Annotated in this window: 88 protein-coding genes and 2 tRNA genes (1 of these 90 only partly in view); 47 read left to right on the top strand and 43 right to left on the bottom strand. The window is 37.0% G+C overall.

Annotated elements, in window-relative coordinates:
* Positions 1-477 precede the first annotated feature (477 nt).
* The 16 genes from AC3WV0_RS07505 to AC3WV0_RS07430 form a co-directional block, all read right to left on the bottom strand.
* On the bottom strand, positions 478-1,164 hold the full coding sequence (locus AC3WV0_RS07505; RefSeq protein ID WP_488845354.1) for a hypothetical protein: 687 nt from the start codon (positions 1,162-1,164) through the stop codon (positions 478-480).
* A gap of 108 nt (positions 1,165-1,272) precedes the next feature.
* On the bottom strand, positions 1,273-2,607 hold the full coding sequence (locus AC3WV0_RS07500; protein WP_488845352.1) for a trigger factor: 1,335 nt from the start codon (positions 2,605-2,607) through the stop codon (positions 1,273-1,275).
* A 137-nt stretch (positions 2,608-2,744) separates the two neighbouring features.
* On the bottom strand, positions 2,745-3,308 hold the full coding sequence (locus AC3WV0_RS07495; protein WP_488845350.1) for a hypothetical protein: 564 nt from the start codon (positions 3,306-3,308) through the stop codon (positions 2,745-2,747).
* A 17-nt stretch (positions 3,309-3,325) separates the two neighbouring features.
* Positions 3,326-5,710: a TonB-dependent receptor gene (locus AC3WV0_RS07490; protein WP_488845348.1), complete on the bottom strand. Its 2,385-nt coding sequence runs from the start codon at positions 5,708-5,710 to the stop codon at positions 3,326-3,328.
* 144 nt (positions 5,711-5,854) lie between these two features.
* The gene (locus AC3WV0_RS07485; protein ID WP_488845346.1) at positions 5,855-6,211 is read right to left on the bottom strand and encodes a hypothetical protein; all 357 of its coding nucleotides are present in this window, start codon (positions 6,209-6,211) and stop codon (positions 5,855-5,857) included.
* Positions 6,212-6,371: 160 nt separating this feature from the next.
* Positions 6,372-8,303: an ABC-F family ATP-binding cassette domain-containing protein gene (locus AC3WV0_RS07480; protein ID WP_488845344.1), complete on the bottom strand. Its 1,932-nt coding sequence runs from the start codon at positions 8,301-8,303 to the stop codon at positions 6,372-6,374.
* 187 nt (positions 8,304-8,490) lie between these two features.
* Positions 8,491-9,831: a T6SS phospholipase effector Tle1-like catalytic domain-containing protein gene (locus AC3WV0_RS07475; protein WP_488845342.1), complete on the bottom strand. Its 1,341-nt coding sequence runs from the start codon at positions 9,829-9,831 to the stop codon at positions 8,491-8,493.
* A 142-nt stretch (positions 9,832-9,973) separates the two neighbouring features.
* Positions 9,974-10,651, bottom strand: coding sequence for a response regulator transcription factor (locus tag AC3WV0_RS07470; RefSeq protein ID WP_488845340.1), 678 nt, complete (start codon positions 10,649-10,651; stop codon positions 9,974-9,976).
* Complete coding sequence (locus tag AC3WV0_RS07465; RefSeq protein WP_488845338.1) at positions 10,620-11,348, bottom strand: sensor histidine kinase; 729 nt, start codon at positions 11,346-11,348, stop codon at positions 10,620-10,622. The genes AC3WV0_RS07470 and AC3WV0_RS07465 overlap by 32 nt, the downstream gene beginning before the upstream one ends.
* Positions 11,349-11,398: 50 nt before the next feature.
* Positions 11,399-11,749 carry a hypothetical protein gene (locus AC3WV0_RS07460; RefSeq protein ID WP_488845336.1) on the bottom strand — a complete coding sequence of 117 codons (351 nt, stop codon included), beginning with the start codon at positions 11,747-11,749 and terminating at the stop codon, positions 11,399-11,401.
* 272 nt (positions 11,750-12,021) lie between these two features.
* Positions 12,022-12,747: a hypothetical protein gene (locus AC3WV0_RS07455; RefSeq protein WP_488845334.1), complete on the bottom strand. Its 726-nt coding sequence runs from the start codon at positions 12,745-12,747 to the stop codon at positions 12,022-12,024.
* Positions 12,748-12,829: 82 nt separating this feature from the next.
* Positions 12,830-13,450 (bottom strand): DUF5715 family protein, encoded by a 621-nt coding sequence (locus AC3WV0_RS07450; protein WP_488845333.1) that lies wholly within the window; start codon positions 13,448-13,450, stop codon positions 12,830-12,832.
* 133 nt (positions 13,451-13,583) lie between these two features.
* Positions 13,584-14,129, bottom strand: coding sequence for a hypothetical protein (locus AC3WV0_RS07445; protein WP_488845331.1), 546 nt, complete (start codon positions 14,127-14,129; stop codon positions 13,584-13,586).
* A gap of 327 nt (positions 14,130-14,456) precedes the next feature.
* Entirely contained in the window at positions 14,457-15,443 is a 987-nt protein-coding gene (locus tag AC3WV0_RS07440) for a long-chain-fatty-acid--protein ligase (protein WP_488845329.1), read from the bottom strand.
* Between the two features lie 174 nt (positions 15,444-15,617).
* Positions 15,618-16,409, bottom strand: coding sequence for a UDP-2,3-diacylglucosamine diphosphatase (locus tag AC3WV0_RS07435; RefSeq protein ID WP_488845327.1), 792 nt, complete (start codon positions 16,407-16,409; stop codon positions 15,618-15,620).
* Between the two features lie 21 nt (positions 16,410-16,430).
* Positions 16,431-16,877, bottom strand: a complete 447-nt coding sequence (locus AC3WV0_RS07430; RefSeq protein WP_089998084.1) for a 6-pyruvoyl trahydropterin synthase family protein — start codon at positions 16,875-16,877, stop codon at positions 16,431-16,433.
* A gap of 128 nt (positions 16,878-17,005) precedes the next feature.
* On the opposite strand from AC3WV0_RS07430, the gene AC3WV0_RS07425 reads away from it, so the two are divergent.
* Positions 17,006-17,512 carry a TlpA family protein disulfide reductase gene (locus AC3WV0_RS07425; protein ID WP_488845325.1) on the top strand — a complete coding sequence of 169 codons (507 nt, stop codon included), beginning with the start codon at positions 17,006-17,008 and terminating at the stop codon, positions 17,510-17,512.
* Here AC3WV0_RS07425 and AC3WV0_RS07420 read toward each other — a convergent pair whose 3' ends face one another.
* The 3 genes from AC3WV0_RS07420 to aceB all read right to left on the bottom strand — a co-directional run bounded on the left by AC3WV0_RS07420 (position 17,513) and on the right by aceB (position 20,922).
* Positions 17,513-17,896, bottom strand: a complete 384-nt coding sequence (locus AC3WV0_RS07420; RefSeq protein ID WP_488845324.1) for an acyl-CoA thioesterase — start codon at positions 17,894-17,896, stop codon at positions 17,513-17,515. It lies immediately after the preceding gene.
* Positions 17,897-17,990: 94 nt separating this feature from the next.
* The gene (gene aceA, locus AC3WV0_RS07415) at positions 17,991-19,271 is read right to left on the bottom strand and encodes an isocitrate lyase (protein WP_488845322.1); all 1,281 of its coding nucleotides are present in this window, start codon (positions 19,269-19,271) and stop codon (positions 17,991-17,993) included.
* Positions 19,272-19,347: 76 nt separating this feature from the next.
* Positions 19,348-20,922, bottom strand: a complete 1,575-nt coding sequence (gene aceB, locus AC3WV0_RS07410; protein WP_488845320.1) for a malate synthase A — start codon at positions 20,920-20,922, stop codon at positions 19,348-19,350.
* A 125-nt stretch (positions 20,923-21,047) separates the two neighbouring features.
* Here aceB and AC3WV0_RS07405 point away from each other — a divergent pair, with 125 nt between their 5' ends.
* The 3 genes from AC3WV0_RS07405 (at position 21,048) to AC3WV0_RS07395 (ending at position 24,137) form a co-directional block, all read left to right on the top strand.
* The gene (locus AC3WV0_RS07405) at positions 21,048-22,520 is read left to right on the top strand and encodes a helix-turn-helix domain-containing protein (protein WP_488845319.1); all 1,473 of its coding nucleotides are present in this window, start codon (positions 21,048-21,050) and stop codon (positions 22,518-22,520) included.
* A gap of 158 nt (positions 22,521-22,678) precedes the next feature.
* Entirely contained in the window at positions 22,679-23,332 is a 654-nt protein-coding gene (locus AC3WV0_RS07400) for a ComF family protein (protein ID WP_488845317.1), read from the top strand.
* A 118-nt stretch (positions 23,333-23,450) separates the two neighbouring features.
* Positions 23,451-24,137 (top strand): alpha/beta fold hydrolase, encoded by a 687-nt coding sequence (locus tag AC3WV0_RS07395; RefSeq protein WP_488845315.1) that lies wholly within the window; start codon positions 23,451-23,453, stop codon positions 24,135-24,137.
* Between the two features lie 33 nt (positions 24,138-24,170).
* Here the strand turns inward: AC3WV0_RS07395 and upp are convergent, their stop codons facing one another.
* On the bottom strand, positions 24,171-24,824 hold the full coding sequence (gene upp, locus AC3WV0_RS07390; RefSeq protein ID WP_488845313.1) for a uracil phosphoribosyltransferase: 654 nt from the start codon (positions 24,822-24,824) through the stop codon (positions 24,171-24,173).
* A gap of 79 nt (positions 24,825-24,903) precedes the next feature.
* Entirely contained in the window at positions 24,904-26,214 is a 1,311-nt protein-coding gene (der, locus tag AC3WV0_RS07385) for a ribosome biogenesis GTPase Der (RefSeq protein ID WP_488845311.1), read from the bottom strand.
* Between the two features lie 320 nt (positions 26,215-26,534).
* Between der and AC3WV0_RS07380 the strand changes: the two genes are divergently transcribed.
* A tRNA-Gln gene (locus tag AC3WV0_RS07380) sits at positions 26,535-26,605 on the top strand.
* A gap of 37 nt (positions 26,606-26,642) precedes the next feature.
* Here AC3WV0_RS07380 and AC3WV0_RS07375 read toward each other — a convergent pair.
* The 3 genes from AC3WV0_RS07375 to katG all read right to left on the bottom strand — a co-directional run bounded on the left by AC3WV0_RS07375 (position 26,643) and on the right by katG (position 31,085).
* Positions 26,643-27,476, bottom strand: a complete 834-nt coding sequence (locus AC3WV0_RS07375) for a lipopolysaccharide kinase InaA family protein (protein WP_488845310.1) — start codon at positions 27,474-27,476, stop codon at positions 26,643-26,645.
* A gap of 6 nt (positions 27,477-27,482) precedes the next feature.
* The gene (locus AC3WV0_RS07370) at positions 27,483-28,532 is read right to left on the bottom strand and encodes a glycosyltransferase family 9 protein (RefSeq protein WP_488845308.1); all 1,050 of its coding nucleotides are present in this window, start codon (positions 28,530-28,532) and stop codon (positions 27,483-27,485) included.
* Between the two features lie 273 nt (positions 28,533-28,805).
* A complete protein-coding gene (katG, locus tag AC3WV0_RS07365; protein ID WP_488845306.1) occupies positions 28,806-31,085 on the bottom strand; it encodes a catalase/peroxidase HPI in 2,280 nt (759 codons plus the stop codon).
* A gap of 298 nt (positions 31,086-31,383) precedes the next feature.
* Here katG and AC3WV0_RS07360 point away from each other — a divergent pair, with 298 nt between their 5' ends.
* Together AC3WV0_RS07360 and AC3WV0_RS07355 are read left to right on the top strand one after the other, a co-directional pair.
* A complete protein-coding gene (locus tag AC3WV0_RS07360) occupies positions 31,384-31,845 on the top strand; it encodes a heme-binding domain-containing protein (protein ID WP_488845304.1) in 462 nt (153 codons plus the stop codon).
* Between the two features lie 12 nt (positions 31,846-31,857).
* Complete coding sequence (locus AC3WV0_RS07355; protein ID WP_488845302.1) at positions 31,858-32,271, top strand: thiol-disulfide oxidoreductase DCC family protein; 414 nt, start codon at positions 31,858-31,860, stop codon at positions 32,269-32,271.
* 60 nt (positions 32,272-32,331) lie between these two features.
* Here AC3WV0_RS07355 and AC3WV0_RS07350 read toward each other — a convergent pair whose 3' ends face one another.
* The gene (locus tag AC3WV0_RS07350; protein WP_488845300.1) at positions 32,332-33,762 is read right to left on the bottom strand and encodes an alpha-amylase; all 1,431 of its coding nucleotides are present in this window, start codon (positions 33,760-33,762) and stop codon (positions 32,332-32,334) included.
* A gap of 190 nt (positions 33,763-33,952) precedes the next feature.
* On the opposite strand from AC3WV0_RS07350, the gene AC3WV0_RS07345 reads away from it, so the two are divergent.
* Positions 33,953-34,615: a DUF4290 domain-containing protein gene (locus tag AC3WV0_RS07345; RefSeq protein WP_488845298.1), complete on the top strand. Its 663-nt coding sequence runs from the start codon at positions 33,953-33,955 to the stop codon at positions 34,613-34,615.
* A 2-nt stretch (positions 34,616-34,617) separates the two neighbouring features.
* Positions 34,618-35,925: a UDP-N-acetylglucosamine 1-carboxyvinyltransferase gene (gene murA, locus AC3WV0_RS07340; RefSeq protein ID WP_488845296.1), complete on the top strand. Its 1,308-nt coding sequence runs from the start codon at positions 34,618-34,620 to the stop codon at positions 35,923-35,925.
* A gap of 83 nt (positions 35,926-36,008) precedes the next feature.
* On the opposite strand, the gene AC3WV0_RS07335 is transcribed toward murA, so the two are convergent.
* The 3 genes from AC3WV0_RS07335 to AC3WV0_RS07325 form a co-directional block, all read right to left on the bottom strand.
* The gene (locus AC3WV0_RS07335) at positions 36,009-36,320 is read right to left on the bottom strand and encodes an NIL domain-containing protein (RefSeq protein ID WP_488845294.1); all 312 of its coding nucleotides are present in this window, start codon (positions 36,318-36,320) and stop codon (positions 36,009-36,011) included.
* 161 nt (positions 36,321-36,481) lie between these two features.
* Complete coding sequence (locus AC3WV0_RS07330; RefSeq protein ID WP_488845292.1) at positions 36,482-37,135, bottom strand: YiiX/YebB-like N1pC/P60 family cysteine hydrolase; 654 nt, start codon at positions 37,133-37,135, stop codon at positions 36,482-36,484.
* On the bottom strand, positions 37,113-37,568 hold the full coding sequence (locus AC3WV0_RS07325) for a DUF1801 domain-containing protein (RefSeq protein ID WP_488845290.1): 456 nt from the start codon (positions 37,566-37,568) through the stop codon (positions 37,113-37,115). The genes AC3WV0_RS07330 and AC3WV0_RS07325 overlap by 23 nt, the downstream gene beginning before the upstream one ends.
* Before the next feature lie 164 nt (positions 37,569-37,732).
* Here AC3WV0_RS07325 and AC3WV0_RS07320 point away from each other — a divergent pair, with 164 nt between their 5' ends.
* From AC3WV0_RS07320 to AC3WV0_RS07280, 9 genes are all read left to right on the top strand, one after another.
* Positions 37,733-38,938: a pyridoxal phosphate-dependent aminotransferase gene (locus tag AC3WV0_RS07320; RefSeq protein WP_488845288.1), complete on the top strand. Its 1,206-nt coding sequence runs from the start codon at positions 37,733-37,735 to the stop codon at positions 38,936-38,938.
* Positions 38,939-39,042: 104 nt separating this feature from the next.
* Entirely contained in the window at positions 39,043-40,062 is a 1,020-nt protein-coding gene (gene murB, locus AC3WV0_RS07315; RefSeq protein ID WP_488845364.1) for a UDP-N-acetylmuramate dehydrogenase, read from the top strand.
* A 67-nt stretch (positions 40,063-40,129) separates the two neighbouring features.
* The gene (gene proC, locus AC3WV0_RS07310; protein ID WP_488845286.1) at positions 40,130-40,933 is read left to right on the top strand and encodes a pyrroline-5-carboxylate reductase; all 804 of its coding nucleotides are present in this window, start codon (positions 40,130-40,132) and stop codon (positions 40,931-40,933) included.
* 103 nt (positions 40,934-41,036) lie between these two features.
* Positions 41,037-42,671 (top strand): apolipoprotein N-acyltransferase, encoded by a 1,635-nt coding sequence (gene lnt, locus AC3WV0_RS07305; protein WP_488845284.1) that lies wholly within the window; start codon positions 41,037-41,039, stop codon positions 42,669-42,671.
* A 154-nt stretch (positions 42,672-42,825) separates the two neighbouring features.
* Complete coding sequence (rpmB, locus tag AC3WV0_RS07300) at positions 42,826-43,065, top strand: 50S ribosomal protein L28 (RefSeq protein ID WP_029294538.1); 240 nt, start codon at positions 42,826-42,828, stop codon at positions 43,063-43,065.
* A gap of 7 nt (positions 43,066-43,072) precedes the next feature.
* A complete protein-coding gene (gene rpmG / locus AC3WV0_RS07295; RefSeq protein ID WP_027379950.1) occupies positions 43,073-43,255 on the top strand; it encodes a 50S ribosomal protein L33 in 183 nt (60 codons plus the stop codon).
* Between the two features lie 20 nt (positions 43,256-43,275).
* Positions 43,276-43,428 (top strand): DUF4295 domain-containing protein, encoded by a 153-nt coding sequence (locus AC3WV0_RS07290; protein ID WP_002976755.1) that lies wholly within the window; start codon positions 43,276-43,278, stop codon positions 43,426-43,428.
* 191 nt (positions 43,429-43,619) lie between these two features.
* Positions 43,620-44,573 (top strand): signal recognition particle-docking protein FtsY, encoded by a 954-nt coding sequence (gene ftsY / locus AC3WV0_RS07285; RefSeq protein ID WP_066440877.1) that lies wholly within the window; start codon positions 43,620-43,622, stop codon positions 44,571-44,573.
* Between the two features lie 47 nt (positions 44,574-44,620).
* Positions 44,621-44,884, top strand: a complete 264-nt coding sequence (locus AC3WV0_RS07280) for a GlsB/YeaQ/YmgE family stress response membrane protein (RefSeq protein WP_488845282.1) — start codon at positions 44,621-44,623, stop codon at positions 44,882-44,884.
* A 70-nt stretch (positions 44,885-44,954) separates the two neighbouring features.
* Here AC3WV0_RS07280 and sppA read toward each other — a convergent pair whose 3' ends face one another.
* Positions 44,955-46,712 (bottom strand): signal peptide peptidase SppA, encoded by a 1,758-nt coding sequence (gene sppA, locus AC3WV0_RS07275; protein WP_488845280.1) that lies wholly within the window; start codon positions 46,710-46,712, stop codon positions 44,955-44,957.
* A gap of 20 nt (positions 46,713-46,732) precedes the next feature.
* Between sppA and folK the strand changes: the two genes are divergently transcribed.
* The 7 genes from folK (at position 46,733) to fmt (ending at position 54,412) form a co-directional block, all read left to right on the top strand.
* The gene (gene folK / locus AC3WV0_RS07270) at positions 46,733-47,152 is read left to right on the top strand and encodes a 2-amino-4-hydroxy-6-hydroxymethyldihydropteridine diphosphokinase (protein WP_488845278.1); all 420 of its coding nucleotides are present in this window, start codon (positions 46,733-46,735) and stop codon (positions 47,150-47,152) included.
* Between the two features lie 19 nt (positions 47,153-47,171).
* On the top strand, positions 47,172-48,284 hold the full coding sequence (locus AC3WV0_RS07265; protein ID WP_488845276.1) for an OmpA family protein: 1,113 nt from the start codon (positions 47,172-47,174) through the stop codon (positions 48,282-48,284).
* A 28-nt stretch (positions 48,285-48,312) separates the two neighbouring features.
* Complete coding sequence (locus AC3WV0_RS07260) at positions 48,313-49,779, top strand: OmpA family protein (RefSeq protein ID WP_488845275.1); 1,467 nt, start codon at positions 48,313-48,315, stop codon at positions 49,777-49,779.
* Between the two features lie 181 nt (positions 49,780-49,960).
* Positions 49,961-50,554 carry a hypothetical protein gene (locus AC3WV0_RS07255; RefSeq protein WP_488845273.1) on the top strand — a complete coding sequence of 198 codons (594 nt, stop codon included), beginning with the start codon at positions 49,961-49,963 and terminating at the stop codon, positions 50,552-50,554.
* A gap of 40 nt (positions 50,555-50,594) precedes the next feature.
* Positions 50,595-51,176 carry a transposase gene (locus AC3WV0_RS07250; RefSeq protein WP_488845271.1) on the top strand — a complete coding sequence of 194 codons (582 nt, stop codon included), beginning with the start codon at positions 50,595-50,597 and terminating at the stop codon, positions 51,174-51,176.
* A gap of 87 nt (positions 51,177-51,263) precedes the next feature.
* Entirely contained in the window at positions 51,264-53,165 is a 1,902-nt protein-coding gene (locus AC3WV0_RS07245; RefSeq protein WP_488845269.1) for a RecQ family ATP-dependent DNA helicase, read from the top strand.
* 299 nt (positions 53,166-53,464) lie between these two features.
* The gene (gene fmt, locus AC3WV0_RS07240) at positions 53,465-54,412 is read left to right on the top strand and encodes a methionyl-tRNA formyltransferase (protein ID WP_488845267.1); all 948 of its coding nucleotides are present in this window, start codon (positions 53,465-53,467) and stop codon (positions 54,410-54,412) included.
* 194 nt (positions 54,413-54,606) lie between these two features.
* Here fmt and ribB read toward each other — a convergent pair whose 3' ends face one another.
* The 4 genes from ribB to AC3WV0_RS07220 all read right to left on the bottom strand — a co-directional run bounded on the left by ribB (position 54,607) and on the right by AC3WV0_RS07220 (position 59,517).
* On the bottom strand, positions 54,607-55,728 hold the full coding sequence (ribB, locus tag AC3WV0_RS07235) for a 3,4-dihydroxy-2-butanone-4-phosphate synthase (RefSeq protein WP_488845265.1): 1,122 nt from the start codon (positions 55,726-55,728) through the stop codon (positions 54,607-54,609).
* A 65-nt stretch (positions 55,729-55,793) separates the two neighbouring features.
* A complete protein-coding gene (locus AC3WV0_RS07230; protein ID WP_488845263.1) occupies positions 55,794-56,798 on the bottom strand; it encodes an LLM class flavin-dependent oxidoreductase in 1,005 nt (334 codons plus the stop codon).
* Positions 56,799-56,959: 161 nt separating this feature from the next.
* Positions 56,960-57,325 (bottom strand): hypothetical protein, encoded by a 366-nt coding sequence (locus tag AC3WV0_RS07225; protein WP_488845261.1) that lies wholly within the window; start codon positions 57,323-57,325, stop codon positions 56,960-56,962.
* A 62-nt stretch (positions 57,326-57,387) separates the two neighbouring features.
* The gene (locus AC3WV0_RS07220) at positions 57,388-59,517 is read right to left on the bottom strand and encodes a helix-turn-helix domain-containing protein (RefSeq protein WP_488845259.1); all 2,130 of its coding nucleotides are present in this window, start codon (positions 59,515-59,517) and stop codon (positions 57,388-57,390) included.
* 89 nt (positions 59,518-59,606) lie between these two features.
* Between AC3WV0_RS07220 and AC3WV0_RS07215 the strand changes: the two genes are divergently transcribed.
* Positions 59,607-60,035: a hypothetical protein gene (locus AC3WV0_RS07215; protein ID WP_488845257.1), complete on the top strand. Its 429-nt coding sequence runs from the start codon at positions 59,607-59,609 to the stop codon at positions 60,033-60,035.
* Positions 60,036-60,168: 133 nt separating this feature from the next.
* On the opposite strand, the gene AC3WV0_RS07210 is transcribed toward AC3WV0_RS07215, so the two are convergent.
* Positions 60,169-60,705, bottom strand: a complete 537-nt coding sequence (locus tag AC3WV0_RS07210; RefSeq protein ID WP_312903069.1) for a gamma carbonic anhydrase family protein — start codon at positions 60,703-60,705, stop codon at positions 60,169-60,171.
* Positions 60,706-60,854: 149 nt separating this feature from the next.
* Here AC3WV0_RS07210 and AC3WV0_RS07205 point away from each other — a divergent pair, with 149 nt between their 5' ends.
* The 5 genes from AC3WV0_RS07205 (at position 60,855) to AC3WV0_RS07185 (ending at position 64,011) form a co-directional block, all read left to right on the top strand.
* Positions 60,855-61,733 (top strand): NifU family protein, encoded by an 879-nt coding sequence (locus AC3WV0_RS07205; RefSeq protein ID WP_089998154.1) that lies wholly within the window; start codon positions 60,855-60,857, stop codon positions 61,731-61,733.
* Between the two features lie 3 nt (positions 61,734-61,736).
* Positions 61,737-62,177 carry a hypothetical protein gene (locus AC3WV0_RS07200; protein ID WP_488845254.1) on the top strand — a complete coding sequence of 147 codons (441 nt, stop codon included), beginning with the start codon at positions 61,737-61,739 and terminating at the stop codon, positions 62,175-62,177.
* On the top strand, positions 62,177-63,199 hold the full coding sequence (hemH, locus tag AC3WV0_RS07195) for a ferrochelatase (protein WP_488845252.1): 1,023 nt from the start codon (positions 62,177-62,179) through the stop codon (positions 63,197-63,199). The genes AC3WV0_RS07200 and hemH overlap by 1 nt, the downstream gene beginning before the upstream one ends.
* Positions 63,200-63,532: 333 nt before the next feature.
* Positions 63,533-63,763 (top strand): hypothetical protein, encoded by a 231-nt coding sequence (locus tag AC3WV0_RS07190; RefSeq protein WP_488845250.1) that lies wholly within the window; start codon positions 63,533-63,535, stop codon positions 63,761-63,763.
* Entirely contained in the window at positions 63,763-64,011 is a 249-nt protein-coding gene (locus AC3WV0_RS07185) for a hypothetical protein (protein ID WP_089998157.1), read from the top strand. The genes AC3WV0_RS07190 and AC3WV0_RS07185 overlap by 1 nt, the downstream gene beginning before the upstream one ends.
* Positions 64,012-64,309: 298 nt before the next feature.
* Here the strand turns inward: AC3WV0_RS07185 and AC3WV0_RS07180 are convergent, their stop codons facing one another.
* Positions 64,310-65,521, bottom strand: coding sequence for a type IX secretion system plug protein (locus AC3WV0_RS07180; RefSeq protein ID WP_488845248.1), 1,212 nt, complete (start codon positions 65,519-65,521; stop codon positions 64,310-64,312).
* Positions 65,522-65,674: 153 nt separating this feature from the next.
* Between AC3WV0_RS07180 and AC3WV0_RS07175 the strand changes: the two genes are divergently transcribed.
* The 4 genes from AC3WV0_RS07175 to AC3WV0_RS07160 all read left to right on the top strand — a co-directional run bounded on the left by AC3WV0_RS07175 (position 65,675) and on the right by AC3WV0_RS07160 (position 71,190).
* Positions 65,675-66,313: an MBL fold metallo-hydrolase gene (locus tag AC3WV0_RS07175; RefSeq protein ID WP_488845246.1), complete on the top strand. Its 639-nt coding sequence runs from the start codon at positions 65,675-65,677 to the stop codon at positions 66,311-66,313.
* 508 nt (positions 66,314-66,821) lie between these two features.
* The gene (locus tag AC3WV0_RS07170) at positions 66,822-67,388 is read left to right on the top strand and encodes a hypothetical protein (RefSeq protein ID WP_488845244.1); all 567 of its coding nucleotides are present in this window, start codon (positions 66,822-66,824) and stop codon (positions 67,386-67,388) included.
* A 552-nt stretch (positions 67,389-67,940) separates the two neighbouring features.
* Positions 67,941-70,283: a beta strand repeat-containing protein gene (locus AC3WV0_RS07165; RefSeq protein ID WP_488845242.1), complete on the top strand. Its 2,343-nt coding sequence runs from the start codon at positions 67,941-67,943 to the stop codon at positions 70,281-70,283.
* 169 nt (positions 70,284-70,452) lie between these two features.
* The gene (locus AC3WV0_RS07160) at positions 70,453-71,190 is read left to right on the top strand and encodes a DNA-binding domain-containing protein (protein ID WP_488845240.1); all 738 of its coding nucleotides are present in this window, start codon (positions 70,453-70,455) and stop codon (positions 71,188-71,190) included.
* 477 nt (positions 71,191-71,667) lie between these two features.
* Here the strand turns inward: AC3WV0_RS07160 and AC3WV0_RS07155 are convergent, their stop codons facing one another.
* From AC3WV0_RS07155 to AC3WV0_RS07145, 3 genes are read right to left on the bottom strand one after another with little or no spacing between them, the layout of a single operon-like run.
* Positions 71,668-74,106, bottom strand: coding sequence for a TonB-dependent receptor (locus AC3WV0_RS07155; RefSeq protein ID WP_488845238.1), 2,439 nt, complete (start codon positions 74,104-74,106; stop codon positions 71,668-71,670).
* A gap of 30 nt (positions 74,107-74,136) precedes the next feature.
* Positions 74,137-75,615 (bottom strand): trehalase family glycosidase, encoded by a 1,479-nt coding sequence (locus tag AC3WV0_RS07150; RefSeq protein WP_488845236.1) that lies wholly within the window; start codon positions 75,613-75,615, stop codon positions 74,137-74,139.
* The gene (locus AC3WV0_RS07145) at positions 75,615-76,844 is read right to left on the bottom strand and encodes an MFS transporter (RefSeq protein ID WP_488845234.1); all 1,230 of its coding nucleotides are present in this window, start codon (positions 76,842-76,844) and stop codon (positions 75,615-75,617) included. The genes AC3WV0_RS07150 and AC3WV0_RS07145 overlap by 1 nt, the downstream gene beginning before the upstream one ends.
* Before the next feature lie 123 nt (positions 76,845-76,967).
* Between AC3WV0_RS07145 and AC3WV0_RS07140 the strand changes: the two genes are divergently transcribed.
* Positions 76,968-77,870, top strand: coding sequence for an AraC family transcriptional regulator (locus AC3WV0_RS07140; RefSeq protein ID WP_488845233.1), 903 nt, complete (start codon positions 76,968-76,970; stop codon positions 77,868-77,870).
* A 171-nt stretch (positions 77,871-78,041) separates the two neighbouring features.
* On the opposite strand, the gene AC3WV0_RS07135 is transcribed toward AC3WV0_RS07140, so the two are convergent.
* Positions 78,042-78,596, bottom strand: coding sequence for a thioredoxin family protein (locus AC3WV0_RS07135; protein ID WP_488845232.1), 555 nt, complete (start codon positions 78,594-78,596; stop codon positions 78,042-78,044).
* Between the two features lie 289 nt (positions 78,597-78,885).
* Here AC3WV0_RS07135 and AC3WV0_RS07130 point away from each other — a divergent pair, with 289 nt between their 5' ends.
* The 4 genes from AC3WV0_RS07130 to AC3WV0_RS07115 all read left to right on the top strand — a co-directional run bounded on the left by AC3WV0_RS07130 (position 78,886) and on the right by AC3WV0_RS07115 (position 86,169).
* Complete coding sequence (locus tag AC3WV0_RS07130; protein ID WP_488845230.1) at positions 78,886-79,482, top strand: TetR/AcrR family transcriptional regulator; 597 nt, start codon at positions 78,886-78,888, stop codon at positions 79,480-79,482.
* Positions 79,483-79,839: 357 nt separating this feature from the next.
* Positions 79,840-81,000 carry an efflux RND transporter periplasmic adaptor subunit gene (locus AC3WV0_RS07125; RefSeq protein ID WP_488845228.1) on the top strand — a complete coding sequence of 387 codons (1,161 nt, stop codon included), beginning with the start codon at positions 79,840-79,842 and terminating at the stop codon, positions 80,998-81,000.
* A gap of 233 nt (positions 81,001-81,233) precedes the next feature.
* Entirely contained in the window at positions 81,234-84,416 is a 3,183-nt protein-coding gene (locus AC3WV0_RS07120; protein ID WP_488845226.1) for an efflux RND transporter permease subunit, read from the top strand.
* Positions 84,417-84,756: 340 nt separating this feature from the next.
* Complete coding sequence (locus tag AC3WV0_RS07115; RefSeq protein WP_488845224.1) at positions 84,757-86,169, top strand: efflux transporter outer membrane subunit; 1,413 nt, start codon at positions 84,757-84,759, stop codon at positions 86,167-86,169.
* Between the two features lie 306 nt (positions 86,170-86,475).
* On the opposite strand, the gene miaA is transcribed toward AC3WV0_RS07115, so the two are convergent.
* Positions 86,476-87,396 carry a tRNA (adenosine(37)-N6)-dimethylallyltransferase MiaA gene (gene miaA / locus AC3WV0_RS07110; RefSeq protein WP_488845222.1) on the bottom strand — a complete coding sequence of 307 codons (921 nt, stop codon included), beginning with the start codon at positions 87,394-87,396 and terminating at the stop codon, positions 86,476-86,478.
* Positions 87,397-87,589: 193 nt separating this feature from the next.
* Here miaA and AC3WV0_RS07105 point away from each other — a divergent pair, with 193 nt between their 5' ends.
* The 3 genes from AC3WV0_RS07105 (at position 87,590) to nadA (ending at position 90,202) form a co-directional block, all read left to right on the top strand.
* Positions 87,590-88,447, top strand: coding sequence for a YicC/YloC family endoribonuclease (locus tag AC3WV0_RS07105; RefSeq protein ID WP_488845221.1), 858 nt, complete (start codon positions 87,590-87,592; stop codon positions 88,445-88,447).
* 72 nt (positions 88,448-88,519) lie between these two features.
* Entirely contained in the window at positions 88,520-89,083 is a 564-nt protein-coding gene (gene gmk, locus AC3WV0_RS07100) for a guanylate kinase (protein ID WP_488845219.1), read from the top strand.
* 99 nt (positions 89,084-89,182) lie between these two features.
* A complete protein-coding gene (gene nadA / locus AC3WV0_RS07095; RefSeq protein ID WP_488845217.1) occupies positions 89,183-90,202 on the top strand; it encodes a quinolinate synthase NadA in 1,020 nt (339 codons plus the stop codon).
* A gap of 64 nt (positions 90,203-90,266) precedes the next feature.
* On the opposite strand, the gene AC3WV0_RS07090 is transcribed toward nadA, so the two are convergent.
* Positions 90,267-90,458 carry a bacteriocin-like protein gene (locus tag AC3WV0_RS07090; RefSeq protein ID WP_488845215.1) on the bottom strand — a complete coding sequence of 64 codons (192 nt, stop codon included), beginning with the start codon at positions 90,456-90,458 and terminating at the stop codon, positions 90,267-90,269.
* A gap of 161 nt (positions 90,459-90,619) precedes the next feature.
* Between AC3WV0_RS07090 and folB the strand changes: the two genes are divergently transcribed.
* From folB to AC3WV0_RS07070, 4 genes are all read left to right on the top strand, one after another.
* Positions 90,620-90,988, top strand: a complete 369-nt coding sequence (folB, locus tag AC3WV0_RS07085) for a dihydroneopterin aldolase (protein WP_488845213.1) — start codon at positions 90,620-90,622, stop codon at positions 90,986-90,988.
* Positions 90,989-91,024: 36 nt separating this feature from the next.
* Positions 91,025-92,383: a DUF4403 family protein gene (locus AC3WV0_RS07080; RefSeq protein WP_488845211.1), complete on the top strand. Its 1,359-nt coding sequence runs from the start codon at positions 91,025-91,027 to the stop codon at positions 92,381-92,383.
* Between the two features lie 19 nt (positions 92,384-92,402).
* On the top strand, positions 92,403-92,915 hold the full coding sequence (locus tag AC3WV0_RS07075) for an RDD family protein (protein WP_488845209.1): 513 nt from the start codon (positions 92,403-92,405) through the stop codon (positions 92,913-92,915).
* A gap of 60 nt (positions 92,916-92,975) precedes the next feature.
* Positions 92,976-93,046: transfer RNA gene (locus AC3WV0_RS07070), tRNA-Cys, on the top strand.
* A gap of 350 nt (positions 93,047-93,396) precedes the next feature.
* Here AC3WV0_RS07070 and AC3WV0_RS07065 read toward each other — a convergent pair.
* A complete protein-coding gene (locus AC3WV0_RS07065) occupies positions 93,397-93,894 on the bottom strand; it encodes a hypothetical protein (protein WP_488845207.1) in 498 nt (165 codons plus the stop codon).
* Between the two features lie 468 nt (positions 93,895-94,362).
* Positions 94,363-94,426, bottom strand: the final stretch of a protein-coding gene (locus AC3WV0_RS07060; protein WP_488845206.1) for a hypothetical protein. It continues 215 nt past the right edge of the window; 64 of the gene's 279 nt are visible here — the last part of the coding sequence; the start codon falls outside the window, past its right edge; its stop codon occupies positions 94,363-94,365.

Below are 94,426 nucleotides of genomic sequence, written 5' to 3'. Positions count from 1 at the left end.
ACTTGCCGAGAGATGGGCTAAAAGAGCTTCGGGAATAAATTCTAAAACATCTTTAAGAGCTATTTTATGATCTTTAAAAACTGACATAAACAATTGATTATCAGCTATAAAGATACGAAAATAAATTCTAAAACGCAAGTTAAATAATTGATAATCAAATAATTAAATTGCTTTTTCTCAGGATGAAAAACTAAAAAAGTCGGAAGAATTTTTCTTCCGACCATGACTAGGGACGAACCCGGTTTAATTATAAAGCTGTTTAAACTTTTTATATACCACAAAAGTCACAAAAGATGAACTCAATTTTATCTAAAGTTGATGACGATAATGAAAAAGGGCACAATAGCCTAAAAAAATCTTCGATTTTTATTCTTTTGAGAACTTTGATTGTTCTAATCATTTCGTTAAGAATATCTCTTGTGACTTTTGCGGTTAATTCTGCAATTAGTTTAAAAGCTTTATGTTAAATAATAGATTTTATTTAAAATCAGCTTCTGAAACACCGGAATTAAGTGTGATTTTTGTAGTTTTAATAACCACTTTCTGACCGTTTCCTTCCGCGTCAATTTCCTGAGGAAACTGAATTCCGTCTACAGTCATATAACTTTTTACAGTTGCTACTCCTTCAGCTGCAGAGGACTTGTATAATAATCCTGTAGAAGCATCAAAATAGAATTTTCCTTTATCTGAGTTTAACACATTATAGTCTTTTCCATCTACTTTTTCAACGGTAACTGTTGTGAAGCTGGCCGGATCATACGCTAAAGCATCAATTACTTTGCTTTTTTTCAATTCTGCGATTTTATCAGCCGGAATATCCATTTTCTGGCCTCCCTGCTCAAAGTATCCTTTTTCACCATCAAAAAACTGGACCATCTTCTGACCCATCACAGATTGCTCAGATTTGAATTTGTTTCCCATTTTTTTTGTGGTCATTGTAATATCCATTCCCTGAACGGTAAGCGTGTTTTCGATAAGTGTCGTTTTGATACCTTCAAGTTTATCTTTTCCTCCTAAAGCTTTCAGGTAGTTGTCGATAACTTCTTTAGGCGTTAATTTCGATTGTACAGCTTCCGTCTTAGCCGGAGCAGCAGTAGTTGTTTGTGCAGCCACAGGAGCAGCATATAGCACAGCGCATAAAAACGGAATGATGATCTTTTTCATATACTAAATTTAAGTCGTAAATATATGAATATTGTATGATAAAATTTATGGATGACCCATAAAAAAACCACCAAAATGGTGGTTTATAAATATTTATAATTGTATAAATTATTTTTTAAGCTCCTCTAAAAACTCGTCGTGAGAAATTACAGTTTCTTTTTTTGTTGCTTTTTCAAGAATTACATCTTTAAGTTTTGTCATAGCAACTTCAGAAGAGATTTGTCTTACCTGCTCCTGGTCTTTCAACATTTCAACAGCATATTTCTGGATTTCTTCGTCTCCTAAGTGGTGGATTCCGTAGATTGCCAGTTGATTTCTTACCAATTGCTCAGCCTGTGCCAAAACATCAGCATAGTCTAATTGAATCTCATTATCCGTCATTAATTTACCTTCAATGATCTGATATTTCAACTGATTTTTCTCAGTTTCAAGGATTTGCTTGGCCTGCTCCTCAGACTGGATGTTCTGATTAGAGAAGATTAACCATTTTACAAGGAATTCTTCCGGTAATTTTACTTCTTCTTTTTCAGAAACCTGCTCCAAAACTTTATTTACAAAATGTACATCTGCATTTTGCTGGAAGTATTCATCCAGTTCAGATTTTACTTTTTCTTTTAATTCTTCTTCAGATTTGATGTTTCCTTCACCATATACTTTATCGAAAAGATCCTGGTTAAGTTCGGCAAGATTCAAAGAATAGAAATCTTTTACTTTTACTTCCACTTCATTGTGGTGTAAGTGCTCAACTTCTTCTTTAGAGAATCCTAATTCTTTAGCCAATTCTTCGCTACCTGCAAGCGTTTCTTTAGAAACCTTTACAGATCCGTCCATTTTCAAACCTTTTACCAATTTGAATGCTTCTTTGTTTTCAGCAGTGATGGTAACATTTTTAGGATGGTGGTGGTGCTCTCCTTCTGCACCTTCTTCCACTACCTGAGAAACTTCCAGTGCGATGTAAGAATCTTTAGTAATTTTATCTTGAGGAACCTGCTCAGCGAAACGCTTCTGCATGTTTTCGATACTCTTGTTAATTTCTTTTTCAGAAGCTTCAACTTTGTAGTGAGGCGCTTCATATTTAGCTAAATCGATGCTAAATTCAGGCTCAAATCCTACTTCAAAAGCCACTTCCAGCTGATCAGCATTGTAATCGAATTCGTTTACAGGCTGAGGAACAGGCTGACCTACTAATCTTAATTTGTTTTCGTTTACGTAGTTGTTTAAAGCATCAGAAACCTGCTTGTTGATTTCTTCGAAAGCAATACCTGCTTCATATTGTCTTCTAACCATACTTAAAGGCACTTTTCCTTTTCTGAAACCAGGAACTTGCGCATTTTTAGCATAATTAATCAATTGCTTCTCAACTTTTTCTTTATAGTCAGATTTTTCCAATGTCACTGTAAGCAATGCACTTACATCATCATGGTTTTGTGCGGTAACCTTCATTATTGATTAAAATTTTAGGTTGCAAAAATAGGAAAATTTTATGAAAATCACTCATCCAATTTGTTATAATCCGTTAAAATACAAAAGACATCAAAAAATGATGTCTTTTAATATTAAAAATTTGTTGATGAGGTGTATTAATGAAGATCAATGATCGCATCCACGTCAGATTCGCCACCTACAGCACTTCCCTGCTGATTGTCTGCAGAAGGAGAGTTTTGGTTTACCGAAGTTGGCGCATGTACCAATTTGATGTTTACTTTCCCGGTTGAAGTAGCGCTTACAACTGTCCACTGCGTTTTCAACCCCAGTTTATTACCATCAGTTCTTGCGACATCAGTAGCTGCTCTTTTCACGGTAACATTGGCTCCGGTGAAACCGAATGTAATGAAATGTTCATCTTTTTCTTCAATAATTTCTCCATTTACACTATCATAGTGGTTATCGTGCTTTACCTGAAAGTCAAGTTCTACATTAAATACATCTCCTGCTTCGGCATGAATGTGCTGATCGGCAACTCCGCCAATATAATTAATGGTTTGTATATCCGTTGCATCATTTACGTTGGTTAATTTCACCACCATTTTTTCTATTTCTTCGTGATCATGAATATCTTCCGGAATATCGGTAGAATCATTTCTACAAGAGAAAACTAAAAGTGCTGTAAAAAGCATTAGGGTAATGTTTAAGAATTTTTTCATTGTATTTAAATTAATAATTAAAAATTGTATTTAAGAGTTATAATAAAGTTTCTGCCATTTTCGGGCATGAAAAAACGGAGTCTGTTAAGATACTCCCGATATTCGGTATTGAATATATTGTTGATTCTGAAATTGATGTTGAAATTTTTAGCCACATCTGCACCCACCGAAGCATTAAATACGGTGTACGCTGGAGGTGGAGTACTTAGATCCAGCTCTTCGCTGAAAAAAGTTCCGTCTTCTATAAAATCTACATTTTGATTTCTGATTGGGAAACGATTTTGCCTGAATGCACTTACATTTTCCAGTCTCAAATAAAAGTTATCCGGTACATTCAATTTCCATTCTAATGAATTTCTCAGATTGGAAGGCATCATCAGGATCAGAGGTTCGTTATTTGATAAATCGTCACCACGTAATGCACTGAAACCCGTATTCCATTTTAAATGATCAAGAATTTGAAGTTCTGCATCAGCATCAATTCCAAAAATTCTTGCTTTGATCTGTTGGTAGCTCCAGATCGGAAAAACTCCCCGATTTGAATTTTGCACTCCCGTAGGAATCTGATTGATAAAATTATCAGAAATCATTAGGTAAGGAGTTGCTTCTATGCTAAGACCTTTAAGGACATTAATTTTAGAAATTAAAGAAAGATTTGCCTGGTAAAGCGTTTCTCTTTTAATTCTAAGGTCACCTTCCTCTACAATTGCCGCAGAGTGATGCAATCCATCAGCAAATAATTCTGCAGGATTGGGAGTTCTGTCGGCTCTTGATAAATTAAACTTGATTTCAAAACTGTTAAAAGGTTTATAATCCAGTCCAACATTAGCAGAAAAATTATGATAATCCAGAATTGGCCTGGCTAAAATTCTGCTGTCGCTTTTCTGAACAAAAAATTCAGGAAACACCGCTGCAAATCTTGCATTCCAATCTGATTCGTCATAATATTTATAAGCATCATATCTGCTGAAATCATACCGTATTGCCGCTTCTGCATTTAACTTTGAATTAAATTTATACTTAAATACAGAAAATGCACCTGCATCATACCGGTAATAATCAGGGATCAGACGTCTTGCCCGGGTTGCAGGGTTGGGATAATTATCCTGGAACCCGCCGGAAATTCCACTCTCTAAACTCCAGTCTGGGCGTTCTATCAGGTGAACTAAACTTGCAGAATGCGTGATAAGCCTCAAATCCATAGAAGGAAGCGCATTCAAATCTCCTCTTCTGATGTCAAACTCTTTTCTCCGATTTAATTGAAAACTGTATTGAAAAGTGAGTTTTCCAAAGTTTTCAAATCTTTTATAAGCAGAAATTTTAGCAATATGATGCTCTACTTCCTGCTTCGGACTGCCAATTTCGTAACTGAAATCATCCAGAAAATAAGGCTGTCCCAGATTGATCGCTTTGTAAAAATCTGACGGGCTTCCCAAATGTGCACCTCTATAAATTCCAAATTCCTGACGGATTCCACTGTAAGACACATCAAAACCCTGCAAAAAACCATGATTTCCGAAAGCGAAATTAAATGAATTAACTTCTGCCCCCGTGTTTTGCAAAGTGTGATGCGGAATATAAAGGTCGCCCAACTTCCTATAGCTCCCACCCGTTTTTACAAACCATTGGTTTTTCCATGATTTTAAAAGGTTGGCAGCCATCTCGCCTCCCCGTCCGTTAGAAATTCCGGAAAGTTTTAGACTTCCCATTAAAGTATCCTTCTTAGGAATTGTTGCCGGTTCTAAAATGACAACTCCTCCTACTCCTTCATTTCCGTACTTTAAAGCAGACGCACCTTTTATGACATCAATATGCTCAAAATCATTCACATCAACATTCGGGGCGTGTTCTACTCCCCATTCCTGCTCCGCCATTTTAACCCCGTTATTCAGGATGGCAACACGACTTCCGTATAAACCATGAATAACAGGTTTAGTAATATTGTTTCCGGTTTTCAAAGCTGTTACTCCTGAAAGCTGTGACAATAAATTACCAAGATTTTCGGTAGAATTTTTCTCAATTTCAGATTTGTCCAATGTTTTAATGACCATGGACCCATTATTTTTATGGCTTCCGTGGATGGTTACCGTTTCAATATCCTGGATATGGTGTTCAAGCGTTATCGCTAAATGCAAATCCTGTGTAACTCCTACATTTTCAGTATAATCATTACAATCAGGATGTTTAGCAATGAGTATATAATTTCCCGCAGGAATTTTACTGATAGAAAATTTACCGCTTTTATCTGTTTTGGCAGAAAATTCACCAATTTTCACCACTGCATTTTCCAGCATGGTTTTGTCATGAAAATCCTGAACAGTTCCTTCTACAGTATAAGTCTGCTGCGCATTTGTAAATGCAAATCCACACAGGATAAGCATAAAACTGTATATCAATTTCATTGTTAAATAGATTGATTGTGTACTTTATCAAGTACTTTTCGTAATTTTTTGATGTATTGTTTAAAGTAAATTTAAATATGTATACAGCCGTGGAATAAACCTTCAGCCGGAAACACTAAACTTTAAACGAAAGAAATCTATGAATTATGAAATTGCGGGCGGACCGCGAAGCTGAAACGTGAATTTAGTCTGAGACCATATTTTCTCCTGAACCGCAATGATATGCTTTACTTCATGCGTATAGCTCTCAAGAGTAAAACTGAATTCTTCAGGAACTAAAGTATGTCCTGTAGTTAAGAAGTGGCAGGCAAGACAATCTGCCGCTTTTTCTTTGGCTACGTTTTTTGTAATGGTATTTCCCGATTTTTTAAAACTGAAATTTTTAAAAACATCTTCGGAGCTGTGGCTATGGAAATTCTGAGAAAACAGCGCAAGAAAATATATCCCAAACAATAATTTGGAAATAAAACTTTTCAGATTTCTGCTTTCTTTAAAGACCATTCGTCAAAATTATAAAAATAAATTAAAAACTTGGATTAAAGTTTTCTTAAAATATTTTTGATTTATAAGTAGGGTGAATTGAAATTTTGTTACAGACTGTTATTCAAACCTTATAGGTTTTTAAAAACCTATAAGGTTTATCTTAGTATAAACATAGAAATCAATTTAGCTGCGTACCCAAATATTCCCATTCCTGAAGAGCAAGGTCCAGTTCTTCTTTTGTTTTATTGTATTTTTCCAGCGTTTCTTCAGAAGGATTTTCTTTAGTGAAAGAAGCTTCATATTCCTCAACTTTAGTTTCAAGCTCAGTAATTTTTTCTTCTACTTTTTTCAGTTTATTCTGAATATTCTTCTGCTCCTTGCTTATAATAGTTGATGATTGCTGGTTTTCTACCGGCTTTTCTTCTTTCTTCACCTTTACCTCAACCTTATTCTCTTCTCCATGAAGTTTTGCTTTCTCTGCAGAAATTTCGCGGATGGTTTCTTTTTGTCTGTATTCCAGATATTCGTTGATATCACCCAGGAATTCTTTCATACGCCCATCACGGAATTCATAAATTTTATCACAAAGTCCCTGAAGGAATTCCCTGTCGTGAGAAATCACAATCAGTGTACCTTCAAACTTCTGAAGTGCCAGCTTGATAATTTCTTTCGACTGAATATCAAGGTGGTTGGTAGGTTCGTCCATGATCAGCGTGTTGAAAGGGCGCAGCAACAGTTTACATAAAGCCAGACGGTTTCTCTCACCTCCGGAAAGCACTTTTGTTTTTTTCGTCACCGCTTCTCCCTGAAAAAGGAAAGATCCTAATAAATCTCTTACTCTCGGTCTTGTCTCTTCGGTTGCGGCGTCTTCCGCTTCTTCCAAAACGGTCTTATTTGGCGTTAAAACCTCTTCCTGATTCTGTGCAAAGTAACCGATATTCACATTATGCCCGAGGTTCCATGACCCGGAGTAATCTTTAATATCTCCTGCAAGGATTTTAGCTAGCGTTGTTTTTCCCTGTCCGTTTTGTCCTAAAAGCGCAATTCTGTCGCCTCGCTGAACGATAAAATCAACATCATCGAAGATCTGCTTCTGTCCGTAGGCTTTTCCTAAATTTTCAGCTTCGAAAATTACTTTTCCCGGAACAACGGACTGTACGAAACGGATATTAAATTTAGAAACATCTTCATTATCCACTTCGATACGTTCAATTTTATCTAATTTTTTAATAAGAGACTGTGCGAATGATGCCTTGGTAGCACTGGCACGGAACTTATTGATATTGTCTTCCATCTGCTTGATTTCCGCATCCTGATTCTTTTTAGCCTGAATCAGCTTTTCGCGGCGGTCTTCGCGCATGATGAGATATTTGGAATAATTGGCTTTATAATCGTCAACTTTTTTATTGTTGATATCAAAAGTACGGTTGCAGACAGCCGTCATAAACTGCTTGTCGTGACTTACTAATACAATCGCTCCCGGATAATCTTTAAGGAAGTTCTCCAGCCAGATAATCGATTCCATATCCAGGTGGTTGGTAGGCTCATCGAGAAGCATGATGTCATTCTTTTGAAGAAGTAGTTTTGCAAGCTCGATCCTCATTCTCCATCCTCCGGAAAATTCATCGGTAATCTTTTGAAAATCATCGGCTTTAAAACCTAAACCGAACAATACTTTTTCCATGTCGCCTTCCAGGTTGTAGGCATCATGATTCATCAAAAGATCATTCAGCTCGGTCATTTTATTGATCAGATCCGTATAAGAATCGCTTTCATAGTCGGTTCTTGTAGCCATCTGATGATTCACCTCTTCAAGTTCATTTTTCCAGGCATTGATCTGCTCGAAAGCCTGCATTGTTTCGGCCCAAACGGTTCTTCCTTTTACAAAATCAAGATCCTGTTTCAGGAAACCGATGGTAATATTTCCTTCGGGCACAACATTTCCTTCATAGAAATTGATTTCTCCTGAAAGCATTTTTAATAAAGTGGATTTCCCCGCTCCATTTTTACCGACCAAACCAATTTTATCATCCTTTTTAATCGTGAAATTCACGTTTTGAAACAGATAGTTTCCCGAATGATGTAATCCTAAACCTTGAACCGAAAGCATGTTGAATAATGATTAAGAGTGAATAATGAATTTTCGCGTGCAAAAATACGGAAAATAAAAGAACTGGTGTAAGAAAAATAACTTCTTATGAATGTGAATCTTAAAAAGACTTCTTTAGAGAGCAGGAATAAAAAAAGAGCTGTCTTACCAGGACAGCTCCACACCTAAATTTAAAACTGAAAAAGTACTAACATTTATAGTATAAATTTTCCTTAATCAATATTGTACGATTCCAATGATCATTATTTGGAATGTTTGTTCCGTATGCGTAATCCACGATAGAATCTTCTATGTGATGTATTTCGTGCTGCAGTTTCGACTGGTTGGCAATGAACTGATCGTCGGAATTTCCTGGAACATTCAATCCGTTGTTGATAAATTCCGTATGGTCATTACTCTCTGAATTTTTTATGATTGCAGGATGATACAATCCGAAATTCCCTGATATATGGGTATAATTTGCCAGTGCATTATAGCTGTAATCAGGTTTTGCTTCCGGAGAAAGATTTTTGATATAATTTTCCAGAGTTTCTGAAAGCCGTATCAGATAAGCATGTCTCTCAGAATCAATTGAAAAATAAGTATCTTCATCGGTATTAAAAATTTGCTTTTCAGCATTTGACTCTTCCAGCATAAGTTTTCCGTACACTTTGGAAAGTTCGTTGTATACAAGGTTTCTGGCAATATATGCCTGTGAAAAAACCTCTCCCTGATCAATTCTGAAGTCATTTAGAAGACATTTCCATATAGCGCCCCCTTCATCGGTTGCTGTTGTTCTGATGGTATTGATGTAAACGTCCAGCTCACTATCAACCAGAAAGTTCGGTGAAATGTAAACTGATTGAGAACCTTCCAGATATCCTCCTCCAATATCAGCATGAGCACCGGGAACAAATATTTCTTTCCAGGTGGTATTTACCGTTTCCAGCTTCGAGTCTTTCATTAAACCTGAATCTTCAAAAAAACCTGTCAGGGGAAAGAAAAAACGGCATTCGTTCACGGCACAGATATGGAGTGCTCTTTCTGTCGAAGAATGTAGCGTAACATTATAATCATTAAAGGGTGCAGACTCTACCGTATCGAAAACTCCGAGAAATTTAACTTTGATATTTCCATGAAAAGAAGAATCAGCTTTCAGCAGTTCGTAGCAGAAATTCCTTGCCAGCATGGCTCCTCTGCTGAATCCGTAAATATAAAATTCATATTGTTTCGTGCAGTCGGACATGATATCCCTGGTAAAAGAAAATGCTTTCTGAATCTTATCATCAGAAGAGTATCCGTGAGATCCTGAAGGATTCTTACAGGTGGCCATGGCAAAATCACTGTCTTTCTTACCGGTGACGGTACCAATCCCTTCTACGTAAAGCTTTTCCTCACCATTAAACAGTTGAAACAATTTATAAATATTGGTAATATTTCCGTAATAGCTTTCATTGTTTTTCGGAGGTTTTTCGGGAGAAGTTGCGTTCATCCCGTTATTTCCGGTTCCGTCGAAAAAAACTCCGATGGATATTGTGTTGCTCTGCATGTCACCTTGTGATTTTATTTTTTAAACTTTGTTAAAGATTTTAAACTTTGACAAAGCGAACGAATTCTTCAAAGTAACGATGAAAAAAACCGGGACAGTAGAGTAAAAAGTACTAAATGAAAAATTCCGTATTTCTACGGAATCAAATCCTTTCTAAAGGATGAATATTATTGATTATTGCGTAAATAACGATTCCGACCGTATTTTTTGCACCTATCTTCTCAACGATCCGCTGGCGGTGGCTTTCAACGGTTCTGGGGCTGATGAAAAGCTTTTCAGCAATTTCATTATTTGTACATTCCTGGCAGATAAGCTTTACGACATCTTTTTCGCGGTCGGAGAGTTCATCATCCATTTCAAAAAGCGTTCTTTTCTTGGTAGGACTATTCATGTAAGAAAAAATCATCTGATGATCTTCGGGAGTAAAGAAAATTCCGTTTTTATAAACCATGGTAATCGCTTCTATAAAAGCATTGCGGTTGGAGTTTTTAGGTAAAAATGCTGAAACACCCAGCTTTACCATATATCCCAGAATCGTTGTTTTGTAATGAGAAGAAAGAATAATAATTTTAAGATCGGGATATTTTTCCTTAAGAATCTCTACCAGCTCGAAGCCGTTCATTGGCTGCATCTGAACATCAACCAGGGCGATATCAGGAAAGTTTTCTTCCGAAGTATTTTCCAGAATTTCCAGAAAATCCGGTCCGTTATTGGAAGTAAATTCCACGGAAATATTCTGCTCGGAAGACAATAACATTTTTACCCCTTCCAGGATAAGCTGCTCATCATCAATTAATGCTATTTTGATTTGGGAATTCATTATTATACGGAATTTTAATGATTAATCGGCTTCCTTTATTTAAAACATTTTTCCATTTGTGCGCTGCATTCATGGATTTTATTCTGGATTCTATATTTTTAATACCCATTCCTTTCTTCACTTCGTCATATTCAAAGCTTTCTCCGTTATCCGAAATAACAACTGCCAGATTGGTTTGGTTATCTTTAATGTAAATCCAGACTCTTGATGCTTGCGAATGTTTAAGAACATTGGTTGTAAACTCCTGAATGATCCTGTACAGCTGCACTTCTATGAAAATATCCTTTTTCTGAAATTTCGGGCTTACGCTTAATGAGATGTTTATTCTCCCGGAAAGATTGGCAATCAATTCTTCGATGTAGAGCACAAGTCCGACAGTTTCCAGATTAACAGGATACAATGAATGTGAAATACTTCTTGCAGAATCGATCAGGGAAGACATCTGTGTGTTGATATTTTTCTTGATCAGTTCATCTCCTTTTGTGTCAAGGTTATTCAGCCATAACGATAAAATATTCAGCCTGTTCCCAATATCATCGTGAATCATTACTGCAATTCTTTTTCTTTCCGACTCCTGAGCTTTTATATTTTCAAGCACCAGGTTTTTCTGATGGAGAACTTCTGCCTGATGCTGCACATTTTTTTCTTCAATTATTCTTTTAATAAAACTTCTGTAAGCGAGAAGAATAAACGTCATGATAATTATCAGAACGACAATTAACGTAACAAAAAAGCTGATATTGAGAGTTATTTCTTTAATTTTAAAAAGGTATAAATAAGTGTTATATATAAAACACTGCTGAGGATGTTATTAATACTCCACAACATGGTTGCATCATCTGTTCCTAAATCCGAAAGCTGTCTCAGCAGGAAAAACAAAAAGACCGACAGTGCATAATACAGAAAGATGAGGCTGTCTGCCAGCATAAAACGGTCATCTACCTTACTGCTTTTAATCTCTGTAAGCAATGCATATCCTGCGAAACAGATCACAATGATATTGGATATTGCTTTTTTAACATCATTTGCCAGCAACGGAGAATCTATCATGAATAAAACGGTGAGTATCCCAACTGGAATATACCAGTAATTAGACATCTTCAGCTTTCTTATGAACAAAATGCACAAGAGCAGAAATTCACCGGCAACATAAAAAGGAAAGACAAAATTGACATCCTTTATTCCAAAAATATAAAAACACAGTTTAACAACAGCTTCAATCAAAAAAAGAAAAATGATATAATAGACATACCATTTTTCTGCTTTTTTAAAAAATTTGTACCGGATAAGTCCTATAACAGCACAAATAAAAAGTAAACTATTATTAAGATAAAGTATTACTTTGTAAGTATCCACAATAGATTTTGATATTAATTAAAAGGGCACATTGGCGGGCAAGGCTGAGACCAGTCGTAGGTATTGGTGATCGTCTGTATACTGCCCTGGAGTTGTTTATAAAACGAGATAAAAATAAGCGTCGGCAATACCCTTTGGTATATTTCAGAATATTTTAGTCCAAATGAGGCTACTATACGATAAAGTCCGGCCTTTGCAGGTGTAAGATCCTGTGCGGGCACATAAAATTTTCTGAAAATCCTGCTTCCTTTAAACTCTGAACATTCTCTGTAGAACCACGTCATACCATCAGTTCTCCATGATTCGATTGCAGCAACTGCCTTATCCTGCGCCAGCATAGGCTGACTTGAAACCGGGAAAAAAGTATCTGAATCGTAGTCAATCCTTTGCAGGTCTTTCGATAGAACAGCGTTCTTAATAACAACGTATTGTTCAGTTTCCTGTAATTTCAGATCTCCTTCCAGCTCTTTTAACGGACTGTAAGGAAGTTTATCGACAATAAGTTTCTGACCACGGGAGTCCAACGGACATAATATGGCAACTAATTTACCTTCATGAACACCTATTTCTGCACAAAATTCAGTATACTTATTTTGAGCTGCTATCCAATCGGTCTGTTCTGTATCAAAATTGAAGACATAATTGGTAGGGATAAGATTCTGGATAGATTTATAATCCGAACATCGGTTTGTCCATTCTGCAACGGCTACATCAAATTGATCTCTGCTGAGTGTATTCATATTTCACGGTTTTTTTAAAGTGCCATAAAATTAAAGAAACTAAATTATCTGTGCAAGTATATCACATGTAAATGAAAACTATTTAATAATTCCTAACCGTAATGTGAAAACAGCTTTGCTGCTTCTCTTTGATGTAGTAAATCCGTCCGGCATCATAATAATATTTCAAAACCTTCTCCAGAGCCGCCTCCAGCCTTGAATTATGCTTTAAAACCCCATTGAAACGCACATAGGAGATATCGAAAGAATTACCGTAATTATGGGAGCTGATCCCCAATGAAGCATTCGTATTAACTTTTCTTAATCTACATTGGTCTTCAAGTGTCCTGGTAATCGACGATACCGTGAATGTGCTTCCTTTGGTTTCTTTACTGAAACGCGCACCTATCCGTTCCAGCATAAGCTTTCCTTTAGAAACCATCCAGGCTCTGCTGTAGTCAAGTTTCTGCACCCTATAACCTTTTCCTGATTTATTGATTTTATGGAATTTTCCGTTATTGACATACTTCAAAACAGTTTCTGAATTTTTCAGAAGCTTGACACCAAAACTTTTAGAGGCATCCAGATGAGGCTTATAGAGCAAGGTGGGTTCTACTCTTAAAATTTCCGTAAGATCATAACATGGTAAAGTTTTTTTGGCTACCTGAGAAGAATAAGTCCCCTGAATAATGAAAGCAAAAGCCCCACACAAAAACTTTTTCATTAAAGATGTTTTAATTATTCAAACTAAAAATAATGAAAATATTTTAGACGATTCTACTATTAGAACAATTTATAGTAGAATTTTAAGTAAAAATATCGTAAATAAATTAAGAAACTGGATTATTGAAAACGAGCTATTTCAGTTTTTTAATATCAAACGGATTTTTAAAGATCAGCTCTTCATGCTTTCCTTTAATTTCCATTTTTCGTTGCAGTAAATTCAGAGCCATTTTGCGGATGAAGAGATCTTTATCAATCAGCTTCCAATATGGATCTTCGTGAACTTTAGTGGGTTTTCTGATAGTATAGAACTCTGTGTCCCAAGAATCGACATTATGATAAAACTCGATAATTCCGCAATGCTCAGGAATTAAGCCATGATCTACCATACCCATCGGAAGCAGAAAACTGAATGTGTTGCAAGCATAATCTCCACAGGATATTTTGTCGTGCTTCAGGAATTTTTCGCCGGTATTGGTGTTGGTATAAGATTTTTTAAAATCATTTTTAAAATCACTTTTTGAAAGCTTGATTTCAATTTCATGACTAAAGCCATCTGCATCCACAATCAGAATATCAGCTTCCCAATCTGCCTGAAAATGATTGGTCAGCACAATTTCTTTCTCAAAATCACATTGAGAATAAATAAATGCATGAACCAATTCTTCTATTTTTAACACTTTTTTTCTAATTTAATAGGATTGCATCCTATCCTTGTTTAGGTCGCCCCTCGGGACTCTGTTTAAATTATTTATAGGGCCTATTCTTAATTTGATGTTTAATAGGACTACATCCTATTCTTGTTTAAGTCGTCCCTTCGGGACTCTGTTTAAATTTATTTATAGGGCCTATTCTTAATTTAATGTTTAATAGGACTGCATCCTATTCTTGTTTAGGTCGTCCCTTCGGGACTCTGACAATTTTTATTCCTAACGATATATGCGATAAAAACAAAACAATCATTTACATAGCAACACTCATACTCTTGAACCCTAAAACTCTCGAACCTAACTCACGAGAAGACTGCATCCGCGAATATCAGAATGATCAATTCTCCCCAGAACCTGAAATTTGTTGCCTGTAATTTTACCTAAATCCTGCGTAGCGATGAATGAACAGCTATGAATATTAGCAAGATCAATAATATTTATCGCGCCCGTTCTTCCTTCTTTTTCATAAGAGAACGGATCTTCAGCATTTCTTACCATAATTCTCATCCAATTCGGACATTCATATTCATTGTTTCCCAAAGAATAAGCCTGCGAAAGAAGTTCGGTCATTGAATATTCTGAGTAGATTTTTTTGGTATGAAAGCCTTCCTGTAAGATATTAAGAAGTTCATCTTTCGTCATTTCTTCTTTTCTGCCTTTCATTCCCCCAGTCTCGATCACTATTAAATTCTCTAAAAAATTCAGAGATTCTTCACTTCGTTCAGAATGACAATAGTCGATAAAATCAAGCAAGGCGAAGGATACTCCAAAAAGAATGACCTTCTTATATTCCAATTCGTTTAAAAGGGTAAACAAATCTTCATGATTATAAAGAAAATATCCATTTTCAGGTTTGGCGGACTTTTTCATTAAAAAATCAACCATATAGATCAGGGAAGAATTTTGCCGCTCAAGATAGCTTGGCAGCAATCCAAGGAAAATAAAATCTTCAGGTTTTCCGATAAACTGCTCAAAACTTTTATAAATGCTTTCCTTATAAATCTCTTCATCGGCGATAAAATGTTTCGAAAGATTCATCTGGGTGGTTCCAGAGCTTTGAAAAAAAAGATCAGCAGTCACATTTTTATCCAGAATCTGATGATTTTTAAACATTTCGATCGGAAGAAAAGGAATTTTAGACAGCTCGTCTATCTCATCAGGATTGATATTGAGATAATCTACAAAACGTTTGTATATTTCAACATTCTCATACTGATAACGGAAAGTTTTCAGTGATGCATCCAGGAAATTCTGTTCTGTCTGTATGTCAAATATTGTATTCACTCGCGAAAGTAGTTTATTCTTATTGCCTCATTATAAAGTCATTAATAAAACAAGTAAGGTTTTTAATATTTTTTTAATGCAAAAATCAATTTTTGGTCAGGTTATTGCAATTACAAATCCGGAATATGGATTAAAAACAAGAATGAATCTAGGTTCATTCGAAGAATTACCTCTTTATGAGGTAATTTTTTTTGTATTTCCTTCAAAAGTCTTCAGCTGAAATTCATGCTCGAAAACCCCGTAGGTAAAATAGGAAATCCAGTCTCCCAGATTGATATATTTTGCTTTTCCTTCCAGTTCCATGATCATGGGAAGATGACGGTGGCCGTAGATAAAATAATCGATTTTCTGCGTTTTCAGCTTTTCTTTAGAATAAATGATCAGAAATTCTTTATCCTCACCCAAAAATTCCTTGTCTTCATCCCCTGAAATCATTTTGTTTTTTTGGGACATGTACAAAGCGATCTTCATCGCAATATCCGGATGCAGCCATTTGAAAAACCACTGTGCGACAGGATTCGTAAAGACTTTTTTCATTCTCTTATATCCCTTATCGCCTGGCCCCAAACCATCGCCATGAGCCAGCAAAAACTGCTTTCCACCCATTTCAAAATACTGTTTACTATAAAATACGGTACATCCAATTTCTTCTTCCAGATAATCTTTCATCCAGAGATCATGGTTTCCTACAAAAAAATAGATGTGAATGCCACGGTCTTTCAGTTCGGCTATTTTGCCCAAAACACGTACGTATCCTTTCGGGATGACATGCTTCCATTCGTGCCAGAAATCAAAAAGATCTCCCATTAAAAACAAAACCTGTGCATCATGCTTGATCTCATCCATCCACCGGATAAAGCGCTCTTCACGCACCTTACTTTCCTTTGGATTAGGCGCGCCAAAATGCTGATCTGAAGCAAAATACACTTTCTTTCCAGGTTCTAAATTAATGGTTGTCTTTAACACTTCTGAATGTTTATTGAATAATTACTGATTATCTTCTGCCAGCCACTCTCCGTAAGAGTTTTCTGTTTCGTGAAGCTTAAGGTAAGCTAAAGAAATTCCTTCCGGAAGTTTAGACTTTATTTTTGCAGCAATTGCATACAGCATATTCTCGCAGGTCGGTTGGAAGGTGCAGTAAATTACCTTATGCCCTTTCTCTTCGAGATCCTCACCCAGTTCTTTATGCGGTGACAGCCCGTTGATCAGCACGGCATGATCCCAGACATCTACTATTTCAGACTTTACGATACTTTTTATATCTCCAAAATCAACTACCATCCCGTTTTTCGGGTTCTCCAAATCATTAACAGGCTTTCCCTTCACCGTTACAAACAGCTTATAAGAATGCCCGTGCATATTTTTACATTTACCATCGTAATTATACAGCACATGAGCCGTTTCGAATGTAAAAATTTTTGTAATACGTATCATAGCGCAAAGATAAGGAATTTGATTTGAGTTTCGGTTTGGTATATTATAAATGCCTCTCAGAGAAATTTGTTCTTCATACAATAAACAAAACCCGGATACGTTGATAAAAGAAATTAAATAACCACTAAATGATCGCCGGCTTACGATTTCTCTCATTATTACTGCTTCTTTTAAGTTTAACTTTAAATGCCCAAAGACACTTCCAGGCTCATCCTCTTCTTGAGAAAAAGATCGGTCAGCATTTTCCGATTGAAAATTATAAAAATAAAGAAGGTAAAAACTTCAGCGCTAATGAACTTCAAGGAAAATTTTCGCTGATCAACTTTTGGTCAACGACCTGTATACCGTGTATTGAAGAACTTCCTCATCTGAACAAACTTGAGGAGACGTTAGGCACAAATGTAAATTTCATAGCCATTACCCATGATCCCAAAGAGAAAGTCGACCGTTTTTTGACAACACATCAATTTAACTTTGTGCATATTACAGATTCGGTTAAGGAATTACAATCTTATTTTTCAGTAATCCGAAATCCCATCACCTTTATTATTGATAAAAAGGGAAACGTGCAGGAAATCACCGGTAATATTGATGAAGAAAAAATGAATATTATCCTTTCAATTCTGAGCGAATAGTTATAAAATATCCAGCCAGTCACTTTCCAGCCTGATAATCCTTTCTGTTTCCTTATCAATAAAAACCCAAAGTGTCAGTGAATCTACCACCAGCTGATCATTACAGTAAAATTCAACTTTTCTGGGCTGCCTGATTCCTTCAGGAGTTTTAGGATAGGTTTTTATAGTGAGTATATCTCCAAGGTACACTTGTTTTTTATATTGAATATGGTGATCCAGAAGCATCCATATATCATCAGAATTACGGGTTTTATGTTTTACAAAATCCCAATGCTCCCCGGCGATCTCTTCCACCCATTTGACGTACTGAACATTATTGACGTGATTATTCCTGTCGATATGTTCTTCTGTTACCTGTATCTGTTTTTCATAAATCAAACTCATTTCTCAATATTTATACAAAAGTAAGCTATAAGTACAAAAACCTCCCCAAAACCGGGAAGGCTCTAACAATAAAATTACTTAAAAATGGAATTTTCTAATGAAATTGTGCCGTCTCTGTAGAATCTTTCATTGCAACAGTTGCCGATGAACCGCCAGTTACGACATTCTGGATCTCGTCAAAATATCCCGTCCCCACAAAAGACTGATGTTTTACGGCTCTGAAACCTCGCTGCTGTAGGGCAAACTCACGCTCCTGCAGCTCGGAATACCCAGCCATTCCTTTTTCTTTGTACGCCAAAGCAAGCTCAAACATAGCTGTATTCAGTGCATGGAATCCGGCCAGGGTTATAAACTGAAATTTATAGCCCATCTTTGCCAGCTCTTCACGGAATCTGAGCATTTCGTCCACCGAAAGCTTTGCCGCCCAGTTAAAAGAAGGTGAACAATTATAGGCGAGCATTTTTCCGGGAAATTTTGAATGAATTCCTTCCGCAAATTTTTTAGCCTGCTCGAGATCAGGGTTTGAGGTTTCCATCCAGATCAGATCTGCATACGGAGCGTAAGACAAGCCACGGTCAATTCCTTGTTCTACGCCGTTTTTCACTACAAAAAAGCCTTCGGAAGTTCTTTCTCCTGTGAGAAACTTTTTATCCCTTTCATCAATATCAGACGTCAACAAGTCTGCGGCGTCAGCATCTGTTCTTGCAATAATAACAGTCGGAACACCCAAAACATCCGCCGCTAAACGGGCCGAAATCAGTTTATTAACTGCTTCCTGAGTTGGAACGAGCACTTTACCTCCCAAATGCCCACATTTTTTAGCTGAAGACAACTGATCTTCAAAATGTACAGCTGCGGCTCCGGCTTCAATCATCTGTTTCATTAATTCATAGGCATTCAGGTTTCCGCCAAAACCGGCTTCTGCATCGGCAATTATCGGAACCAGATATTCTTTTCCGCCTCCTCCGTTTACTGATTGGATCTGATCTGCCCTCAATAAAGCATTATTAATTTTCTTTACTACAGAAGGTACTGAGTTTGCAGGATATAAAGATTGGTCGGGATACATTTCGCCAGATAAATTGGCATCCGCAGCAACCTGCCATCCTGAAAGGTAAATAGCCTCCAAACCAGCATCCACCTCCTGTACGGCTTGATTTCCCGTTAAAGCCCCTAATCCAGCTACAAAATCCTGTTGATTCAACTGATTCCAAAATTTCATGGCCATTTTGGTAGCAATGGTGTAGTCTAATTTATAGGATCCCCGCAATTTAAGCACATCTTCTGCTGTGTAAGTCCTTTTTATCCCTTTCCATCTTGGGTTTTCACACCAATCCTTTTCTATTTCCTGAATTTGATCTTGTCTTGTTTTCATATTATTTTAGTTAGATTATTTTGAATTGTGATTATTTTATCTTACTTAAACTCTTTTATACAAACCTATTATCGGCCTATATAAACGGATATGCTTTCAATGTTAAAAATTCCTCAAACTTTTCACAGAAAACCAATTCATTAAAAAGTTCCTTGGCAAGATTGAATTTTCCGGTTCTGAAGCGTTCCTTCCCAACATATTTTTCTATACGTTCAATCTCTTCAAATTCCCATTGAAGGAACAGTTCTCTGGTCAGTTTTCGGCCATCGCCCAAAATGGTATCATTTTTCAGCCATTGCCACAGCTGTGTTCTTGAAATCTCCGCGGTTGCCGCATCTTCCATCAAATTATAGATCGCTGCAGCACCAATACCCATCAGCCAGGATTCGAGATAAAGAATTCCGACATTAATATTCTTACGAACCCCTTTTTCCGTGATTTCACCTTTTGGAATCTCAAGCAGATTTTTTCCGGTGATCTGATAATCAAATTTTTTATGGATCTGGTTTTTCACCGGCATAAATTGATCGAAAATATCTTTTGCGACAGAAACCAAAGCCGGATGAGCCACCCAAGTGCCGTCATGCCCGTTCTTCACTTCACGTTCTTTATCGGCACGTACTTTATCAAAAGCAATACGGTTTGCTTCATCATCATCTTTAATGGGAATCTGTGCTGCCATGCCTCCAATAGCATGAACATTTCTTTTATGGCAGACTTCAATCACTCTTTTTGAATAAGCACTCATAAAAGGTGAAGCCATTGTCACCTGATCACGGTCCGGTAAAATGTATCCGGGAAGATTTCTGAATTTTTTAATGAATGAAAAAATATAATCCCAGCGCCCGCAATTGAGTCCTGAACTATGATCTTTCAGTTCAAACAAAATTTCGTCAATCTGAAAAGAGGCGGTTATGGTTTCAATCAAAACAGTTGCTTTTATGGTTCCCTGCGGAATTCTGAGATAATCCTGAGCAAAAACAAAAACATCATTCCACCATCGGGCTTCTTCATAATGTTCTAATTTTGGAAGATAAAAGTACGGACCACTACCGTTCCTGAGCAACTGCTTGGCATTTTTGAAAAAGTAAATTCCAAAATCAATTAACGATCCCGAAGCCTGTTCACCATTAATTTCGATATGTTTTTCATTTAAATGCAAACCCCGTGGGCGAACTATTAATACTGCCGTTTTTTCATTCAGATGATAATATTTCCCCTGTTCGTTTGTAAAATCAATACATCGGTTAACTGCGTCGGTGAGATTAACCTGTCCTTCCATACAATTTTTCCAGGTAGGAGAATTGCTGTCTTCAAAGTCTGCCATAAAGGTAAGTGCACCGGAATTGAGCGCATTGATAATCATTTTCCGGTCAACAGGTCCCGTAATTTCCACTCTCCTGTCCAGCAAATCATCTGGAAGTGGTGCACAAACCCAATTTCCGTTCCTGATTTCTTCAGTTTCAGGAAAAAATTCCGGAAGAATTCCTTCATCGAATTTCTGCTGGGTCTTTTTTCTCTGTTCTAAAAGTTCTACTCTTTTCTGATTGAAATTTTGATGCAACTCTACAAGAAAATCTGTCAAATCGCCTGTAAAAATATTCTCAAAATTCTCCTGAGCATTTATCTTTAATTGGATCCTAGTTTCCATAACAAATTGATTTTGCAATTCTACATGACAAACTTAAATAAAAATTTTCACAAATAGCGAACGTTCGCTAAAATATTTAAAAAAATATTATGCGAAAAATCGTAGTTAATATTTATATTTGATTTATGAATCATGAAAGTGACTATATCAAGACGGTTTTCGGACTAAAACTGAAGCAACAGAGACAAAAGAAAAACTGGTCTTTACAGGATCTCGCTGTAAAAACCGGTCTGTCAAAATCATATCTTAATGAGATTGAAAACGGAAAAAAATACCCTAAGCATGACAAGATCATCCAGATTTCAGAAGCTCTGAACTGTACTTTTGACGACCTGGTATCGACAAAGCTTGATAAAAGTTTACTTCCATTCAGTGAAATCCTTCAATCAGATTTTTTTAAAGAAATTCCTCTTGAGCTTTTCGGAATCAATAAAAACAATCTTATCAGCATTATTAGTGACGCCCCTAAAAAAGTAATGGCATTCATCAATGCCCTGATTGAAATTTCACAGAACTATAACTTAGGGAAAGAAAGATTTTATTTTGCGGTTTTACGTTCTTTTCAAGAGCTTTATGATAATTACTTCCCTGAGATAGAAGAAAAAGCAGTAAAGTTTTCGGAAGAAAACCAGTTAGAAATGACTAAAAATCTCCAGTGTGAAGTTTTAGAAAATATTTTGACAGAAAGCTTTAATTATACCATTCGGTCTGAAGATTTTGAACAATATGAGACCTTGGATCATCTGCGGTCTTTATTTATTCCTGAAAAAAGACTGCTACTCCTGAACCGAAAATTAGAGCAAGACCAGAAAACTTTTATTCTCGCCAAAGAAGTTGGATTTAATGTACTGGAATTAAAAAACCGTCCAAATACCTATTCATGGCTGGATTTTGGAAATTTTGAGGAGATCTTAAATAATTTTTATGCAGCTTATTTCGCTGGTGCTCTATTAATATCAAAAGAAAAAATTAAGGAAAAGACTTCAGAATTTTTCCTGCAAAACACATGGAATCCATCTGATTTTGAGGCTTTAACTAAGCAATTCACCCATTCGCCGGAAACATTCTATTACCGCCTGACAAATGTACTTTCCTCTGAATTAGGAATTAAAGATTTGTTTTATCTGTGCCTGGTAAAAAAGAAAAACTCGGATAAAATTCAGATTCTTAAAGAATTACATCTAAATCATCAACAAGCTCCGCACGCCAATGCTACCAACGAGCATTACTGCAGGCGATGGATTGCAGTGAAAAATCTGCATTATCTAAAAGAAAATGAAACATTAACAGACGCACAGATTTCTCATTATAAAGACCAGGGTATAAGTTATCTGGTCATTTCAACATCTCAGAAAAACCCGTTCTCAGATGGAAGCAACAGAAGTTACTGCCTGGGTATTTTATTAAACCCTCAGACGATCAAGAAAATTAATTTCATTAAATCTTCCACTTTAAAAACCATAAATGTTGGTGTAACCTGTGAATCCTGCAGTGTTGCGGACTGCGAAGTGAGGCAGGCGCCACCTATCAGGCTTGAAAAGGAATATTTCAATTCTAATATGAAGATTGCCATTGAAAAGATCAGAAAGGATTTTTAATTTTAAGACATAAAATAAAGATCAAATAATAGATGATTAATTAATATAAAAGAAAACTATCCGAATATATAAATGGTGATTTTGGCTGTAAAAGACTTAGTATAAATTTCTTATTCCAATACAAAATATTTATTTTAGTACTGCCATATGACACACAAATGATTTTAGACCTATTATTCCCGAACCGATGCCTGGGCTGCAACCGTATTATTGATGCTGATCTTCTGGTATGTGAGCTCTGTTTTCAACAGATCAGCTTTATCCATTTCAACTATTTTGATGATCATTTTATTAAAGAAAAGTGCCGATTGCTTTTTCCTGTTGAGCATACTTTCGCCCTAATGCAGTTTGAAAAGGAAAACCTCAGCAGAAAGATCATTCATGAATTAAAATACAAAGGCAGAGAGAAGGCCGGAAAAATTCTGGCAGAATGGACATCAGAACGATTGGATTTTAAAGATAAAAAGCCTGATCTGCTGGTTTCAGTGCCGCTTCATCCCAGAAAATTAAAAGAAAGAGGCTACAATCAATTACATATTTTCACGGAACAGCTTTCTGACTATTATGCAATACCATTCGATCATCATTTAATCAAAAGAAATTATTATTCAAAAGCTCAGGCTCTGAAAGACAGGCAGCACCGGCTGGAAACGGATAATACCTTTTCGATCACGAGAGAAATCTCCGGAAAACATATTTTAATCATTGACGATGTTTTTACGACAGGAAATACTTTAGCGACCATCGCATGGGAAATTCTTAGCGCAGGGAATAATAAAGTGAGTATTTTAGTAATGGCGATGGATGCTTAGATATGACGTATTTCGGTTTGATCGTGTGAGTGTTTCAGTGTTTAAATTTCAGTAAGATTGCATGCATCATAATGAAATAAAATAAATTTCAGTAATTTTCGGGCAAATCTGATATATTATGCTGAATCTCATTTTACTTCATGGGGCATTAGGTCATCCGATGATCTTTGAACCGTTTATTCAGGAACTTTCAAAATATTTTACCGTTCATACACCATTGTTTTCAGGGCATGGTAGTTCCGGACTCCCGCAGGACGGAATCAGCATTGAAAAATACACGATGGAGTTAAAAGAGTTTATTGAAAAAGAAAATCTGAATGACGTTTATATTTTTGGACACAGCATGGGAGGATATGTAGCGCTTTGTTATGCTTCTGAATATCCTGAAAAAGTAAATTCCATCATGACTTTAGGAACCAAATTCGACTGGACAGAGGAGCAGGCATTAAAGGAAAGTAAAATGCTGGATCCCAAAACTATTGCTGAAAAAGTTCCGCAGTATGCTCAATTGCTGGAAGCGCAACACGGAGAAAAATGGAAACAGCTATTACCTTCTATTGCTGAATTGATGATTGCTTTAGGCAAAAATCCACCTTTAAAAGATAATCTGGCAACGATCAATGTTCCCGTACAGATTATGGTCGGTGATAAAGATAATATGGTGACACTTGAGGAAAGTATGGAAGTCTACAGAAGCCTTCCAAATGCAAAATTGGCCGTTCTTCCTGATACCAGACATCCGATGGATAAAGTACGGCCAAATGTATTGTTACATTTAATGAAAGACTTTTGGAATCTTTCTTAAATTATTGTTTAAAGACAGAAAAACATAATCATTTTATCGCTGCAGCTTTTCTCCGTAGCTCAAATCTCCGGCGTCTCCCAGGCCAGGAGTAATATATCCTTTTGATGTCAATTGTTCATCGATCGCTCCTACCCAGATTTTTGCTTCAGGATATGCTTTTGCGATCGTTTCAACACCCTGTTTTGAGGCGATTGCTGCTACAATATGAAGCTGGCTGGGCTTTCCGTTGGTCAATAAATCTTTAATGGCTTCAATTAAAGATGCGCCTGTTGCCAGCATAGGATCTCCGACAATCAGAGGTCTTCCCTCAATATCAGGACATGTTAAATAATCCTGCTTTATTGAGAAATAATCATTGGCGTCGTGTTTCCTGTACGCCGCCACAAATCCACAGTCTGCTTTGTCGAAATAATTTAAAATCCCATGAAACAAAGGAACTCCTGCTCTCAAAATCGTTGTAATGACAGGCTGGACCGCAATTTCCTTCACTTTAATTTTGTCTAAAGGAGTCTGAATTTCAATTTCTTTCTGTTCTAAACTTTTGCTGATCTCAAAGGCTGCAATCTCGCCGATTCTTTCCATATTCCTGCGAAATCGCATTCGGTCGTGCTGGATATCAACATTCCTGAGTTCATTGATCCATGAATTAACCAAAGAAAACTGTTCTGATAAAACAACTGTATTCATTGCTGTGAAGCTTTTATCTAAAATATAAAAATTAATTAAGAATAAAATCCCTCTTAGAAAATCTAAAAGGGATGGTAGTTTATTTTTGTCTGAAATACACTTCAATAGGAACTCCGGTAAATCCGAATTCTTTTCTCAGCTGGTTTTCAGTAAATCTTTTATATGGTTCTTTTACATACTGCGGAAGATTACAGAAGAAAACAAACTGTGGTGACGGCGTAGGAAGCTGTACACAGTATTTGATCTTGATGTATTTTCCTTTATTTGCCGGTGGTGGCGTACCTTCGAAAATCGGCAGCATCACTTCATTTAATTTTGAAGTTTTGATTTTTTTCTTACGGTCTTCATACACCTGCATGGCAACTTCAACGGCTTTTAAAATCCTCTGTTTCGTTAAAGCTGAAACAAACAAAATCGGAATATCATTGAACTGACCGATTTTATCTTTGATTTGCTTTTCGAAGTCACGCATCGTGTTGGTCTGCTTATCCTCAATAAGATCCCATTTGTTGACCAAAATCACAATTCCTTTTCTGTTTTTCTGCGCAAGGCTGAAGATATTCATATCCTGAGATTCCCATCCTTGTGTAGCATCTACCATGATAATAACCACATCAGAAAACTCGATGGAACGTATAGAACGCATTACCGAATAAAATTCCAGATCTTCAGAAACCTTTGATTTTTTACGCATTCCGGCAGTGTCTACCAACACAAATTCGTAACCGAATTTATTGTAAAGCGTCTGAATACTGTCTCTTGTGGTTCCTGCGATATCGGTTACGATATTTCTCTCCACATCAAGCAAAGCGTTTGTCAGTGTAGATTTACCAACATTCGGGCGACCTGCTATCGTAATTTTTGGCAAGCCTTCAAAAGGATCTTTATATTCAGTAGTTGGGAAATCTCTTACGATATCATCCAGCAGATCACCTGTACCGGAGCCTGTTGCGGAAGACAAGGTGTAATATTTATCGATTCCAAGCTGATAAAATTCTGTTGCGGGAAGTTCTTCTTTTGCAGAATCCACTTTATTGATTACAATATAAATAGGTTTGTTGGATCTTCTTAAAAGTCTGTAGATTTCCTGGTCTGTATCGGTAAGCCCCTCTTCCACGTTCATCATAAAAATAATTGATGTAGCTTCATCTACAGCCAGCTGTACCTGCTTACGGATTTCTTCTTCAAAAATGTCATCAGTTCCGACATCGTATCCTCCGGTATCGATTACGGTGAAATCTACGCCGTTCCAGTCTGATTTCCCGTAATGACGGTCTCTGGTAACTCCGGCAGTAGAATCTACAATAGCTTCTCTCCTCTCTAGTAAACGGTTAAATAACGTGGATTTTCCTACGTTGGGGCGCCCAACGATTGCGACAATATTCGACATAAAAAATGTTTAATAATCCTTTGCCAAAGCTCGGGACAAGTTATTAATGGGTTTCTCCAACTTTTGGAGCCCAATTTTTTTTGCAAAGATACTGTTTTTATTTTAGTTCAATTAAATATGAGTAAGTGAAGAATATCAGAATGTAGTAATAGATCAATAATAATCGTATAATCGGCTATCCATTTAATATTAATTTTCAAAGAAAAATAATTCTTTGACTATCAGTAAATAAAGAACGAAGCTACATTTAACATGTATAAATCTTCACATTTCATTTTTATTTTTAAAATAATTTATATAATTTCGCGACATAGAAATACAGACCCATGGTGTAGCGGTAACACTACTGATTTTGGTTCAGTCATCTGGGGTTCGAATCCCTGTGGGTCTACAAAAAAGGAGAAATTAAATAATTTCTCCTTTTTTATTTATAGCAATCCATCGCTGATCTGAAAAATACAGTGTGCATAGAATAATATATAGCCGTGATTCGAAAATATTTTCTTTGGATTTAAATATTTATACAATTTCAATATTTTCTTTATTTTACGCCTAACAATTTGCCTATTGGTATGTTGTTCGATTTCTTTCAGGCAAAAATCCACTGAAGTCCCGTATAAGTGAGAATATTGCTCAGCAATGATGTTAATTACCTGTGGGTCATTGGTAATTCTTGCAAAGTTTGCAAGCCTTTTGTCCAGATTAATTGAATCATGAAAACTCATTCTATTCAGATCTACCATGTAAATTGAATAAGAATCATCTTCTTTTCGAATTAAAAAATTATTTGGTGAATTATCAAGAAATAAAATTCCATCGTTATGTAAACGAAACATGAGCGAGGCGTACTCTTTTATGATTTTTTCACGGTCAGGAAAAGAATGATCTCCAAGAATATGATCGAATGTCCAGCAATTTTCCAGTTGTTCAGTGATGTAATAGCTGGATGTCAATCCGATAAAATCGTGATTTTCAATGTAGGCAATCGGTTTTGGAGTCCAGTAGCTTTTCTGAAGAAGCATATGCGCATATTCAAATGAACGCTGCGCCTTAGACTTCCGGTAAAATTTGTAGATGTGCCTGTTGATAATATTATGTTGTTTGAATAATTTAAAATTGAGATGAATCCCCTTTAAATTAAATACCTTAATTACATTTCGCGAACCATTTCCGATTAATACCCCTCCGGATTTAAATATTTTTAATGTTGATAGAATATCATCTTTATACATGTATAGGCCTTCAGCAATAATAAATTTCATATCATATTATTTATTGTATTCGATGGTTTTACGCAGTAAATCCATAATATTTTCGATTGTCGTGTGTCCTGTATTTACAGAAAAGCTTTTTGAATTATACGGCCTGTAAATGTTTTCATCAGTAACAGAAAACAAGCCTACCGTAGGCACTCCGCTGGCGCTGGCTAAGTGCATCACCCCGTTATCTGCCGCAATAAACAATTGTGTATTTGCCATAAAAGCTCCCATCTCCCTGATATCCGTACTATAAAAATGAGGTATTGTAAAGTTTAATTTAGAAATATTTTCAACAGGCAAGAGCTCGACAATATGATGATCAGGAAATGTTTTTTTCAAGTGGTTATAGAAATTGTGCCACCATTCCTCTGAGTAGCATTTGTCTCCGGTAGCGTTTGTGAACAGGCATATTACAGGTTTGTCATTTTCTACTATGGAAAATAGATTTTTTTTCCCATTTTGAATCTCTTCAGCGTCCAGCTTAATATCCATATAGGGTAGTTCATTTTTATTTTCCGGAACTCCGAGTTGTAATAAATATTGTCTTAAATTATAAATAGGATGTTTTGCTGAGTGCTGGTAATCATTAAACTGTTGTATATATTTTTCATCATATTCACCGAATAATTTATATTTAGACCGTGTAACGTAAGTTGATATTCTGCCTGATGATGAACCAAAGTTTGCATTGATAACCAGATCATACTTTTTCGACCGTAGTGATATCCAACCTGCTAAATATTTAAAAATATTACTAAACGGCTTTTTGGGAAGCTGAATAATTTTGTCGATATTTTTATAATTTTTATATATTACTGGAGTAATCTGTCCTTTAACGAAAAGATCAATCTTACTGTCAGGAAACGTATTACTTACTTCTTCCACCAAAGGACTAAGGAGAAGCAAATTACCCAATCGATGATTAGGCCTGGATATTAGAATTTTATTTATTTTAAGATCATTTTTATCAACTTTTTCAAAACTGGACTTACCAATATTTTCAGTCAGCTTCCTCATTAATGACCTTCTAATGGTATTAATTTTTTTGGGTATTTTCATTAAAAAAATGTATTTACAATAACTAAGAGATTAACGATAAAGTAACTACAAAATCGCATGTCATTTAACATAATATTCATACCAATTACCTATCAGTAAAATAGACACTATCTCAATTCATTTAATACAATCTCATCATTACCATTATCCTTGATCAAAAAAAATCCATATTACATATAGCAATACGGATTTATTTCACTGTTTACAAAACTGCTTTTTTAAGCATTTGTAAAAGGTAAGACGTTTATTGTACCAATTTTATTTAGCTCTACATCAATTTAAATCAAACCTGTCCAGATTCATTACTTTTACCCAGGCCGAAACAAAGTCATTAACAAATTTCTCCTTAGCATCGGAACTTGCATATACCTCAGCGATAGCCCTTAATTCTGAATTGGAACCAAAAACAAGATCAGCACGTGTAGCCGTCCATTTCTTTTCTCCTGTTTTACGGTCAGTGCCTTCATACAATTCGTTATCATCCGAAGCAGCTTTCCACTGTGTACTCATATCCAGAAGATTAATAAAGAAATCATTGGTAAGAACGCCGGGTCTTTGCGTGAAAATTCCATGTTGCGAACCGTCATAATTGGCACCCAAAGCCCTCATTCCTCCTACGAGAACGGTAAGTTCAGGAGCCGTAAGCGTTAAAAGCTGAGCTTTATCGATCAATAAAGATTCCGTAGAGACAGAAAATTTCTTTTTCAGATAATTCCTGAACCCATCCGCTGCAGGCTCGAGATATTTCATGGATTCCACATCGGTCTGCTCTTGCGATGCATCCATCCTTCCCGGTGAGAAAGGTACAATAACAGTATACCCAGCATCTTTGGCTGCTTTTTCCACAGCAGATGTTCCTGCAAGAACGATAAGGTCAGCCAATGAAACTTTTTTACCAGCGGTCTGATTTTCATTAAATTCTTTTTGGATATTTTCTAAAATACTTAAAACTTTCTGCAGCTGAGGAGGATTATTCACTTCCCAGTCTTTTTGAGGAGCCAAACGGATTCTCGCTCCATTCGCTCCACCCCTCTTATCACTTCCTCTAAATGTTGATGCGGAAGCCCACGCAGTAGATACCAGTTCAGAAATACTCAATCCGGACTCTAGAATTTTAGATTTTAATGCTTCAATATCAGAATTATTGATCAGAACATGGTCTACTTCAGGAATCGGATCCTGCCATATTAATTCTTCAGAAGGCACATCTGGTCCCAGATAGCGGGCTTTAGGTCCCATATCTCTGTGGGTAAGCTTGAACCATGCCCGAGCAAAAGCATCTGCAAAAGCGTCAGGGTTTTCGTAAAATCTTCTTGATATTTTTTCGTATTCAGGATCAAATCTAAGAGACAGGTCCGTTGTCAGCATTGTTGGTCTGTGCTTTTTATTTGGGTCAAATGCATCAGGAATGATCTCTTCTCCACTTTTTGCTACCCATTGATGGGCACCGGCGGGACTTTTCGTAAGTTCCCATTCATTTTCGAACAGATTTTTAAAGAAATAATTGCTCCATTGGGTTGGAGTTTCCGTCCAGGTAACTTCAAGGCCACTGGAAATGGCGTCCGGCCCTTTGCCTGATTTATAAGTACTGTTCCAGCCGAATCCCTGTGCTTCAATTCCAGCAGCTTCGGGTTCTTTTCCCACGTGATCTGCGGGTCCTGCCCCATGTGTTTTTCCGAAAGTATGACCTCCGGCGATAAGAGCAACCGTTTCTTCATCATTCATGGCCATTCTTCCGAAAGTATCACGGATATCTTTTGCTGCCAAAATAGGATCCGGGTTACCGTCGGGTCCTTCAGGGTTTACATAAATCAGCCCCATCTGTACGGCTGCCAAAGGTTTTTCAAGATTTCGAGTATGAATATCACCGTCTGCATCATCGTCGGTAGGTAAAACACCGCGACCTTCTACTACACCATCAGATCCGTGTGCATATCGAAGATCACCACCTAACCATGTCTTTTCAGAACCCCAGTATACATCCATATCCGGCTCCCATACATCCTCACGACCACCGGCGAAACCGAAAGTTTTGAAACCCATCGATTCCAAAGCAATATTTCCGGTAAGGATCATTAAATCGGCCCATGAAATTTTCTTTCCATATTTTTGTTTAATAGGCCAAAGAAGTCTTCTTGCTTTATCCAGACTTACATTATCCGGCCAGCTGTTGAGCGGCGCAAAACGTTGCTGTCCGGCTCCTGCTCCCCCTCTCCCATCACCTACACGGTACGTTCCTGCACTATGCCAGGCCATACGGATAAAAAGAGGTCCATAGTGTCCGAAATCAGCGGGCCACCAGTCCTGAGAGTCGGTCATTAAAGCGCGTAAATCAGCCTTAACAGATTCCAGATCAAGACTTTTAAATTCTTCAGCATAATCAAAATCGTTATCCATAGGGTTTGATAATGCTGAATGCTGCCGTAGAATATCTACTCTCAACTGATCGGGCCACCAATCTGAATTTTTGGTACCGCCGCCGGCAACATTTTCTTTTTTCATAGATCCGTTATGAAACGGACATTTACTGATATCATTCAAATCTTTTTCCATTGTCGTTTAATTTTTATGTTGATTACAGTTAATTATATTTTACAAACTTACACTAGTCTACACATAAATACAATCTATCAAAAATATTTAATCAATAGTTAAAAACAATAATGTTATCTTGTCTAAACTTTATTATTTGAAAGATTGTACTTTTAACAACCATTTAAATTAATAAAAATTTGCAATAGGCTGAATTACAATATGAAAGTTCGGTGCTATTTAGAATTATTCCAATATATGAGTGAGGTCATAATTCGAAAATTTATTTTATTTTTATATAATTTAAAAACATATAAATATGAAAAAAGTTTTAGTTGCTATTCTTGTTGCCTTTATCATCATCCAGTTCTTTCCCATTGATAAGACAAATCCGGAGCCCACGCCCGGCATGGATTTTTTAAAAATAAAAAATACGAAGCCTGAAATTGCCAAAATGATCAGGACTTCCTGCTACGATTGTCATTCGGGTGAAACGCAATATCCATGGTATTCCAATATTGCTCCCGCATCATGGATATTGAAAAATCATATTGATGAAGGAAGAAAGGAACTTAATTTTTCAACCTTTGCCATGTATCCCGCAAAAGATCAGGCACATAAATTGCAGGAATGTATAGAAATGATCGAAAATAAAGAAATGCCATTGGAATCTTATTTCATCGGACATCAGGATGCAAAATTGAATGATGAACAAAGAAAGATCTTAATAGATTATTTTAAAAGAGAAAAAACGGAAACGGAAAGGAAAATGTTTTATTAAATCTTAAACATCATGGAAGAAAACTGGCAAAACAAACACATTGTATTTTTCGACGGCGACTGCGGGGTATGCAATTTCTGGGTACAATGGATTCTTGAAAGAGATAAAAAAGACCAGTTCTTGTTTGCCTCACTGCAATCTGAGTTTGGGCAGAAATTTTTATCTGAACGAGGCTTAAATACCAAGGTTTTCAATACGATGTACCTCTGGAAGCCGGGACAATATTACCTGGAAAAATCCAGGGCTGTTCTAAAGATTGCCAATTTGCTTGGCGGTATTTATAAGCTTTCAGGATTGGGTAAAATCATTCCTTCTTTTTTAAGCGATAAGGTATATGATATTGTTTCAAAAAACAGGATGAAACTGGCTAATCAGAAATGCTACCTGCCAACTCCTCATCAGAGGGCAAAATTTATTCAGGTTTAACGTTATTCAATTTAAATTAAAAAGACTGCCTCTCACAGAAGCAGTCTTTATTTATTACGATTATTGATTTAGTGACCATACGGAATAAGAATTGGGTGCACATTGAATTTTTACCCATTTGTCCGATTGTGTAGTTGGATACCAGTTTGAACTTCCTGTAAAATCTTTAATCTGCTGGCTTGTCCAATTGGTTTGAATCCATCGTTCCTGCCAGCTCGAAGAATTATTGATATAAACCACCAGCCCCGGATTTCCATTGTACCCGTTTCTTCTTGCAATATATTCATCGTTGTCGGTATAAAGAATAGAGGTTGTTCCTGTAGCTTTATTATTGTGAATCCAGATGAGATTATTCAGCCGTTCCTTATTCAGCCATTCTTCATAATCTCTGTAAAAGATTGTGGGATAACCTTCGTGAGTTAAAATATAAGCATAAGCCAGCATTTTGTTGTAAATAATATCCGTATCGTGATTCGCTACAAAAGTTACAGCTTTATAAGGGTTTCTTTTCCACATCATGTCATCATTAAGAACATTTAAATTTCCATTATCAAACGCTTCATCCATTTTGTAATAGGCTGCAAAATCAAAGACCGAACTGTTGGCATTGTTTGCCCACCATTCCAGCGTATTGACATTGGAATCCCAAAGCTCTCCCACGGAAAATCCGCCGACATTGGCGTTCCAGGTATTCACTACCCAAGGGCCGAAACCTTTAACATAATCAAATCTCCATCCGTCAAATTTCATGACATTCTTATAATATTTTGCGACAGAATCATCCCTTCCCCAAAGCCAGTCCTGCACGTATGGATTGGCATGGCATAAATCCGGAAAACCTCCGAAAGCACCTTCATCATTATTTCCATAAGCGTTTTTATAAAAGTCATTGTAATTTCTTGTAAACTTTCCTGAGGCAACTCCTGAAAAATTCGTCCAGGTATTTGAACCAACATAAGGATTGTACTCTGACTGCCCGCCGCTATTGTGATTAATGACAATATCTGCATACACCTGCATATTCTCGGTATGAGCCTTTGTGATGAGCGCCTCAAGTTCTGCCCTGGAACCGAATCGTGTTTCAATGCTTCCGTTTTGATTATAATTTCCGAAGTCATAATAATCGGTAGGATCATACCCCATTGAATAAGCACCGTTCTGTGCTTTTGAAGCTGGAGGAAGCCAAATTGCACCAATTCCGGCATTTGACCAGTCGGTTAATTTTCCTTTTACGGTATTCCACCAATTGTCTCCGTCAGGAACATCCCAATAAAAGCCCTGCATAAGAACACTTCCTCCGGGACCTGCAACGAATTTTGCATAAGGAGAAGTTCCTGTACTGAAAGGACGCCCGTCGTGATTGGTAACATTCACGATTTTGTTATGAACTTCTGTCTTTTCCTGAGTTTCATTAATCATCTCATCATTATTCTGACATGAGCTTACGAGGCCTAAAGCCAGTAATGAAAGTAGAAAGTGTATTTTTTTCATATCTAAAATTTTAATTGTTAAAGTCTTACCTAAATTACACTTTTGTTAAAATAATATCTACTGATCGTGATATATTTTTTCATTTTTAACATTAAACTCTGGCAAAATATAATTTATAGCATCATTAAAAAATCATAAACTTTAAAGATTTTCCTCGCAAATTTTCCATTATTGCATATATTTGCATACTATGGAATACAATACCCAAAAAACCCAGCTTCATCTGCCGGAATATGGCAGAATTATACAACAGTTGGTTGAACGTTGCAAAGAGCTTCCTACAAAAGAAGAAAGAAGTGAAATGGCAATGGCAATCATTGATTTTATGGGTCAGAGAAACCCGCAGCTCCGCGACGAAGAAAATTACAAACATAAACTTTGGGACCATTTATTCATTCTTGCCGATTATGATCTTGATGTAGACTCACCATACCCTTTTCCTACCAGAGAAGAGCTTGCAGAAAGACCAAAAAGAATGGAATACCCAAAACTTCAGGGAGATTTTAAATTTTACGGGAAAAGTATTCTTCAATTAATAGAAAAAGCAATCGAGCTTGAACAAGGAGACGAAAAAGAAGCCCTGATTGAGGTAATTGCCAATAATATGAAGAAATCTTACAACGTATATAATAAAGAGCATGTAACCGATGACGTTATTTTCCGTCACCTGAAAGAACTTTCGGAAAACCGACTGGATCTTACGGGAATAGAAACGCTTGAAAAAAGCAAGATCTATTATACGAGCAATAACAACAGCCGTAATAACAATAACAGAAACCAGTCTAACAACCGAAACCAATCTAACAACAAAAGAAGACACAATAACAACAGCAATCATAAAAACAGAAAGTAGACATGAGTGGAACATTTCAAATAAGAGGAGGAAAGAGACTGCAAGGTGAAATTACTCCACAAGGAGCAAAAAATGAAGCTCTACAGATTCTTTGTGCCGTTTTGTTAACTGATGAGGAAGTAAGGATAAAAAACATTCCGGACATCCATGACGTTAATCGATTAATTGAAATTTTAGGTGACTTCGGAGTAAAGGTTACCAAAAACGGCCACGGAGATTATACTTTCAAAGCAGATCAGGTTAATTTTGATTATATAAAGTCCAGCGAGTTTAAAAAAGACGGCGCAAAACTAAGAGGGTCGATCATGCTGATGGGGCCAATGCTGGCGAGATATGGTGAAGCATACATGCCGACACCCGGAGGTGACAAGATCGGAAGAAGAAGATTAGACACTCACTTTCAAGGACTTGTAGAGCTGGGAGCAGAATTTCATTATGATGAAGAGGAATATTTTTATTCCCTGAAAGCCAAAGAACTCAGAGGAAAATTCATTCTTTTGGAAGAAGCTTCGGTCACAGGAACCGCCAATATTGTAATGGCTGCCGCTTTGGCAAAAGGTAAAACAAGAATTTACAATGCTGCCTGCGAGCCTTATCTTCAGCAACTTTGTAAGATGCTGAACAGAATGGGGGCTAATATTTCAGGAATAGGTTCCAATCTATTAACTATTGAAGGGGTTGAATATCTTCACGGAACTGAACACACCATGCTTCCGGATATGGTAGAGATCGGTTCATGGATTGGTCTTGCTGCGATGACGAAATCCGAAATCACTATCAAAAACGTGAACTGGAATCAACTTGGCGTTATTCCAAATACCTTCAGAAAATTAGGAATTCAGCTTGAGCAGAGTAATGATGATATTTTTATCCCGGCTCAGGAAAATTATAAAATTCAAAAATTTATTGACGGATCCATTCTTACCATTTCTGATGCCCCATGGCCTGGATTTACACCTGACCTTCTTTCGATCATCCTTGTAGTAGCTACACAGGCAAAAGGAAGTCTTCTGATTCATCAGAAAATGTTTGAGTCAAGATTATTCTTCGTGGATAAACTGATCGACATGGGTGCTCAGATCATTCTTTGTGATCCGCACAGGGCAACGGTAATCGGATTGAACCAGGAAACTCCGCTAAGAGCAACAACGATGGTTTCTCCGGATATCAGGGCTGGCAATGCACTTCTTATTGCAGCGCTTTCTGCCGAAGGCAAATCAATCATTCATAATATTGAGCAGATTGACAGAGGATATGAAAATATCGATGGCAGATTAAAAGCAATTGGTGCCGATATTGAAAGAATTTAATCCAGATAAGTCATAATCTAATAAATAAAAGCGTTCAGTTTTCACTGAGCGCTTTTTTGTAATTAAAACTATATGAACCTATCTTATAAGTATTTCCTGCAGACATATTCTACCGTAGTACTCAGAAGTTTATTTTTATTCAGATAAAATTCCAGTTCTTCGAAATCATCTGAACTTACATTAATATACAGCTGAACAGAGCCAAAACTCCGCCCATTTACGTATTCCACATTAGCCGATAACACCTTATGACATATCCCGAACTGATTATATATTGTGTTCATCAGGCGCTCAAACTTCATTTTACCATTGAGCTCGATTTCCAGGATCAGTTCTTTTTTAGGCAGATTTATTTTATTTTGTATAATCTGCAGGTTTGGGTTTGGTGTTATCATAGCAAAATATTTTTAAAGACTACTGTTCATTTTTCTCGTGCGTTAAAACTTAAACAAAAATATAAAAAATTATTAGTCTACCAAATTAGTAGGATATTATTTTTTTCCTAAAAAAAGTGGACTCATTAGAATCCACTCATTATGTTAAATTTAGAATGTCATTACAATTCTTTTATTCTGTCAAGTTTTTCTGATGCCGCCAGTCCGTTGGGGTTACAGCCTGGCTCACCTTCCGGAACTTTCAGATTTTTCTTCCTGTAAAAATCTTCCCAGAAAACATTTGTTTTTCCTGTTTTAGGATCGATAAAACTCATAGGTTCAAGGACAAAAATATGATCCTTTCTGAAAGCCCTTTCAATAAAATCTGAACAATAATAAGCGTTTTCATCTAAGATATAATTAAAATTATAAGGCTTTCCCACCATAGAATTTGCTTTCTCAATTGCAGAAGGAATAGCATTTCTGTATTGAGGTTTTAACCGGTAAACTACCACTCTTTGTCTGTCATTAGCCTGATCCTGAAGAAAATCTTTCAGCTGTTGTTTCTGAGAACCTCCTTTTGGAGCAGCATGTAAAACATAAAAATCGCTTCCGTCAACTTCTAAAATCCCGATGTGATCAAAAGAAGCATTCTTCTGCTTTTGCGTAACATTATTAATAGCCCCTGAAAGCCCGGTGTCTTTAGCGGTAACAAACAATAAATCACCGTTTTCAAATCCCGAAACTTTTGAACTTCTACAGCTTATAATATTATTTAAAATAAATAAAACTGTAAAAATTGAAAGTACAATCTTACTTCTTAAAATTTTCTTCATAACAATTTATCCAATCCTGAACCGTCATTTTTTTACATACTTCAGCCAATAATTCAAGGGGTATATCATCCATTTTCTTGAAACGTACGCAAGATTTACCCATATCCAGTTTTCTTTTAGAATATTTGGGAAATTCTTCTACAAACCAATCCAGCAATTCAGGTTTAGCATACATTCCCATATGATAAAATGCAATAAAATTCTTTTGAGAAGCTATACTTAAGAAAGGTAATGGTGTGCCTGGTGCACAATGATAACCGGCAGGATAAATCTCCAGCGGAACACCCCACCCGATCATTCCGTAGCTGCTGCCCTGAGAAAAACCTTCCGGTAAATTATTATTAATAGTATCAAAAAGTTTTCTGAAAATCTCCTGTCTTTCTTCAGGAATCTTCGAAATATAATCTTCTATAGAAACGGATTGTATCTGCATTTTTTCAGTTTTATAATTTTCCAAAAATAACAAAATTTAAATGATATAAATAATGATTAAAATAAAGCCATTTGAAGAAAAAACATAAAAATCCGGCCTTTACAAATCTTAATTTTAATATTGGAAAATTAAATCCTATTTTTGCCATACAAATTTTTTGAACAATGCCGAATATTTCAAACAGAGCACTGCATATGCCGCCTTCGCCGGTAAGAAAACTGGTTCCTTTTGCCCTTGCAGCCAAACAAAGAGGAATAAAAGTCTATCATTTGAACATCGGGCAGCCCGATATCGAAACTCCGGAAACGGCACTGAATGCTTTAAAAAATATCGATCTGAAAGTATTGGAATATGCGCTTTCTGAAGGTAATCTGGACTACAGAAAAGCATTAACAGAATATTATCATTCGTTAGGTTTTAACGACCTTACAACAGATAATTTCATCGTGACCAACGGAGGTTCCGAAGCTTTGAATTTCGCTATTTCCACGCTGTGCGATGACGGAGATGAAGTGATCATTCCTGAACCTTATTACGCTAATTATAACGGCTTTACAAGTACGTTCAATGTAAATGTGGTAGCCATTCCTTCAACAATAGACACCGGTTTTGCCCTTCCTCCGATTGAAGAATTTGAGAAAAAAATCACCGAAAAAACAAGAGCAATCGTCATCTGTAACCCCGGAAATCCTACAGGATATCTCTACACCCGTGAAGAGCTTCAGAAGCTGGCAGAAATTGCTTTAAAATATGACATCGTCGTTATTTCAGACGAAGTTTACAGAGAATATGTATACGATGGCAAACAGCAGATTTCCATGCTGGCTTTTCCTGAACTTGCAGAAAACTGTATCATTATAGACTCTGAATCAAAACGTTACTCAATGTGCGGCGTAAGAATCGGATGTATGATTACCCGTTCTAAAAAAATCCATGATGCGGCCATGCTTTTCGCGCAGGCAAGACTGAGCCCGGTTCTTTTGGGACAGATTGCTGCAACTGCTGCTCACCAGGACGACCAGGCGTACATCAGAGCCGTAAGAGAAGAATATACGCACCGAAGAAATATTCTGGTGGATCTTTTAAATGCCATTCCCGGAGTGATATGCCCGAAACCGAAAGGGGCTTTCTACTGTGTTGCTGAACTTCCTGTAGATGATACAGAAAAGTTTGCACAATGGCTTCTTGAAAAATATTCGAATCAGAATGAAACGATTATGGTAGCGCCTGCCGGAGGATTTTACAGCAATCCTGAGCTTGGTAAAAAACAGGTAAGAATCGCATACGTTTTAAAAGAAGAAGATCTGAAAAGAAGTGCTGCTATCCTGAAAGATGCGCTTCAACAATATAAAGTAGAATTCAGTCTTTAGTCTGGAATCAATAATCTATCAGCAATAAATTTGGTGGAGATATTCTTTCCGCACTTTTATTGCTGATATTTTATTTAAATTAGATAAACGAATTTGTTTAAATAATACAAATGCACGAAAATTTTTCATTAAAACGCTATAACACATTCGGCGTTGATGTAAAGGCCAGATACTTTACTGAAGTTCATTCTACAGAAGAATTAATCGAAGCGCTGAATTATTCAAAAACCAGCACTTTACCTTTGTTGTTTTTAGGCGGTGGAAGCAATATTTTACTGACAAAAGATTTCGATGGACTGGCTATCCAGCTTAATCTCAAAGGAATTCACGAAGATTTCATTAATGACAATGAAGTATTGGTTACCGCAAAAGCTGGGGAAAACTGGAATGAATTTGTGATGTTTTGCCTGAATAAAAATTATGGCGGACTGGAAAATCTTTCTTTAATCCCTGGAAATGTCGGAACATCGCCTATGCAGAATATCGGGGCTTACGGTACTGAAATAAAAGATACTTTCGTGAACTGCACCGTTCTTAATCTTGAGAATCTTCAACTGGAAACGTTCAACTTGGAGCAATGTAGATTCGGCTACAGGGATTCTGTTTTTAAGCAGGAAGGAAAAGGAAAATATGTGATTTTAGAAGTTACTTTTAAATTAACCAGAAAAGATCATCATATCAAAACAGAATATGGCGCCATAACGTCTGAACTGGAAAATTTAGGTATAGAAAACCCAACCATTCAGGATATTTCCAAAGCAGTTATCAACATCAGAAAAAGCAAATTACCGGACCCAAAGGAAATCGGAAACGCGGGAAGCTTTTTTAAAAACCCAACCATTCTTTTGACTCAATTTGAAGAGCTTCAGCAAAAATTTGAAAATATTCCGGGATATGCGAATGGAGATTTTGTAAAAGTTCCGGCAGGCTGGCTTATCGAGCAATGTGGCTGGAAAGGAAAACAAATAGGAAATGTTGCCTCCCACAAATTACAGGCGCTGGTTATCATCAATGCGACAGGAGAAGCGACAGGGCAGGAAATTTATGATTTTTCAACAAAAATAATTGATTCTGTACATGAAAAATTTGGTATTGAGCTTGAAAGAGAAGTAAATATTATTTAAAATAAACAGTAAAAACTTTGTCAAAGATCTGAACTTTGACAAAGTTATCATAAAAACACATAAAAACATGAAAATAGCTATTCTCGGAGCCGGAAAAATGGGCTTATCTTTTTCTAAATCATTTTTAAAATATGAACTGATAAAGCCGGAAAATCTTCATCTGATTACCAGAAATGAATCCAAATTTTCCGAGATTTCGAAAGAATTTCCCAAGTCTAAAATTTCGACTTTTGATCAAGTCAATGATATTGATGCAGATCTGATCATCATCGCTGTAAAGCCACAAGATTTCCAATATCTCTCTGAAAACTTCCGGTTTCAGCTGAAGGAAAATCAAATGGTATTATCTATCATGGCAGGAATTAAAATTGAAAAAATTCAAAAACTATTAAATCATCCACTGGTTGTACGAGCAATGCCTAATTCCCCCACTCTTCTCGGAATGGGAATTACCGGTTATACTTCCGCGGAAGGAGTTTCTTTCAGCCAGCTCATCAATATCGAAAGATTACTAAACTCAACCGGTAGATCTGTCTATCTAGAAAATGAAGACCTTTTAGACGGCGTTACCGCCCTTTCGGGAAGCGGACCTGCCTATTTTTATTATATTGTTGATGCCATGATCAAAGCAGGTATTGAAATGGGAATTGATGAAAATCTATCAAAACTTTTTGTACAACAAACCATGTTGGGGGCCTATCATCTGATTAATAATTCAGATAAAAGCCTGGAGGAACTGATTAAAGATGTCGCATCAAAAGGCGGCACAACAGAAGCTGCACTTAAAACATTTAACGAAAACAACCTGAAAGAAATCCTGAAAAGCGGAATCCTGAATGCAGAAAACCGCGCAAAAGAACTGAACGGATAATTATTGAATACTGTAAAATAATAGAATTTTATAAGATTTCTTTAACATCAATTGCATTTCTTTTCATTTCAAAAGCCTTAAATTTGTATGTTAAATCAATTGAATGAAATACGTTTTACTTACGCTCATTTCAGCAATGCTGCTGTCGATATCATGGCCTACTTACGGGGTTCCGTTTTTTATATTCTTTGCCCTCGTTCCTCTTTTGATGATGGAGCACGGTGTTTCAAAATTTTCAGAGTATAAGAGAAAAAGCTGGGTGGTTTTCGGGCTTTCCTATGTATGCTTTGTCATCTGGAACGTTGTAACGACCGGATGGTTGTACGGAGCAAAAAACCCGGATGGAAGCCACTCGATATTAGCCGTTGTATTCCCGGTACTGGTTAATTCACTTCTTTATTCTTTAGTATTTCAATGTTATCATTGGTACAAAAATGCGCAGGGAACATATTGGGGATTAGCGTTTTTCATCGCCATATGGATGAGTTTTGAAAAATTTCATTTGAGCTGGGAATTTACCTGGCCCTGGCTGAATCTTGGGAATGCATTTTCAGAATATCCAAAACTGATTCAATGGTATGACACGCTGGGCGCTACCGGCGGAAGCTTCTGGGTATTATTGATCAATATTTTAATCTTTTACACCATAAGAATCTGGCAGGCCGGAAGAAAAAGAAAAGATCTGATCAAAAATACATCAATCGTTGCAACTTTAATCATTATCCCGATGATCATTTCAGTTGTGAGATACAATAGCTTTAATGAAAAACCAATCGGAAGCGTAAATGTCCTGATGCTTCAGCCTGACCTTGATCCTTACGCGGAAAAATATTCCAAAGACAGCCTGGTCATTGAAAATGATCTTTTGGATCTGGCCGAAAAAAACTCAAAAGGAAAAATAGATTATTATATTGCTCCCGAAACCGCCCTTCCCGGCAGAGGTTCGATTTCCGAAAGATCTTTTGAAAAAAGCGTGATTTTAAATAATCTTAAAACATTTTTAACAAAACATCCGGGTTCTGTATTCGCAACAGGAATTTCTTCGCACAAATTTTATACTTCCGAAGAAAACCTTCCGAAAGAAGCTTATCAATTGAATCCGGGGTTGTGGGTGGAAAGCTTCAATTCTGCCGTTCAGGTTATTCCCAACCGTAATGTTGAGGTTTACCACAAAGGAAAGCTGGTTCCCGGCGTTGAAATATTCCCTTATATGAATTATTTAAAGCCACTTCTGGGAGATGCCATGCTGAATCTGGGAGGAACCGTTGCATCTCTTGGAACGGATAAAGAAAGAGTTGCATTTGCCAATCCTTTCAATAAAGGAAAAATGGCGCCAATCATCTGCTATGAAAGCATTTACGGTGAATTCACAGGGGATTACGTAAAAAAAGGCGCAAATTTTCTAGCCATTATGACGAATGATTCCTGGTGGGGTGTTTCCGAAGGTCACAGACAGCTGCTTTCTTATGCAAGACTGCGTGCGATTGAAACCAGAAGAGAAATTGCAAGGGCTGCCAACAGCGGAATTTCGGCTCATATCGATGCCAGAGGAGAAATCATTGAAGATACTTTTTACGGAGATAAAACAGCCTTATTTGCAAAAGTAAACCTTTACGATCAGATGACTTTTTATACAAGAGCAGGAGATCTGCTTTCAAGATTTTCAATTTTTGCCTTGGGATTTCTGTTGTTTTATTTTTTAATTAAAAGGTTTCAGGCAAGAACAAAGAAAAGCTAGAAAGACAGGAAGTTGGATAAAGAAAGAGGGAGGTTATTTGAAGCTAATATTTGAAAGTTTATTGTAAATAATTTCCTAAAAGATTTGTCTATCTAAAAAATTCTTCGTTATTTTGCACTCTCAAATATTATAGTACAAATAAGAACATCGAGATATGTCAAGAATTTGCCAAATAACAGGAAAGCGTGCAATGGTTGGTAACAACGTTTCTCACGCTAATAACAAAACGAAGCGTCGTTTTGAAATTAACTTATTGGAGAAGAAGTTTTACCTTCCGGAGCAAGATAAGCACGTAACACTGAAAGTATCAGCTCATGGATTGAGAGTGATTAACAAGATTGGAATCGAGGAAGCTCTGGAAAGAGCAACTAGAAACGGATTGATTAAAAAGTAATTAAATCATGGCAAAAAAAGGAAACAGAGTTCAAGTAATCCTTGAATGTACAGAGCATAAAGAAAGCGGTATGCCAGGAATGTCTAGATACATTTCTACAAAGAATAAAAAGAACACCACTGAAAGATTGGAATTGAAAAAATACAATCCTGTTCTTAAGAAAGTAACCGTTCACAAAGAAATCAAGTAATTATTAAAATATAATTTACCATGGCAAAGAAAGTAGTAGCAACCCTACAAAGCGGTCAGTCTAAAAAGATGACTAAAGTGGTGAAAATGGTGAAGTCTTCTAAATCAGGAGCTTACGTTTTCGAAGAAAAAGTAATGAATGCAGACGAAGTAGATGGTTATTTGAAAAAATAATCTACACTTTATTTACAATATAAAAAACTACTCATCTTTTGGGTAGTTTTTTTGTTATCTTTGTTTTTAATCTAGCTGGAAGTCAGAAGCTGGATGCCGGAAGTTTAATCATGAAAATATAAAACAAGATTGAGTACTTCAAGCTTTCATGAGCTAACTTCCTTCATTAATTAAATTCCGTAATTCATAAGATGAGTTGGTTTAAAAAAATTTTTAAAAAAGAAGAGAAAGAAACCTTAGATAAAGGATTGGAAAAATCCAGCCAGGGTTTTTTCGAAAAAATGACAAAAGCCGTAGTCGGTAAAAGCAAGGTAGACGATGAGGTCCTGGATGACCTTGAAGAAATACTTATTGCTTCTGATGTCGGTGCATCTACAACCATCAAAATCATAGAAAGAATTGAAGAGCGTGTCGCAAGAGATAAATATGTAAGTGTAAACGAATTGGATAAAATCCTTCGTGAAGAAATTTCAGGATTACTGCTTGAAAACCCTCATGCAGGAACAGGAAATATTGATACCTCCAAAAAACCTTATGTAATTATGGTAGTGGGCGTAAATGGTGTAGGAAAAACCACAACTATTGGGAAACTCGCCCATCAATTCACATCTGAAGGCAAGAAAGTGGTATTGGGTGCCGCAGATACTTTCCGTGCTGCAGCAGTTGACCAGTTGGTGATCTGGAGCCAGAGAGTGGGCGTTCCTATTGTAAAGCAGGAAATGGGCTCAGATCCGGCGTCTGTAGCCTTTGATACCGTACAAAGTGCCGTTGCACAGAATGCAGATGTGGTCATCATTGATACAGCAGGAAGACTTCACAACAAGATTAACCTGATGAATGAACTTTCAAAAATTAAAAGAGTGATGCAAAAAGTAATTCCCGACGCGCCACACGAAGTTTTATTAGTTCTCGACGGTTCTACCGGCCAGAATGCTTTCGAGCAGGCCAAACAGTTTACGGCTGCTACAGAAGTCAATGCGTTGGCAGTCACCAAACTTGACGGAACAGCAAAAGGAGGCGTTGTTATTGGTATTTCAGATCAGTTCCAGATTCCTGTAAAATATATCGGCGTTGGAGAAAAGATGCAGGATTTGCAATTATTTAATGGTACAGAGTTTGTAGATTCTTTTTTCAAGAAGAGATAAATCTTTTTGAATCAAATCATCAAATATTAACATTAAAAAATGCAACTATGGGATTTTTAACATGGATTATTTTCGGGCTATTAGCCGGAGCACTAGCTAAAGCGATTATGCCAGGAAAACAGGGAGGCGGAATGCTTATCACTATGATTCTAGGTATTATTGGCGCTTTTATCGGAGGAGCAATCGGCGTATATGTACTACACTGGGGAGATGTAGATTCTTTCTGGAATTTCAGAAGCTGGATTCTAGCCATTGGAGGAGCTTTGATTGTTCTGTGGATTTACGGAATGCTGACCACCAGGAGAGCTTAACTGTACAATAAAAAATTAAAGCGGCGGATTTGAAATTTCAAATCCGCCGCTTCTTTTATAACAATATAATTTAGTTAATTTTAATCTGGTAAGGCATTTCCATTTTTATTTCAGACTGAAGCTTTCTCTTTTCAGTAATCTGCTGAAGAATCTCGTAATTTGATTTGCCGATCTTGTTCTTAATTACTCTTTCGGAAATTTCATCCTGATTCAAGTCTTTGAATATCTGCTCGAATGGGGTCATGCTCTTCGGATAGGATGCTACTGCATAAGATTTTAAACCTGCTTTTTGAGCTGCAAATTTTACAGCATCATTTAAAGTTCCCAGTTCATCGACAAGTCCTATTTGTTTCGCTCTGGTTCCGCTCCATACTCTTCCTCCACCGATATTATCAATTTGTTCAAAACTTTGTTTTCTGTTTTTCGTTACAAAATGTACAAATCTTTTATAAGTTCCTTCAACACTTCTGGTGATGAGACTTACACCGTAAGGAGTGACACCATTTAATGAAGAATAATACTGCGAATTGGCATTAGTAGAAACAATATCGGAACGGATACCGTTTTTGTTGGCAATGTCCTTAAAATAAGGAATCACCCCGAAAACACCTATAGATCCTGTAAGTGTATTAGGCTCAGAATAGATCTTATCTGCTGCCATCGCGATATAATAGCCTCCGGAGGCTGCATAATCACCGAAAGAAACGATCAAAGGCTTCTTCTTTTTTAACTGCTGGAGTTCAAACAAAATCTCATCAGATGCATTGGCACTTCCTCCCGGAGAATTAATCCGGAATACGACAGCTTTTACTTTATCATTTTCCTGAAGATCTTTAATGTATTTGATGTACTTTTCAGAGTGAATGTCGCCATACTCGTCTCCACCATAAATCGATCCTGAAGCATACAAAACAGCCACCTTATCTCCTGAATTTTCATTATCAGAATAGGAAGCAATATATTTTCCTAAAGAGATTTTATTTAATTTTTCATCCTCTTTTACATTTAATTTTGATTTAATCAACTGATCATATTCCGTCTTCTGAATAAGTTTATCAGCCAATTTGTATTTCAATCCCAATTCCGGAATCATACCGTAGAGGCTATCAACGACAGTTCTGAAGGCTGCGGTATCAATTTTTCGGGAAGCAGCCATCTTTGAAGATGTATTTTTCCAGATATCATTCAAAAGTGTGCTCAGCTGCTCTTTGTTTTCCGGAGAAATATCATTTCTTAAAAACGGTTCAACCGCAGATTTGAATTTTCCGTGACGGATCACCTCAATACCAATACCGTATTTATCGGCAAAATCTTTGAAAAAAGTAACTTCAGTAGCAAGACCTTTGAGCTCAATCATTCCTGCAGGATTAAGATAATACTGATCGGCAACAGAACCCAAATAATAAGATGCCTGCGAAACTGCATTTCCATAAGCATATACAAATTTCCCGCTTTTCTTAAAATCTGCAATAGCATTTCTTAAATCATCAATTTGAGTAACCCCGGCATTGAGATAATCAGCTTCAATACTGATTCCTTTAATATTACCATCAGTTTTAGCCTTATTAATAGCCTCGATAGCATCATAAATCAGGATATTTTTATTCTGATCACTAATGTTAAACAATCCTCTCTGCTCTTCAGTCGGACTGTCGACGATATTGGTTTTTAAATTAATCGTGAGAACGGAATTCTTTTTTACGACCACAGACTTTTCATTTCCCATGGCACTAAAGACCAGCATTATAATGAAAAAGAAGAAAAACACGACACATAATATGACAATTGCCACTATATTTGCCAGTACATTTTTAAAAAAGCTTTTCATAAAATCAATCATTTTACAATATGTCGCACCATAAAGTCGTTTTGTTACTAGGAAGTAATCTTGGAGATCAAAAAAAAAATTTGGAGACTGCTTTGGATAAAATAAAATACGCTGGAAATGAGATAGTAAAGGTAAGTGATTTTCTTACATCAGAACCCGTAGAATTTGTTAGTTCCAATATTTTTTGTAATATTGCAGCAATAATATTCACTCATCTTTCTCCGATTCAGCTTCTTACCCTCATAAAAAGCATTGAAACGGAAATGGGAAGAGCTAACGATTCCAGCGTAACAGGAGGCTATACCGACAGGATTATTGACATCGATATCGTTACATATAATGAAATAAAATTCATATCAGAAAGATTACAAATCCCTCATCAAAAACATCTTTCTGAGAGAGAATTTTCAAGAATATTATTAAAAGATTTTATCTTATAAAACATAAAAACATATTTGTATGAAATTAAGTTTGTTATTATTGGCTGCATTGCCTATTGTGTCGTATGCGCAAGATAGTATTGCTGTCACTTCTAATGATATGTATCCCAATACATTTTCTTCAGGCTCTGCTAATGTTCAATCCTTCAACAACAAAGCGAGAAGATTCAACGATTGGTCGGTATCAATAGGTGGAGGCGCTGCCTTTATGGTTCATTCGGACCTTCTATCAATCACGGACCAAAAATTCAACTGGGGCTACAATTCATATGTAAGTTTAGACAAGCAAATCAATCATGTTGTAGGGATCAGTCTGATCTATCAACGAGGCGAGACAAAGCAAAAAGGCCAGCTGGAAGGTGCCGAAGGGATAGCCGCAGGAGTGGCAGAAGCCAGAACCAAGTATAATCAGATTGCGTTAATGGGTGATGTGAATTTCTCAAACATTCTGAGGAGAGTAGACAACCATTCACCCTACAGATGGGCAATGCATGGATATGCAGGAATGGGATTTATGAGCTTTAATACATCACTGCATGATAATAAAGATTATAGTTGGAGCACCAATCCAAGAAGAATTCCGCTTTTTATCAATCAGAAACTGGGGCTCAACTCGGTATATTATCAGTTTGGGCTTGGGGTAAAATACAATGTTTCCAGCTTAATTGATGTTGAAGCAAGAACAATGTACATTATCAGTGGGGATGATGAATTTGACGGCGGAGGATACGCAGATCCCGGAGATTATGATCCGAATTCAAAAATACCTAAATATAATATGATCGATAAAAGAAGATCAGATAATGTATGGACGGTCAACCTGGGATTATCTTTCAAATTGGGAAAACACACAACTCATCTCGCATGGCATGATCCGTTACAGGAAGCCTATTACAGAGCAAATGTTTTGGAAAATAAAAGTACAGAACTTATTGTATGTGAAAAAGGGGATAAGGATAATGATGGCGTTTGTGACGACTGGGACAGACAACCTGATACTCCGGCCGGGGCAAGAGTTGACGGTGCCGGTATTGCCTTAGACATAGACCTGGATGGCGTTATCGATTTATATGATAAGTGCGTAACGGTTCCCGGACCGGTGGAAAACCAAGGATGCCCAACAAATAAATAATTATCTTTAATTAAACAAAAAATACATTATGAAATTAAGTTTAGCAATTGTAGCATTAGCATTATCAGCTCCTGCATTAAGCTTTGCACAAGACTCTATAGCAGTTCATTCAGGAACAATATATCCAAATACATTCTCTTCAGGTTCAGCCAATATTTCACCGTTTACAAATACAGCAAGAAGATTCAATGATTGGGCAATTTCGTTTGGTGCCGGTGTGCCATTGGTTCAGTCTGCCGACCTCACCTCAATAAAAAACGGTAATGGTAAAAATCTTTTCGGATATTCTGCTTATGTAAGTATTGATAAAGCGATCACCCATGCCTTTGGAATCAACTTGCAATACGATAGAGGAGAGACAAGACAAGGATGGTTCAACACAAAAAAATCTGCACCGGCAGACGCTTCTGTAAATCAAAAAGAGGGCGCAAGAACCCAATACGATGCGATTTCGTTATTAGGAGACATTAACTTCTCAAACCTGTTCAGAAGAGTAGACAATCATTCTCCTTACAGATGGGCCTTACACGGCTATGCAGGTTTAGGAACGTTAGCATTCAGAGCATATCAGAAAGATGAAATGGGAAGCAGAATGGTTTCTGAAGTAAAACCATTCAATCTGAAATCAATGTTTGCCGAAGCGGGGGCAGGATTAAAATTCAAGGTAAACAACAGAATTGACATTGAAAGCAGATTAATGTATGTGATTACCGGTAGCGACGAGTTTGACGGAGGCGGTGACAAATACAGCACGATCAATCAGCGAGAAGAGCAGGTTTCCGACAATTTCTTTAATGCAACTCTAGGAGTTTCACTAAAATTAGGAAAGCATGAATCTCACTTGATGTGGCATGATCCGCTTCAGGAAATGTATTATAAGCTTGATGTATTAGGTAATAAAAATCAGGATATTGAAGTGTGTAAAAAAGGAGATCTTGATAATGACGGTGTATGCGACGACTGGGACAGACAACTTGATACACCTGCAGGTGCAAGAGTGGACGGTGCCGGTGTAGCGCTAGACACTGACCTGGATGGTATCATTGATCTTTATGATAAATGCGTAACAGTTCCCGGACCTGTTGAAAATCAGGGATGCCCGGTAGTAACATCGGCACCTGTAGCTGATGGCCTGGTAGACGAAAGTGAAACCAAGCTCGAAGGAATTGAGTTTAATCTTAATTCAGATAAAATTTTGCCTTCAAACACCCCTATTTTGAACAATGCCGTTAATTACATCAACTCTTCCAACGGAACATACACGGTAATCGGAACAACTGACACCAGAGCGTCAGAAGCTTATAACCAGAAATTGTCTGAAAGAAGAGCAAAAAATGTTAAAGATTATTTAATTAAAAATGGCGTTCAGTCGGATAAATTAAATGCGGTAGGAAGAGGTGAAAAAGACCTGAAATATCCTGAATGTAACCCAGCTACAAAATGTCCGGAATGGAAGAACAGAGCTAACCGAAGAGTTTATTTTGAAGCAAAATAACAGTAGTTTTAGAAATAATATGAAAAGTCACGCTATGCGTAGTCATGGTCGGAAGAAAAATTCTTCCGACTTTTTTAGTTTTTTATCCTGAGAAAAAGTAATTTAATTATTTGATTATCAATTATTTAACTTGCGTTTTAGAATTTATTTTCGTATCTTTATAGCTGATAATCAATTGTTTATGTCAGTTTTTAAAGATCATAAAATAGCTCTTAAAGATGTTTTAGAATTTATTCCCGAAGCTCTTTTAGCCCATCTCTCGGCAAGTACCAAAGTAGATCACTACAGCAAGGTTCTGCATGGTAAAAAAATGTTTTACCTGCTTTTATTTTGCATCTTTGATAATGAAAAATTAAGCCAGAGAACTTTGGAAGATACTTTTAACAGCAGCGGATTTAAAGCATTATTTGGTTTAGGAGAAGAGGAAAAAGTCCGTAGGAGTTCGATTTCAGAGCGACTTTCAAAAATCGATTCTAATTATTTCAAAGAAATCTATGAACAGATGTACGGAAAATTTTCGGAACTTTATTCCAGGGCCGAAATCGAAAAATATAACTTAATCCGGGTTGACAGTACTATTGTTGCCGATACCTGCAATAAGCTTAAGGAAGGCATCGATCAGAAAAACGGTAAAAAATTGGTAAAATTCAGTTTTTCTTTTGATGGAGTTTTACCCTCGGCAGTAGAGATTTTTACGGGACAAAAATACTCTGCAGAAGACAATGCGCTCGCTGCGGCTATTCTCAGCCAGGTAAAAAAAGAAGAGCCACGATAATATTTACGTCATAGACAGAGGGCTGCAGTCTACAAGAACGATGAAAGATTTTGGAGAAAAGAATTTGAAATTTATTATCCGTTCCAAAGAAAACAGAAAATTTGAAGAGACTGAGTCTTTTCTTGAAACAGGAAACCCTCTAAAATGGGATGACTGGAAAGTTATTAAAGACAGTAAAGTGAAGTTGTACACCGGGAAACCCATCCAAAACAAACGTGGAAATATACATCATCGGGAAGAAAAAGTGGAGACAGATTTTCGATTGGTGGTTATTAAAAATGAGAAAACCTGTAAGGAATTTTGGTTTATAACCAACGAGTTTGAACTTTCTGCCAAAGAAATATCGGACTATTACCGTAAAAGATGGGATATTGAAGTGTTCTTCAGGTTTATGAAACAAGAGCTGAATTTAAGCCATCTGGTGTCGCTGAATAAAAACGGAATTCAGGTGATGGTCTACATGACAATGATTGCTTCTATGCTACTGCTGATTTACAAAAAAGCAAATAATTTAGGCTACAAAACCGCAAAAAGGCGGATTACAATGGAGCTTCGAGATATGATTACTGCCATTCTAATCCTTTTTGCAGGAGGTGATCCTGCCAAGGTTTTCAAAACATAAACACAAAAATATGGCCGGAATTTCTTCCGACCATGACTACGCTATGCGTGGCTTTTTTTGTCAACTAAGTTTCATTAATTTTATCCCATGATTTCTCACCAAGATTTTCAAGAATTAAAATTTAAAACCTTAAAATATTTTTGGGGTTACGATACTTTTCGCGACGCCCAGGAGGCTATTATTGATTCTGTTATCAACGAAAAAGATACCTTAGTCCTCCTACCAACGGGTGCGGGAAAGTCTCTTTGCTATCAGCTTCCTGCCTTATTAAAAGAAGGAACATGTCTTATTATATCTCCACTTCTAGCATTAATGAAAGATCAGGTAAGCCAGTTAAAATCAAGAGGAATTGAAGCAGAATATCTATCGTCGGAACTTGATGAATACGACGCTGAAGGTATCTACGACCGCTGCAAGGAAGGTTTAACAAAAATGCTGTACATCTCTCCTGAAAGATTGACCAACAAGCAATTTCTTCAGAATATTGAGGAGATTCAGTTATCATTTATTGCGGTGGATGAGGCACACTGTATTTCTGAGTGGGGTCAGGATTTCAGGCCGAGCTATCAGAATATTAAAGAATTCAGGAAAAATAATCCGAAAATTCCGTGTCTGGCCTTAACAGCAACCGCTACTCCGAAAGTGCTGGAAGAAATCAAAGCAAAACTTGAACTTAAAAATCCGCAGGTATTTCAGAAAAGTTTTAAACGTGATAATATCAGAATTTTTACTGAAGAAGTTTCAGATAAATTTCAGAAGGTTTATGACATTTTAAAGTTTACCCGCGAATCGGGAATTGTTTATGTAAGAACCCGCCGGGAAGCTGAACTTCTGTGTGAATTTCTCAAAAGAAATCAGTTAAAAAATGTAGACTTTTTCCACGCAGGCCTTACAGCAAAGGAAAAGAATGCGAAACAGATGATCTGGAATAACAGTGACAGTCAGGTTTTAATTTCCACTAACGCATTCGGAATGGGGATCGACAAAGACAATGTTCGATTCGTAATTCACTATTCTCCTGCTCCTTCCATTGAAAATTATTACCAGGAAATCGGAAGATCCGGAAGAGACGGACAGGAAAGCTTTGCCTTTTTGCTTTGGGACAAGCAGGAACTTTCAAATTTTGATGATATTTTAAAAAACCAAACTCCCAATAAAGCTGAATTTTTAAGAATTCTTACTTACCTCTACTCTATCTTTCAGGTTGCAGAGTTTGAGTTGCCAGAAAAGGTTTTCCAGCTCAGCCTTGGCGGGATTCAAAATTTCACCAAATTGTCTTCAGCGAAGATTAAGAATGTCTTGAACTTCCTTCATAATCAGGAAATTATTTATTTCAATGATCATAAAAGCCTGTCTTCTCTGCAACTTTTGATGCAGGCAGACGAAATTGATCAGCTTCCTCATAAAGATTCGTATTTTATTGAATTGATGCTCCGAACTATTTCCGGAATCACTACGCATAAAGTAATGTTCAGCGAGCAGCAGGTAAGCAATAAGATTGGCGTAAGCGTTCACTTAATAAAAGAAAGATTAAAAGAACTTCAAAAGAAAGGCTATGTGGAATATGTGGATGGCGCTTTATCCAGCATTAAATTTTTAAAGCCCCGTGATGAAAGACTTAACAATTCTCAATACTGGAAGCTTTTTGAGCATATTCAGAAAAATAAAATACAGAAATGGGAAGAAATGAAATTTTACATCGAAGATAACAGCTATTGTAAAATGAAGCTTATTCTTACTTACTTCGGTGAAAAAAAATCTAAAAACTGTGGAAAATGTTCCGTTTGTGAAAAAAACAAGCAATCCATTTTCGGAAAGAATATTTCAGGGGAAATTATGAATATACTGGCTAAAAAAGCTTGCACCATTGAAGAGTTATCCATTCAGCTAAACTATCAGTCCAAAGAAAACATTTTGGAAAATCTTATTTACCTGTTAGATTCCGGAAAAGTAAAAATGTTGAATTTCAGAACGTATGCGATTGCTTAATATGAGTAATAATTATGGATAAGAGGTTTAATAAATTTTTATTTAATTTTTAAAAGAATGTTTAAATTTTACTAAATAAATTTTTTATAGTTTTTTCTTAATTTTCTAAATTAAATAAACTTTGTTTATTCTTCAATTTAGCCTTAAGAATTTTAGCGAGTTAGACTTAATCAATTAATTGATTTTTATTAAGTTTTTTAAGCTAAAGGGGGCTTAATTTCTTAATGTTAAAAATAAATTATAGATTTAAACAGATTCTAAATCTTTTAATCATTTGATAAAGACCTTATCTTTGCAACATGAAATCATTAAGAGTCGTTTTTTTAGGTACTCCGGAGTTTGCCAAAACTTCTTTGGAAGCCATTCATCATTCTCATCATGAAGTGGTCGGCGTCGTAACCGTAGCAGACAAGGCAAGCGGGCGCGGACAAAAAATCAATCAGTCGCCGGTGAAAATTTTCGCCGTAGAAAATAATATTCCTGTTTTTCAACCCGAAAAATTAAGAAATCCTGACTTTCTGGAAGAATTGAGAAAGCTGAATGCCGATATTTTTGTAGTAGTCGCTTTCAGAATGATGCCGAAAGTACTTTTTGAAATGCCAAGAATGGGAACTTTTAATCTTCATGCTTCACTGCTCCCGGATTACAGAGGAGCTGCTCCTATCAATTACGCCGTGATCAACGGGGAAGAAAAAACCGGCGCTACGACGTTTTTTATTAACGAGAAAATTGATGAAGGAAATATTCTGCTTCAGGAAGAATTGTCTATTTTACCTGATGAAAACGCAGGAAGTCTTCATGACCGTTTGATGGAAATGGGCGCTAAACTCGTCGTAAAAACACTTGACGGACTGGCCGAAAATACCATTACTGAAAAACCCCAGCCACAAGTTGAGCAGCCTAAAAATGCGTACAAAATATTTAAAGAGGATACCAGAATAGATTGGTCCCGAAAGTCAAAAGAAGTGCATCAGTTTATTTTGGGAATGTCACCTTATCCTGCGGCTTTCACAACATTGAAAATTGGTGAAGAAGAAAAAGGACTGAAAATTTTCGGTGGTAAATTTGAAGTTTCAAATCATGATAAGGTTGCCGGAACATTGGATATTTCAAAGAATGAGTTTAAAATATACACTCAGGACGGAATTTATTATCCTTTGGAATTGCAGCTTGAAGGAAAGAAAAGAATGAATATCAAAGACTTCCTGAACGGGTTCAGAAGTTTTGACGAAATAAAAATGGCTTGAGTATTTCTCAAGCCATTTTTTATTGTCAATAGTGAATTTTGCTTCACAAGTAAATAGTCAATTTTAATAATTAGCCTATATAAACAGTTTATTATTTTATATTCTTCACTGAATTTTATTTTAAATCAAACTGCCTACCTTAAGCCGCTGGTAAAATCGACAAGCATAGCGAATTGACCACTCACCATTCACTTTTAAAGCTGCACCATCTCCGTTACCTCAACATCATAACCGCCAACCTGAGGTTTAATATTGGTATTTTGAGTGATTACTTTAAATTTATTGATTCCGAGATTTTTAAGAATCTGAGTTCCGATCCCGTAATCTCTGTAATTATACGCTAAAGTAGGATGCTGAACCTGCCCATCCTGATAATTCAGGAACTGCTGAAGCTTTCTTAAGGTGTTTTCAGAATTAGAAACATTATTAATGAAAATAATCGCTCCTTTTCCTGCTTCGTTCACCATATTGGTTACTTTCTCCAGCAAAGGTTTTTCACCATTATTTAATCTTGTCAGCACGTCAAAATACGAGTCGGAAGACTGTACTCTAACCAAAACCGGCTCATCCACCGTCCATGTACCTTTCGTTAAAGCAAAATGAATCTGATCGTTTGAAGTTTCCCTGAAGGCATAAAATTCGTAATCACCATAAGCAGTTTTTACTTTTCTTTCTTCAATTCTTTCAATAAGGTTGCCTTTTTTAAGCTGATAATGAATCAGATCTTCGATAGAAACAATTTTCATATCATGTTTCTGTGCAAAGGCATACAGTTCCGGCAAACGGGACATAGAACCGTCTTCATTCATAATTTCACAGATCACACCACCTTCTTTTAAACCTGCAAGGCAAGTAAGATCAATGGCAGCTTCCGTGTGGCCGGCTCTTTTCAGAACGCCTCCTTTTTTTGCACGAAGCGGGAAAATATGCCCCGGTCTCATGAAATCCGTCGGCTTCGATTTTTCATCCATTAAAGCTAAAATCGTTTTCGCTCTGTCCGCTGCAGAAATCCCTGTAGAAGTACCATTTCCGAGAAGGTCAACTGATACGGTAAAAGCTGTTTCCTTAGGATCGCTGCTGCGGCTTACCATTACTTCAAGTCCAAGCTCATCACATCTTTTTTCAGGAAGCGGCATACAGATCAGTCCTCTGCCGTGAAGCGCCATAAAATTGATAATTTCTGGTGTCGTTAGCTCAGCGGCACAAAGAAAATCACCTTCATTCTCTCTGTCTTCATCATCTACTACTATGATTATTTTACCATTTTTAAGGTCTTCAATAGCCTCCGGAATAGTATTTAATTTAATATCAGACATTTTTACTTTAAATTTTTGCAAAGATACTCATAAAATAAGCATCTCCCAATTATGATAAGGGTTTGTTATATTTTGAATATCGCGTCTTTTGCTTTTCTGAAAATGGTATAGGAATCAAGCCTTTTCTGGTGGTCGTAAATATGAGAATTGATCATCAGTTCATTTACATTAAATTTCTCCTGGAAGCTTCGAAGCTGATCTTCAATTTCAGACTGATCTCCAATTAAAGTATAACGTAATTTTTGCATAACCATCGATTTTTCCATAGGCGACCAGATGTCATCCATATGATCAACCGGAGGAGCAAAAGGTTTTCTGTCGTTTCGGATGATATTGATAAATGCCTGGAATAAAGTGGTAGAAATTTTATGTGCTTCTTCGGAAGTTTCTGCCGCTACCCCATTGACACAGGCAATAATATAAGGTTCGTCTGAATATTTTGAAGGTTCAAAATTCTGTCTGTAGATATTGAAAGCCATCTCCATCTGCTCAGGAGCGAAATGCCCGGCAAATGCGTAAGGAAGTCCAAGTTCCGCAGCCAGAAAAGCGCTATCAGTGCTGGATCCCAATATATACAAAGGAATATCTAGCCCTTCACCGGGAATAGCACGCACTAAAGCATCGCGATTTTCTTTCGAAAAATATTTCTGTAATTCTAAAATCTGTCTTGGAAACTGCTGATTGATAATTGCCGGATTTCTTCCTAAAGCCTGCGCCGTAAGACCGTCGGTTCCGGGAGCTCTGCCCAGTCCCAGATCAATTCTTCCCGGGAAAAGAGATTCCAGGGTACCGAATTGTTCGGCAATGACTAAAGAGCTGTGATTAGGAAGCATGATCCCTCCTGATCCTACTCTGATTTTTTTGGTTCCGTTGGCGATAAATCCGATAAGAACTGAAGTGGCCGAACTGGCAATGCTTTCCATATTATGATGCTCAGCAAGCCAGAATCTTTTATAATCAAGATTTTCAGTATGATTTGCCAGAGACAAACTGTCCTGAAAAGTGTTGTGAATGGTCTTTTCCTGTTTTACGGGCGCAAGATCCAGCACGGATATTTCAAAATTTTGCATAATTTTTAAATTTATAGTCTTTTAAGACCGAACAAATTTAAAACATATTATTTGCATTAGTTACTTTTTGTAATTGATAAGGCTTATCGATGAATTCAGGGAAAAGCTATGGAAAAAATTTTACAATGATAAAATTAAACTCTTCTTATTATTAAGTCATTTTAATCTTTAAAGCGTTTAAAACTCATCTTCTGTTTCAGATCTTTTTTATTTTGAAGCACAATATAATCATTGTTAAGCTCTTCGATCTCAAAAGATTTTTCCTGGCCAAACATTGTAATTTTAATGATTTTATTAGACCTTTCAATCTTATAAGTTCCCTGCATACCGCCAATCAGTGCTTTGGTTTTTCCGTTTCTCATTTCCAGGGTTGCGGTACTGTCTTTTTTAAAGGTAAAAATTCCTGTTGAAGTTGTATTGGCGAAAAAATCCTGAGACCATGAACCAATTAATATATTATAATCAAAATCATCCTTTTTATCAGAACTAAGGAAGAATAAAAGAAAAAAAGTAAATAAGTATTTCATAATTATTATTTATTATAAAAATACAAATTATTTGATTGTTAATATATTAAATCAGTAGTAATTTAAACTTTACCCTTTTCCTTTTGATAATTAAAATGATTAATCAGAATCCTGATTTCATTAAATTCGAAATCACTGGGTAATGCATTTTTCCATTCTGTCAGCGTTTCTTTGGGATTAGTTTTAAATACATCTTCAAAAGCTTTAATTTTATCAGAAGTAATCACCCTTGAAATATCCAGTAATCCCTGCTCAGCAAATTTTGCAAGATGTCCGATCACGGTTTCTTTCACAAGGCCTCTCTCCAAAGCAATTTCTGAAATGGTTTTCCCCTGTTCAAACAACTGAAAGGTGAGAACCTGCGATGGCACTTTCGCAATTTTCATACTCACTTCCTGGTTATTTTTTTCATCCAGAAGCTTGGTTTCCAGCAGGTGAATTTCTTTTAAACTGTTTAAATATTCCTCAATATCCTCCAGCCACACCCTGAATTCTTCGTTATATTGTTTTAAGCCTTTAGTTCCTTTAATTTCAGCATAAAAATCTTTCAGCGGACTGAAAACTTTATCCCTTATTTCGGTAAAAAAGAAATTGACAGCCCCTTTGGTTTTGCTTTCTATTTCAGACCATTCTTCTTTCTTTTCGATAAAATTATTAACCTTTTGCGAAATTACCCTTTCTAATTTTTCGAAGATCTTTCCTAAGTTTACAATTTCAGGTTTTAGCTGGTTATACAATTGTTTTGTCTTAAGATGATCGATACTTTTAGTCGCTACAGAGAGCTTATTCCAGTCTTCCACCTCTTTCAAAAGCCATTGAGAATCTACCGTACGAAGCACTTTCCTGATGCTGTAATCATACTTTTCATTATTTAAAATAGCTTCTACCTTATCGTTGGCAACCGTATCAGAATGAAAATGCAGAATTCTGTTGTCTTTAAAAATAACTTCAGGCGTAATCTTCGATTTTAATACAATCCCTTCCAGTGTACGGCAACGTGACAGTGCCACATACACCTGTCCGGCCGTAAAACTTTTTCCGGCATCAATAATCACCCGGTCAAAAGTAAGTCCCTGACTTTTATGAATTGTAACCGCCCATGCAAGCTTTATCGGAAACTGCTCGAAGCTTCCCAATACCTCTTCTTTGATATTTTTATCCGTGTCCAGGAAATATTTCTTCTGTTCCCAGACTTCTCTTTTTACCGTGATTTCCCTTTCGCTGCCGTCAAGGATGACTTTAATTTCATTTTCATCCAATGCAGAAATCTCACCTAACTTTCCGTTAAAATATTTCTTTTCTCCTGAAATATCATTTCGGATAAACATGATCTGGGCTCCAATTTTCAGGTCTAAAAATTGTTCATTCGGAAATTGGTTTTCTTTAAATTCACCAAAAAGCTTAGCCTCATAGGTTTTAGAACTTGCCTTTAATTCGTCAAGTTTCTCCTGATTTATATCGTCTGCCATTTTGTTGTGAGAACAGAGATAAACATACGGCTCCTCTCCCATTTCAAAATCAGGATCGTATCTTTCATTTAAATGATCAAAATCGATATTGGCTACGTCACCATCACGGATCGCATTTAAGATGGCGAGAAAATCTTCATCAGACTGACGGTAAACCTTGGTCAGCTCAATCGTGATCAAAGGGATTTCCTTAATCGCATGACTGTCAAAAAAGAAAGGTGAATTATAGCAGATTTTTAAGATGTGTTCGTCCCTCACCACCGGCGGAAGCTGATACAGATCTCCGATAAAAAGCATCTGTACTCCTCCAAAACGTTGATTATTCCTTCTGATAAACCTTAATGAAAAATCCATCATATCCAGAACATCCGCACGCAGCATTGACACCTCATCGATAATAATGATTTCTACTTCTCGTAAGAGCTTCAGCTTATCTTTCCGGTATTTAAAATGCGGCATCAGATCGGCAATATTATTAGCCATACTCGTATCGATGCGGTCTGTGGTGGGCAGAAAGGTTCGCAGCGGCAGCCCAAACATTGAATGAATGGTAACGCCGCCTGCATTGATGGCTGCAATCCCGGTGGGCGCAACAACAATGTGTTTTTTATGGGTGCGTTTTACAAAATCATTGAGAAAAGTAGTCTTTCCTGTTCCTGCTTTCCCCGTTAAAAATACGCTCCGGTTGGTATGTTCTATTAAGTCAAAAAAATCATTATTCATCGCCGCCAAAATTACGGAAAATGAAATTCAAATCCTTACCTTGGCACAACTTTTGAAAATTCTTCAACATAACGAGAGAAAAACAACTTATGAAAATCCCTGTATTCATCTTATGTGCAGCGCTGTTCACAGCCTCATGTTCTTCTACAAAAAACACGGATGCCAATTTGCCGAAAGACATTTCCGAGCGTCCGGCAGATGAGAATAATCAGAAATATGAACAGGCCCAGCTGGATAAATTAAAAGCTTCCATAGAGTCTGAAATTTCAAAAGAAAAATGTACAGATCCCGCTGAATGGACGTTTGCGCCGATGGGTGCAAAAGCATGTGGAGGACCACAATTGTATATTGCGTATCCTAAAAAACTGGAAACTTCAATTTTAGCTAAAATAAACGACTACACCGAGAAGGTGAAAGCATTCAATCAAAAATACGGAATCATGTCTGACTGTATGATGATCATGCCCCCAACTTCTATCAAATGTGTCAACGGAAAAGCTGAACTGGTGAATTCTTAAAACTTATAAAAAAATCTTGCTCCATTGGGCAAGATTTTTTTATAAGTTTTAAGTCAATGGTGAATTGCTAAAGGTTAATTTATAAAGATAAAGTAAATTTACATTTCACCATTCACTATTCACTCTTGACTAACTATCCTTCCACGTGTTTTACATTTTCCTTATACCATGAGGAATATTTTACATAATTATCAGCAATCCTGTTGACCTCCCCTTCCAGCAGCTGGGAATTAATATCTTTGATTTTTCTGGCAGGTACTCCGCCCCAAACTTCGCCAGATTTTATATGTGTTCCCTGTGTAACAACAGAACCCGCTCCGACAATTGAATTTTCTTCAACAAGACAATCGTCCATTACAATTGCCCCCATGCCGATCAGCACATTATCTTTAATTGTACATCCGTGAACGATCGCATTATGACCAATTGAAACATTATTCCCGATATTTAAAGGATGTTTCTGATAGGTGCAATGCAACATCGCGTTGTCCTGAACATTCACTTTATTTCCCATTTTAATATAGTGAACGTCACCACGAATTACTGCATTGTACCATATGCTGCAGTCTGTTCCCATAGTTACGTCCCCTATAATCGTAGCGGTTTCCGCCAAAAATGTGTTCTCTCCTATTTGTGGTGATTTACCTAAAAGTTCTTTTATAAGTGCCATATGTTTAATTTGAAAATTGATAATAAGTGATTTTAATTAATTTTTACCATTCATTATTTCTAAATCATGCTGATAGCAAAAATCTAACTTCCAACCCCCTTACTTCTACTCCTAATTGCGTATTTTTGTATCTCAAATTTAAAGAAAAAATGCATACTATACTTATAGAGCCAACTGAAAACCCGAAAGTGATGAAATTTGTTGCGGATTACAACCTCATCCCCGGGTCACTGGAGCTGGACAGAGATTCAGATATTTCCGAAATCCCTTTGGCACAGGAACTTTTTAATTATCCGTTTGTAGAAAGAATTTTTATTACGGCAAATTTTGTAGCGGTTGCAAAACAGGACACCATAGAATGGGAACATGTAGCGGAAAGCCTTAAAAATGTAATTGAAGACGAGCTTCTTGCCAACCCGAGAATTTATCTTCAGAAGAAAAAAGAGCTGTATCAGATTTATGCGGAAATGACCCCGAATCCTAATGTGATGAAATTCGTTTCCAATAAATTATTACTGGAAGGTTTTGTAGAAGTAAAATCAAGAGATGCCGCAGAAGGTGTTCCTTTGGCGCAGGCCGTTTTTAAAGAATTTGATTTTGCCAAAGAAGTTTTCATTTCTGATAATTTTGTTGCCGTAACAAGAGATAATTCCGTAGAATGGCACCAGGTGATGATGACCGTACGTGCACTGATTGCAGAATATCTTCAGAATGGTGGACAAATTTCGAATATTGAAGCGCAGAAACATGAAAATCCTGTAGAAAAGATCATCAACAGAGATTATACGGAAGACGAGCAGAAAATTTCAGATATCCTGAATGAATACGTTGCTCCTGCCGTAGAAAATGACGGTGGAAAAATTTCCCTCATGGAATACGACCAGGAAAATAAAACGGCAAAAATGCTTTTACAAGGCGCATGCTCAGGATGCCCGAGCTCTACCGCTACTTTAAAAAACGGAATTGAAAATATTTTAAAACAATTCGTTCCCGACTTGGTAGAACGTGTAGAAGCCGTGAACGGATAATCGATGAGATCATTCTTCCTTTTACTAATAAGCCTCAGTCTTTTTTCGTGTAAAAAAGAACCTCAGCTGAATGACGGAATCCATGACGATCTTGTTGAAATGAATGTTGCAAAAGACAGCATTCAGAAAATGGATACGATTCTGGGAAAGCTGAACAGGAAAAATATTACTTTTCTTGATTATTATTTCCATCATTATTATGAGCTTGATCAAGAGGTAAATGATAACATCAGAAAAGAAAAAGGAGAAGATTTTGTATATCAGGCAGATGAAGAATATCAGAAGCTCTTCACCGAAGAAATGAAACAAAGAAGCAAACAGGATTTAAAATCTTTTGGACTTTCCGAGGAAGAAGCTTATTTTGCACTTGAACTTTATATTTTGCGTCTGAAAAATAAATACGGTCCGACTATTGATGAAAGACTGAAAAATTTAAATAAATAATGAAGGGAATTTTATTGGTAAATTTAGGATCGCCAAGATCTACGGCAGTACAGGATGTGAAGGAATATCTCGATGAATTCCTGATGGATGAAAGGGTAATCGACTATAGATGGATCTTTCGTGCACTTCTTGTTCAGGGAATTATCTTGAAAACACGTCCGCCAAAATCTGCCGAAGCATACAAAACAGTGTGGACTGATGAAGGCTCACCGCTGATCGTTATCACAGAAAAAATCCAGAAAAAGCTACAGAAGCGGGTAGATGTTCCTGTAGAAATAGGAATGAGATATGCCGAGCCAAGCATTGAAACAGGGATCCGGAAACTGACGGACAAAGGCGTTACTGAAATCGTACTTTTCCCTCTTTATCCTCAATACGCCATGAGCACCACGGAAACGGTGATTGAAAAAGCAGAAGAAGTAAGAAAGCAGAAATTCCCGGGAATAAAAATCAATTATATACAACCCTTCTACAACCGCGATATCTATATCAACTGCCTGGCAGAAAGCATCCGCGAAAAACTTCCTGAGAATTTCGATGCCCTGCAGTTTTCTTATCATGGAGTTCCTGAAAGGCATATCTTTAAAACAGACCCTACAAAAACATGTAATCTTAACGACTGCTGTACCAGGGAAAATAATCCGAGCCATCAGTTCTGTTACCGCCATCAGTGTTATAAAACCACGGAGACAGTGATTGAAAAACTTAATTTACCAAAAGAGAAGGTAATCGTTTCTTTCCAGTCGAGACTTGGAAAGGACAAATGGATAGAGCCCTACACCGATGAAACCTTCGAAACCATTCCTAAAAAAGGAATTAAAAATCTTGCGGTGGTTTGTCCGGCTTTTGTTTCCGACTGCCTGGAGACACTGGAAGAAATTTCCGTGGAAGGTAAACATCAGTTTACGAGCGCCGGCGGAGAAAACTTCCATTACATTCCTTGCCTGAATGATGAAGATCGCTGGATCGATGTCGTTAAAACATTGTGTGAGGAAAAGCTCAATGAATTCTACTTAGTATAAATATATAACCTTCGGAAACGGAGGTTATTTTTTTTAAATACATATAAAAACATCTGAAGTTATGACGAAAACACCTATTATTTACAGTATTCCAGACTACATTTATAATCTATATTAGAAAACATTTATATCAAAGATCATTTCTTGTTCAGTTTTAATATTAAAAAAAATAAAAAAACATCATACCCCCCCCATAAAAAAATACACTTTAATGGTAAATAACATAAAATAATTACAAACACCCCCTAAAATTTTGATATATTATTTTGAAATTTAAATATTTTCGCTAACTTTACCCCATCAAAATGACATTTATAACTTAAAAAAGTAAAGATGATGAATGCAACTGCAGAAATTTTAAAAAATAAGATTGAGAAATTCAGTCCTGATGCTTTGGAAGCTTTTGCAAAAATGATGGAAAGCTTTGAAGAAAAGAACAATTCTGTTACATCGAAATTTTATCTGGATGAAATTTTGTACAGAATACAGTTTCATAATGAAAATCCTGCTACAAAACTGGATTTTTATGAAAACATTTCAGAGCTGAAAAAGTATTGCGCCTAATGAAAATTCTTCTTTCGTCTATTGCCAAAAACGACATAAGACTTCTTATGAGGGTTTTCTGCGCAGAACATAAGCAAAAAGGAATTGATTTTCTGGAAAGCCTTAAAGTGTGCATCAACACCATAGCACTAGATACGGAAAGACCAAGAGACATCAGCATTCGAATGATGGAAGACTTCCCTGTCAATATCCATTATATTTTTGAGAATGAAGAAACGCTTTTTGTAACGGCGATATTCAGAAGTTAAATAGATTTCCAGACTTTTATTATATATTAAACCTTGCGGATTATCTGTAAGGTTTTTTAATAAAAAAGAACTGTTTCCATAAAGTAGCACAGGTTCAAAATAAAAACGTGAGCACCCATTATCTAAAACGTCGATACCTTTTAAATAAAACGTCGAGAGGTTTTGACCGAAACGTCGAGAGATTTTCCTTAAAACGTCGAGAGGTTTTTCAACAACGAACACTATGATTGAAAATCAATATATTACATTTCCAATCATCACGACTCAAAGTCTAAACACTAAGACTCGAAAACACAATCTACCTGACCGGTGTTCTGAATTCACCATATCCCATTAACCCATCATAATTCCTTCCGAACGGAGCATAATATAAGAATGCCTGATAGAGATTCTCGGTCTGCCAGAAATTACCGTTAACTTCACCGAAATTGAGGCGTCCGTCAGGACTTTTTGTAGCCAGGATGTAGTTGTAAAATCCTTGTTTCAGGTAGATCCGGGCAATATATTTTTTGGTTTCGGCATCGTACTGCATCTGGTTTTCTTTACTTGGCTTAAAGTCATTGAAACCGCCCAATACATAGATTTCCTTATCCACAGGATCTGACTCTAATGAAAAATATACCCAGGAATAATCGGCTTCCCTTTCTGCATCCCTTTCTCTTCCCAGATCATTTCTTCTGTAATACCACGCTCCGTTTACGTCTGGCTGATATTGGTAATTATGCGGAAAAGCCCAAACCGGATGAAGATACGTATTATTAACGCCGTCTTTCACTTCAGTGGCGCGAACCATATCCGCCGCCATGTTCATATTCTTGTTGTCAAAATAGTAGAATTCATTGTTTCCGGGAAAGACAAGTGACAACTGCTGAAACATCAGCTGATTGCCCATCGTTGTGCTTGGCTTTAAATTATTTACCGTAACATTCGGATTATTATTCTGCATCACATTCAGGGTGATGGAATTGACATTGGAAGAAAGATCCCCACCCCCGGAAACAGCTTTTACTTCTACCCTTTGATTCGCATCAGGATTTCTGGCATCAGCAAACCTCGATACGCCTACGGCAAGTGTTGCAGCATTTTCTACCAGATAAAATCTTCTTTTAAATAAAGGCTTATCGGCAGAATCTTTATAAACGATAATTTCATAATTCCCGGAGATTTTAAGCCGCATTTTATCATTCGGGAAATTCAGTTTATAATGGGTGTAAGATTGAAGCGTGTTGAACGAATACTGAAAACTGTCCAGCAAGCCGTTTAAACTTCCTGTCGCATATTCTGTGAAAAACAAATTGTCATCTTCCCAGTTTCTGTTGTAATGCTTAATGGTATACCTGTAAATCTGGCTCGAATTGGTAAGGTCGTCGAAGCTTAACACCAACTGCTGATTCAAATAGATCACCGGAGTTTCATCGTTGGTCTGTGGATTAAACAGCTGGATGCTCTGGATATTCTGTCCAAAAACAAATCCGCTCAGTGTAAGTAAAAGTATTCGCAAGGTTTTCATTATGACGAAGATAAAGAAAAATCGTTTTAAACCATAACAGATGAGAATCTTTATTTCCTAAAATATCAAAGTTCTCAGCGTTGAAAATGTCTGATGCTATTTTTAAACTCAAACTTTTGTGCCTACATTTGTTTCTGTAAAAATAGACATCATATGCTACAGATTCAAGGTTTCGTATTCAATTTTGCGAGCGAAAACACCTATATTCTTTATAATGGAAATAAAAATGCCTGGCTGATCGATCCGGGAAACATGAGCGAACAGGAAACGAAAGTTATCAAAGACTTTATTGAAGAAAACCAGTTGAAAATCGAGAAAATTCTTTTAACCCACGCTCATATTGATCATGTTCTTGGGCTTCAGTGGGCTTCGGACACCTTTAAAGTTCCTGTTTACATGCACCAGGAAGATCAGGAGGTTTTAGACATGTTCCAGATCAGCGGCATGCGGTTCGGGATGAATCTTGAGCACATCCATGCGGACATCCGCTACATCAGTGAAAACGACGAACTGGATCTTGATGGGGAAAAATTCAAAATCTATCACGTGCCGGGGCACTCTCCGGGAAGCGTGGTGTACCATAACGAAGACCAGAAGTTTATGATTTCCGGGGATGTTCTTTTTGAGGGAAGCATCGGCAGAACCGATTTGTTTAAAGGGAATTACGAACAGCTGATCGAAGGTATAAAAACAAAACTGTTCATTCTTGATCCCGAAACAAAGGTTTTCTCAGGCCACGGAAATCCTACCACCATTGGATTTGAGAAAGAGTATAATCCATTTTTCAGGTAATAAACAATCAAATTCCGGACTGTCCTATCCGCAATGTCCAGACGCCATCAGTACTGTCTGTTCACTGCCATTCGGGCCGACCGGCCAGTACCACGGGTATAAGGTATAATTATTAGATAATGAACTCCGGTTTGGAAACATTTCTTCCGGAGTTTTTTTGTTGGGAGGAGCGTAAGTATTTGAGATTGGGAATACGAATAGCCTTGAAAGCCTTCATTTTTCCGGACAGAATATTTCCCTATAAAATCTTAAAAAATGTAGTCACACTTAGACTACTTTTTCTGTGACAAATGTAAACAAATTATCATTACTTCCAAATAATAATCTGTTGTTTTTTAATATGTTAATTAATTAGCTGCTTTAATTTCCCCTAAAAAATGACCAATCCAAAGGAAAAGAAACTGCTCTCAGTTTTACCTTAAAAAAAGAGAACCCTATTGATTGCTAAATCATTGGTTGTAAAAGTAGTCTAAGTGTGACTACTTTTTTATACACAATGATACTACGAATGATGACCCCTATACAGTTCCCTCTATCCCTGCGTTTTAGCGTAAGGCTGCTGTGCTTGCAGGTATTTTTCATTGTTGTTTTCATCAGTTCCCAGACTCCCTTTTCTTATTCCGACTCAACACTTTTTATCTCCGAAGATTCCTATTTGTATGTTGAATCACGGGTTGACATCTCCACTGAATCTTCTCTTTCAGGAAAAAATAATACGGTAAAACAGATTAATACAAGTCAACGTAAAGCTTTCTTAAAATTAAAATCATCCATCAGTAATCATATCAACCCATCAAGCCAGACTTACTTCACAGCTCCGAAGAGTTCCCTTTATATTGCAAACTCAGGCAACCCTTTATCAACAGCTGTTTTAGGAAATCCTTCTCCGGTAAAACAACATCATAAAATGACCGGCTCTGACTTTTGGATTATCCCACAAGTAATTGTTTCTGAAAAGAAACTTCCATACAATATTATTAACCATTTCAACCTCTTAAAAATTATCACCAACCACTTCAGTCGCCCTCCTCCCATACTTGCGATATTTTATCAAACACAAATGACACGAATTTAGTAAACACGAATAAGCACAAATCTCTACGCACGAATGACACAAATGCTTTAATGCAAAAGGATACTTTCCACTCCGTTTGTCATCCCGTAGGGATCTAAGCAAAGATTTTTACACAACATTTGTGAAATTAGTGTTCAAGCCATTAGTGCCATTCGTGTTTCGTCAATTCGAGTGTTTTTTCGTAACAAAGTGAAGAAAAAATGTATCGAGAATGAAATTGATTCTCCAACTCATAAACTTCTCGATATGATTTTTTCAAAATCTACTCGAAGTGACGATAGACTCAGCGGACTCTTTTAAGTAGAACGCCTTTGTGAAACTCAAAAGCATATCATAGATAAGAAACCTTAGTGCACTTTGTGTTCAAAACAATGTGATAGACAATGTCAGGCTAAGCCTGTCGAAGCCCAGTTCATTAGTCTTAAAGAATCAGCTTAGCGGACTCTTTTAAGTAGAACGCCTTTGTGAAACTTAAAAGCATATCATATTAAAGAATCTCTGCGCGCTTCGTGTTCACAATTAAAAATATAACAACAACCTAAATACAAAACAATGAAACATTTATTTACAACCGCCGCCGTGCTGTTCAGCATGACCGCATTCGCTCAGGTGGGGATTAATAATACTTCCCCAAAAGCAACCCTCGACATTACCGCCAAAACCAGCGGAACCAAACCCGAAGGACTCATCATCCCTCAATTATCCGGTGATAACATCCATACTGCAACAGCAGCAGGAGTATACGGATCAGCACAGAAAGGACTTATCATCTATGCAACCTCCGCTGACTCCTCTCCCACAAGTGCAACGGCTAATATTACCACGGCGGGATATTATTATTTCGATGGAACGAATTGGCAGAAAATTTCTACAGGAAATACGGTAAGCACTTCGCTTGCCAGCGGAAATATCTATGTAGGAAGTGCCTCAAATGTGGCTACAGCCGTAAGCCCAACAGGAGATGTCACCATTTCCAATACCGGAGCCACCACCATAGCAGCTAACGCCGTAACAACATCGAAAATTGCCAATAATGCAGTAACCGTAGCCAAGCTTCCTGCAGGAGCTACTGCGACAACCTTTTTACGGGGAGACGGAACATGGGTGACACCAACTGACACCAATACCACCTATACCGCCGGAACCGGACTCACCCTGACAGGCACTTCTTTTTCAGCGAATGATGCTACGACAATGACAAAAGGGATTATACAACTGGCAGGAGATTTAGCAGGACCTGTTGCTGCCCCTACCATTGCAAGCGGTGCAGTAACTTCTGCTAAAATAGCAGATGGTGCGGTAACAGCAGCCAAGCTTAACCAGATGTCCGCCACTTCAGGGCAGGTACTGGGTTGGAATGGAACAGCCTGGGCCCCTACTGCCAATGGAATAAGTACTACCCTTAACAACGGAAACATCTTAGTGGGGAACGCCTCAAATGTGGCCACAGCCGTAAGTCCGACAGGAGATGTTGCCATTTCCAATGCAGGAATAACTTCTATAGGCACAGGCAAAGTTACCACTACACATCTTGCCAATAATGCAGTAACCGTTGCCAAGCTTCCTGCAGGAGCTACTGCGACAACTTTCTTAAGAGGAGACGGAACATGGGTGACACCAACTGACACAAATACTACCTATACTGCCGGAACCGGACTCACCCTGACAGGCACTTCTTTTTCAGCGAATGATGCTACGACAATGACAAAAGGGATTATACAACTGTCAGGAGATTTAACAGGAACAGCAGCGTTGCCGACGGTGGCTAAAATACAGAACAAGGCAGTTTCTTCCACAGCGCCTACCAACGGTCAGGTATTGAAATACAATACCACCACAAGTGCCTGGGAGCCCGCTGCAGATATTGATACCAATACAACTTATACCGGTTCTGCCACTATTAACCTAAACGGAACCAGTTTTGAGAGAACTGCTCTATCAGGAGATGTAACAGCCTCTGCCAACAGCAATACCACCACTATAGCAGCAAACGCCGTAACTTCTGCTAAAATCGCTGACGGAACTATTGCCAATGGAGATTTAGATGCAGGAGTTGGAGGAATCTACAAAGGAAATGGGGCATTGTCTGGTAACACCACAGTAGCACAGGGTGGTAGTACGTTGGCTTTTACTTCTACTGCAACGAATGGAACCAGCCATTTTACGGTGGATGGAACTACATTAAATATAGATGCAGTGAATAATAGAGTGGGAATTGGAATATCAACACCTCAAAAACCTCTACACGTAAATGCAAATAATAGCCCCATAAGGTTTGAGAATTTACCTTCATTATCTACAGGAACTAATTCTACTGGATTAGTAGTTGACGCAAACGGAGATATTTACAAAAATAGTACTACATCTACGGAAGGGCAAATACTTAGAATAGGCTTAAATGAAGTTACTTACAATGCAGGTTCGGAATCATCACTTCGTTTTAGCTCACATAATAGTGCTGCAGAAATGGATATAGCTTCTAATGGAGCATCTAATTTTATTAACACTATTAATGGTTGTACTATAACTGAGAATGTAACATTAACTGCAGGGTATGGAGCGCCAAGTAGAACAACAGACCGCATAGCGTTACAGCCTGGGGTCTATAAAGTACAAGCAAGAGTATGGGGGAATTTTACAGCTGTGAATAGTGGAAATAATACTTTAATGATTAAAGCTATAGTAGGAAATAATGAATATTCACTTGTTAATTATTCCAGTACTAGCGGCTCATATGGAACTGGTTATTTTGATGATTATATTATAATTGATACCCCTCAGTCTATAGATTTTACAGTCTATCCAACAACCAATAATTTTTATGTAGCATCAAGAGCAACACCAGGCATAGGTCAATCATATAGAAGTCTGATAATGATACAAAGGTTACGTTAGAAATATTGTTTTGAATTTACAGTTACAGTGCTCAAGATAATCCCTCGCTGGCGAGATGCTTATGCCAGCAATCCGACAATAACTACATTAATGATTCTAATCCTCATAGGTTTCTAATACCTATGAGGGTTTACATAACAAGTTTAACAACCATTTAAAACAAACAACAATGGCAAAAATCTTACACAAAATCAAAGCGTATCTCTACGATAACACGCTAACCAAAGACAACCCCAATGATTTCATTGCCCGTACGGCAAGCGAGCGTTCCCTTTCTGTAAAGCATATATGTGAAGCCGCTGCCAGCCGTGGTGGTGCAGATGTTTCCGCTTCGGCAATGGAGCATGCGACCGAGCTCTTCCTTAAAGAAATGGCCTACCAGTTGTGTGACGGCTTTTCGGTAAACACGGGTTACTTTACGGCAAGCACCACCATTCGTGGGGTTTTCGATAGCCCTTCGGAGACTTTTAACAAAGACAAGCACAGTATTATTTTCCAGTTTAATCAGGGAGAAAAGTTACGGGCAGAAATCCCGAACATTGAAGTCAATATCTTAGGCGTAGCAGAAGCTTCTGCGGTGATCTTACAGGTAACGGATGTGAAGAGTGGTTCGGTGAATGATCTTTTGACTCCGGGCAGAAACCTGAAGATTGTAGGCAGCAAGATCAAAGTCGCTGGCGAAGATTCTTCGGTAGGGATCTATTTTGTAGAAACTGCAACACAGGGCAGAACCAAAGTAGAGCAAAGTGATATTGTCACGAATAATCCTTCGGAGGTTATGGTGGTAATTCCTGCATTGGCTGCGGGAACGTATCATCTGGAAGTGGTTACACAGTTTTCTAAGAACAGTGCTTTTCTAAAAGAAGCAAGAGTCGCTCTTTTAGATAAATTATTAACCGTTGAATAGGAAATCAATGGTGTCGCTCGTAAGTTACCTTGTCCCTCGTCCGAAGGAAGGTGTTTCCTTCGCTCGGAGGACAGTGTTTCCCTCGCTCGAGGGATGGTGTGTCCTCAGTACGTAAGTAATATTGTACTGTAGTAAGGCTTACCTCAGCGCAAGAACAAACCATCATTCCATCGTAAAGATGGGTATTTTCATCAGTGTGTTACTCCGGTTGGGATCTTTTCCCGGCCGGAGTTTTGGCTTCGGCTCCGCTCAGCCACCGTTGGGTTGGAGGGTTTGTTGAAGGACTGGTGGCTTCGAGTGACCTCAGCCACCATTGGGGTTGCAGTGTTTGATAGTGAAGTGAAAATTTTAGAGTATATGAGTATGGATATTCTACAGATCGACAAAAAGTAGTCGAATGCCGGTCAGCCACTGGACTACGTACAAAAAAACCGTCGAAATCTTCCGACGGTTTTCTGATTGTATGAAAAAGATTTATTAAAAATCCAACGTAATGGAAGCTCTTACCGCTGCACCCATAATTGGTCTGGCCATAATAATTCCGTCTCCTGAAGGAGATCCCGCTCTTGGATCACCTTCCGTAATACCAATGGTATTGAAAATATTCGTTCCATCAACTGCAAAACGGATTTTGCCTAACTGATACGAAGTTCCCGCTCCAAATTCTGAGAAAGAAGGCAAAGTCTGCTCATTTTTCTCATCCTGGAAACGTTTTCCATAATAATTCATGCTTACGTAGGCTCTCCATTCTTTTGTGATATTTACAGCAGGAGAAATATTAAAGTAGAATTTCGGCATTCTTCTCACCGTATTATCATCATAATTAAATGTTGATCCGTCTGCATTTCTTCCGATAAAATCTTTATATCTCGGATTTTGAATGGTTCCGTTGAAAGTCACCTCAAATATATTATTGAATAATCTTGCGTATCCTTCCAATTCTACTCCTAAGTTTGTGGTATTTGCAAATTTGTTTTCTGAAGTTCCGTCTGAATATACATCTGTAAACGAAAGATTTTTCAATGTAGAATAGAACGGAATTACCGCTACATCAAATGTTCTTGAATAATACTTATACCCAACTTCCAGCTGATTGGTGGTTACAGGTTTTACCACGGATAAATTATTCATATTGTTGTAATATGCTTCCTCATTCGGGGATCTGAACCCATTGGAAAAACGCGCATACACCGCATTTTCTTTATTGATTTTATAATTCAGTGCCGTTGTGAAAGACACCCTGTTTACATCAAAATTCCAATAGGTATATTTATTTCCCAAAACAGACATATTATCATCTGCCGTTGTCGTGTCAAAGCCATGTGTTCCGTCTGTAGTTAAGCCAGAATTATTTAAATTTCCGGTTGTGGTATTAACGCCATAACCTTTATAGAAATCCCGGCTGTAACGGATTCCTCCGTTGAAACTCAGATCATCCGTGATATTATAATCTAAATTCAGATAAAGATCATTCAGGCTTCCCTGAATCTGCGAATCCCTTAACAGGAATGACATATTGGTAACCCCGTTGTACGTTTTAGAGTAACCAAGACTGTTTGGCGTTAATGAAGTATCCACTAAATTTAATAATTCCGGTCTGTCTGAAGCTGTGGTTAAAATATTGCTCCAGTTCCAATATTGGTGAGACTTCCAGTTAGATTTGTAGAAACCTGCCGTTACATTTCCTTTATCAAATTTATAATTGAACTGCAAATCGTTTACAAAATTATTCATCTGCTTATCAATAGCCCAGAATCCTAATTGCTGAACGTAAGCCGGATTGACCACCGCTCCTGAGCTCACTAATGAATACTGGAAAGTATTTCCTGCAATCCCATTACTGTTGGCAAATGCTGCTGCCGTTTTAGCCCCGCCTGCCGGGAAAATTCCGGTATAATTCATATTGATATTGGTATATCTTGTCTTGTTTAAAACAGAGAAATTATTTCCAAGATCATATTTGAATTCCGCTCCTACGACATCCACTTTCGGATGAATTCCGTCTTCAAGATTTCTGTTAAAGAATCCTCCGCCGGCCTGCGGTATATTGAGCTGACTGATATTTCTGTAGCTGTACGTTCCGTAATTGGCATCAAAACCGGAAAACTCTTTCAGATCATTCCCATTCTGAACCAAAGGAATCGGAAGGAAGAATGTATTTCTGTCGTCCAGCTTTTTATAATAAACTTTAGCATATCCTTTATCAAAAACATATTTCAGATTCATTCTGATTTGTCCGCCCTGATTGGCTTTAAATCCTGTTTTCCTGATTCCGTCATCTGTTCGGTAAAAACCTCCGACGTTGAAGAATAATTTATCTTCCACCAAAGCTCCGCCAAGGTTCACATCCGTACGCATCAGCCCGTATGTGCTGGTTTCGAGTTTTGCTGTTCCCTTAAACTCATTCCCTCCTTCTTTGGTAATAAAGTTAATTAAACCACCCGGTGAATTGTTCGCAAAAATAGAACCTGAACCTCCTCTTAAAGCTTCCAGCCTGCTTACCGAATTATCGACACGGAAGAAATTATCTGCGTTGGCAAACTGTAAAGCGCCGTCTTCAAACACAGGAAGGCCGTCTTCCTGCACCTGTACAAATTCATAAGCCCCTGCGGAAGGAATCCCTCTTGCAAAAAGGTTATTCCCCACTTCGCCTCCTGAAGTTTCTACCGCAAAACCAGGCACTCTCTGCAGCAATGCAGCAGCACTGATCGGGTTTTGCTTTTGAATTTCTTTTGCGGTAAAAGTAGAAATCGCCGTACTTGATTCTATCTTTTTCTTCGGATTCGAGTTACCGGTAATCACGACCTGCTCTATAGATGCCGATCTTGTGGAATCCTGTGGAGTTTCCTGAGCATACGCATTATTGAAATACAGCGTTGCAACCCCGGCAAGTAAGAAAATCGATCTTTTTTTCATAGCCATATGATTTTATTGTTAGTTTTAAGTTTAGTTATTTTTCAATTTAAGATAAACGCCATTCGTCCAGCCAAAGCCATCCTGATTAGGATATTCTCCTCCTCCCGCAACTGTTTCTATATCCAGGGCATTGTATTTTTCCATTAATTTTCCGGTGTTTTGATAGACTCTTTCTACATTCGCACACCAATTATTTTTAATTTTTATCGCTAAATCATCAAAGCCATAGTTTTTCATTGCTTTAAAGCCCATCCACTGATACGGCGCCCACGCATTCGGAAGATCCCACTGTTGTCCGGTTTTCTTAGTAGTTGTTACCAATCCTCCCGGGAAAAGAAACTTCTGTTCGATATGGTCTGCGACAGATTTTGCCTGCTCCGGTGTCGCTAAACCAAGGAACAGAGGATAAAGAGCAGCAATATGTTCAGACGAAGTTGTTGTGTTTTTTTTCGTATGATAATCTTTATATATCCCGGAATTTTCGTCCCAGAAATACTTAGTTATCAATTGTCTTCGGTTTGCTGCTCTTCCGGAATAATAATCTTCCTTTTCAGCCAAATTCTGAAGTTTTGAAGATTTTGTCAGTGTATTTTCCAGATGCCATAACAGGCAGTTCAGATCAACCTCGGCCAGATTCAAGGTTTCAATGGTCTGTATATGTTTACCGTCTGCAAACCATCTGCTTGAAAAATCCCATCCTGATTCGCAGGCACTCCTGATATTTCTGTAGAATTCTTTCCCTGCATTTTCACTATCTTCAATATCAATCAAATAACTCTCTGGGCGTGGTTCATTTTCAGCATCATAATACCTGTTCAGAATGTCACCGTTAATCGTTTTCACCACTCTTTTTATACCTGAACCATTTTCAAGATGCTCTATCCCACTCATCCAGAAAGCATATTCTTTTTCCAACGTGTCATAATATTTTAGATAGATATTTTCGTCCTTTGTCGTTTCAAAAAGCAGATCCAACATCAATGAAAAGTAAGGTGGCTGCGAGCGGCTTAAAAAATGAGTACGGCTGGCATTCGGTACAAATCCGACCGTCTGAATCAGATAAGAACAGTTCTCAATAATGTTTTCCATCATCTCCAATCTTCCCGAAACCTGAAGTCCCAGCATGATAAAATAGCTGTCCCAATAGAAGAATTCATTAAAGCGTCCCCCCGGAACAACATAAGGTTTAGGTAGTTTTAGCAATGTACCTTTTTCCTCGTAAGCCGTTCTGGTCAGTTCATCCCAAAGTTTTTCGATATGCTCTTCTATTGGCAAATGATCTTCTCTTTGTATAGAAATTTTCGCTCCTAAAAAGTCGAAATTCGATAATACGAATGCTTTCAGATCAAAATTTTCAGACTGTTTTTGAGCTTCATATTTTGCATTGATTTCTTCTATTGGAAATAACGGAACGGCGTCGGTCATCATCTTCTGATCTTCAAAAATTTCCGATCGCTGAACATCGTCAAAAAGTGACTGAATATCTTTTATGTATAATTGCTTATTCATTATTGTTTAGGATTTATTTTTAATTTATTCATGAACATTGCCGAAATTATCAGTAATGAAAGTGGAATTAACGAAAGGTAAAATGCCTGCTGACCGCTGAACTCCTGAAATACAAAGCCGGTAATAATGGATCCTATCGTTCCGCCGATGGCAGAGAAAACCACGATCAGTCCCGACATTGCACTGTGTAAATATTTGGGAATTGATGCTAAAATGACTGAATTGATGCTTGGATAAATGGGAGCCAATAAACCACCCATCAACGGAAACAGATACACGACAAGCGGAGCATTCAACCACGTGGTATTGATGTCAATATGAATATTATGCGTTAAAGGCAACACCAATACAATACTCACGGCGAAACCAACCACACAGAAAGAAACCACATAAATCCAGCTGAATTTCTTCGAGAAAAAGCCTGACAGAAATCTTCCCAATGCAAATGCACCCGCTAAAACGGCACCTGCCTGCACACTCATCGAAGTTGGAACTTTTAGAATTTCCTTATAGAAAGTCGGCGTCCACGTCTGAAAGCTCTGTTCTACCAAAACAAAAAGGAAGGCGCATAATAAAAAGAACAATACTTTTTTATAGCTAAACAGACTTGCACTATTCTTCAGATCGCCAAGCAGATCTGTTTTTTCACTTTTTGCTTCGTGCTCGTCTAATTTTGTAAAGAATAAAAACAGGAAAGAAAGTGCGGAGATTCCTCCTAACACCCAATATACATTCAGCCAATGGGTTGATCTTGGATTGTGGTCATCGATGAATAAGCTGAATAAAACATTTCCCATTAATACGCCGATCATGAAAAACCCTTCCAGATAACCCATAAAACTTGAATGTTCTTTATCGGTATTCGTCACCAATCCGATGGAGGTGAAGACTGATATTTTAATTAACGCAAAAGAAACTCCGACAATGGTAAATAATAATTTGAAAAACCAGAAATCGTTGGCAAAAGGCATCACAAAACACATACAGCTGACGAGCAATAAAGCGGTAAGCATAGAATTTTTGATTCCTATTTTGGGTAAAAAGGATGCCAGAATGAAAGAGCAAATTGCAATTGGCAGATCTTTAAATCCTTCCAGAACGCTTGCCCCGGATTTTGATATCCCGAAATTTTGCTGCACCTGCAGGATCACTGTTCCCACGGAATTCAGCAGAATAGCAAAAACGAAATAGTTTAAAAACAATACCGCTTTTATGTTTAAATTTTTCATTCAGTTATTTTCTTGTGGGCTAAGATAAAGGCATTTGACTTAACGTTAATTTAACATGGTAAATGAATATTTGAACGATATTAATATAATTATTATTTTAGGGAATAAATTTACATTAACTCAATGAAAGTTACTTTTGAGAGAGTGATCCTCGATGAAAAGAGCTCATTCCGCACGATTCATAACAACTCGCCTATTTCAGAATTCAAATGGGAATATCATTATCATCCGGAAATCGAGCTTGTATGTGTGATTTCCGGGAGCGGAACCCGTCACGTGGGATACCATAAAAGCAATTATACCAACGGAGATCTGGTGCTCATCGGCTCGAATATTCCGCACTCCGGATTTGGTCTGAATTCTATTGACCCACATGAAGAAATTGTACTTCAGTTTAAAGAAGAAATTTTGCAGTTTCCCCAGCAGGAAGTGGAAGCAAGATCCATCAAAAACCTTTTGGAATTATCAAAATACGGGATTCATTTTCATCATAAAATCAAAAAGGCTATGCTGCCGAGACTTAAATTAATGCTTGAATCGGAAGGTTACAAAAGATATTTATTGTTGCTGGAGATTCTTTTTGAGCTTTCTAAATGTACAGATTATGAGCTTTTAAATAAGGAAATTATGCCCTACACGATTATTTCTAAAAATAAAACCCGCCTGGAAAACATTTTCACTTTTGTTGAACATAATTATGATAAGGAAATCAATATCGAAGAGGTTGCAAAATTGGCCAACCTAACCCTGCCTGCTTTCTGCAATTTCTTTAAGAAAGCGACACAGATTACGTTTACGGAATTTGTAAACCGATACCGAATCAATAAGGCCTGTCTGCTGATGGCTCAGGATAAAAGTATTTCAGAATGCAGTTATAGCTGTGGTTTTAATAATGTGACGTACTTCAACAGAATGTTCAAAAAATATACAGAGAAAACCCCTTCGGAGTTTATGAAGAACTTTGCACCTAAGGTGAATGTTGATTTGAAAGTGGAGAATGAGGTGAAAATTAAGGGTGGTTTTTAAAATATTGAGATGCTTCGACAAGCTCAGCATAACAGCTCTAATACTAAGTGTTTTATTAGCAATTCATATGTAGCGTTGTCATCCTGAGCGCAAAGCAGTCGAAGGATCTCATCAACCAAAAAAGCTGTCCAAAAAGAACAGCTTTTATATATTGTAAGTTGCAAGCATCAACTATTTCCATTTAACATTACAGCCCATGCTCGGTCTTTGAATTTCTTCCTGTGGTTCTCCTGCCAGAAGATTCTCAAAAGCAATAATTAAATCTTCACCCGTTACATCCTTATGATTTCCCGGCCTTGAATCATCCATTTGTCCTCTGTAGATAAGATCTAGCTTTTCATCAAAGAAGAAAAAATCAGGGGTACAGGCGGCATCATAAGCCTTCGCAATAGCCTGGCTCTCATCATATAAATATGGAAAATCAAATTTCCTTTCAATCTGGAACTCGATCATTTTTTCCGGTGAATCTGCAGGATATTTTTCTACATCGTTAGAATTTATGGCAATAAATTCAATCCCTCTTTCATTATAGTCTTCATATAATTCGGTTAATTTGTCAATAACATGAAGAACGAACGGACAATGGTTGCACATAAAGATCACCAACGTACCCTTTTCTCCTTTAAGATCATCCAATGACTGAATTTCATTACTTTTTGACGGGTTGGGCAGCTCAAAAAAAGGTGCTTTTGTACCCAGATCAATCATATTTGAGGGAGTATTCATAACTTTTTTATTTGATTACAAAGATAAAGATTTTCTTGATTATTTGGGCATGGAAGATGGATGTGGGAAGTTGGAAGTTATTAATTGAGCATGGCTATAAACCTCATTAATTTTTACAATAATTAAAAAATTAACCCATCTAAAATCACCTCCAGCTCCCATTCTTCCAGCATCCAGCTAAACTGAAAAATTTGTCAAAGCTTCCCCTTAAAAGTTAAACTCTAAAATTTGTTTGGAAGTTATATTAAAAAGTTTGTAGTTTTGCTAACACTGTTAGTAAATAAAAATCATGGGTTTACATGAACGTCGTCAAAGAGAAAAAGAAAATATACGTACCAGTATTCTGGATGCGGCTTTTTCTTTGGCTAAAACCGAAGGTTGGGCTTCACTTTCCATGAGAAAAATTGCTGATGCTATTGAATATAGTGCACCGGTAGTTTACGATCACTTTGAAAACAAAGAAGCTATTTTATACGAAATTTCGCTGAATGGTTTTCATTGTTTACACATCGAATTGTTGAAAGCTCAGAGAGGACACGACAATCCGGAAGACCAGCTGAAAGCTATTGTGGATGCTTATTGGAAGTTTGCATTCAAAAATAAAGAATATTACCAACTGATGTTTGGATTGGGAATGCAATGCAGCGGAAAGGGAATGATGAAACAGGAATTTTCATCGTTTCAGGATATGCTTTACGATTGCACGTATAAAATCATCAAGAAAAACGGATCAAATCCTGACAATGCCTGTCATATGTCGCACGCTTTATTTTCTGCCGTACATGGATTGATCTCAATTATGATGATGCGTAATGATGATATTCCTTCTACGATGAACAAGACTACTTTGGATGAAACGGTTTCTGCTTTCATTAAGTCTTTATAAATTTTTTTTACATTTAAAATTAACACCGTTAGGATTATTAACACTTGATTAATGTAAGTTATTCATTTTAAACAAATTTAAATTAAGCTACTTTATGCAAGATTAGAAAATTTTAAAATTTTTTTTACCATAATAATTAACACCGTTAGTAAAAATAACATACCTCATACTGATCCGGATTATACTTAAAAACATTAAAAGCAACTTTCAATTATGAAAACAATGAACTAAAATCGAACATTAAGAATTCTGAAATTTTTTTTAAACTAATAATTAACACCGTTAGAAAATATAACAGGATTCGAATTAAAAACAACATTATTTAAATTAACACTTCATTAAAAATTTAAACTCAAAATGAAAATATTTGAAAAAATGAGGATCATCGCACTTATGGCAAGTATTATCCTTTTACAAAATTGCACGAAAGCGGCCGAAGGATCAAATGCTGCTCCGCCGGCTCCAGAGTTACCGGTTTATACCGTTATTACCTCTCCTGCTACTGTTTACCAGGAATTTCCAACAGCTTTGGAAGGAAAAAACAATGTTGAGATCAGATCTCAGGTTGACGGATATTTAGATAAAATTTATGTAGAAGAAGGCGCTTATGTAAGAGCGGGACAACCTTTATTTAAAATAGATTCAAGAAGTTATGGCGAGCAGATGAATATGGCAAGTGCTAATCTTCAGGTTGCCAACGCCAACATTCAGAAAGCCAAAGTTGAGGTCGACAGGTTAGAACCTCTGGTTGCTGCAAAAGTAGTTTCAGATGTACAATTGAGAACGGCAAAAGCAAATTACGCAGCCGCTGTAGCAGCCGCTTCACAGGCAAGAGCATCCGTTGGAAGCGCTAAAATCAATGTAGGATTTACAACCATTACAGCTCCTGTTAGCGGTTATATCGGGAGAATCCCGTACAAAAAAGGAAGTCTGATTTCAAGAACAGATCCTAATCCATTGACTCTATTATCTGATATCAGCGAGATTTATGCCTATTTTTCTTTAAGCGAACTGGATTTCATTGCTTTCCAGAATAAATATCCGGGAGCAACCTTAAATGAAAAACTGAAAAATATGCCGATGGTAGATTTGGTTATTGCAGACAACAGCACGTATCCCGAAAAAGGAAGAATGAGCATCGTTGACGGACAATTCGACAAAACGACCGGAGCCATCAGTGTTCGTGCAGTATTCCCGAATGCCAACGGCGTATTGAGAACCGGAAATACGGGTAGAGTTCGTATGCCACAGTTATTTGACAAAACACTGGTTATTCCGCAGGAATCTACTTATGAAATTCAGGATAAAACGTACGTTTATGTAGTTGGAAAAGATAAAAAAGTAACCGGAAAACCTGTAACAATTTCAGGGAAAACGGATAACTACTATTTCATTTCTGAAGGACTTTCTGCAGGCGATAAAATTGTATTCACAGGAATCGGTGTATTGAAAGACGGAGTTGCCATTCAGCCAAAAGTTATCTCTTCTGATAGTTTGCTTAAAGCAAGACCTTTGTAACAGTTTAAACTTTTACTTTTTTACCTCAAAAGTCACAAAAGCTTTTTAAACACATAAGTCACATGAAGTTTAAATCATTCGCTATAATAAGAACACATAAGTTTTAGAAAATCTTTGATTTTCATTTTGTCAACTTTGAAACATTAGCAATTCATCTTTAAACCCGAAGATATACTTTCGCGCCTTTTGTGGTAAAAAACATTGTTTAAACAACATTAAAAAATAAACTTCTTATGTTAAAACAATTTATAGAAAGACCGGTACTTTCAACGGTTATTTCCATCATACTCTTATTATTGGGTGCTTTGTCGCTCTTTAATTTACCCATCGCCCTCTTTCCGGATATTGCACCGCCGAGTGTTCAAGTGACGGCCTTCTATCCGGGTGCGAATGCGGAAGTGGTAGCCCGTTCGGTAGCAACCCCGATTGAAGAGGCCGTAAACGGAGTGGAAAACATGACCTACATGACTTCCAACTCCAGTAACGACGGTACCATGACGCTGAGCGTATTTTTCAAACAGGGATCAGATCCTGATAATGCCGCCGTAAACGTTCAGAACCGTGTATCGAAAGCCATGAGCCAGCTTCCGCAGGAAGTGGTACAGGCGGGAATTTCGACGCAGAAAGTTCAGAACAGTATGATTATGTTTATGGGATTAACCAGTAATGATCCTAAACAATACGACGAACTTTTCTTACAAAACTATCTGAAAATCAATATCATCCCGCAAATCCAGCGTATTCCGGGTGTTGCCCAGGCACAGGTTTTCGGAACGAGAGATTATTCCATGAGGCTTTGGCTGAAACCGGACAGATTAGCAGCTAACGGACTTTCGCCTCAGGAAGTTTTAAATGCGGTGAAAGATCACAACTTAGAGGCTGCTCCGGGACGTCTGGGACAGGGAAGCAAGGAAACGTACGAATATATTTTAAAGTATAAAGGTAAATTAAACAAAAACGAAGACTACGAAAATATTGCCATTAAAGCCAACAGTGACGGATCTTTCCTGAGACTGAAAGACGTGGCAAGAGTAGAATTCGGCTCATACACGTATACTGCAGCCAACAGAGTTGATGGCAAACCGGTTTCAGGTTTTGCAATAATGCAGACGGCAGGATCTAATGCCAACGAAATCTTAACTGAAATTGAAAAACAGGTGGATCAGTTTAAAACTACCCTTCCAAAAGGTGTTGAGCCGATCATCATGTACAATTCTAAAGACTTCTTGGATGCTTCCATTCATCAGGTTGTTGAGACATTGGTCATTGCATTTATCCTGGTATTTATCGTCGTATATATTTTCCTTCAGGATTTCAGATCGACTTTAATTCCTGCGATTGCCGTTCCGGTAGCGATTATTGGTACTTTCTTCTTTCTTCAGCTATTTGGATTTAGTATCAATATGTTGACCCTGTTTGCATTGGTACTCGCCATTGGTATTGTGGTGGATGACGCGATCGTCGTGGTGGAAGCCGTTCACTCCAAAATGGAACGTACAGGAATGCCTGTTGAACACGCTACGATGAGTTCAATGAGCGAAATTTCCGGAGCCATTATTTCCATTACATTGGTTATGTGTGCTGTATTTATTCCGGTTGGTTTTATGCAGGGTCCTGCGGGAGTTTTCTATAGACAGTTTGCCTTTACATTGGCCATTGCAATCATGATTTCTGCGGTTAATGCATTAACATTAAGTCCGGCTTTATGTGCCATGTTCTTAAATGATCCTCAGGGTGAGCACGGAGAACATGGTAAAAAAACCGGCTTCGGAGCAAGATTCTTCAATGCATTTAATGTAAGCTTTAATAATTTAACTAAAAAATACATTTACAGTCTTAAGTTTTTAATTAAAAATAAATGGGTTGCCGTAGGAGGATTAGTATTGATTACTGCTGCAAGTATTTTCTTAATTAAAAAAGCACCATCAGGATTTATCCCTACAGAAGACCAAGGATTCATTTTATATGCGGTGAATACTCCTCCGGGAAGCTCATTGGACAGAACACACAGAGCAACTGAGCAAATCGATAAGATCATCAACGGTGAAAAGGCTAAAAATCACCTTTGGGTGGCGGATGGTCTGAATTTCATCAGTAATGCCAATGCTTCTCCATACTCTGCAGGTTTTATTAAGTTAAAAGACCATGACCAGCGTGGCGAAGTAACCGATCCTGATCAGATTGCAGCGGGATTAACAGGAAAAGTTTCACAGGTAAAAGATGCCAGTGCATTCTTCTTCAACTTCCCTACGGTTCAGGGATTTGGTAACGTTTCCGGTTTTGAATTTATGCTTCAGGATAAAACCAACGGTTCTTTGGAAAATTTAGGGGCAACAACACAAGCTTTCATCGGGGAATTGATGAAACGTCCGGAGATTGCATTTGCTTTCACAACGTATGCAGCCGGAAACCCGCAATTTACGATTGAAGTCGATAATGATAAAGCCAATCAATTAGGAGTTTCCATCACAGAATTGATGCAGACTATGCAGATTTATTACGGAAGTAGCTTCGTTTCAGATTTCAACAGATTCGGAAAATACTACAGAGTAATGGCTCAGGCAGATATTCCTTACAGAACAGATGCCAATTCTTTGGAAGGAATTTATGTTAAAAATAAATCAGGCGAAATGGTTCCTGTAAAAACCCTAGTGACTTTAAAAAGAGCTTTCGGACCTGAAACGGTGACCAGAAATAACCTGTTCAACGCGGTGACGATCAACGGAACACCAAAACCAGGTTACAGTACCGGAGATGCGATTAAAGCAGTAGAAGAAGTTGCAGAAAAATCATTACCAAGAGGTTTTGGTTATGAATGGACAGGGATTACCCGTGAGGAAATTAAAACAAGCGGGCAGACAGCATTTATATTTATGTTAAGTATCTTGTTTGTGTACTTCTTGCTGGCAGCTCAGTATGAAAGTTATATTCTTCCGTTTGCAGTTATTTTAACGATTCCAACAGGTATTTTTGGGGTGTTTGCCTTCACGGGATTGGCGGGAATTGATAATAATATTTATGTTCAGGTTGGTTTGATTATGCTTGTCGGATTATTGGCGAAAAACGCTATTCTGATTGTAGAGTTCGCTGTACAACGAAGAAACGCAGGAAGATCATTATTGGAAGCTGCGCTTCAGGCTTCAAGACTACGTTTGAGACCGATCTTAATGACCTCATTTGCGTTCATTGTTGGTATGTTGCCGCTTGTATTTACACAAGGAGCTTCTGCAAAAGGAAATCACTCAATAGGATTTAGTACCGTTGGCGGAATGTTGACAGGTGTTGTATTCGGAATTTTCATTATTCCGGTGATGTTTGTGATCTTCCAGTATTTACATGAAAAAATGCCAAGCAGAAAAAAGAAAAGACTTCAGAGACAAAAACTGGAAGCTGAACTTTTAGCTACAACTCATTAATAAAAAATGAATACAAACTTTGAGAGATTTGATTTAAGTTTTTACGTAAAGCTATTTAAACATTAAGAAAATTAAAGGATTAAGATTAGTTAAGAAAATATCAAAGATATTTATAAAGCATAACGCTTATTATTTGACTTGTCAAATTCTTAATTCTCCTTTTAAAGGAAAAATTCTAAACTTCTTAATGTTAGAAAATAAAATATTATCCTGTTAAAAACCAAAAATAGAGAAGCAAACTATTCAAACTAATATCATAAAATAAAGCAAGGGACTCTCCTACTAAAGACACTTTGCAACCATAACTCTCAAAGTTTTGTATTCAATTAAAATTTAACTTATGAAAAAAGTAAAAAATATCATCATCACTTTTGGACTGGCTTTAGCTTCGGTCTCCTGTGTATCCAAACTGGCATACAAGGAACCTGAGCTCGAGCTGCCCGAAACATTCAAATATACCGCAACAGCCGATACCGCAAGCGTTGCCAACCTGGAATGGAGACAGTTTTTCAGCGATCCAATGTTACAGACACTGATCGAAAAAGGAATTAAAAACAACTACGATTTACAAATTGCTTTAAAACAGGTTGCTTCATCACAGGAAAAACTAAAACAGGCAAAATATCTTCAATATCCTGATGTCGGTTTCGGAGTTTCGGCACAGATTTCAAAGCCTTCAAAAAACAGCATGAACGGACAAAGTTTAAACCTATTTTTAGGAAAAAGCTATGTTGAAGATTACAATGCAGCCTTCAATTTATCTTGGGAAGCAGATATTTGGGGGAAAATCAAGAATCAGCAAGAAGTTTCAAAAATGCAGTATCTGCAAACGTATGAAGCTACAAAAGCAATTCAGACACAGGTTGTTGCAGCGATCGCTCAAGGATATTACAATTTATTGATGCTTGATAAACAATTGCAGATTGCAAACTCAAATTTAGAATTGAGCAAAAACACACTTTCTTTGACAGAAAAATTATGGCAGAGCGGTGATACAAGTTCTTTGGGAGTACAGCAGGCAACTGCACAGAAGCAATCAACAGAACTTCTGATTACCCAGCTGGAACAAAATATTGCGATCCAGGAAAATGCATTGAGTATTTTGATCGGAGAAAATCCGGGAAAAATCAGCAGAACGATTGAAATGTCCGAAACTTCTTTACCACAAGATATTTCCGCAGGACTTCCAGCAGCCATGGTAAGCCGTCGTCCGGATGTTCGTCAGCAGGAATTGGTTTTATTGGAATCAAATTCAATAGTTGGAATTGCGCAGGCCAATATGTATCCGTCATTGAAAATTACAGCCAACGGAGGAGTAAACTCATTTAAAGTTGATAACTGGTTCCAGATTCCGGCTTCATTGTTCGGGTCTGTGCTAGGAGGTTTGACACAGCCTATTTTCCAGAAAAGACAATTGAAAACTGATTTAAATGTTGCTAAAATTCAGAGAGAGAAAAACGTTCTGGCGTTTCGTCAATCTGTTCTGAATGCAGTGGGTGAAGTTTCTGACGCTTTGGTTTCTAACGAAAGCTTAAAAGTACAGGAGCAAAAAGCAACAGAACAAGTTGCAACCTTAAAAGATGGAATTAAAAGTGCCGAAATGCTTTACAAAGGCGGAATGGCAAACTATTTAGAAGTAATAACCGCTCAAGGAAATTCTCTACAGGCAGAACTTAATTTGGCATCCGTAAAAAGAAAGAGATTAAGCAGTATTGTAGACTTGTACCGAGCGTTAGGAGGCGGTTGGAAGTAGTAAATTAAAATTATATTGTTAATGAAATGCGGTCTTTCGGGATCGCATTTTTTTGTTTATTTGTTGAAAAAATATGTTATGTCATTCTGAACGAAACAAAGTGCAGTGAAGAATCTAGAATTATTAACAAAGATTCTTCCTTCGTCAGAATGACAATGCAGAATTTTCAAACCATTAAGAACATTTAAGTTGTTAAGTTTAATTAAGCAAAAATCAAGTAGATTTTTTAAGTAGGCATTATTAAAAGCAAAGCTTATCTTAAATATCCTGAACTTCTTAAATTAAATCTTAATGGTTTAAAATAAATTATTTTTCAAATCCAGCATTAATATATCCAATCAGCCGATAAAAATCCTCCTGAGAATATCCCAGCTGCAGATAATGAATATCATCTGCTTTCCGATACCAGGTCAATTGGCGTTTTGCATATCTCCGACTGTTTTTCTTGATTTCTGAAACCGCAAAATCCAAATCCCATTCACCATCAAAATATTTGAATAGTTCAGTGTAACCAACCGTGTTTAAAGCCGTTAGATGTTTAAATTTCTCTAGACTTTTTGCTTCTTCCTGCAAACCTTTTTCCATCATCATATCCACTCTCCTGTTAATTCGGTCATACAATTCTTCTCTCGGAGCTTCAATTCCAATCCGGATGGTATTAAAATCTCTGGAGTCTTGTGAAACAGCAATTTGCTCAGAATATTTTTTGTTTGTTTGCCAGATCACATCAATCGCTCTTAAAAGCCTTCTGTGATTATGAAAGTCTACTACCGCAAAATATTCCGGGTCGAGTTCATTTAAGATTTCCTGAAGCTTCTCAATCCCCTCATTTTCAAAAATTTCATTTAATTTTTTCTGATTTTCTTCATCAGCTTCCGGCAAATCATTTAAGCCTTCAATCACGGCTTTTTCATACATCATACTTCCACCAACCAAAATGACCGTATCGTGATTTTCAAAAAGTTCATGGAGTTTTTTCAAAGCATCTTCTTCATATTGCCCGATCGAATAATAGTCCTCAACCGACAGATTTCCGATAAAATGATGAGGTGCCTCTGCCAGTTCTTCCTCTGAAGGTGAGGCGGTTCCTATTTTCATTTCTTTAAAAAATTGCCTCGAATCACAGGAAATAATTTCTGTCTTGAAATGTTTAGCCAGATCAATTGCGAGTCTCGTTTTACCAATTCCGGTGGGTCCTACAACAGAAATTAAATTTTTCTTTTTCACGGTGCTAATTTACGGAAATGAGTTTACTTAATTGGCAAGAAGATGGGAGCCTGAAGATGGAAGTTAAAATTGAGGGGTCATTTATATCCACGACAATCTTCCTGCTTCCTGCTTCCATCTTCAATCTTCCAGCCATTGACTTTAAGTTCAACTATAGACTTAAATGTTTATCTTTGTACAACAATAAAAAACTATGATTTTATCAATGACCGGCTTCGGTAGAGCCGAAGGTGTTTTTGAAGGAAAAAAAGTTACCATAGATATTAAATCTCTGAACAGCAAAAGCTTTGATTTGAATATTAAAATTCCTTTGCGTTATAAAGAAAAAGAGTTTGAAATCAGGAAAATTCTTAACGACAGGATCATCCGTGGAAAAGTAGACTGCTACATTAATCTTGAGAATCTTGAAGAGTCTACCGATGTAAAAATTAATAAAAATTTAATTGATTCTTACATCAGTGAACTTCGCCATATTGCTGCAGACGGGCCGGATTTTGAATACCTTAAAATGGCAGTAAGGCTTCCGGATGCGATTACTTCAAGACCGGATGAGCTGTCAGAAGGAGAATGGGAAGCATTGGCAAAAATTGTAAATGCATCACTTGACCGATTTGAGGAATTCAGAAGAACAGAGGGAAAAATTCTTCACGAAGAGCTGGAAAGAAATTTACAGAATATTGATAAAAATCTTTCTGAAGTTATTCCTTTTGAAGAAGAAAGAATCAATGCGGTGAGAGAACGCTACCAAAAGTCACTGAAAGAATTTGAAAATGTAGATGAAACCAGATTTTACCAGGAAATGGCTTATTTCACAGAAAAGCTTGATATTTCTGAAGAAAAGGTAAGACTTGCCCAACACCTGAAATATTATAAAGAGGTAATGGATAACGAAGATTTCAACGGGAAGAAGCTTGGCTTTATCTCTCAGGAAATCGGCCGTGAGATCAATACGTTGGGATCAAAGGCTAATCATGCACAGATCCAGAAACTGGTGGTGATGATGAAGGATGATCTTGAAAAAATTAAGGAACAAACACTTAATGTTTTATAAGAACCAAGTAAAAAGAATCAGGTAAAAAGTGAAATATTTAGTAAATCAATCATCATTTATCTCTTATCATTCATGAATAAGGTTATCATATTTTCAGCGCCGTCGGGAAGTGGAAAAACGACATTGGTAAAACATTCTCTGGAAGTATTTAATGAATTGCAGTTTTCAATTTCCTGCACTACAAGACAGCCGAGAGGCAGTGAAGTGCACGCGGTGGATTATCATTTTTTAAGTCCTGATGAATTCAGGCAGAAAATTGCAGAAGATGCTTTTGTTGAATATGAAGAAGTTTATACCGATAAATATTACGGAACCCTGAAGTCAGAAGTTAAAAAAATCTGGAGCCAGGGAAAAGTAGTGATTTTCGATGTTGATGTGAAAGGCGGGATTTCGCTTAAAAAATATTTTGGTGAACAGGCTTTATCAATTTTCATCGAACCACCTTCCATTGAAGAACTGGAACGAAGATTGATCTCAAGGAATACAGATGATGCTGAAACCATCAGAACACGTGTAGCAAAGGCAGAAGAAGAAATGTCTTACGCGAAAGAATTCGATAAAATCGTGATCAATTCCGATTTAGATATTGCAAAAAAAGAAATAGAAAGTTTAATAAGAAATTTTATTGGAAGTTAGAGAAATTTGATGATGGAAGCTGGAAGCATGAAGTTTAAAGATATGAAGTTCCAATTTCCACATTTCGATTTAATTTCCATCTAAAACATTGAGGTAAATATGAGTACCGAAACATTAGAAAAAGCTAAATCTACAATTCCGGTAAAGGGATTTTTAGATATAAAAGATCTGGTGATTCCTCAAGGCGAAGACCTGGTGAAGGCCATTCTTCAGTTGAAAGAAGAAAAAAATGCAGTGATTCTGGCGCATTACTACCAACCCGGAGAGATACAGGACATCGCTGATTTTCTTGGAGATTCCCTGCAATTAGCAAGACAGGCAAAAGATACGGATGCAGATATGATCGTATTTTGTGGTGTGCATTTTATGGCTGAAGCAGCAAAAATCCTGAATCCTACTAAAAAAGTAGTTCTTCCGGATACCATGGCAGGATGTTCTTTGGCAGACGGCTGCTCCGGAGAAGGGTTGAGAAAAATGCGTGAACAGCACCCGAATGCTTTAGTAGCCACATACATCAATTGCAACGCTGAAACAAAAGCAGAAAGTGATATCATTGTAACAAGTTCAAATGCTGAAATTGTGATTGAAGCACTTCCGAAAGACAGACCGATTATTTTTGCACCGGATAAGAATCTGGGAAGATATTTATCTCAGAAAACCGGCCGCGATATGATCCTCTGGGACGGAAGCTGTATCGTGCACGAGGCTTTTTCAATGGAAAGAATCGCAAAACAGTTGGCAGATAACCCGGATGCTAAACTTATTGCACACCCCGAAAGTGAAGAGGCCGTACTGAAGTTAGCTCATTTTATAGGATCGACTTCCGCACTTCTGAATTATGTTGAAAAAGACGACTGCCAGAAATTTATTATTGCTACGGAAGAAGGAATTTTGCACGAAATGAGAAAACGCACGCCTCACAAAGAGCTGATTCCGGCACTTGTTTTTGACGAATCCTGCAACTGTTCAGAATGCTTCTACATGAAACGCAATACGATGGAAAAACTGTATTTGTGTATGAAATATGAGCTTCCGGAAATCATTCTTGATGAAGAATTAAGATTAAAAGCCTTAAAACCTATCGAAGCGATGCTTGATCTTTCGAAAAGTATAAAATAAACAAAAAATTCCCCTAAAGTGTCATACTTTTTGGGGAATTTTATTTCTCATAACGCCTCATTACTTAAAGGTCATTCGGAGCAGGAACATAACATTCCGAGTTAATAAGAACACAGTTTCTGCAAAACTCCGAAAGTGCCCAATATTCATCACAAGTATAATTAGAATCTGCAGGACATTCATTACAGCTCTTAGGGCCTGCACCTCCGTTAATTTGCTCTAAATTTCTTCTGTTTAATTTTTTAAAATTTTTCATAATAATTTGATTTGGTTAATTTTATAAATTTAGTATTATTTTTGAGAAATCATAACCTATCGAAAATAATTGACAGAAAATTTATTAGACAAAAAATATTGAAATACAATAGAATACTAAAGAATTAAACGACTTTTGCTATAAATAATAATATTAATAAGATGAGTAAAATTTATCTTGAAGATGTAAAAATATACGCCTACCACGGGGTTTTACCTGAAGAAAATATAATCGGTACGTATTACATTTTAAACTTGGAAATTCACACAGATCTCTGGAAAGCCGCGGAATCTGATGACCTGAATGATACGATAAGCTATGCGGACATTAATGAAATCATCCATCATGAGATGAAAATTAAGTCTAAATTGCTGGAGCATGTGGCTGGAAGAATCATCGATAATATTCATGAAAAATTTTCACAGATTGATTATATTAAATTAAAAATAACCAAAACAGCTCCGCCAATGAAGGGCGAAATGAAAGGCGCCAGTATTGAGCTGGAAAAAAGTTTTAAGCCGAATAATTAAAAAATATTACTATTTTCGTTTAAATATCTTATAGAATTGAAATTCATTAGCATATTATTTCTTTTAGCTTTCGTCAATATTTTCGGGCAGACTGACAACCAGGTTGCTTCCTACAATTTTCCGAAGATAAGATCCAGCATCACCATGCCGGTAACCATTCCTCTTTCGGAGATCAGCAATATGATAAATGCTTCCGTAAAAGATCTCATTTATCAGGATGATTCTTATACCGACAATAATAATGACCAATTCAAGGTAAAAGTCTGGAAAACCCGGCCGATAAGGCTTGTTGGCGGCACCAGTCAAAATATCCTGATTGAGGTTCCTCTAAAAATATGGGCAGAGAAAGGAATCGGAACACTGGGGCTCTATACCTACCAGAGTACGACTTTTGAAACCGTAATGTCTTTCAACACTTCGATAAATCTAAGAAACAACTGGACAATTCAAACCCAAACCCAAACCAATGGTTTCAGATGGGTAACTCAACCCGTTTTGGATTTTGGAAGAGTTAAAATCCCGATCACCTCTCTTGTTGAAAAAAGCCTGAAGGAACAGCAGGAGAAATTCTGCAAAACCATCGATCAGCAAATGGCCGGTCAGCTCAATTTTCAGAATTATGCAGTGTCAGCATGGAATGCTTTTTCCAACCCTTTTCATATTTCGGAAGAATTTAATACATGGCTTAAAATTACGCCGATCAGCGTTCATATTACACCATTGAAGTTTTATGGCAATCAGATCAACACCAGCTTAGGAATTGATATTTTCTCTGAAACATTTACAGGAAGCAAACCGGAATCTTCACAACTTGTAAAATCTGCTTCTGATTTTGGCTTTGTTTCTTCGTTTGCAAATCAGTTTTTGCTTCAGACAACGGCTAATGTTCCATTCACAGAAGCGACTGCTATTGCCCGTACTATGTTTTTAAATAAAGAATATGATGTGAGAGGCTCATCTGTTAAAATCACTGACATCAAAGTTTACGGTGTTGATGATCGTGTCATGATCGAAGCACAAACAGAAGGTTATGTTAACGGGACAGTGTTCATTTCAGGTATTCCTGTTTACAGCGATATCAAAAAGAAAATAGTATTATCTGATACCAAATTTAAACTGAAAACTTCAAATATTCTACAAAAGACTGCCACTCTGCTTTTCCGGGGAAAGATTATAAAAATGATCGAAGAAGAATACGGAATCCCTACTCAGGATCTTGAAAATAATTCTAAGAAAAGTATTGAAGAGGCATTCAACAAAGAATATTATAAAGGATTAAAAATGAGCGGACAGGTTTTTAATTTAAAGCCGGGGAATATCCTGATGAATCCTTCAGGGATCACCGCTGTTATTGACACCAAAGCCTCTTTAAAACTCATGTTAAACGGAATGTAAAAACTAATATATTTTAACCATGAAAAAAATATTAAGAGTTGTTGAAAACAACAGAGCCGGCTCGTGGCTTCGTTTTGGTAATCTTATCATTGACAGGATTGTTGTTCTTATCCTTTTTATGATGTTCGGATTTTTTGCTTCTTTAAGTTATGAACTTTTCGGAATCGAATACTTTATTAATCTGGCTACAGCTTTAGGAGCGGTAAATAAATTTATGGATATAGTCATTACCTCAACTGTGTATTTTTTATATGCTTTACTGATGGAATATTTTACCAAAGGAAGAACAATAGGAAAGTATATTACAGGCACCAGAGCTATTTCAACAGATGGTACAGAACCAACTTTTATGGACTATTTTATCCGTAACATTTCCCGCCTTGTACCTTTTGACGCACTTTCATTTTTAGGAGGCGGAAACGGATGGCATGACAGCTGGAGCGATACAAGAGTGATTAACATTAAAAATTATAAGGCTGAAACCCAGATTAAAAGGGAGATTGAAAGCATCGGTGCAAAAGAAATTGCCTGAAAAATTTTTGTCGAATCATATATTTTATTATATTTGCACACCTAAAAATGGTAAAGACAGGGTACTTTGGCCGAGCGGCTAGGCAGTGGTCTGCAACACCATCTACAGCGGTTCGAATCCGCTAGGTACCTCTTCGCTTCTCTATATAAACTGATGATCAGTGATTATAGAGAAGCTTTTTTCTTTTATATCTGCTACTATATTATGCATCTGAATCAGCTTTTATTTAAATGAATAAATTCCTTTAGATCGCCTCTACCCTGAAACAAATCTTATCAGCCTAAAAGTTTATACAAAAAATCCCCGAACTACTTCGGGGATTAAAAACTTATAACCATGAAAAACTCAAAATTGAGCTGTATTTTTAATTATCACAACCTGATTTAAAAGCCTTTTTAAGACTAAAGGTGACCTTTGATTTTATATACGACAAATTGATGAGTATGGTTTTAATTTTTAATTCAGCTCCCCGAATTTTATATTATACTCTATTATTAATGCCTATTTTCTGTAATGCAGAAGCAGTGAGTTCGATGCCTAAATTTGAATAAGCCAAAGCTTCAGTTGTTTCTCCAAACAAATCTCCCCCGCCGACAATGTTTTTCTGAAAATTTCTAAATTGATAAATAGACAAGAATATAGTGAGTTTTAAAGAATCATTTGTAACTTCATCTTTGGCACTTAAACGAAACCCTTCAAAGAAAACTTTCTTTTCAGCTTCGTTATATTTATTAAAATGCAACTGATTACTACCATCGAATTCAAGAGGTTCCGGCTCTACAACACTTCCATCTTCCTGACATGGTACAAACATTTCCTGCTTCAACGGCTGTTTTAAAAGGCCTGAATAGTTTTTTATCCTTACAATGAATTCACGTCGCGCAAGATCCAGATCATCCGATTGGTTGCAATTGTCGCAAACTTTGATAAGATTATCTGCTTGTTCCAGAACGAAATCTGAAAGAGGCATTAGTTTCATGATTAATGATTTGAGTTACCTTACAAATGTATACGGCTTTGGTGTACAATACAAACTGTTTTATAAAAAACATATAATTGTGGTACTTATTTTTATCTATCTTTACAAAAACTAAGAAATGGCAAAAAAGCAGACATCTGTTAGAATGACCGGTGAAGTCAGAATGCTTTGGAAATATTATGTAAAAAAGAAACCATAATCAAGTGGAAGTAATTGAAGCGGGAATCAGAAGTGAGGCGCGGAAAGAAAAGATAACAGCAAAAGAAATTCAGGATTTTAAGGATAATAATAAAAAATAAACCATGTATGATATTAATATTTATACCATTTTAGGAAGTTTAGCGATTGGTACTGTTATGGGATTAATAGTAAAATACAATCTTCCGAGAAAAGATAAGTAGGATTACATCTTCCCGTCAGGGATTATAAAGTTCTGTCTTAAAGAAGCTGTTCTTTTTAATATACTCATTAACGTATGATCTTTTCTATGCCGGCTTTTGCAGCATTGAATGCATCTTCAGCTTCTTCATAA

It is taken from the genome of Chryseobacterium sp. 27AL (assembly GCF_057815395.1).
Note: the sequence above shows the minus strand (reverse complement) of the source record. Positions and strands in the feature narration are given on the sequence as shown.

What these genes read in the sequence shown, in the direction of transcription:
- AC3WV0_RS07505 (WP_488845354.1), bottom strand. Translation starts at nt 1,164, where the DNA reads ATGAAAAAGATCATCATTCCGTTTTTATGCGCTGTGCTATATGCTGCT.
- AC3WV0_RS07500 (WP_488845352.1), bottom strand. Translation starts at nt 2,607, where the DNA reads ATGAAGGTTACCGCACAAAACCATGATGATGTAAGTGCATTGCTTACA.
- AC3WV0_RS07495 (WP_488845350.1), bottom strand. Translation starts at nt 3,308, where the DNA reads ATGAAAAAATTCTTAAACATTACCCTAATGCTTTTTACAGCACTTTTA.
- AC3WV0_RS07490 (WP_488845348.1), bottom strand. Translation starts at nt 5,710, where the DNA reads ATGAAATTGATATACAGTTTTATGCTTATCCTGTGTGGATTTGCATTT.
- AC3WV0_RS07485 (WP_488845346.1), bottom strand. Translation starts at nt 6,211, where the DNA reads ATGGTCTTTAAAGAAAGCAGAAATCTGAAAAGTTTTATTTCCAAATTA.
- AC3WV0_RS07480 (WP_488845344.1), bottom strand. Translation starts at nt 8,303, where the DNA reads ATGCTTTCGGTTCAAGGTTTAGGATTACATCATTCGGGAAACTATCTG.
- AC3WV0_RS07475 (WP_488845342.1), bottom strand. Translation starts at nt 9,831, where the DNA reads ATGCAGAGCAACACAATATCCATCGGAGTTTTTTTCGACGGAACCGGA.
- AC3WV0_RS07470 (WP_488845340.1), bottom strand. Translation starts at nt 10,651, where the DNA reads ATGAATTCCCAAATCAAAATAGCATTAATTGATGATGAGCAGCTTATC.
- AC3WV0_RS07465 (WP_488845338.1), bottom strand. Translation starts at nt 11,348, where the DNA reads ATGACGTTTATTCTTCTCGCTTACAGAAGTTTTATTAAAAGAATAATT.
- AC3WV0_RS07460 (WP_488845336.1), bottom strand. Translation starts at nt 11,749, where the DNA reads ATGTCTAATTACTGGTATATTCCAGTTGGGATACTCACCGTTTTATTC.
- AC3WV0_RS07455 (WP_488845334.1), bottom strand. Translation starts at nt 12,747, where the DNA reads ATGAATACACTCAGCAGAGATCAATTTGATGTAGCCGTTGCAGAATGG.
- AC3WV0_RS07450 (WP_488845333.1), bottom strand. Translation starts at nt 13,450, where the DNA reads ATGAAAAAGTTTTTGTGTGGGGCTTTTGCTTTCATTATTCAGGGGACT.
- AC3WV0_RS07430 (WP_089998084.1), bottom strand. Translation starts at nt 16,877, where the DNA reads ATGATACGTATTACAAAAATTTTTACATTCGAAACGGCTCATGTGCTG.
- AC3WV0_RS07425 (WP_488845325.1), top strand. Translation starts at nt 17,006, where the DNA reads ATGATCGCCGGCTTACGATTTCTCTCATTATTACTGCTTCTTTTAAGT.
- AC3WV0_RS07420 (WP_488845324.1), bottom strand. Translation starts at nt 17,896, where the DNA reads ATGAGTTTGATTTATGAAAAACAGATACAGGTAACAGAAGAACATATC.
- aceA (WP_488845322.1), bottom strand. Translation starts at nt 19,271, where the DNA reads ATGAAAACAAGACAAGATCAAATTCAGGAAATAGAAAAGGATTGGTGT.
- aceB (WP_488845320.1), bottom strand. Translation starts at nt 20,922, where the DNA reads ATGGAAACTAGGATCCAATTAAAGATAAATGCTCAGGAGAATTTTGAG.
- AC3WV0_RS07405 (WP_488845319.1), top strand. Translation starts at nt 21,048, where the DNA reads ATGAATCATGAAAGTGACTATATCAAGACGGTTTTCGGACTAAAACTG.
- AC3WV0_RS07400 (WP_488845317.1), top strand. Translation starts at nt 22,679, where the DNA reads ATGATTTTAGACCTATTATTCCCGAACCGATGCCTGGGCTGCAACCGT.
- AC3WV0_RS07395 (WP_488845315.1), top strand. Translation starts at nt 23,451, where the DNA reads ATGCTGAATCTCATTTTACTTCATGGGGCATTAGGTCATCCGATGATC.
- upp (WP_488845313.1), bottom strand. Translation starts at nt 24,824, where the DNA reads ATGAATACAGTTGTTTTATCAGAACAGTTTTCTTTGGTTAATTCATGG.
- der (WP_488845311.1), bottom strand. Translation starts at nt 26,214, where the DNA reads ATGTCGAATATTGTCGCAATCGTTGGGCGCCCCAACGTAGGAAAATCC.
- AC3WV0_RS07375 (WP_488845310.1), bottom strand. Translation starts at nt 27,476, where the DNA reads ATGAAATTTATTATTGCTGAAGGCCTATACATGTATAAAGATGATATT.
- AC3WV0_RS07370 (WP_488845308.1), bottom strand. Translation starts at nt 28,532, where the DNA reads ATGAAAATACCCAAAAAAATTAATACCATTAGAAGGTCATTAATGAGG.
- katG (WP_488845306.1), bottom strand. Translation starts at nt 31,085, where the DNA reads ATGGAAAAAGATTTGAATGATATCAGTAAATGTCCGTTTCATAACGGA.
- AC3WV0_RS07360 (WP_488845304.1), top strand. Translation starts at nt 31,384, where the DNA reads ATGAAAAAAGTTTTAGTTGCTATTCTTGTTGCCTTTATCATCATCCAG.
- AC3WV0_RS07355 (WP_488845302.1), top strand. Translation starts at nt 31,858, where the DNA reads ATGGAAGAAAACTGGCAAAACAAACACATTGTATTTTTCGACGGCGAC.
- AC3WV0_RS07350 (WP_488845300.1), bottom strand. Translation starts at nt 33,762, where the DNA reads ATGAAAAAAATACACTTTCTACTTTCATTACTGGCTTTAGGCCTCGTA.
- AC3WV0_RS07345 (WP_488845298.1), top strand. Translation starts at nt 33,953, where the DNA reads ATGGAATACAATACCCAAAAAACCCAGCTTCATCTGCCGGAATATGGC.
- murA (WP_488845296.1), top strand. Translation starts at nt 34,618, where the DNA reads ATGAGTGGAACATTTCAAATAAGAGGAGGAAAGAGACTGCAAGGTGAA.
- AC3WV0_RS07335 (WP_488845294.1), bottom strand. Translation starts at nt 36,320, where the DNA reads ATGATAACACCAAACCCAAACCTGCAGATTATACAAAATAAAATAAAT.
- AC3WV0_RS07330 (WP_488845292.1), bottom strand. Translation starts at nt 37,135, where the DNA reads ATGAAGAAAATTTTAAGAAGTAAGATTGTACTTTCAATTTTTACAGTT.
- AC3WV0_RS07325 (WP_488845290.1), bottom strand. Translation starts at nt 37,568, where the DNA reads ATGCAGATACAATCCGTTTCTATAGAAGATTATATTTCGAAGATTCCT.
- AC3WV0_RS07320 (WP_488845288.1), top strand. Translation starts at nt 37,733, where the DNA reads ATGCCGAATATTTCAAACAGAGCACTGCATATGCCGCCTTCGCCGGTA.
- proC (WP_488845286.1), top strand. Translation starts at nt 40,130, where the DNA reads ATGAAAATAGCTATTCTCGGAGCCGGAAAAATGGGCTTATCTTTTTCT.
- lnt (WP_488845284.1), top strand. Translation starts at nt 41,037, where the DNA reads ATGAAATACGTTTTACTTACGCTCATTTCAGCAATGCTGCTGTCGATA.
- rpmB (WP_029294538.1), top strand. Translation starts at nt 42,826, where the DNA reads ATGTCAAGAATTTGCCAAATAACAGGAAAGCGTGCAATGGTTGGTAAC.
- rpmG (WP_027379950.1), top strand. Translation starts at nt 43,073, where the DNA reads ATGGCAAAAAAAGGAAACAGAGTTCAAGTAATCCTTGAATGTACAGAG.
- AC3WV0_RS07290 (WP_002976755.1), top strand. Translation starts at nt 43,276, where the DNA reads ATGGCAAAGAAAGTAGTAGCAACCCTACAAAGCGGTCAGTCTAAAAAG.
- ftsY (WP_066440877.1), top strand. Translation starts at nt 43,620, where the DNA reads ATGAGTTGGTTTAAAAAAATTTTTAAAAAAGAAGAGAAAGAAACCTTA.
- AC3WV0_RS07280 (WP_488845282.1), top strand. Translation starts at nt 44,621, where the DNA reads ATGGGATTTTTAACATGGATTATTTTCGGGCTATTAGCCGGAGCACTA.
- sppA (WP_488845280.1), bottom strand. Translation starts at nt 46,712, where the DNA reads ATGAAAAGCTTTTTTAAAAATGTACTGGCAAATATAGTGGCAATTGTC.
- folK (WP_488845278.1), top strand. Translation starts at nt 46,733, where the DNA reads ATGTCGCACCATAAAGTCGTTTTGTTACTAGGAAGTAATCTTGGAGAT.
- AC3WV0_RS07265 (WP_488845276.1), top strand. Translation starts at nt 47,172, where the DNA reads ATGAAATTAAGTTTGTTATTATTGGCTGCATTGCCTATTGTGTCGTAT.
- AC3WV0_RS07260 (WP_488845275.1), top strand. Translation starts at nt 48,313, where the DNA reads ATGAAATTAAGTTTAGCAATTGTAGCATTAGCATTATCAGCTCCTGCA.
- AC3WV0_RS07255 (WP_488845273.1), top strand. Translation starts at nt 49,961, where the DNA reads ATGTCAGTTTTTAAAGATCATAAAATAGCTCTTAAAGATGTTTTAGAA.
- AC3WV0_RS07250 (WP_488845271.1), top strand. Translation starts at nt 50,595, where the DNA reads ATGAAAGATTTTGGAGAAAAGAATTTGAAATTTATTATCCGTTCCAAA.
- AC3WV0_RS07245 (WP_488845269.1), top strand. Translation starts at nt 51,264, where the DNA reads ATGATTTCTCACCAAGATTTTCAAGAATTAAAATTTAAAACCTTAAAA.
- fmt (WP_488845267.1), top strand. Translation starts at nt 53,465, where the DNA reads ATGAAATCATTAAGAGTCGTTTTTTTAGGTACTCCGGAGTTTGCCAAA.
- ribB (WP_488845265.1), bottom strand. Translation starts at nt 55,728, where the DNA reads ATGTCTGATATTAAATTAAATACTATTCCGGAGGCTATTGAAGACCTT.
- AC3WV0_RS07230 (WP_488845263.1), bottom strand. Translation starts at nt 56,798, where the DNA reads ATGCAAAATTTTGAAATATCCGTGCTGGATCTTGCGCCCGTAAAACAG.
- AC3WV0_RS07225 (WP_488845261.1), bottom strand. Translation starts at nt 57,325, where the DNA reads ATGAAATACTTATTTACTTTTTTTCTTTTATTCTTCCTTAGTTCTGAT.
- AC3WV0_RS07220 (WP_488845259.1), bottom strand. Translation starts at nt 59,517, where the DNA reads ATGAATAATGATTTTTTTGACTTAATAGAACATACCAACCGGAGCGTA.
- AC3WV0_RS07215 (WP_488845257.1), top strand. Translation starts at nt 59,607, where the DNA reads ATGAAAATCCCTGTATTCATCTTATGTGCAGCGCTGTTCACAGCCTCA.
- AC3WV0_RS07210 (WP_312903069.1), bottom strand. Translation starts at nt 60,705, where the DNA reads ATGGCACTTATAAAAGAACTTTTAGGTAAATCACCACAAATAGGAGAG.
- AC3WV0_RS07205 (WP_089998154.1), top strand. Translation starts at nt 60,855, where the DNA reads ATGCATACTATACTTATAGAGCCAACTGAAAACCCGAAAGTGATGAAA.
- AC3WV0_RS07200 (WP_488845254.1), top strand. Translation starts at nt 61,737, where the DNA reads ATGAGATCATTCTTCCTTTTACTAATAAGCCTCAGTCTTTTTTCGTGT.
- hemH (WP_488845252.1), top strand. Translation starts at nt 62,177, where the DNA reads ATGAAGGGAATTTTATTGGTAAATTTAGGATCGCCAAGATCTACGGCA.
- AC3WV0_RS07190 (WP_488845250.1), top strand. Translation starts at nt 63,533, where the DNA reads ATGATGAATGCAACTGCAGAAATTTTAAAAAATAAGATTGAGAAATTC.
- AC3WV0_RS07185 (WP_089998157.1), top strand. Translation starts at nt 63,763, where the DNA reads ATGAAAATTCTTCTTTCGTCTATTGCCAAAAACGACATAAGACTTCTT.
- AC3WV0_RS07180 (WP_488845248.1), bottom strand. Translation starts at nt 65,521, where the DNA reads ATGAAAACCTTGCGAATACTTTTACTTACACTGAGCGGATTTGTTTTT.
- AC3WV0_RS07175 (WP_488845246.1), top strand. Translation starts at nt 65,675, where the DNA reads ATGCTACAGATTCAAGGTTTCGTATTCAATTTTGCGAGCGAAAACACC.
- AC3WV0_RS07170 (WP_488845244.1), top strand. Translation starts at nt 66,822, where the DNA reads ATGATGACCCCTATACAGTTCCCTCTATCCCTGCGTTTTAGCGTAAGG.
- AC3WV0_RS07165 (WP_488845242.1), top strand. Translation starts at nt 67,941, where the DNA reads ATGAAACATTTATTTACAACCGCCGCCGTGCTGTTCAGCATGACCGCA.
- AC3WV0_RS07160 (WP_488845240.1), top strand. Translation starts at nt 70,453, where the DNA reads ATGGCAAAAATCTTACACAAAATCAAAGCGTATCTCTACGATAACACG.
- AC3WV0_RS07155 (WP_488845238.1), bottom strand. Translation starts at nt 74,106, where the DNA reads ATGAAAAAAAGATCGATTTTCTTACTTGCCGGGGTTGCAACGCTGTAT.
- AC3WV0_RS07150 (WP_488845236.1), bottom strand. Translation starts at nt 75,615, where the DNA reads ATGAATAAGCAATTATACATAAAAGATATTCAGTCACTTTTTGACGAT.
- AC3WV0_RS07145 (WP_488845234.1), bottom strand. Translation starts at nt 76,844, where the DNA reads ATGAAAAATTTAAACATAAAAGCGGTATTGTTTTTAAACTATTTCGTT.
- AC3WV0_RS07140 (WP_488845233.1), top strand. Translation starts at nt 76,968, where the DNA reads ATGAAAGTTACTTTTGAGAGAGTGATCCTCGATGAAAAGAGCTCATTC.
- AC3WV0_RS07135 (WP_488845232.1), bottom strand. Translation starts at nt 78,596, where the DNA reads ATGAATACTCCCTCAAATATGATTGATCTGGGTACAAAAGCACCTTTT.
- AC3WV0_RS07130 (WP_488845230.1), top strand. Translation starts at nt 78,886, where the DNA reads ATGGGTTTACATGAACGTCGTCAAAGAGAAAAAGAAAATATACGTACC.
- AC3WV0_RS07125 (WP_488845228.1), top strand. Translation starts at nt 79,840, where the DNA reads ATGAAAATATTTGAAAAAATGAGGATCATCGCACTTATGGCAAGTATT.
- AC3WV0_RS07120 (WP_488845226.1), top strand. Translation starts at nt 81,234, where the DNA reads ATGTTAAAACAATTTATAGAAAGACCGGTACTTTCAACGGTTATTTCC.
- AC3WV0_RS07115 (WP_488845224.1), top strand. Translation starts at nt 84,757, where the DNA reads ATGAAAAAAGTAAAAAATATCATCATCACTTTTGGACTGGCTTTAGCT.
- AC3WV0_RS07105 (WP_488845221.1), top strand. Translation starts at nt 87,590, where the DNA reads ATGATTTTATCAATGACCGGCTTCGGTAGAGCCGAAGGTGTTTTTGAA.
- gmk (WP_488845219.1), top strand. Translation starts at nt 88,520, where the DNA reads ATGAATAAGGTTATCATATTTTCAGCGCCGTCGGGAAGTGGAAAAACG.
- nadA (WP_488845217.1), top strand. Translation starts at nt 89,183, where the DNA reads ATGAGTACCGAAACATTAGAAAAAGCTAAATCTACAATTCCGGTAAAG.
- AC3WV0_RS07090 (WP_488845215.1), bottom strand. Translation starts at nt 90,458, where the DNA reads ATGAAAAATTTTAAAAAATTAAACAGAAGAAATTTAGAGCAAATTAAC.
- folB (WP_488845213.1), top strand. Translation starts at nt 90,620, where the DNA reads ATGAGTAAAATTTATCTTGAAGATGTAAAAATATACGCCTACCACGGG.
- AC3WV0_RS07075 (WP_488845209.1), top strand. Translation starts at nt 92,403, where the DNA reads ATGAAAAAAATATTAAGAGTTGTTGAAAACAACAGAGCCGGCTCGTGG.
- AC3WV0_RS07065 (WP_488845207.1), bottom strand. Translation starts at nt 93,894, where the DNA reads ATGAAACTAATGCCTCTTTCAGATTTCGTTCTGGAACAAGCAGATAAT.